The sequence below is a fragment of the Arthrobacter sp. Edens01 genome (assembly GCF_001307035.1).
Lineage (GTDB): Bacteria > Actinomycetota > Actinomycetes > Actinomycetales > Micrococcaceae > Arthrobacter_B.
In genome coordinates, this window is record NZ_LKIU01000004.1 from 31811 (window position 1) to 147153 (window position 115343).

At 65.0% G+C, this 115343-nt stretch carries 100 protein-coding genes, 1 tRNA gene, 1 pseudogene and 2 riboswitches (1 of these 104 cut by a window edge); of the genes and pseudogenes, 58 read left to right on the top strand and 44 right to left on the bottom strand.

Translation table 11 applies throughout. The annotated features are described in order from the left end of the window. On the bottom strand, window positions 1–633 hold a 633-nt coding region (locus AO716_RS05095; RefSeq protein ID WP_268753558.1), incomplete at its 3' end, for an alpha-amylase family glycosyl hydrolase. Between the two features lie 268 nt (window positions 634–901). Between AO716_RS05095 and AO716_RS05100 the strand changes: the two genes are divergently transcribed. From AO716_RS05100 to AO716_RS05110, 3 genes are all read left to right on the top strand, one after another. Next, window positions 902–2194: a maltose ABC transporter substrate-binding protein gene (locus AO716_RS05100; RefSeq protein WP_055239893.1), complete on the top strand. Its 1293-nt coding sequence runs from the start codon at window positions 902–904 to the stop codon at window positions 2192–2194. 75 nt (window positions 2195–2269) lie between these two features. Beyond that, entirely contained in the window at window positions 2270–3877 is a 1608-nt protein-coding gene (locus AO716_RS05105) for an ABC transporter permease subunit (protein WP_055239894.1), read from the top strand. Next, window positions 3874–4809: a sugar ABC transporter permease gene (locus AO716_RS05110; RefSeq protein ID WP_055239895.1), complete on the top strand. Its 936-nt coding sequence runs from the start codon at window positions 3874–3876 to the stop codon at window positions 4807–4809. Before AO716_RS05105 ends, AO716_RS05110 begins: the two co-directional genes overlap by 4 nt. 19 nt (window positions 4810–4828) lie before the next feature. Here AO716_RS05110 and AO716_RS05115 read toward each other — a convergent pair whose 3' ends face one another. Then, window positions 4829–5806, bottom strand: coding sequence for an aldo/keto reductase (locus AO716_RS05115; RefSeq protein WP_055240092.1), 978 nt, complete (start codon window positions 5804–5806; stop codon window positions 4829–4831). Between the two features lie 139 nt (window positions 5807–5945). On the opposite strand from AO716_RS05115, the gene AO716_RS05120 reads away from it, so the two are divergent. Continuing rightward, window positions 5946–6860, top strand: coding sequence for a CHAD domain-containing protein (locus AO716_RS05120; RefSeq protein ID WP_055239896.1), 915 nt, complete (start codon window positions 5946–5948; stop codon window positions 6858–6860). A gap of 32 nt (window positions 6861–6892) precedes the next feature. Here the strand turns inward: AO716_RS05120 and AO716_RS05125 are convergent, their stop codons facing one another. Continuing rightward, window positions 6893–7195, bottom strand: a complete 303-nt coding sequence (locus AO716_RS05125; protein WP_055239897.1) for an antibiotic biosynthesis monooxygenase family protein — start codon at window positions 7193–7195, stop codon at window positions 6893–6895. A gap of 189 nt (window positions 7196–7384) precedes the next feature. On the opposite strand from AO716_RS05125, the gene AO716_RS05130 reads away from it, so the two are divergent. Next, window positions 7385–8950 carry an MFS transporter gene (locus tag AO716_RS05130; RefSeq protein WP_055239898.1) on the top strand — a complete coding sequence of 522 codons (1566 nt, stop codon included), beginning with the start codon at window positions 7385–7387 and terminating at the stop codon, window positions 8948–8950. Here the strand turns inward: AO716_RS05130 and AO716_RS05135 are convergent. After that, entirely contained in the window at window positions 8947–10029 is a 1083-nt protein-coding gene (locus tag AO716_RS05135; protein ID WP_055239899.1) for an LLM class flavin-dependent oxidoreductase, read from the bottom strand. The two genes, AO716_RS05130 and AO716_RS05135, sit on opposite strands and share 4 nt — an antisense overlap. Window positions 10030–10219: 190 nt before the next feature. On the opposite strand from AO716_RS05135, the gene AO716_RS05140 reads away from it, so the two are divergent. Beyond that, window positions 10220–11296: a lipid II:glycine glycyltransferase FemX gene (locus AO716_RS05140; protein ID WP_055239900.1), complete on the top strand. Its 1077-nt coding sequence runs from the start codon at window positions 10220–10222 to the stop codon at window positions 11294–11296. A 288-nt stretch (window positions 11297–11584) separates the two neighbouring features. After that, window positions 11585–13171, top strand: a complete 1587-nt coding sequence (locus AO716_RS05145) for a threonine/serine exporter family protein (RefSeq protein ID WP_082413370.1) — start codon at window positions 11585–11587, stop codon at window positions 13169–13171. 17 nt (window positions 13172–13188) lie between these two features. Here AO716_RS05145 and AO716_RS05150 read toward each other — a convergent pair whose 3' ends face one another. Next, window positions 13189–14034 (bottom strand): siderophore-interacting protein, encoded by an 846-nt coding sequence (locus tag AO716_RS05150; protein WP_055239901.1) that lies wholly within the window; start codon window positions 14032–14034, stop codon window positions 13189–13191. Between the two features lie 33 nt (window positions 14035–14067). Continuing rightward, window positions 14068–14859: a uracil-DNA glycosylase gene (locus tag AO716_RS05155; RefSeq protein WP_404321214.1), complete on the bottom strand. Its 792-nt coding sequence runs from the start codon at window positions 14857–14859 to the stop codon at window positions 14068–14070. Between the two features lie 167 nt (window positions 14860–15026). Here AO716_RS05155 and AO716_RS05160 point away from each other — a divergent pair, with 167 nt between their 5' ends. The 3 genes from AO716_RS05160 to AO716_RS05170 all read left to right on the top strand — a co-directional run bounded on the left by AO716_RS05160 (window position 15027) and on the right by AO716_RS05170 (window position 16379). After that, window positions 15027–15335, top strand: coding sequence for a DUF3263 domain-containing protein (locus tag AO716_RS05160; protein ID WP_055239902.1), 309 nt, complete (start codon window positions 15027–15029; stop codon window positions 15333–15335). 37 nt (window positions 15336–15372) lie between these two features. Continuing rightward, complete coding sequence (locus tag AO716_RS05165) at window positions 15373–15987, top strand: LytR C-terminal domain-containing protein (protein ID WP_082413339.1); 615 nt, start codon at window positions 15373–15375, stop codon at window positions 15985–15987. 188 nt (window positions 15988–16175) lie between these two features. Continuing rightward, window positions 16176–16379 carry a cold-shock protein gene (locus AO716_RS05170; protein WP_055239904.1) on the top strand — a complete coding sequence of 68 codons (204 nt, stop codon included), beginning with the start codon at window positions 16176–16178 and terminating at the stop codon, window positions 16377–16379. A gap of 95 nt (window positions 16380–16474) precedes the next feature. On the opposite strand, the gene AO716_RS05175 is transcribed toward AO716_RS05170, so the two are convergent. After that, window positions 16475–17041, bottom strand: a complete 567-nt coding sequence (locus tag AO716_RS05175; protein ID WP_055239905.1) for a TM2 domain-containing protein — start codon at window positions 17039–17041, stop codon at window positions 16475–16477. 385 nt (window positions 17042–17426) lie between these two features. Between AO716_RS05175 and groL the strand changes: the two genes are divergently transcribed. Next, window positions 17427–19064: a chaperonin GroEL gene (gene groL / locus AO716_RS05180; protein WP_055239906.1), complete on the top strand. Its 1638-nt coding sequence runs from the start codon at window positions 17427–17429 to the stop codon at window positions 19062–19064. 145 nt (window positions 19065–19209) lie between these two features. Here the strand turns inward: groL and AO716_RS05185 are convergent, their stop codons facing one another. The 6 genes from AO716_RS05185 to AO716_RS05215 all read right to left on the bottom strand — a co-directional run bounded on the left by AO716_RS05185 (window position 19210) and on the right by AO716_RS05215 (window position 29322). Further along, window positions 19210–20688 (bottom strand): sensor histidine kinase, encoded by a 1479-nt coding sequence (locus AO716_RS05185; protein WP_055239907.1) that lies wholly within the window; start codon window positions 20686–20688, stop codon window positions 19210–19212. Between the two features lie 3 nt (window positions 20689–20691). Then, window positions 20692–21402 (bottom strand): response regulator transcription factor, encoded by a 711-nt coding sequence (locus AO716_RS05190; RefSeq protein ID WP_055239908.1) that lies wholly within the window; start codon window positions 21400–21402, stop codon window positions 20692–20694. A gap of 587 nt (window positions 21403–21989) precedes the next feature. Next, window positions 21990–24587: an AAA family ATPase gene (locus AO716_RS05200; protein ID WP_055239910.1), complete on the bottom strand. Its 2598-nt coding sequence runs from the start codon at window positions 24585–24587 to the stop codon at window positions 21990–21992. Window positions 24588–24880: 293 nt separating this feature from the next. Further along, entirely contained in the window at window positions 24881–26527 is a 1647-nt protein-coding gene (locus AO716_RS05205) for a DNA repair helicase XPB (protein ID WP_055239911.1), read from the bottom strand. Further along, complete coding sequence (locus tag AO716_RS05210; RefSeq protein WP_055239912.1) at window positions 26520–28955, bottom strand: helicase-associated domain-containing protein; 2436 nt, start codon at window positions 28953–28955, stop codon at window positions 26520–26522. The genes AO716_RS05205 and AO716_RS05210 overlap by 8 nt, the downstream gene beginning before the upstream one ends. Before the next feature lie 40 nt (window positions 28956–28995). Beyond that, window positions 28996–29322, bottom strand: a complete 327-nt coding sequence (locus AO716_RS05215; RefSeq protein ID WP_152969867.1) for a hypothetical protein — start codon at window positions 29320–29322, stop codon at window positions 28996–28998. Window positions 29323–29562: 240 nt separating this feature from the next. On the opposite strand from AO716_RS05215, the gene AO716_RS05220 reads away from it, so the two are divergent. The 3 genes from AO716_RS05220 to AO716_RS05230 are packed head-to-tail and all read left to right on the top strand — an operon-like array spanning window position 29563 to window position 31846. Next, window positions 29563–29946 carry a cold-shock protein gene (locus tag AO716_RS05220; protein ID WP_055239914.1) on the top strand — a complete coding sequence of 128 codons (384 nt, stop codon included), beginning with the start codon at window positions 29563–29565 and terminating at the stop codon, window positions 29944–29946. Between the two features lie 15 nt (window positions 29947–29961). After that, a complete protein-coding gene (locus AO716_RS05225; protein WP_082413340.1) occupies window positions 29962–30507 on the top strand; it encodes a DUF3027 domain-containing protein in 546 nt (181 codons plus the stop codon). Between the two features lie 55 nt (window positions 30508–30562). Further along, the gene (locus AO716_RS05230; RefSeq protein ID WP_055239915.1) at window positions 30563–31846 is read left to right on the top strand and encodes an MFS transporter; all 1284 of its coding nucleotides are present in this window, start codon (window positions 30563–30565) and stop codon (window positions 31844–31846) included. Window positions 31847–31894: 48 nt separating this feature from the next. Here AO716_RS05230 and serC read toward each other — a convergent pair whose 3' ends face one another. Then, window positions 31895–33019, bottom strand: a complete 1125-nt coding sequence (serC, locus tag AO716_RS05235) for a phosphoserine transaminase (RefSeq protein WP_055239916.1) — start codon at window positions 33017–33019, stop codon at window positions 31895–31897. Window positions 33020–33244: 225 nt separating this feature from the next. On the opposite strand from serC, the gene AO716_RS05240 reads away from it, so the two are divergent. The 8 genes from AO716_RS05240 (at window position 33245) to AO716_RS05275 (ending at window position 39899) form a co-directional block, all read left to right on the top strand. Next, entirely contained in the window at window positions 33245–33946 is a 702-nt protein-coding gene (locus tag AO716_RS05240; protein ID WP_055239917.1) for a metal-dependent transcriptional regulator, read from the top strand. Between the two features lie 85 nt (window positions 33947–34031). After that, window positions 34032–34243: riboswitch (cyclic di-AMP (ydaO/yuaA leader) on the top strand. A 1-nt stretch (window position 34244) separates the two neighbouring features. Then, the gene (locus tag AO716_RS05245) at window positions 34245–35012 is read left to right on the top strand and encodes a M23 family metallopeptidase (RefSeq protein WP_235472004.1); all 768 of its coding nucleotides are present in this window, start codon (window positions 34245–34247) and stop codon (window positions 35010–35012) included. A 95-nt stretch (window positions 35013–35107) separates the two neighbouring features. Continuing rightward, a riboswitch (cyclic di-AMP (ydaO/yuaA leader) is annotated at window positions 35108–35294 on the top strand. Window positions 35295–35298: 4 nt separating this feature from the next. Then, window positions 35299–36105 carry an NlpC/P60 family protein gene (locus AO716_RS05250; RefSeq protein WP_055239919.1) on the top strand — a complete coding sequence of 269 codons (807 nt, stop codon included), beginning with the start codon at window positions 35299–35301 and terminating at the stop codon, window positions 36103–36105. A 36-nt stretch (window positions 36106–36141) separates the two neighbouring features. After that, on the top strand, window positions 36142–36915 hold the full coding sequence (locus AO716_RS05255) for an NlpC/P60 family protein (protein WP_055239920.1): 774 nt from the start codon (window positions 36142–36144) through the stop codon (window positions 36913–36915). A gap of 235 nt (window positions 36916–37150) precedes the next feature. Next, entirely contained in the window at window positions 37151–37648 is a 498-nt protein-coding gene (locus tag AO716_RS05260) for an HNH endonuclease (RefSeq protein ID WP_055239921.1), read from the top strand. After that, a complete protein-coding gene (locus AO716_RS05265; protein WP_055239922.1) occupies window positions 37645–38283 on the top strand; it encodes a molybdenum cofactor guanylyltransferase in 639 nt (212 codons plus the stop codon). Before AO716_RS05260 ends, AO716_RS05265 begins: the two co-directional genes overlap by 4 nt. Before the next feature lie 45 nt (window positions 38284–38328). Then, window positions 38329–38613: a DUF6457 domain-containing protein gene (locus AO716_RS17670; RefSeq protein ID WP_055239923.1), complete on the top strand. Its 285-nt coding sequence runs from the start codon at window positions 38329–38331 to the stop codon at window positions 38611–38613. Then, window positions 38610–39899, top strand: a complete 1290-nt coding sequence (locus AO716_RS05275) for a molybdopterin molybdotransferase MoeA (RefSeq protein ID WP_055239924.1) — start codon at window positions 38610–38612, stop codon at window positions 39897–39899. The genes AO716_RS17670 and AO716_RS05275 overlap by 4 nt, the downstream gene beginning before the upstream one ends. On the opposite strand, the gene AO716_RS05280 is transcribed toward AO716_RS05275, so the two are convergent. Next, window positions 39850–42201, bottom strand: a complete 2352-nt coding sequence (locus tag AO716_RS05280) for an FdhF/YdeP family oxidoreductase (protein ID WP_055239925.1) — start codon at window positions 42199–42201, stop codon at window positions 39850–39852. The two genes, AO716_RS05275 and AO716_RS05280, sit on opposite strands and share 50 nt — an antisense overlap. A 75-nt stretch (window positions 42202–42276) precedes the next feature. Between AO716_RS05280 and fdhD the strand changes: the two genes are divergently transcribed. Then, the gene (fdhD, locus tag AO716_RS05285; protein ID WP_055239926.1) at window positions 42277–43125 is read left to right on the top strand and encodes a formate dehydrogenase accessory sulfurtransferase FdhD; all 849 of its coding nucleotides are present in this window, start codon (window positions 42277–42279) and stop codon (window positions 43123–43125) included. A gap of 4 nt (window positions 43126–43129) precedes the next feature. On the opposite strand, the gene AO716_RS05290 is transcribed toward fdhD, so the two are convergent. Further along, the gene (locus tag AO716_RS05290; RefSeq protein WP_082413342.1) at window positions 43130–44812 is read right to left on the bottom strand and encodes an ATP-binding protein; all 1683 of its coding nucleotides are present in this window, start codon (window positions 44810–44812) and stop codon (window positions 43130–43132) included. A 215-nt stretch (window positions 44813–45027) separates the two neighbouring features. On the opposite strand from AO716_RS05290, the gene AO716_RS05295 reads away from it, so the two are divergent. Further along, window positions 45028–46923 (top strand): ABC transporter ATP-binding protein, encoded by a 1896-nt coding sequence (locus AO716_RS05295; protein ID WP_055239928.1) that lies wholly within the window; start codon window positions 45028–45030, stop codon window positions 46921–46923. A gap of 5 nt (window positions 46924–46928) precedes the next feature. Here the strand turns inward: AO716_RS05295 and AO716_RS05300 are convergent. Together AO716_RS05300 and AO716_RS05305 are read right to left on the bottom strand one after the other, a co-directional pair. Continuing rightward, window positions 46929–47002: transfer RNA gene (locus AO716_RS05300), tRNA-Arg, on the bottom strand. Window positions 47003–47034: 32 nt separating this feature from the next. Next, complete coding sequence (locus AO716_RS05305; RefSeq protein WP_160317909.1) at window positions 47035–47586, bottom strand: MarR family winged helix-turn-helix transcriptional regulator; 552 nt, start codon at window positions 47584–47586, stop codon at window positions 47035–47037. A 97-nt stretch (window positions 47587–47683) separates the two neighbouring features. On the opposite strand from AO716_RS05305, the pseudogene AO716_RS05310 reads away from it, so the two are divergent. Beyond that, window positions 47684–49651, top strand: a pseudogene (locus AO716_RS05310) (MMPL family transporter); the annotation flags it as partial. 18 nt (window positions 49652–49669) lie between these two features. Here the strand turns inward: AO716_RS05310 and AO716_RS17675 are convergent. Further along, on the bottom strand, window positions 49670–50314 hold the full coding sequence (locus AO716_RS17675; protein ID WP_152969868.1) for a hypothetical protein: 645 nt from the start codon (window positions 50312–50314) through the stop codon (window positions 49670–49672). 65 nt (window positions 50315–50379) lie between these two features. Between AO716_RS17675 and AO716_RS05315 the strand changes: the two genes are divergently transcribed. The 5 genes from AO716_RS05315 to AO716_RS05335 all read left to right on the top strand — a co-directional run bounded on the left by AO716_RS05315 (window position 50380) and on the right by AO716_RS05335 (window position 57523). Beyond that, window positions 50380–51183 carry an inositol monophosphatase family protein gene (locus tag AO716_RS05315; protein WP_055239931.1) on the top strand — a complete coding sequence of 268 codons (804 nt, stop codon included), beginning with the start codon at window positions 50380–50382 and terminating at the stop codon, window positions 51181–51183. Between the two features lie 77 nt (window positions 51184–51260). Next, on the top strand, window positions 51261–53753 hold the full coding sequence (gene pcrA / locus AO716_RS05320; RefSeq protein WP_055239932.1) for a DNA helicase PcrA: 2493 nt from the start codon (window positions 51261–51263) through the stop codon (window positions 53751–53753). Between the two features lie 198 nt (window positions 53754–53951). Then, complete coding sequence (gene sucC, locus AO716_RS05325) at window positions 53952–55121, top strand: ADP-forming succinate--CoA ligase subunit beta (protein WP_055239933.1); 1170 nt, start codon at window positions 53952–53954, stop codon at window positions 55119–55121. 31 nt (window positions 55122–55152) lie between these two features. Next, a complete protein-coding gene (sucD, locus tag AO716_RS05330) occupies window positions 55153–56055 on the top strand; it encodes a succinate--CoA ligase subunit alpha (protein ID WP_055239934.1) in 903 nt (300 codons plus the stop codon). 82 nt (window positions 56056–56137) lie between these two features. Next, window positions 56138–57523 carry a sugar porter family MFS transporter gene (locus tag AO716_RS05335; protein WP_055239935.1) on the top strand — a complete coding sequence of 462 codons (1386 nt, stop codon included), beginning with the start codon at window positions 56138–56140 and terminating at the stop codon, window positions 57521–57523. Between the two features lie 41 nt (window positions 57524–57564). On the opposite strand, the gene AO716_RS05340 is transcribed toward AO716_RS05335, so the two are convergent. Both AO716_RS05340 and AO716_RS05345 read right to left on the bottom strand, forming a co-directional pair. Continuing rightward, the gene (locus AO716_RS05340) at window positions 57565–59139 is read right to left on the bottom strand and encodes an alpha/beta hydrolase family protein (protein ID WP_055239936.1); all 1575 of its coding nucleotides are present in this window, start codon (window positions 59137–59139) and stop codon (window positions 57565–57567) included. A gap of 150 nt (window positions 59140–59289) precedes the next feature. Then, window positions 59290–59889 (bottom strand): hypothetical protein, encoded by a 600-nt coding sequence (locus tag AO716_RS05345; RefSeq protein ID WP_152969869.1) that lies wholly within the window; start codon window positions 59887–59889, stop codon window positions 59290–59292. Between the two features lie 403 nt (window positions 59890–60292). Between AO716_RS05345 and AO716_RS05350 the strand changes: the two genes are divergently transcribed. The 3 genes from AO716_RS05350 (at window position 60293) to AO716_RS05360 (ending at window position 63702) form a co-directional block, all read left to right on the top strand. Next, complete coding sequence (locus AO716_RS05350) at window positions 60293–61348, top strand: zinc-binding dehydrogenase (protein ID WP_055239938.1); 1056 nt, start codon at window positions 60293–60295, stop codon at window positions 61346–61348. A gap of 81 nt (window positions 61349–61429) precedes the next feature. After that, a complete protein-coding gene (locus tag AO716_RS05355) occupies window positions 61430–62068 on the top strand; it encodes a TetR/AcrR family transcriptional regulator (protein ID WP_055239939.1) in 639 nt (212 codons plus the stop codon). Further along, complete coding sequence (locus AO716_RS05360) at window positions 62065–63702, top strand: MDR family MFS transporter (RefSeq protein ID WP_055239940.1); 1638 nt, start codon at window positions 62065–62067, stop codon at window positions 63700–63702. Before AO716_RS05355 ends, AO716_RS05360 begins: the two co-directional genes overlap by 4 nt. Window positions 63703–63774: 72 nt before the next feature. Here the strand turns inward: AO716_RS05360 and AO716_RS05365 are convergent, their stop codons facing one another. After that, on the bottom strand, window positions 63775–64899 hold the full coding sequence (locus AO716_RS05365; RefSeq protein ID WP_055240096.1) for a VIT1/CCC1 transporter family protein: 1125 nt from the start codon (window positions 64897–64899) through the stop codon (window positions 63775–63777). Window positions 64900–65238: 339 nt separating this feature from the next. On the opposite strand from AO716_RS05365, the gene AO716_RS05370 reads away from it, so the two are divergent. The 4 genes from AO716_RS05370 to AO716_RS05385 all read left to right on the top strand — a co-directional run bounded on the left by AO716_RS05370 (window position 65239) and on the right by AO716_RS05385 (window position 72017). After that, on the top strand, window positions 65239–66990 hold the full coding sequence (locus AO716_RS05370; RefSeq protein ID WP_055239941.1) for a long-chain-fatty-acid--CoA ligase: 1752 nt from the start codon (window positions 65239–65241) through the stop codon (window positions 66988–66990). Between the two features lie 12 nt (window positions 66991–67002). Next, the gene (locus AO716_RS05375; RefSeq protein ID WP_055239942.1) at window positions 67003–68175 is read left to right on the top strand and encodes an AI-2E family transporter; all 1173 of its coding nucleotides are present in this window, start codon (window positions 67003–67005) and stop codon (window positions 68173–68175) included. 220 nt (window positions 68176–68395) lie between these two features. Beyond that, window positions 68396–68974, top strand: coding sequence for a helix-turn-helix domain-containing protein (locus AO716_RS05380; RefSeq protein WP_055239943.1), 579 nt, complete (start codon window positions 68396–68398; stop codon window positions 68972–68974). Window positions 68975–69014: 40 nt separating this feature from the next. Continuing rightward, complete coding sequence (locus AO716_RS05385) at window positions 69015–72017, top strand: alpha-mannosidase (protein WP_055239944.1); 3003 nt, start codon at window positions 69015–69017, stop codon at window positions 72015–72017. Here AO716_RS05385 and AO716_RS05390 read toward each other — a convergent pair. Next, complete coding sequence (locus tag AO716_RS05390) at window positions 71977–73677, bottom strand: FAD-dependent monooxygenase (protein WP_055239945.1); 1701 nt, start codon at window positions 73675–73677, stop codon at window positions 71977–71979. The genes AO716_RS05385 and AO716_RS05390 overlap by 41 nt on opposite strands. A gap of 137 nt (window positions 73678–73814) precedes the next feature. Between AO716_RS05390 and speB the strand changes: the two genes are divergently transcribed. From speB to AO716_RS05405, 3 genes are all read left to right on the top strand, one after another. Beyond that, complete coding sequence (speB, locus tag AO716_RS05395) at window positions 73815–74792, top strand: agmatinase (protein WP_055239946.1); 978 nt, start codon at window positions 73815–73817, stop codon at window positions 74790–74792. 8 nt (window positions 74793–74800) lie between these two features. Next, the gene (locus AO716_RS05400; protein ID WP_055239947.1) at window positions 74801–76462 is read left to right on the top strand and encodes a thiamine pyrophosphate-binding protein; all 1662 of its coding nucleotides are present in this window, start codon (window positions 74801–74803) and stop codon (window positions 76460–76462) included. A gap of 119 nt (window positions 76463–76581) precedes the next feature. Next, on the top strand, window positions 76582–78162 hold the full coding sequence (locus AO716_RS05405) for a Na+/H+ antiporter (RefSeq protein ID WP_055239948.1): 1581 nt from the start codon (window positions 76582–76584) through the stop codon (window positions 78160–78162). Between the two features lie 13 nt (window positions 78163–78175). Here the strand turns inward: AO716_RS05405 and AO716_RS05410 are convergent, their stop codons facing one another. Genes AO716_RS05410 through AO716_RS05420 form a run of 3 tightly spaced genes read right to left on the bottom strand, consistent with a single transcriptional unit; the run spans window position 78176 to window position 81262 of the window. Then, the gene (locus AO716_RS05410) at window positions 78176–79375 is read right to left on the bottom strand and encodes an FAD-dependent oxidoreductase (protein WP_235472005.1); all 1200 of its coding nucleotides are present in this window, start codon (window positions 79373–79375) and stop codon (window positions 78176–78178) included. Continuing rightward, on the bottom strand, window positions 79339–80067 hold the full coding sequence (locus AO716_RS05415) for a class I SAM-dependent methyltransferase (RefSeq protein ID WP_321164361.1): 729 nt from the start codon (window positions 80065–80067) through the stop codon (window positions 79339–79341). The genes AO716_RS05410 and AO716_RS05415 overlap by 37 nt, the downstream gene beginning before the upstream one ends. Window positions 80068–80071: 4 nt before the next feature. After that, the gene (locus AO716_RS05420; protein ID WP_055239950.1) at window positions 80072–81262 is read right to left on the bottom strand and encodes a type III polyketide synthase; all 1191 of its coding nucleotides are present in this window, start codon (window positions 81260–81262) and stop codon (window positions 80072–80074) included. Between the two features lie 237 nt (window positions 81263–81499). On the opposite strand from AO716_RS05420, the gene AO716_RS05425 reads away from it, so the two are divergent. After that, window positions 81500–82915 carry an MFS transporter gene (locus AO716_RS05425; RefSeq protein WP_055239951.1) on the top strand — a complete coding sequence of 472 codons (1416 nt, stop codon included), beginning with the start codon at window positions 81500–81502 and terminating at the stop codon, window positions 82913–82915. 24 nt (window positions 82916–82939) lie between these two features. On the opposite strand, the gene AO716_RS05430 is transcribed toward AO716_RS05425, so the two are convergent. After that, complete coding sequence (locus tag AO716_RS05430) at window positions 82940–83866, bottom strand: LysR family transcriptional regulator (RefSeq protein ID WP_235472006.1); 927 nt, start codon at window positions 83864–83866, stop codon at window positions 82940–82942. Between the two features lie 156 nt (window positions 83867–84022). Between AO716_RS05430 and mmsB the strand changes: the two genes are divergently transcribed. Together mmsB and AO716_RS05440 are read left to right on the top strand one after the other, a co-directional pair. Further along, on the top strand, window positions 84023–84943 hold the full coding sequence (gene mmsB, locus AO716_RS05435; RefSeq protein WP_055239952.1) for a 3-hydroxyisobutyrate dehydrogenase: 921 nt from the start codon (window positions 84023–84025) through the stop codon (window positions 84941–84943). Window positions 84944–84967: 24 nt separating this feature from the next. After that, on the top strand, window positions 84968–86452 hold the full coding sequence (locus AO716_RS05440; RefSeq protein ID WP_055239953.1) for a CoA-acylating methylmalonate-semialdehyde dehydrogenase: 1485 nt from the start codon (window positions 84968–84970) through the stop codon (window positions 86450–86452). 5 nt (window positions 86453–86457) lie between these two features. Here AO716_RS05440 and AO716_RS05445 read toward each other — a convergent pair whose 3' ends face one another. Further along, window positions 86458–87207, bottom strand: a complete 750-nt coding sequence (locus AO716_RS05445) for a cytochrome c oxidase assembly protein (protein ID WP_055239954.1) — start codon at window positions 87205–87207, stop codon at window positions 86458–86460. A 142-nt stretch (window positions 87208–87349) separates the two neighbouring features. Here AO716_RS05445 and AO716_RS05450 point away from each other — a divergent pair, with 142 nt between their 5' ends. From AO716_RS05450 to AO716_RS05465, 4 genes are all read left to right on the top strand, one after another. After that, window positions 87350–87646: a DUF503 domain-containing protein gene (locus AO716_RS05450; RefSeq protein ID WP_055240099.1), complete on the top strand. Its 297-nt coding sequence runs from the start codon at window positions 87350–87352 to the stop codon at window positions 87644–87646. A gap of 34 nt (window positions 87647–87680) precedes the next feature. Beyond that, the gene (locus AO716_RS05455; RefSeq protein WP_152969870.1) at window positions 87681–88082 is read left to right on the top strand and encodes a hypothetical protein; all 402 of its coding nucleotides are present in this window, start codon (window positions 87681–87683) and stop codon (window positions 88080–88082) included. 264 nt (window positions 88083–88346) lie between these two features. Next, a complete protein-coding gene (locus tag AO716_RS05460) occupies window positions 88347–89090 on the top strand; it encodes an SDR family NAD(P)-dependent oxidoreductase (RefSeq protein WP_055239956.1) in 744 nt (247 codons plus the stop codon). 2 nt (window positions 89091–89092) lie between these two features. Next, window positions 89093–89563, top strand: coding sequence for a MarR family winged helix-turn-helix transcriptional regulator (locus AO716_RS05465; protein WP_055239957.1), 471 nt, complete (start codon window positions 89093–89095; stop codon window positions 89561–89563). A gap of 45 nt (window positions 89564–89608) precedes the next feature. Here the strand turns inward: AO716_RS05465 and AO716_RS05470 are convergent, their stop codons facing one another. Then, window positions 89609–91285, bottom strand: a complete 1677-nt coding sequence (locus AO716_RS05470; protein WP_055239958.1) for a thiamine pyrophosphate-dependent enzyme — start codon at window positions 91283–91285, stop codon at window positions 89609–89611. A gap of 201 nt (window positions 91286–91486) precedes the next feature. On the opposite strand from AO716_RS05470, the gene AO716_RS05475 reads away from it, so the two are divergent. Continuing rightward, window positions 91487–93904: a Tex family protein gene (locus tag AO716_RS05475; RefSeq protein ID WP_082413344.1), complete on the top strand. Its 2418-nt coding sequence runs from the start codon at window positions 91487–91489 to the stop codon at window positions 93902–93904. A 15-nt stretch (window positions 93905–93919) separates the two neighbouring features. Here the strand turns inward: AO716_RS05475 and AO716_RS05480 are convergent, their stop codons facing one another. From AO716_RS05480 to AO716_RS05490, 3 genes are read right to left on the bottom strand one after another with little or no spacing between them, the layout of a single operon-like run. Next, a complete protein-coding gene (locus AO716_RS05480; RefSeq protein WP_055239959.1) occupies window positions 93920–94174 on the bottom strand; it encodes a hypothetical protein in 255 nt (84 codons plus the stop codon). 25 nt (window positions 94175–94199) lie between these two features. Further along, window positions 94200–94889 carry an HAD family hydrolase gene (locus AO716_RS05485; RefSeq protein WP_055239960.1) on the bottom strand — a complete coding sequence of 230 codons (690 nt, stop codon included), beginning with the start codon at window positions 94887–94889 and terminating at the stop codon, window positions 94200–94202. Window positions 94890–94937: 48 nt separating this feature from the next. Then, on the bottom strand, window positions 94938–95393 hold the full coding sequence (locus AO716_RS05490; RefSeq protein WP_055239961.1) for a very short patch repair endonuclease: 456 nt from the start codon (window positions 95391–95393) through the stop codon (window positions 94938–94940). A 127-nt stretch (window positions 95394–95520) separates the two neighbouring features. On the opposite strand from AO716_RS05490, the gene AO716_RS05495 reads away from it, so the two are divergent. Both AO716_RS05495 and AO716_RS05500 read left to right on the top strand, forming a co-directional pair. Further along, window positions 95521–96498 carry an asparaginase gene (locus AO716_RS05495; RefSeq protein ID WP_055239962.1) on the top strand — a complete coding sequence of 326 codons (978 nt, stop codon included), beginning with the start codon at window positions 95521–95523 and terminating at the stop codon, window positions 96496–96498. A gap of 124 nt (window positions 96499–96622) precedes the next feature. Next, entirely contained in the window at window positions 96623–96859 is a 237-nt protein-coding gene (locus tag AO716_RS05500) for a YegP family protein (RefSeq protein WP_055239963.1), read from the top strand. Between the two features lie 73 nt (window positions 96860–96932). Here the strand turns inward: AO716_RS05500 and AO716_RS17815 are convergent, their stop codons facing one another. After that, complete coding sequence (locus AO716_RS17815) at window positions 96933–97064, bottom strand: hypothetical protein (RefSeq protein ID WP_268234988.1); 132 nt, start codon at window positions 97062–97064, stop codon at window positions 96933–96935. A 130-nt stretch (window positions 97065–97194) separates the two neighbouring features. Between AO716_RS17815 and AO716_RS05505 the strand changes: the two genes are divergently transcribed. Then, window positions 97195–98862 carry an FAD-binding dehydrogenase gene (locus AO716_RS05505; protein ID WP_055239964.1) on the top strand — a complete coding sequence of 556 codons (1668 nt, stop codon included), beginning with the start codon at window positions 97195–97197 and terminating at the stop codon, window positions 98860–98862. Window positions 98863–98928: 66 nt separating this feature from the next. Here the strand turns inward: AO716_RS05505 and AO716_RS05510 are convergent, their stop codons facing one another. From AO716_RS05510 to AO716_RS05525, 4 genes are all read right to left on the bottom strand, one after another. Beyond that, entirely contained in the window at window positions 98929–99486 is a 558-nt protein-coding gene (locus AO716_RS05510; protein WP_055239965.1) for a hypothetical protein, read from the bottom strand. Between the two features lie 179 nt (window positions 99487–99665). Then, the gene (locus AO716_RS05515; RefSeq protein ID WP_414826576.1) at window positions 99666–100271 is read right to left on the bottom strand and encodes a GNAT family N-acetyltransferase; all 606 of its coding nucleotides are present in this window, start codon (window positions 100269–100271) and stop codon (window positions 99666–99668) included. A gap of 10 nt (window positions 100272–100281) precedes the next feature. Further along, window positions 100282–101088 carry an anti-sigma factor domain-containing protein gene (locus AO716_RS05520; RefSeq protein WP_055239966.1) on the bottom strand — a complete coding sequence of 269 codons (807 nt, stop codon included), beginning with the start codon at window positions 101086–101088 and terminating at the stop codon, window positions 100282–100284. Next, a complete protein-coding gene (locus AO716_RS05525; RefSeq protein ID WP_235472007.1) occupies window positions 101085–101741 on the bottom strand; it encodes a sigma-70 family RNA polymerase sigma factor in 657 nt (218 codons plus the stop codon). The genes AO716_RS05520 and AO716_RS05525 overlap by 4 nt, the downstream gene beginning before the upstream one ends. Window positions 101742–101972: 231 nt before the next feature. Between AO716_RS05525 and AO716_RS05530 the strand changes: the two genes are divergently transcribed. The 3 genes from AO716_RS05530 to AO716_RS05540 are packed head-to-tail and all read left to right on the top strand — an operon-like array spanning window position 101973 to window position 104123. After that, window positions 101973–102749 (top strand): hypothetical protein, encoded by a 777-nt coding sequence (locus tag AO716_RS05530; protein WP_055239967.1) that lies wholly within the window; start codon window positions 101973–101975, stop codon window positions 102747–102749. Between the two features lie 51 nt (window positions 102750–102800). Further along, complete coding sequence (locus AO716_RS05535; RefSeq protein ID WP_235472008.1) at window positions 102801–103421, top strand: class F sortase; 621 nt, start codon at window positions 102801–102803, stop codon at window positions 103419–103421. 39 nt (window positions 103422–103460) lie between these two features. Then, window positions 103461–104123, top strand: a complete 663-nt coding sequence (locus AO716_RS05540) for an FMN reductase (RefSeq protein WP_055239969.1) — start codon at window positions 103461–103463, stop codon at window positions 104121–104123. A 3-nt stretch (window positions 104124–104126) separates the two neighbouring features. Here the strand turns inward: AO716_RS05540 and AO716_RS05545 are convergent, their stop codons facing one another. Genes AO716_RS05545 through AO716_RS05570 form a run of 6 tightly spaced genes read right to left on the bottom strand, consistent with a single transcriptional unit; the run spans window position 104127 to window position 109279 of the window. Then, window positions 104127–105368: an NAD(P)/FAD-dependent oxidoreductase gene (locus AO716_RS05545; protein ID WP_055239970.1), complete on the bottom strand. Its 1242-nt coding sequence runs from the start codon at window positions 105366–105368 to the stop codon at window positions 104127–104129. A gap of 7 nt (window positions 105369–105375) precedes the next feature. Then, window positions 105376–106032 carry an amino acid ABC transporter permease gene (locus tag AO716_RS05550; RefSeq protein ID WP_235472009.1) on the bottom strand — a complete coding sequence of 219 codons (657 nt, stop codon included), beginning with the start codon at window positions 106030–106032 and terminating at the stop codon, window positions 105376–105378. Then, window positions 106029–106667 carry an amino acid ABC transporter permease gene (locus AO716_RS05555; RefSeq protein ID WP_055239971.1) on the bottom strand — a complete coding sequence of 213 codons (639 nt, stop codon included), beginning with the start codon at window positions 106665–106667 and terminating at the stop codon, window positions 106029–106031. The genes AO716_RS05550 and AO716_RS05555 overlap by 4 nt, the downstream gene beginning before the upstream one ends. Before the next feature lie 4 nt (window positions 106668–106671). Further along, window positions 106672–107445, bottom strand: a complete 774-nt coding sequence (locus tag AO716_RS05560; RefSeq protein WP_055240104.1) for an amino acid ABC transporter ATP-binding protein — start codon at window positions 107443–107445, stop codon at window positions 106672–106674. Window positions 107446–107461: 16 nt separating this feature from the next. Next, a complete protein-coding gene (locus AO716_RS05565) occupies window positions 107462–108421 on the bottom strand; it encodes an ornithine cyclodeaminase family protein (RefSeq protein ID WP_055239972.1) in 960 nt (319 codons plus the stop codon). Between the two features lie 15 nt (window positions 108422–108436). After that, a complete protein-coding gene (locus tag AO716_RS05570; RefSeq protein WP_055239973.1) occupies window positions 108437–109279 on the bottom strand; it encodes a substrate-binding periplasmic protein in 843 nt (280 codons plus the stop codon). 180 nt (window positions 109280–109459) lie between these two features. Between AO716_RS05570 and AO716_RS05575 the strand changes: the two genes are divergently transcribed. Then, window positions 109460–110128, top strand: coding sequence for a GntR family transcriptional regulator (locus tag AO716_RS05575; protein ID WP_055239974.1), 669 nt, complete (start codon window positions 109460–109462; stop codon window positions 110126–110128). On the opposite strand, the gene AO716_RS05580 is transcribed toward AO716_RS05575, so the two are convergent. Beyond that, window positions 110075–111022 (bottom strand): LysR family transcriptional regulator, encoded by a 948-nt coding sequence (locus AO716_RS05580; protein ID WP_082413347.1) that lies wholly within the window; start codon window positions 111020–111022, stop codon window positions 110075–110077. The genes AO716_RS05575 and AO716_RS05580 overlap by 54 nt on opposite strands. A 209-nt stretch (window positions 111023–111231) precedes the next feature. On the opposite strand from AO716_RS05580, the gene AO716_RS05585 reads away from it, so the two are divergent. From AO716_RS05585 to AO716_RS05595, 3 genes are all read left to right on the top strand, one after another. Further along, on the top strand, window positions 111232–112419 hold the full coding sequence (locus AO716_RS05585) for an NAD(P)/FAD-dependent oxidoreductase (RefSeq protein ID WP_055239976.1): 1188 nt from the start codon (window positions 111232–111234) through the stop codon (window positions 112417–112419). A gap of 49 nt (window positions 112420–112468) precedes the next feature. After that, window positions 112469–113905, top strand: coding sequence for a VOC family protein (locus tag AO716_RS05590; RefSeq protein WP_082413348.1), 1437 nt, complete (start codon window positions 112469–112471; stop codon window positions 113903–113905). A 64-nt stretch (window positions 113906–113969) separates the two neighbouring features. After that, window positions 113970–115343: the 5' portion of an aldehyde dehydrogenase family protein gene (locus tag AO716_RS05595; RefSeq protein WP_055239977.1), read on the top strand. It continues 153 nt past the right edge of the window; 1374 of the gene's 1527 nt are visible here — the first part of the coding sequence; its start codon is at window positions 113970–113972; its stop codon lies off the right edge, out of view.

Sequence of the window (115343 nt, forward strand, 5' to 3'; positions counted from 1 at the left end):
GACGGCGGGGTTGTCCCAGTTGAAGTCGGGCTGGGTGGAGTCGAAGAGGTGCAGGTACCACTGGCCGGGGGTGCCGTCGGGGTTGGTGGTACGGGTCCAGGCGGGGCCGCCGAAGTGGGACTGCCAGTTGTTGGGCGGGTTTTGACCGTGTTCTCCGGTGCCGTCGCGGAAGATGAACATGTCGCGGGCGGGGGAGTTTTCGGGGGCGGCCAGGGCGGCTTGGAAGAGGGTGTGCTGGTCGGAGCAGTGGTTGGGGACGAGGTCCACGATGACCCGGATGCCGTGCTCGCGTGCGGTGGCGACGAGGTTGTCGAAGTCGTCCAGGGTGCCGAAGAGGGGGTCGACGGCGCAGTAGTCGGCGACGTCGTAGCCGGCGTCTTTTTGGGGGGAGACGTAGAAGGGGGAGAGCCAGATCGCGTCGATGTCCAGTTCGGCCAGGGTGGGGATTTCGGCGGTGATGCCGGGCAGGTCTCCGATGCCGTCCCCGCGCAGGTCGCGGAAGGAGCGGGGGTAGATCTGGTAGATCACCGAGGAGCGCCACCACTGCCTCTCACGGTCGGTAGAGGCTTCATGGACCGGCACCAGGGCGGCACCGGGGAGGTCGACGGACGGGACGGCGATAGAGCTCAGCATGCCTTGCATCCTAGAGGAGGGTACGCCCCTTCATGCAAACGCTTCCACATTCGGTCGGAATTACGTCTTCACTGAAAACTCCGCGCTCTCGCCTGTTGTTATAGGTATTCCAGCAGCGTGGCGTTCGGAGCGGGAAAAACTAGCTGTGTGTGACTGGACGCACAGTGCGCACACGCTTACACTTGCGTCCATGCCGTCGTCCGGATCCCGGACAGGCACCAATTACCTCCCCGGCATTCCGGGGCCAGAACACAGAAGAGGTACACCAATGAAGGTGCGCACAACGGGTACGACGGCGTTTGGCCGCCGTACCTTTACTCTCGGTGCGGTGTCGGTCACCGCTGCCCTCGTCCTGAGCGCCTGCGGCGGCGGCTCGGATACCGGTGAAGGGGCGGAATCCAGCGACCTCGCGTCGGCCGGAGCCACCACCCTGACCATGTGGGTGGACGCCGAACGCTCCCCGGCCCTGACTGAGGTCACGGAGAAGTTCAAGGAAGACACCGGCATTGAAGTCAAGCTGGTCACCAAGGACTTCCAGCAGGTGTCCGACGACTTCATTACCCAGGTGCCCACGGGCAAGGGTCCGGACCTGATCGTCGGTCCGCACGACTGGCTGGGCAAGTTCGTGCAGAACGGTGTTGTGGCACCGATCGAACTCGGGGACAAGGCAGGCCAGTTCCAGGAAAGCGCCATCAAGGCGATGACCTATGAGGGCAACACCTACGGCGTGCCCTACTCGATCGAGAACATCGGCCTGCTGCGCAACACCGACCTGGTCAGCGAACCTGCCGCCACCATGGACGAGGTCATTGCCAACGGAAAGGCCGCCGTTGCTGACGGCAAGGCAGAGTTCCCGTTCCTGGTCCAGATGGACCCCAAGCAGGGCGACCCCTACCACCTGTACCCGCTGCAGACCTCCATGGGCGTACCGGTCTTCGGCACCGACGAGACCGGCAGCTACGACGCCTCCAAGCTCGAACTCGGCAACCCCGGCGGCGTTGAATTCGCTGAGAAGCTGGTGGCCTGGGGCGATTCCGGCGAACGCATCTTCAACTCCAGCATTACCCCGGATATCGCCAAGGAGAAGTTCAACGCCGGCGCCTCGCCGTACCTCCTGACCGGACCGTGGAACGTGCCCGACGCCGTTGCGGCCGGCATCAACCTGGCCGTTGACCCGCTGCCCACCGCCGGTGACGCACCGGCACAGCCGTTCGTCGGCGTCAACGGGTTCTTCATCAGCTCCAAGAGCCAGAACGCACTGGCCGCAAACGAATTCGCCCTGAACTACCTCACCACCGAGGCTGTCCAGGACTCAATGTTCGAAGCCGGCGGCCGGCCCCCGGCCCTGACCGCGTCCTTCGACAAGGCCGCTGCCGACCCGATTGTTGCAGCGTTCGGCGAGATCGGCGCCAACGGCGTACCGATGCCCGCCATCCCGGAAATGGAAGCCGTCTGGGCCGACTGGGGCGGCACGCAGCTGGCCCTGATCAAGGGCGAAGCCGACCCGGCCACCGCCTGGCCCGCCATGGTCTCCAACATTGAGTCCAAAATCAGCAAGTAGCGGCACCTAACACGCCGCAGGCGCCAAGTGGCCCGAACGGGTTCGTCCTGTTCGGGCCACTTGTAGGAGAACTTCATGGCAGTTTCAACGGACGCACCCGTCCGCCCCCTCAAACCCGCCCCCGCCAAAACGCGGCGCCGGAGTCCTGACTCGCTGGCCGGAACGCTGGCGAAGATCGTACTGCTTGGCCTGGTGGACGCCTTCGCGGTCTACGTCCTTATGGCACTGTTCCTGAACGAACAGTGGCTGGTGTTCGGCGTGGCCGCGGCAGTCACCGTGATCATCAACTGGATCTATCTGCGCCGCGGCGGACTGCCGGCCAAGTACCTCGCCCCTGGTGTCCTCTTCCTGCTGGTCTTCCAGGTTTTTGTGGTGGTCTACAGCGGCTACGTCGCCTTCACCAACTACGGTGACGGGCACAACAGCACCAAGGAAGATGCCGTCGCAGCGATTCAGCTGACGGCCCAGCAGCGGGTCCCGGACTCACCGGCGTATGCCGTTTCGGTCGTTGAACAGGGGGATGAGCTGTTCCTGCTGGTCACGGATCCCGACGGCGCCGTGCAGCTGGGCGGCGCGGACCAGCCCCTCGAAGAAGTTGCCGGAGCGCAGATGGGTGGGGCCGGCAAAGCGACCGGCGCCGAGGGTTATGAAACCCTCGCCTTCAACGACCTGCTGAACCGGCAGTCGGAAATCCTGGAACTCAAGGTTCCGTTCTCCGAGGACCTCGACGACGGCACGCTTCAGACTGCCGACGGCTCCAATGCCTACGTCTACAAGCCGGTCCTGGTGTATGACGAGGCCGCCGACACCTTCACCAACACTGAGACCGGGACTGTCTACCGCGACAGCGGGGAGGGATCCTTCGTCTCCGACGCGGGGGAGCGGCTGGCCACCGGCTGGAAGATTAACGTCGGCTTCGAGAACTTCGAACGGGCGGTCACCGACCCGGAGCTCCGCGGCCCCCTGATGAGCGTAATCGGCTGGACGTTCACCTTCGCCGTTGCCTCCGTGGCACTGTGCTTCGGATTGGGACTGTTCCTGGCCATCACGTTCAACCACCCCACGCTCCGCGGCAAGAAGATCTACCGTGTGCTGATGATCATGCCCTACGCGTTCCCGGCTTTCCTGGCCGGGCTCGTCTGGTCCGGCATGCTCAACCAGGAGTTTGGCTTCATCAACGGCACCTTCTTCGGAGGTGCTTCCATCCCCTGGCTGAACGATCCCTGGCTGGCCAAGGCCAGCGTGCTGCTGGTGAACACCTGGCTTGGCTTCCCCTATATGTTCCTGGTCTGTACCGGCGCACTGCAGTCGCTGCCGGAAGAGGTCAATGAGGCCGCCAGGATGGACGGCGCCGGAGCCTGGCGGATCTTCAAGTCCATCAAGCTGCCGCTGCTGCTGGTCTCCACCGCTCCGCTGCTGATCTCAACGTTTGCGTTCAACTTCAACAATTTCAACGTGATCTTTATGCTCACCGGCGGCGGACCGCGCTTCCCGGGGACCAGCCAGGACATCGGTGCCACCGACCTGCTGATCACGGTGGTCTACAAGGTTGCCTTCGGCCAGGGCACCGGGCGTGACTACGGGCTGGCCAGTGCGCTGGCAATCCTGATCTTCATCATTGTGGCCGTTATCTCCGCTGTCAGCTTCAGGCAGACCAAGTCGCTGGAAGAAGTAAATTCATGAGTACCTCCACCGCCCTTCCTCCCCGCCCGGATGCCCCGGCGGTGCCTGCCGCACCGGCAGCCCGGCCGTCCCGCCGCAGGTTCGGTGCCTGGTTCAAGGACACCGGGTGGAGGCACCTGGTTGGTCTGGTGATGACCGCCTTCGCGCTGCTGCCGCTGGCCTACGTCCTTTCTGCGGCGCTGAGCCCCACCGGTACCCTGGTGGCTTCATCCGGTCTGTTCCGCGACATCGGGTTTGCGAACTTCCAGGCACTGTTTACCGACCCGCAGAAGCCGTTTGGCCGCTGGTTCCTGAACACACTGGTGATCGGGCTGATCACCAGTGCCGCCACTGTTTTCCTCGGAGCGCTTGCCGCTTACTGTTTTTCACGGATGCGTTTCACCGGCAGGCGCATGGGCCTGCTGAGCCTGCTGCTGCTGCAGATGTTCCCGCAGATGCTCGGGGTTGTAGCCATCTTCCTGCTGCTCTCCGGCATTTCTGATGTGGTTCCGTGGCTGGGGCTGGGCAGCCAGATCGGCCTGATTATGGTGTACCTGGGCGGAGCGCTGGGCGTAAACACCTACCTGATGTACGGCTTCTTCAACACGGTTCCCAAAACCCTGGACGAAGCCGCGCGGATCGATGGTGCCGGCCATTTCCAGATCTTCTTCACCATCATCCTTCGGCTGGTCACCCCCATCCTGGCGATTGTTGGCCTGCTGACCTTCATCACCACCACGGGGGAGTTCATGATCGCCTCGATTGTGCTGAACGATCCCGACAGCCAGACCCTCGCCGTCGGGCTCTACTCCTTTGTTGGGGATAACCAGTCCCGCACCTGGGGAGTCTTCTCCGCCGGTGCCGTGCTCGCCGCCGTGCCTGTGATGGCACTGTTCCTGTTCCTGCAGCGCTACATCGCTTCGGGCCTGGTTGCGGGGGCCGTGAAGGGGTAGGCGCAGCGCTGCGGGGAGCCTAGAAGCCCACGACGCCGTGGGGGACATAGTGCTCGGACAGCAGGGCCAGGTCCTCGGCAGTGAGCTCCAGATCCAGGGCGGCGACGTCGTCGTCCAGCTGTGCCAGGCTGGTGACGCCGATCAGGGGTGCCGTGACCACCGGGTGCCCGAGCACCCAGGCCAGTGCAACCTGCGCCCGTGACACCCCATGGGCGTCTGCAACCGTGCCGACTGCGTCCGAGATCCTGCGGTCGGTTTCCTCGTGTGCCCCGTACATGGCATCGGCCAGGGCATCGTGTCCGCGGCGCCGGCTCTCGACATGCCAGGGCCGGGCAAGCCGCCCCCGGGCCAAGGGACAGTAAGCCAGCACACCGATGCCCTCGTCGAGGCAGAGCGGGTACATTTCCCGTTCCTCCTCGCGGTAAATGAGGTTGTAATGGTCCTGCATGGTGACGAAACCGGTCCAGCCGTTCTGCCGCTGCAGGTGCACAGCCTTGGCCAGCTGCCAGGCGTAGGTGGTGGATGCACCCAGGTACCGGACCTTCCCGTCCTGCACCAGCTGGTCCAGGGTGGAAAGGGTCTCCTCCAGTGGTGTGGATCCGTCCCAGCGGTGGATTTGGTACAGATCGATGTAGTCCGTTCCCAGCCGCCGCAGTGACTCTTCGACCTGCCAGAGGATGTGCTTGCGGGAGAGTCCCCAGCCGTTGGGTCCGGGCGCCATTTCTCCGTGTGCCTTGGTTGCAATCACAACTTCCTCCCGGCGGGCGTACTCCCGCAGGGCCTGGCCCAGGATCCTTTCGCTGTCTCCGGCGGAGTAGACGTTCGCAGTGTCGAACAGATTGATTCCCAGCTCCAGGCCACGGCGGATGAGGTTCATGGATTCTTCCTCGCGCAGGGTCCAGGCATGGGTGCCGCGGTTGGGGTCTCCGAAACCCAGGCAACCCAGCCCGATGGCTGAAACGGTGGCCCCGGAACGGCCAAGCTTTACGTAGCGCATCGGGTTCATGGGCCTGGCCTCCAGAACGTTCGGCGGCGGTATTCCAGCCGTGGGGCCGGTAAAGCCGATGCTACGGCGGCCCCGGTCTCCGGGTACAGGGGTCTAGCCCGGCTCGGGCATCCCGGACCTATACTGGGCCATGGCTTCCGCTACCGACCTCCCGGCCGCTGATACACGTGCACTGACTGGAACAGCGGGCGGGGTCCTGATGGCCTACCTGCAGGCGCAATACGCGGAAATGCTCAGCCAGGAGCAGCGGCTGCGGACAGAGGAGCCGGAGGCCGTGCACAAAATGCGTGTCAGTACCCGCAGGATGCGCTCGGTACTCGCCAGCTACCGCAAAATGCTGCACCCGGAGCCGGCAAACGGCATTCGGGATGAACTCAAATGGTTGTCCCAGCTCCTCGGCGCCGCACGCGATGCCCAGGTAATGCGCCACCGCCTGCAGGAACTCCTCGCTGCGCAGCCGGAGTTCCTGGTCAAGGGGCCGGTTTCGGCGAGGATTGACGAGGAGCTGCTCGGAGACTATTCCGCTGCGCTCGATGCCATCCGCCGGGGACTCGACTCCCCGCGCTACGCCGCGCTGGTGCGGGACCTGGGTGTGCTCGTGGCCGCTCCCCAGCTGACCGGCCGCGCCGAACGGCCCGCAGCCAAAGCGGGGAAGAAACTGGTTCGGAAGGACCTGCGGCGGCTGAAAAACCGCGTTCGTGCCGCCAAACAGGAAACCGGGGGCGCAGCACGGTCAGAGCTCCTCCACGAGGCACGCAAGGATGCCAAGAGACTTCGCTACGCAGCAGAAGCGTTCGTGCCCGTTGGCGGCAAAGCTGCCGAATCAATGGTGGAAGCGGCCGAAGGCATCCAGAAGGTGCTGGGAGAGCACCAGGACAGTGTGGTCACCCAGGACCTGCTGCTCCGTCTGAGCCGGCGTCCAGGCCGGGGAGGCGGCGGCTTTACCTACGGACGGCTGCACGCCGTGGAGGAGCAGCGGCTGAAGGCAGCGGAAAAGCGTTTTCGCCGCCTGTGGAAGGGCTTTGCCGGAGCGCACGGCTGGTAGCCGGCGCCCCGGGTGGCAGTCCTGCTCCAGTCTTAGGCAGCGGTGTCCTTGATAACGGTGTAGGAAGCGACGGCGTTGGGTGCCTGCATGCCCGGGGCCTGGTCATCGGAGTGGGATGCCTTGAACGAGTCAGACTTCAGCCAGGCCAGGAAGCTCTCCTTGGAATCAAATTCCATGGTGGAGAGGTAAGTGTTGGAGGAACCTTCGGGACGCATCAGCGTGCTGCGTCCGAGCCCTGGAACTCCCTCAAGATGCGCCATGCTGTCGATGAAGGCCTTTTCAAAGGCTTCCGCGGTATCCGGCGTGATTTCCAGGGTATTGACTACCACATACATGTTTGGGGCATCCTTTCAGGAACACTGGTGCCTTGGGCAACCAATTTTGGTGACACGCTGTCAGGATACTCCCTTCGCGCCTTCGCTCTGGACGCCGCAGACCGCCGCAACCTACTCTGCCAGTGAGCGCTCGCGCCGGTTTGGGGCACCATCCCGGCAGCGCAGCGCCGCCACTGACGGAGGAATCCGATGGAATCTCCCTGGGCGCCGCTTCGCAGTAAATGGTTCCTGGTCCTCTGGCTGGCGCAGCTGGGCTCCAACATTGGCAGCTGGATGCAGACGGTGGGAGCACAGTGGTTCCTGGTGGAGACCGGCGCCAGCCCGGTCCTGGTGTCCTTGGTGCAGTCTGCGTCCCTGGCGCCGGCTCTCCTGCTTGGGCTGGTCGCCGGTGTGCTGGCTGATGCCTTCAACCGCCGCCGCCTGATCCTGGGGAGCAACCTGTTCGCTGCCGGTGCCGGCTGCCTGCTGACGGGAATCGCGGCACTGGGGCTGCTGGGGCCCGATTCCCTGCTCCTCTACACATTCCTCATCGGCTGCGGCGTAGCCCTGAGTTCGCCGGCCTGGCAGGCGGTCACCCCGTCGCTGGTGCCCCGCGAGCAGATCCGTTCTGCCTCCGCTCTGGGGTCCGTAGCGGTAAACACCGCACGGGCAATCGGGCCCGCCCTGGGTGGCCTGCTGGTCTCGGTGGCCGGCCCTGCTTTTGTGTTCGGCGTCAACGCCGTGTCCTTTATTGGTACGGCTCTGGCGGTGTTCCTCTGGCGCAGCGCACCCCAGAGTCCTGAAGACCGTGAACATTTTGGCGAGGCCATGGGTGCGGGGGTGCGGTACATCCGGGCAGCTCCGCGCATCCGGCGGATCCTGCTGCGGTGCATCCTCTTTATGGTTCCGGCCAGCGCGCTCTATGCGCTCCTGCCCGTTGCCGTAAACGGGCACCTGGGCCTGGGGTCCTCCGGATACGGTCTGCTGCTGGCAGCACTTGGAAGCGGGGCAATCCTGGGTGTGGTGCTGCTTTCAAGGACCCGCGCACTGCTCAATGACACAGCGCTGCTGGGTGCGTCCGCGGCGGTGTTTGCCGCCGCGGTCTTCTCCGCGGGGTACCTTCCGCCCCTGCCGCTGGGCCTGTTGCTGGTGCTGGCGGGCATGGCGTGGATCAACACGCTCTCCACCCTGAACAGTGCCATGCAGCTAACCCTGCCCGAATGGGTCCGTGCACGGGGACTCTCGGTCTACCTGATGGTGCTCACCGGCACCCAGGCTCTTGGATCGGTACTTTGGGGCTCGCTGGCCACCGCCTACGGTTACGCCCCCGTACTGGCGGCCTCCGCCGTCGTGCTCCTGCTCGTTGCGCTCAGCGTCCTGCCGCTTCCCCTGCTTCCTGGAACCGGGAAACTGGACCGCAGCGTTCCGGAACCGGACCTCGGCCTGGAAGTCGAGGCGGAGCCCAACCCCGGGGACGGGCCCGTGACCATCCTGGTGGCCTACGAACTTGAGCCCGGCAAAGCATCCGAGTTTGTGGAGTCGATGCGCGAGGTCCGGCTTTCCCGGCTGCGCACCGGTGCGACGACGTGGGAGCTGGTCCACTCTGTCACGGACTCCCGCCAGTTCAGGGAGATCTACGACGTCCCAACCTGGCGGGAGTACATGCGCCAGGAACACCAGCGCCTCACCGGTGCGGACCGGCAGAACATTGAACACGCAGCGTCCCTCGCGGAGGAGGAACCGCGCACGCGCTGGTTCCTCCCCACCTCGGTCTAGTCCTCGGCCTCCGCCAGTGCTGCCCGGACCCTTGGGGCCACTTCGGTGCCGTACAGCTCGATGCACTTCATGAGGTTGGCGTGCGGCAGGGTGCCCAGGCTGTACTTCAGGTCGAACCGGGACAGCTCCAGTGTTCGTGCCGTGCGCGTGATCTTGTCCGCAACCGTTTCCGGGGAGCCGATGAACAGGGCTCCGTCCGGTCCGGCACCGGCCTCGTACTCGGCCCGTGTGACAGGGGGCCAGCCCCGTTCGCGGCCGATCCGGTTCTGCATCTGGGCGTAGTGCGGCCAGGCTTCGTCGAGGGCCTGTTCGTCAGTAGCGGCGATGTAACCGGGGGAATGCGCTCCGATCGGCAGGGACGGCTTGCCGAATTCCTTCAGCGCCCGCTTGTACAGCGATACGAAAGGCGTGAAGCGCGCGGGTTCCCCTCCGATAATCGCCAGCATCAGCGGCAGCTCATAGTGCGCCGCGCGCACCACTGACTGCGGGGTGCCGCCCACTGCTATCCAGGTGGGGATTCGTCCGTGCCCGGTCTGCGGGTACACCTGCACGCCGCGCATCGGAGGGCGGATGCTGCCTTCCCACGTGACCGGCTCTTCGCCCAGCAGGCGGGTGAAAAGATCAAGTTTCTCTTCGAACAGCACCTCGTAGTCCGCTAGGTCAAAGCCGAACAGCGGGAAGGATTCGGTGAAGGAGCCGCGGCCCAGGATTACTTCGGCCCGGCCGCTGGACACGGCGTCCAGGGTGGCGAAGCGCTCGTAGACCCTGATGGGGTCATCGGAGGAAAGCACGGTCACGGCGGAGCCGAGCCGGATGCGGCTGGTCTGTCCGGCAATTGCCGCAAGGACGGTTTCAGGCGAGGTCACCGCGAAGTCGTCGCGGTGGTGCTCTCCGATTCCGATGAAGTCCAGGCCCACGGAGTCGGCCAGCACGGCTTCAGCCACCACATTGCGGATCACTTCATGCATGGGCAGCTTCGCTCCGTCCGCCGCCTGCGTCACGTCTCCGAACGTGTCCAGTCCCAGTTCAATCTGCTGTGCCACTACCGCCGCCTTGTCGTCGTAAATATGCGTATGCATCTATTGTTGCGCACAACCGCCGCAGTGGCCGGGCTATTCCCGTGCCCGGCCGGGCGGCGTCCGTCCGGCGCGCCGGGGATCGGCCGTGCAGGGTGCCCCCGCCCGGCAGATAGACTTGGAACGGCCCGGAGCCGGTGCTCCGTGCGGGGGCGGAAGAACGATCCACCAACCGAGGACTAGTTGAGGAATTTTGCGAGACTTTAGTGCACGCCTGGCCACCGCCGAGGAGATTGCGGACTGGGACAAGCTGGTTCAGTCCAACCCAAACGGCGGCAACGTCCTGCAATCAGCCGCTTACGCCGAGGTCAAGTCACACCACGGCTGGAACCCTATCCACGTTGTGTTCAGCTGCCCGGAATACACCTCCTACAACCTGGTCATCGAGAAGAAGGTTCCCGTCCTGGGCAGCCTCTGGTACCTCATCAAGGGCCCTGATGCAGCTGCTCCAGAGGACGTGCCGGCCATGGCCCGGGCGCTGGGCCGGTTCATCAAGGAAACCCGCCGCCGCGTCTTCGCGCTGAAAGTGGAGCCGGACATTATTGACGGTGACGACATCCGGGAGCTCTTCTCTTCCGCCGGCTTCGTCAAGACGTTCAACCTGCAGCCGAACGACTCCACCGCTCTGCTGGACACCACCCCGGACACCGAGCAGATCCTCAAGAACATCTCCTCCCGCGCCCGCAATGCGGTCCGCCGCGCCATCCGTGAAGGCGCCGACGTGCGCCGCGTGGAGCCCACCGAGGAAAACATGCGGGCCATGTACAAGCTGATGAGCCACATCGAGGACCGCTCCGATGCCCGGATGCGCTCCTACGAGTACTACCACCGGTTCTGGTCCAACTTCGTGGCCGCCGGACAGGGCCGCTTCTACTTTGCGTTCGACGAAGACGGCGAACCCACCGTTGGTGCCTTCGTCATCGCCTATGGGAAAAAGGGAACTTACAAGGACGGCGGGTCCAAGCCGCGCCGCAAGCAGTACGGTGATTCCCACCTTGTGCAGTGGACCGCGCTCACGGAACTCAAGGAAGACTTCGGAATTGAGGAATACGATTTCTGCGGCACTCCGCCCAGCAGCGAGCTGAAGAACAAGGAACACCCGCACCACGGGCTGGGACTGTTCAAGACGAGTTTCTCCAAGACCGTCACGGACTTTGCCGGGTGCTGGGACCTGGTGCTGGACCCGCTCCGGTACCGGATCTGGAACACCATCGGGGAACGGGTGACGCGCCAGATTTACTGGCGTCGCCACCACCAGCCGTTCTACTAAACCGCATTCACCAGGAGGGAAGCAGGGGTGGACACCGTGGATAACGACGACGACCGCCGCAAGCCTGCGCCCGCGAACGATCCGGTCGTGGGGTTGATTCCCATCATCAAGGTGCCCGAGCGCCGCGAGGGGGAGAAATCCAGGAGGCCGCCGGCAGCTGCACCGGGTGCCCCGGTGGAGGGGCCAGGCGCCAAGACGCCCGCAGCAGGCCTGCCCGCGGTGCCCGGAACCGGCGGAATCCGCAGCACTAAGCCGAAGCCTCCGCCTGCCACTTCCTCGGTTCCCAGGATGCCGAAGGGTTCCTCCAAAGCCGCTGCGGCACGCAAGGCTGGTGAGGCCAGGGCCGGCGACCCCAAAGCAGGGCGTCCTGCCGGCACTGTGCCCCGGACCGGTAAGCCCAGGGCCCGCAAGACGACCCCCCGCCAGCACAGTCCCACGGCCGCGCAGCGGACGGATTCATCCTCCGCTGCAGCCCGGCGCGTTCTCCGCAGGCTGGTGCAGGGCGAGACTCCGCCCACGCAGGCCATGTCCATCGTGGAGCGGCTTGCCGGCAGTCCGTACGCCAACCCGCGGGTACGCTCCGGCGGCCCGGACGCCAGTGCCCGAAAGACCCTGGACCTGGCACTGGGCATGGCGGAGACCATGTTCCGTTACGGGGCGGGTGCCCTTGAAGTGGAAACCGCGATGATCGCCGTCACGGCCGCATACGGCCTGGAGAGCATCGAGGTGGACATCACCAATCAGTCCGTCCTGCTCAACTATTCGCCCAAGGACCAGACACCCATCACCGTGATGCGTGTGGTGCGTTCCTGGACCAACAACTACGCCGGGCTGGCGCTGGTCCATCGTCTGGTGACGGACATTGTGGACGGTAATGTCACCCGTGCGGAGGCATCGCAGCAGCTAAACGCGATCGTCCACAAGCCCAAGCCCTTCCCCCGGTGGGCCGTTACGGCCTCAGCCGGGCTCTTCTCTGCAGCCATCGTCGCGTTCATTGGCGGCGGGCCGCTCGGTTCGCTTGTTGGCTTCGTCAGTACGATCCTGGTGAGCCTGCTCCAGCGGGTTCTAGGCCGCTGGCGCGTTCCGGATTTCTTCACTACGGCGGCGAGCGGGTTCCTGGTAACCGCGGTCGCCATGCTGTTCTGGTGGCTGGATGCCACTGACGTGGCCGATGTCGATATGGCGCCGGGAATCGTCGTAGCGGGCGGAATCCTGCTGCTGCTTCCCACGGGTCGTCTGGTTTCCGCGGTGCAGGATGCCATCAACGGCTTCCCTGTCACTGCCGCGGGCCGTTTCCTCTCCGCCTTCCTGACCTTCGGCGCGATTGTGGCGGGCATCGCCGTCGCGCTGGTCGCGGGAGCCCTGGCCGGGATGCCGCGCCTGGAAGTGACCGAGGTGGCTTCCTCCCAGTACCCGTTTGCCGTGACCGTCCTCGCACTGGCCGTTGCCCTGGCTACGATCAGCATCACCGAACAGTCGCCGGCGAACCTGGTGCTGCCAACAGTGCTCATTGGAGCGGGCGGGTTCCTGGTGTCCGTCGCCTCCGAAGCGGTCGGAATCGGGCCCCGGCTGACTCCGGCGATCGCCGCGATCGTGATCGGCATGGCCTCACGCATCGTGGCGCTTCGAATGGGGGCCCCGCAGCTGGTAATCGCCGTCCCGGCGATTCTGTTCCTGTTCCCCGGACTAAGCATCTTCCGCTCGATGTACGGGCTGAGCATTGGACTCGAGGACATTTCTAACGGGGTGATTGGCCTCTTCAACGCGCTGACCGTGATCCTTGCGATTGCGGGGGGAGTGGTCTTCGGCGACAACCTGGCGCGGCCGCTGACCCGGAACCTGAACGGCAACGACCGCCGTAACCGGCGCCGCTAGCGCAGGGGTGCGCGGGCTTAGAGGATCTTGCCGATGGGGGTGCGCTTCTCTGCCTGGAAGGTGTCTTCCGTGCGGCCGTCGGCCCAGTAACCGGAGAGCGAGACCCGGCTGCGGTCAAGCTTATGCCGGTTGAAGAATATGTCCCGCAGCCCCTTCATCGCCTCACGCTCGCCGTGGGCAAACACCTGCACATCGCCCGGATGCCAGGGCAGGGCGTCGACGGCGGCGATCAGCAGGTTACCGGTGGGCTTGGCGCCGCCGCGGTACAGCCAAGTGACTACTACACCGGCGGGGGCGGTTAGCGGGAGCTCATCAGCGGGACCGTCAACTTCAATAAATGCGTGTCCGACGGCGCCTTGGGGCAGGGCTTCAAGAGCAGCGGCAGTGGCCGGCAGGGCTGATTCGTCTGCTGCGAACAGGTACCAGTCCGCTTCGGGATCCGGTGCGAAACCGCCTCCCGGTCCGCCGAACGTCAGGACGTCTCCCGGCTGGGCGTTCTCGGCCCATGGGCCGGCAAGGCCTGCGTCTCCGTGCACTACGAAGTCCATTGCCAGTTCCCGCCGGGCCATGTCCACCCAGCGGACGGTGTAGGTGCGCGAGACAGGCCAGTCCTCACGTGGTGTCTGCTCCCTCAGCGTCTCCAATGAGACGGACCCGTCCAGCGGGCGGCCGTCGCGGCCAAACCAGATCTTGCAGTACGCGTCGGTGCTCTCACTCGGAGTGAAAGTATCGAAGCCAGCGCCCCCGGCAACGATGCGCACCAGATGCGGCGAGAGCTGCTCGCGGCGCAGCACAGTCATGGTGTGGGTTGGCCGTGCACGCCGGGCCGGAGCCGGAACGCGGGTGGCAGGGGCATCAGGCATTGCTGTGTCTCTCCTTGACTTGCGGTAGTTCCTCTACCGTACCCCGGGCAGTCTCCAGTCAATTGGTGAAGCTCCCTGCTCCCGCAGCAGGGCGTTAACCCTGCTGAACGGACGTGAGCCGAAGAATCCCCTGGACGCGGAGAGCGGACTGGGATGCGCGGACTCGATCCGTGCCGCCGCGCCAAGCAGCGGTGACAGCGCCTGGGCCTGGCGTCCCCACAGAACAGCTACGAGCGGTGCAGGCGACCCGTCCGCGCGCCGGCGTGCGGCAAGGGTGCGGACAGCAAGTTCCGTGATGGGTTCCCAGCCCAGGTTCCGGTGGGAGTTTGCCTGCCCGGCGTCCACGCTCAGGGCACGGTTGAGCAGGAGGACACCTTGGTCTGCCCAGGCGCTGAGATCACCGTGCGCCGCAGGCTCTATCCCAAGGTCGTCCTTCAGCTCCCTGTATATGTTCACGAGGGAACGCGGCAGCGGCCGTACCGTGGGGGCGACGGAAAAGCTGAGCCCGACGGCATGTCCGGGTGTGGGATAGGGGTCCTGGCCAATGATGAGGACCTTGACCCGTTCCGCCGGGAGGGCAAAAGCACGCAGGATGCTCTCAGGCGGCGGGAGGATGTGCGTTCCACTCCTGCGGCGGCGCTCAAGTTCATCACCGATGCTGTGGAGCCGGGCAGCCTCGGGAGCCAGTGCCTCTGCCCAGTCCGGGGCCATGAGGTCCGCCAGGGAGCTGCCGGTTGTGAACGGGACGGGAGTCTCCGGTGCGTTCGCGGCGGCAGAAGCGGCGGCGTCGAGGTCAAAGAGGGTGGGTTCAGGACTGCTGTTCACCCTTCCAGTCTTGGGCATAGCGGGCCAGGATCCCAGCCGGAGTGCGGCAGCGCTTGAATGACAACGGTGTTATTCCGGTTTACGATTACAGGTGGAAGCACACTCTTTACCCAGGCCATGCCCTTTTGCGCCTGTGTCCGGGTACAGCAGGAAACGGGGACCATAGATTGGCAGGATCAGCCGAAGCCGCGGCGTTTTCACTCGACGGTGCGGTCGATCCCCAGAGTCCCCTCAGCGAACGGGACCAGCAAATGCTCGCCCTTGAGCGCTCGTGGTGGAAGTACTCCGGTGCAAAAGAGCAGGCCATCCGCGACTTGTTTGGCATGTCGGCCACGAGTTACTACCAGGTCCTTAACGCCCTGATCGACACCGAGGAAGCACTGGCGCACGATCCCATGCTGGTAAAACGCCTGCGTAGACTGCGTACTACACGCCAGCGCGCGCGTACCGCCCGCCGCATGGGCACGGACGCCTAGGGCAATTCCCCTTATACCAAGGACAGACAACGCAGCCATGAGCCAATACCCCAGGGATGAGTTCGATAAGGTCCCGGAGACCTCGACCCGCCAAGGCGTTCACCGTGAGCGGTTGATTCCGGCGCGCTCCAGCGGTGTTGGCCTCATCATTACCGTGGGTGTCCTTGCCCTCCTCGTGGGTCTTGCCGCGTACTTCGTCCTTCCAAGGCTCGGCATCGGTGCAGACAGCAGTGCCAGTCCCGGGGTGTCCGAGTCGACTAATCCCGCTGCTGAGGAATCCCAGGAGCCGCAGGAGTCTCCGAGCCCCAGTGTTTCGCCCTCTCCTGCAGAGACCCCAACCCCGACTCCCACTCCCACTCCGACCCCGGAGGCCGTGCCGGCGGATAAGACGCAGCCTGTTGTTGTGCTGAACGCCAGCGGCATTTCCGGCCTCGGCGCCGGGATCTCCGGCCGGATCGGTGCGGACGGGTGGACCACTGCCCAGGTGGGCAACTGGGCAGGCGCGCCGCTCCAGACATCCGTCATCTTCTACAACGGTGAAGCGCAGCGGGTCAACGCTGAGGAGCTCTCGGCACTACTGGGCATTCCGACAATTACGGACTCTCCCGAGTTCTCCTTCGTCACCGTTGTGGCGGGACCGGGCTTCCAGTAAACCTCCGCGCATGGACCATTAGTTAAGACTCAATAACTATCCTCTTTTCCCCGGGGCGCGCCGTTCTGCGCGTGGTTAGAGTAAGGGCCAGCCGTTTCGGGACGGCAGGTAAACCACCTTGCCGTTCCGGTTCGGCTGCTGCCGTGGAACACCATCGCGGGAGTGGAGCCGAAAAGGGGAGAAAGAGAATGGCGCAGGGGATCGTCAAATGGTTCAACGGAGAAAAGGGCTACGGCTTCATCACCGTTGACGAGGCCAAAACCGACGTATTTGTCCACTGGTCTGCAATCCAGTCCGCCGGTTACCGGACGCTGGAAGAAGGACAGAGGGTGGAATTCGAGATAGGTGAAGGCCAGAAGGGGCCGCAGGCCGAGGACGTCCGGACGGTCTAATCACTAACCAGCACGTCCTGCCCGAAAACGCGGTGAGCCGGTGTCCCTGAGGGGCACCGGCTCACTCGTCTTCGGAAGCGCTTGGGATCCGGCGCTTACTCCCGGAGGGGAACCCCGCGGGAGTCAGTCCGGAAGGACTGGGCCCCGGCGAGAATCATGATTCCTTCGACGAAACCCCAGATGGCACCGAAGCCGAAGGTGAAGAAGGTGACAAGGAGCTGCACGACTCCCAGCGTGGTGTACCCGAGGTAAAAGCGGTGTATCCCCAGCCCGCCGAGGAAGATCCCCAGCAAGCCGGCCGCAAGCCGGGACTTGGGTTCGGGGAAGCCGTAGTACGGTCCGGCAGCGCCCTGTGGATATCCCTGCGGGTAGGCGCCGGGCGGAGGGACCTGCTGATAGGGCCCGGGGGCCTGAGGTTGGTGGTACCCCTGCGGGGGCTGCTGGTAGCCGTGCGGAGCCTGCTGGTATCCCGGCTGCGGTGCCTGCTGATACCCCTGTGGTGCTTCCTGGTAGCCGGGCTGCTGCGGATCGTACTCCCCCGGGGGTTTGCCGTATGGAGGCGGCGGGGGAGTGGCACTGGCGCCGTGCGCCTGGGGTGCAGGGGTATGTTCTCCGCCGTTTTGCTCGGCAGAAGAATCGTTCGGGGGCTGGTCGGTCGCCATGGCCTGCTCCTGGAGTTTGTCGATAAGCCACTGCCTGCAATCGGAGCAGGGGGCACAACCTCCAATCTACGCTTGCGGCGCGGGCTGCGGGGGTATGACCCGGCGGTTTCTCCGCGCTTTCCTCAGCCAGCCTCCGATCAGGGCGCTGCGCCGGTCACAGGGGCGCGTGACTGCTTGCACTCAAAGGTTGGGAGTGCTAATTATTGAGTTAGCACTCTTGCGGACTGACTGCTAAGTCAGCGGCGTTGAGTGAACCAGCAAGCCACTGGGGTGAGGGATTAGGGATGCGCGTAAAGAGATCGTGCTCCTGCTCCCGTCCGTCGCGGGCACTCCAGCCAGGAATGCAACACCCAAGCATGACTGTTCCGGAAGGACGATAGCCGTTATGGCCAAGATCATTGCATTTGACGAAGAGGCACGCCGCGGCCTCGAGCGGGGTCTGAACACCCTCGCCGACGCCGTCAAGGTCACCCTCGGCCCGCGTGGCCGCAACGTCGTACTCGAAAAGAAGTGGGGTGCCCCCACGATCACCAACGATGGCGTTTCCATCGCCAAGGAGATCGAGCTGGACGATCCCTACGAGAAGATCGGCGCTGAGCTGGTCAAGGAAGTTGCCAAGAAGACGGACGACGTCGCAGGCGACGGCACCACCACGGCAACCGTCCTGGCACAGGCACTGGTCAAGGAAGGCCTGCGCAACGTTGCTGCCGGCGCCGATCCCCTGGGCCTGAAGCGCGGCATCGAGAAGGCAGTTGCGGCTGTTACCGCCGAGCTGCTCGCCTCCGCGAAGGAAATCGAGACCAAGGAGCAGATCGCCGCTACGGCTTCCATCTCCGCCGGTGACCAGCAGATTGGCGACCTGATCGCCGAAGCACTGGACAAGGTGGGCAAGGAAGGCGTCATCACCGTCGAGGAGTCCAACACCTTCGGCCTGGAGCTCGAGCTCACCGAGGGCATGCGCTTCGACAAGGGCTACATCTCCGGCTACTTCGTCACCGACGCAGAGCGCCAGGAAACGGTCCTCGAAGACCCGTACATCCTGATCGTGAACTCCAAGATCTCCTCGGTGAAGGACCTCGTCGCTGTCCTCGAGAAGGTCATGCAGTCCGGCAAGCCGCTGCTGATCATCGCCGAAGACGTTGAAGGCGAAGCCCTGGCTACCCTGGTGGTCAACAAGATCCGCGGCACCTTCAAGTCCGTTGCCGTCAAGGCTCCGGGCTTCGGCGACCGCCGCAAGGCCCAGCTCGCAGACATCGCCATCCTCACCGGTGGCCAGGTCATCGCCGAGGAAGTTGGCCTCAAGCTGGAGAACGCCACGCTGGACCTGCTCGGCAAGGCACGCAAGGTTGTTGTCACCAAGGACGAGACCACCATCGTTGAAGGTGCTGGCGACCCCGAGGAGATCGCCGGCCGCGTCAACCAGATCCGCGCTGAGATCGAGAACTCCGACTCCGACTACGACCGCGAGAAGCTGCAGGAGCGCCTGGCCAAGCTGGCCGGCGGCGTCGCAGTTATCAAGGCCGGTGCCGCTACCGAGGTCGAGCTCAAGGAACGCAAGCACCGCATCGAAGATGCAGTGCGCAACGCCAAGGCAGCTGTCGAAGAAGGCATCGTTGCCGGCGGTGGCGTAGCCCTGATCCAGGCTGGCCAGAAGGCCTTCGCGAACCTGGTCCTGGAAGGCGACGAAGCTACCGGCGCCAACATCGTCAAGGTTGCCATTGACGCTCCTCTGAAGCAGATCGCCTTCAACGCCGGCCTCGAGCCCGGTGTTGTGGTGGACAAGGTCCGCGGCCTGGCTGAAGGCTTCGGCCTGAACGCTGCCACCGGCGAATACGAGGACCTGCTGGCTGCCGGCGTCAACGACCCGGTAAAGGTCACCCGTTCCGCACTGCAGAACGCGGCATCCATCGCCGGCCTGTTCCTCACCACCGAAGCCGTTGTTGCTGACAAGCCCGAAAAGGCTGCACCGGCAATGGGCGGCGGAGACGATATGGGCGGCATGGGCGGTATGGGCGGCTTCTAAGCCCCTTCCGCAGCCGGGTTTCTGCCCGGCCTGCACAACCCCAAACAGGAGCGCGGTACCCCCGGGTACCGCGCTCCTGCGTGTTTGAAGCGAATGACGAGCATCGGTTTACCGGTGATCGAAGCGAGTCGGAGGAGGTGGCGGCCTAAGGCCCGCCCGGGTGTTCCTCATTGTCCGGCTCCTGGTCCGGCGAGCCATCGGCCGGGATGAACGGCAATCGGATGGACATGGTCGCTCCGCCGCCCTCCGTTTCGGTGAGCCGAACGGTGCCGTCGTGCTGGGCTACCAGGGCTGCGACGATCGCAAGGCCCAGCCCCGTACCGCCCGTCTCACGGTAGCGGGACGAATCAGCCCGGTAGAAACGCTCGAATACCCGCGCAGCGTCCTCTTCGGAGATGCCGGGGCCATGGTCCCGGACTTCAAGTACGGCATCCATCCGGTTGTGGATCACTGGTGCCACACCGACGGCTACTTCGATGGGACTGCCGGGCGGGGTGTAACGCAGGGCATTCGTCATCAGGTTGGCCACCACCTGCCGCAGCCTTGCTTCGTCGCCCATGGTCGGTGCGCTGCGCGGGGAATTGCCGTCCAGGCCGATCACCCGGATCTCCCGGTCAGGAGCGCTGGCCCGGGCATCAAGTGCTGCATCATTGCCCAGAATCATCAGGTCCACCGGCTGGTACTCCAGAGGGCGCTGCTCGTCGACCCGGGCAAGGGTCAGCAGGTCTTCGACCAGCTGGCCCATGCGTTTGGCTTCGCTCTCAATGCGGCCCATGGCCGCAGCAACGTCCTCAGGTTTCTGCAGGGCACCCTGGCGGTACAGTTCGGAAAAACCCCGGATGGTAACCAGCGGAGTCCGCAGTTCATGCGAGGCGTCCTGGACGAACCTGCGCATCTTTTGCTCAGAGGCGGTGCGCGCTGCGAAGGCCGTTTCGATGTGGGCCAGCATGGCGTTGAGGGAACGTGAAAGCCGGCCGATTTCGGTGGCAGGGTTGCCCACTTCCACACGGCGGGAGAGATCACCGGCGGCGATGGCGGCCGCTGTCTTCTCCACTTGGCTCAACGGCCTGAACTGGCGGGTCACGGCCCAGTAAGCGATACCGGTGGCGCCCAGTGTCCCGAGCAGACCCACCGAGAAGACCAGCGAGGCCGCCTCATCCACCGTTTCCGCGACTGAGTCCAGGGGGACGGCGACGGCGATCGAGCCGGGGAAATTGGCTATGTGGAAGACCTTCACCCGCCAGCCCTTGCTGCCCGGGGCGGTACCGGGGACGTCGAATCCGCGGCCGCCCAGGGCATCCACGTCCTCAGACGTGAGCGGGTCGATGACGGGGGTGTCGAAGGTTGGCTCCGAATGGGTTTCCGGACCGTGCGTGCCGTCTTCGTTGAGGTACAAACCGTAGAAGCGGAACAGGGACGCGTCCGTGCTTGCGCTGCCTGAGACCAGATACCGGGAGATCGCCCCGGCGTTGTCCTGGATATCGGTGTCCAGCCGGCTGATCAGGATCTGGCGGAGCACATAGATGGTTGCCAGTCCGGTGATGGTAACCGTCACGACCATCAATACGGCCATGATGACCACCAGCTGCGACCGCAGCGAGGCGGACTTCCAGCGCCGGAGCAAGGCTTAGCGCTTCTCCGTCGTACGCAGCAGGTACCCCACGCCGCGCTTGGTCTGGATCAGTGCCGGCGCATCGGGGCTGCGGTCAATCTTCCGGCGGAGATAGGAAATATAGGACTCCACGATCGACGCGTCGCCGTTGAAGTCGTACTCCCAAACGTGGTCCAGGATCTGTGCCTTGGACAGCACGCGGTTGGGATTGAGCATCAGGTAGCGCAGCAGCTTGAACTCGGTGGGGGAGAGCTCGATCGTCACTCCGCCCCGGCGCACCTCGTGGGCGTCGTCGTCGAGCTCCAGGTCTTCCACGCGGATGACGGCGTCGTCATCGTCAAGCGGCTGGGTGCGGCGCAGGACGGCGCGGATCCGTGCCACGACCTCATCCAGGCTGAAGGGCTTGGTTACGTAGTCATCCCCGCCCACGGTGAGGCCGGTGACCTTGTCCTCCGTGTCGTCCCGGGCGGTGAGGAACACTACCGGGAAATGCCGTCCGGCGGCACGCAGGCGGCGGGTCAGGGTGAAGCCGTCCATATCCGGAAGCATGACGTCGAGTACGGCGAGGTCGGGGCTGTGTTCATCCACCGCGGCCAGTGCCTCGCGGCCGTTACCCGCAGCGACGACGTCGAAGCCGGCAAAGCGCAGCGACGTGGAGAGAAGCTCACGGATGTTGGGTTCGTCATCGACAACAAGGAGCCTGGCCTCAGGAGCAGATTTAGTCACGTGTCCTAGTTTCTAGCATTTGGCTGATGGTTCCCTGAATGCTAACTCAGCGTCTGCTGGATGAATAGCGGGAACTGCAGTCAGCTGGGGACACGCTTAGAGGGTGAAGTTGGGGATGAATGGCTGCTTTCGGAGGACCACCGGGACCCGGGACCGGGGAGCATGGTTTGTAAGCAAAGTGCAGCTGAACCGGCGAAAGGGAACAAAGATGCTGGGAACGACACCCGGGCCCAGGCAGCGCTCTCTCCGGCATGCGGGAACCGAAACCGGCACGCCGCCGACAGGCAGCCGGCCACCGGCCGGCGACCCGGCACCGCGGGACGCAGCCGCACCCGGAACAGCAGCAGAGCAGCACGTTCTCCCGGCACAGGCTGTGATCGCCGGACACTGGCCGGTGAGTTTCTACCGGCAGGAGCGGATTCTGCAGCTGCCGGACCAGAACGGCACTGGAGCTTGAACCCTCACACCCGCCGGCGAGCGGCCGGGCCCCAAGCCGGCTGCTTCCGGCTGCTTCGGCAACCCTGTACTCCACCGCCCGGAAGCCGCCTCGAGGGAATCCAGGCTTCCTTCGCCGGACCCTGGATTCCCTAGAGAAGGCCCCTGCGCAGCGCTTCGTTCAGGGCCTCGTCCCGGCCGGTAACTCCGAGCTTCCGGTAGAGCCCCCGGAGCTGGGACTTGACCGTGTTCACCGAAACGAATTGCATGCCTGCTATCTCCGCGAGTGAACCTGACTGGGCCAGCGAGTTCAGGATGGCCAGTTCGCGCGGAGTTAGCTCGGGTATCCCCGCAGTGCTTCCGATGACGCTTGCCGGAAACGGTTCCAGCCCGACGTCGAGACCGGCTTCCGCCGCGGCGTCCCGGACGCGCTCCAGGCCGCCGGCGGGAAGGAGCGCGGTGGACAGCCTGAGGCCTTGGCTTTGGTACAGGACCGACAGTCTGGCGAGCTCCAGTTTGACTCCGGGGGCCAGCCCGGGCCCGGGCTCCAGCTGCAGGCGGGCTGCGGCCGACAACCCGGCTACCTCAGCCTGCCGGCGCAGGGAACCGCCGGTGCCCAGCCGTATGACGGCGCTGAGGGTCTTGCCGGGCTGCCCCGTTGCAAGGTGGATCCGCGCTGTCACCAGATCCCGTTGGGTCTTTGGCAGGCTTCCCGCCACGGCGAGGGCACGGCCGGGGAAGCCGGCCGCGAGCATAAGGAACGACTGCATCCGGACCAGCAGCGCATACTCCGTCCCGCCGGTGGGCGGAAGCCCCTCCCGGTGGGAGAGCACCTCTTCCAGCCGGGCGGCGGCCGGTTCCGGGTTGCCGGCAACGAGGTCTGAGAGGGCATCCAGATACCTGACCCGAGGCCATAATTCCATGGCATCCGCACGGTCGAGGACACGTGCCAGAGAGGCTTTGGCGGCAGCGGCGTCACCGACCTCCAGCGCGGTCAGCGCCTCGGCCAGCCGGAGTGGCGTCTCAGAATAGTGATGCAGTTCCCCAGTGCCCCAGTCCAGGGTGCTGCAAAGCCGCAGGAAATGTGCAGCGCCGGTCAGGTCTCCGCGGCCGGCCAGGAGACAGGCGCTGAGGGAATGGTAGTAGCCCTCGTAATCCGGTTTGTGCTGGGCTGCAGCCAGGGAAGCAGCCTGCGTGAACGCGGATTCGGCTTCCTCCGTGGCTCCGGCCCGCCAGAGTGAGATGCCCAGGTGCGCAACGGCTACGGATTCGAGCGGACCGATCCTCTCACGTTCGGTCAAGGGCATTTCCATGTAGGTCTGCAGCCCGGACCTTGCACGCGCCGCTGACCTGTCCAGCTGGCCGCTTCCCCGCAGTGTGACTGCCTCAACCAGGATCAGCAGCAGCCGCTCTGCTTCGGGCATGGAGCGGAAGAGTACTCGTGCACCGGACAGTGCCAGAGTTGCCAGCTCCGCGCCTCGAACGCGGCGAAAGGCGGAAGAGTTGTAGAGGACGGCGAGGGCAAGGGCGGGTGCAGGCTGCCGGGCCAGCCTGCGCAGGGAGACGCCCTCAAGGAGTTTCCTGGTCTCGGGACCGTGGAACGTGAAAAGTTCCAGGGCCCGGTGACGGATGATTTCGGTGGCCAGGTCCAGGCTGTCCGCGGCCATGGCGTGGCGCAGTGCTTCGAGGGGCTTCCCCTGCTCCAGAAAGTATCGTCCGCAGATCTCTTCCAGGGCGTGCACGCGTGCCGGGGACGACTTCCGTGCACCGGCCAGCACGGCGCTGCGCACCAGCGGAACCATCGCGGCGCCGCCGTCGCCGCTCCGGGTGAGGAGACCTTTCTGCTCAGCCTCGCGGATCATCGCGTCAGCGTTTTGGCTGCCCCAAATATGTGCCGCCAGGGAGGCCTGCAGTTCGTCCGGCACGCAGGCGCCCAGCAGGAAATCAGCGAACGCAGCGGAGATCCTGGGCGGGGACAGCAGCTCAGCGAGGTCTGCGGCGCCGGCGTCCAGCACGGCTGACAGCTGCCGCCTCGGGATGCTGCAGGCAGGCGCCGTGGCGGTGAGCGCCATAAACCGGACCCACCGCGGCAGGCCGCTGGTTAGTGTCCGGATTTCCTGCGCCTGGCTCTGCAGTCCGGAGCCGGTGAGCGCGCGTTGGCATTCCTCCGCGGTGAACGCCAGCTCCTCCGGGCCTATTACTGCGACGTCCAGTTCCAGAAGCGCCTTTCGCAGCTCAATACTTCCCAGCGCTGCCGTGCTGGCCACTATCCGCAGGCCGGGCATCGCCCGAAGCAGGTCAAGCAGCAGGTCCTCAGCCGGGAACCCGGTGGCCAGGTGAAGGTCCTCGAGGATGAGCAGGTCCCGGGCAGCCAGGTGCGCCAGTCGGGTCAGCATGGAGCGGAGTTCAGCCCCGTTGGCGGCCTCCCGTCCAACTTTCTCAATCAGGGCTGCCTCGGCCGGGCCCGGGACTTCGAAGGCCCCGGCAAGCAGTGCTGCGAGGAACCTGGCTGACGGGCCGGGCTGTTCCACCGGCGCCATTGGACTTCTGCGGGCCGAAACCCATGCAGCAGGCCGCTCCCGCGCAGTGGCCCAATGCTGCAGGAGCGTGGTTTTTCCTGCTCCGTCCGGGCCGCGCACGAGCGTGAGCGGGGCAGCAGCGGCGTCGTCGAGCGCGTGCAGCAGCCTGGCGCGGGAGAGGACGAGCGGATTCGGGCGCGGGGGGCCCGGGACTACGGCGAAGTGCGGCATGTGGCTGGATCCGGCTCGGCGGGACGTGGATGCCCGAAGCCGCGCTGAAGCGCGCCCGGAAGCAGTTTCAAGATATCCGCTGCCAATCCCGGGGCGCTATTATGTGACGCCGTCCCAGGTGTGTGAGGCGGGCAGCCGGATGAACCAGGAACTCTGTTCCTGGGGGCGTCAGGATCCTGTGAAAGCGGAAACGATGTCGCGGTACGCCATTCCGGAGGTCACCGGCTCAAGCGTGGCATGTTTCTCGTCGGGATAACCAGCGCTGGGCCGATGAAGAGGCGAATTGAAGGGAGCTAGGCGGGCTTTTCGATGTCCGCGGCGTCCTGGATGGAGTAGGCGTAGCCCTGCTCGGCGAGGAAACGCTGCCGTTTGGCGGCGAAGTCCTGGTCCAGGGTGTCCCGCGCGACGACGGTGTAGAAGTGAGCAGCCCGGCCGTCTGACTTCGGGCGCAGCAGGCGGCCGAGCCGCTGGGCTTCCTCCTGGCGGGAACCGAAGGAACCGGAGACCTGGATGGCCACCGAAGCTTCCGGCAGATCGATGGAGAAGTTGGCAACCTTGGACACAACCAAGGTCTTCAGTTTGCCTTCGCGGAAGTCGTTGAACAGCCGCTGGCGTTCCTTGACCGGCGTTCCGCCCTTGATTACGGGTGCGTCCAGCCGCTCAGCCAGCTCATCCAGCTGGTCGATGTACTGCCCGATCACCAGGATCTGGTCGCCCTCATGCCGGCGCACCAGGTCCTGCACCACCTTGGACTTCGTTTCCGAAGTCGAACACAGACGGTACTTGTCCCCGTCCTCGGCCATGGCATAGGCAACCCGTTCTTCCCGCGGCAGGTCCACCCGCACCTCGATGCACTCGGCCGGGGCGATATAGCCCTGCGCCTCGATGTCCTTCCAGGGAGCGTCGTACCGTTTGGGGCCAATGAGGGAAAAGACTTCGCCCTCGCGTCCGTCTTCGCGGACCAGGGTGGCAGTCAGGCCAAGCCGGCGCCTGGCCTGCAGATCCGCTGTCATCCGGAAGATGGGTGCCGGAAGCAGATGCACCTCGTCATAGATGATCAGGCCCCAGTCATTGGCGTCGAGCAGTTCAAGATGCGGGTAAAGCCCGCCGCGCTTGAGGGTGAGCACCTGGTAGGTGGCGATGGTGACGGGACGGACTTCCTTGACCGCACCCGAATATTCGCCAATCTCGTCTTCGGTAAGCGAGGTCCGCTTGAGCAGCTCATCTTTCCACTGCCGGGCCGAGACCGTATTGGTGACCAGGATCAGCGTAGTGGTGGAACTGGTGGCCATCGCTGCGGCACCAACGAGTGTCTTGCCGGCACCGCAGGGCAGCACAACCACCCCGGAGCCGCCGGCCCAGAAGTTCTCGGTGGCAACCTTCTGGTAGGGCCGCAGTGTCCACCCATCCTCGTTCAGCAGGATCGGGTGCGGGGTGCCGTCCACATATCCCGCAAGGTCTTCAGCCGGCCAGCCCAGCTTCAGCAGCAGCTGCTTGAGCTGCCCGCGCATGGCGGACTGGACAACTACGGTCTCACCGTCGATCCGCGGCCCAAGCAGCGGCTGGATCTTCTTGGCGTGAAGGACCTCTTCAAGCACGGGGTAGTCATTGGTGCGCAGCACCAGTCCGTGCTGGGGGTCTTTCTCCAGCCGCAGCCGCCCGTAGCGGGACATGGTCTCTTCGATGTCCACCAGGAGGGTGTGCGGCACGGGAAAGCGTGAATAGGTCAGAAGCGTGTTCAGCACCTGCTCGGCGTCCAGCCCCGCGGCACGTGCGTTCCAGAGTCCCAGCGGGGTGAGGCGGTAGCTGTGGATGTGCTCCGGTGCGCGCTCAAGCTCCGCGAAAGCGGCAATCGCGTGCCGCGCTTCCACAGCCTGGGGATGGTCCACTTCCAGCAGGATGGTCTTGTCGCTCTGGACGATCAACGGTCCGTCAACCATGTGCTGGGCTGCCCTCCACTATTTCCACATCCATTATCCGATGTATCGACACTACGCGTTCAACGTCCCTGCGCGGATCGAAGACCCTTACCCGGCCTTCACTTACGGAAAGAGGAACGAAGATCTCCTGCCGTTCATTCCCCTGGCTGTCCACAACACCCATTCGGACCGAGGACTTGGTCCGAATGGCCTTGCGCAGCGTTTCCAGCCCTACCAGCGGAACGGATTCATCTCCCTTTGGCGCCACCGCGGGTCCTCTCCCGCGGAGGGCCGCCAGCTGCGCTTCAAGGTCGTCCTCGCCGAGTTCCCACTGGTTTATCCGGGTGGGGGAGGACGACGGCGCCGGCACGGGCGGGCGGGCGTGGGAACCGTTCGCTTCGCGGGCGCGTCCTTCCATGACCGGGGAGTAGCCCAGATCGCGGATCGCCAGGGCGAGCTCCTGCGGAGTAGCGGCCGATGAGATCACAGTGGGTGCAATCCTCGTCAGTCCCAGTGCCCCGGCACGGGGGTCTGCCATGAGTGCGTTCAGCCCGGTTTCGTCGTCACTGCGAAGGTAGGACCAGGCTGCACCGATGCGCAGCCGCCCGTGCCGTGCTGCCGTGTCCTCCACCAGATAGCGCAGCGGCTGCGGGACCTCCGTGGCCGAATAGTGGGCCAGGAACTCAAGGATCGACGCCGCATCCATGTCAGCGTCCAGGGCCCGCCGGACCGAATTCGCGGAGAAACGGTAGATGGTCGCTGGTCCCTGCCCCTCGGCGTCGGCCACCAGGGAAAGCTGGCGGGCCACCTTTGGATCCAGGTAACCGGGGGCAACCGCGGTCAGGTCCGCCTGCAGCAGGAAGGAGCTCAGCGGTTCGGGAAGTGCCTCCCGCAGCCTCGCCGCGGCGCGGTCAAAATCTCCGGCGGCAACGGCGTGCCCCAGCTCGGTCAGGGCGCCGGACCCAACCAGTCCCAGCTGGGCGGCTTCCTTCAACATGCCCGGAACCAGGCGGGCGAACCGGCGCTGCAGCCGCGGCTGGTGCCAGGTCAGGGCACCGATCAGGTCTTCGGCGTCGTAGGCTCCCGAATGTGCTTCCTCAAGCGACTCAGCCGCAGCAAGGGAAGCGAACATCTCCAGCATCCGGCGGCGGACCAGCGGTGCATCGGGACGGGAGAGTTCCCCCGCCAAAGCGTTGACGGAGCCGCCGCCTGGAAGCGGCGCACCGATAAGTGACGGCGCCCGTTCCGCGTCCAGCCAGGCTTTCACCAGATGCTGCCACTGCAGCTCGCGGTCCAGCGTGGGCCAGTCTGTTTCCGCGGCGCCCCAGCGGGACGTGGCCGCATCCAGCACGAGGAGCCCGGACAGTGCCGAGAGCTCAAGGAGCCAGGCAGTGGCCAGTGCATCCAGCCGGAGGGCATCGGACACCCGCCTGACTTCCCGGACGCCGACGCCGCCTGAGCGCAGGGTCCCCACGGGTGCTTCGGCTGCCACTGCCAGCAGTTCGGTGACCAGCCGGAGTGTTTCCGCCACGGCACCGTACGCTGCGTTATCCCGCAGGTTGTGGGGCACCGGGCGCGGAGTCGGCGGAACAGGATCCAGCTGGAAGTCCGAGACGATTACGTGCCCCCGGGACGCCTGGCCAACCGGCCGCGGCAGCTCCACATGCAGGGCGTCCAGGGGGACAAGGAGACCATGCGCCACCAGCCACTCCACAGGGGTGGGGGACGGATTGTCCAGCACCGCGCGGCTGATCGCAGCCTTGCGGGGGATGGTTCCCACCGGCGAGTACTTGAACCGGCGCAGCAGGTCGTGGGTCTGGGGCGGGGCATCGGCCAGCAGTGCTTCCCAGCCGGCGGGGTCTGACACCAGATGGTGGAGGGAATGGGCTGCGGTGGACGGCGTATCTGCTTTTTCAATGGGCAGCCCGCGCTGGCGCAGGCCTTCGACAATGCCAACGAGGCGCTGACCGAACTCAGGCTGCTGGGCAGCGAGCGTTGAATAAGGGCGTCCCAGCCCTGCCGGGTAGGCGCCCAGTGCTTCACCCAGAACCGAAACCGGGAGATAGAACTTGCGTCCGGCGTCGGCTTTTGGTGCACCGGGATGAGGTGTGGCGCGGCGCAGCAGGGCCAGTGAATGCAGGTAGCTCAGGATCACGTCCAGGGACTTGATTGTCGATCCGGAGATGGAGGCCTTCAGCCACGAGGCCGTTGTGCTCAGGTGGGAGTCTTCGTTCGTTGTCAGGTCCAGGGCTTCCAATACCTGGAGCTGTGGTGCCGTGAGTTTTTCAAGCACGCGCTGTACGCTGATGCGCGTAGAAGCGCGGGCGGCCAGGGCCTGGAAATCCGGTACCGGAGGCAATGCCAGATCCGGCCGGGCGGTAAGGAGCTCACGCAGTTGTTCGTCACTGCGCGCTGCAAGGTCTTCGGCCAATGCTCGGATCGCGGACATCGTCCAATACGTTACCCGAGTGGGACCGAAAACAAACGGGTTAGCCTCGGCGCCGCCGCACGATTGAGTCAATTACCAGCCCGGCCATCAGCAGGAAAGCTATGGGCAGGGCGTAAAACGCCCCGGCGGCGAACCCGGGCCAGATGACTTCTCCGCGGAATGCTTCCAGCAGGAGCGCGGCAAGGCTGCCAACACCGGCCACAGCCAGGATGCCGGCCAGCACGGTCATTACAACCCTCAGCGGTGAACGCTTGGAATGCACCGGAGCTGTACCGGCGGTTGCAGTGAGTTTTTCCCCGCCGATGCGGGGGGTGGTTTCGCGGCCGTTTGAGGCGGCGTTTGCGGGGTTTGAACCCAAGTGCTCCATGGTCTTTAACGCTAACAGCTAAAAATCCGTGAACCCAAAGCGGGGCAGGCCGAGGATTAGGGAGCTCGGGATATTCTAATGGGAAGACTCTTCCCCGTAGTATCTCAACAGGCATCCGCCGCCCGCATGATCCAGTGCTGGCATGGAAGCGGCCGGATGACTACGCGCGGATGTACCACCCTTTCATCACGAGATGCGCTCGAGAGACTGCATCCCACAGCAAAGAACGAGGTAAGCGAAGTGCCCATCGGCAAGGTCAAGTGGTTCGACACTGGCAAAGGATTCGGATTCCTGGCCACTGACGACGGCCAGGAAGTCTTCCTGCATGCATCTGCGCTTCCCGCTGGCGTGAGCGAGGTGAAGCCCGGAACGCGCATGGAGTTTGGTGTGGCTGACGGACGGCGTGGCCCGCAGGCTCTCTCGGCCCGAATCCTGGAAGCGCCGCCGTCGGTGGTCAAGGCCACCCGCAAGCCTGCCGACGACATGGCCGTGATTACCGAAGACCTCATTAAACTGTTGGATGGAATCTCCAACGGACTGCGCCGGGGCAGGTACCCCGAGAAGAAGCATGCGGCCAAGGTGGCTGCAGTGCTGCGGGCCGTTGCCGACGACCTTGATGCATAGGGGCAGAACCACCGAGTGAAAACCACCGACGCGACCAATACCGACCAGACGCCGAAGCCTGCCGCGCGGAAACCTCCGCGCAAACCGTCGAAGCCTGACGCAGTGCTGGCCGCTGCCGTGGAAAGCGCGCGGGCAGCTCTGCTGGAAGTCGTGCCGGAGGAACAGGTGGGGGAATGGCTGAGCGTCGTTCCCGATGCAGACCGGCTCGTGACCCACCGGTTCCGGGCCAACCGTCCCGGTTACCGGGGCTGGGAATGGTATGCCACCGTGGCACGCGTGCCGCGCGGCAAGGTTGCCACTGTCTGCGAAGTGGGCCTGCTGCCCTCAGCCGACGCGGTACTGGCCCCTGAGTGGGTGCCGTGGTCTGAGCGGGTCCGCCCCGAAGACGTCGCAACCCAGGAACCGGGCGAAGAAGCCGCAGCTGGGAGCCAGCCTGATGGTGCCCCGGTGAAGGAACCCGAAGCAGCAGCGGAGGCCACCCCGGCTGAAACTGAACCTGAAACTGAAGCGGAAGATGAACAGGAAGCCGCAGCGTCACCTGCGGCCGTGGAGGACGAATAAGCGGTGAGTGCATGGAACGCGGTTCACGATCCCGGACGGGAGAAGTGAACCCAAAATGTTCCGTTCGCTTCGAATCTTCAACTACCGCATCTGGTTCCTTGGAGCCCTGGTCTCCAACATCGGAACCTGGATGCAGCGCACCGCCCAGGACTGGCTTGTCTATGACATCCTGACGAACCAGGACGCCGCGGCCATGGGTATTGTCATGGCCCTCCAGCTTGGACCGCAGCTGCTGCTGGCGCCGTGGGCCGGGCTGGTGGCAGACACCTATGACCGGCGCAAGGTGCTGCTCACCACGCAGGTCTCCATGGCGGCGCTTGGTGCCGGACTGGGCCTGCTGGTCCTCTCCGGCCACGCACATCTGTGGCATGTCTACGCTTTCGCCCTGGCGCTGGGCGTGGTCTCCGCTGTTGATGCCCCGGCCCGCCAGAGCTTTGTCTCCGAAGTTGTCAGCGAGGAAAACCTTCCCAATGCCGTCGCGCTGAACAGTGCGTCCTTCAACGGGGCGCGGATGGTCGGTCCGGCAGCCGCCGGCCTGCTTACCGTTGCCGTCGGACCAGGATGGGTTTTCCTTATTAACACCGTGACTTTCGCGGCAATGGTCCTGGCACTGCTGAAGATGCGTTCTTCCGAGCTGCGCGTGCTGCCCAAGGCCCCACCCGGCAAGGGCCGCATCCGCGCCGGACTGAAATATGTGCGCTACCGTCCGGACCTGGTGATGGTCCTGGTGGCGATCTTCATCGTAGGTACCTTCGGGCTTAACTTCGCTGTCTATATAGCTGCCATGGCACGTACCGAGTTCGGTCAGGATGCCGGGATCTTCGGGCCGCTGAACTCGATCATGGCCATCGGGTCCGTTGCCGGTGCGCTGCTGTCTGCACGCCGTGACAAGCCGCGGCTCCGGTTCATCTTCGGAGCAGCCGGCGCTTTTGGAGTTGCCTGCATGCTGGCCGCACTTTCGCCGAATCTCTGGATCTTTGCGCTTTCCCTGATTCCGGTGGGACTGTTTGCCCTCACCCTGATGACCAGTGCCAACGCCTACGTGCAGACCACCACAACGCCGGTGATGCGCGGCAGGGTCATGGCCCTGTACTTCGCGATTTTCCTCGGCGGCACCCCGCTGGGAGCACCGATCGTGGGCTGGGTGTCCAACGCCTTCGGTCCACGCTGGAGCCTGGGTGTTGCTGCTGCCTCCGGTCTCATTACCGCCGTGATCGGCCTGGTCTGGGCCTGGCGGGCCCACCATCTGCGACTGCACTACGACCGCACGATGCCGCGGCGCCTCTACCTGACAAGCAACGCCACTGAGTCCATAACCGAAGAGGACCCCAGACCGTAGAACGGTGCTGGGGCCCTCTCTATGCGGCCACGGCCGCGTACGTTGTGTCTAGGAATGCTCGATCACGTAATCGATGCACTGCAGCAGGGCACTGACGTCGTCCGGCTCGATCGCGACGAAGGTGGCGATGCGAAGCTGGTTGCGACCAAGCTTCCGGTACGGCTCCACATCCACCACGCCGTTGGCCCGCAGCGTCTTCGCGATCGCAGCGGCGTCGATTGAATCGTCGAAGTCGATGGTGGCAATGACGTTGGAGCGGTCCTCGGGCCGGGAGACGAACGGCGTTGCGACGCCTGACTTCTCAGCCCAGGAGTAGATGCGTCCGGCAGAGTCCGCAGTGCGGCCTGCAGCAAACTTCAGGCCGCCGTTGGAGTTCAGCCACTTGATCTGGGCATCCAGGGTGACCAGCGTGGAGAGCGACGGCGTGTTGTACGTCTGGTTCAGGCGGGAGTTGTCGATCGCCGTCTGCAGGTTCAGGAAGTCCGGGATCCAGCGGTCGGAGGCATTGATCCTGGCTGCGCGCTCAATCGCGGCGGGTGAGAACATGCCAAGCCACAGACCGCCGTCGGAAGCGAAGTTCTTCTGGGGCGCGAAGTAATAGACGTCGGCTTCGGCCAGATCGACGTCGAGCCCGCCTGCTGCGGACGTCGCATCGATCAGGACCAGTGAGCCGGCGTCAGCCCCGGCCACCCGGCGGACCGGGGCAGCTACACCGGTGGAGGTTTCATTCTGCGGCCAGGCATAGACATCAACGCCGGCCTCGGCCGCAGCCTCGGGGCGGGTGCCCGGTTCGGCCTTGATGATGCTGGATGAAGCCAGGAACGGGGCCTTGTTCGTCGCGGCGGCGAACTTGGAACCGAATTCACCGAAGGAGAGGTGCTGAGCCTTGTTCTCAACGAGGCCGAAGGACGCGATGTCCCAGAAAGCGGTCGAGCCGCCGACGCCGAGGACTACCTCGTAGCCTTCGGGGGCAGAGAACAGGGAGGAGAGCCCTTCGCGGACGCTGCCCACCAGGTTCCGCACCGGAGCCTGTCGGTGGGACGTGCCCAGAAGCCTGGTCCCTGCGTCGGAGAGGGCCTGGATCTGCTCGGGCCGGACCTTGGACGGGCCGGCACCGAACCGACCATCCTTGGGGAGGAGTTCTGCGGGAATCGTAACGGCGGTTTCGCCCATTTTCTGTATGCTCCAAGCGGGTTGGCAGGGTGCTTCACGTACCTTTCCATTCAACACCCGGCGGCCGTACCGGTCCTATTTGTGACCGCTGGGAAGTGAGCGATTCACAGGGGTGGATAATTCTGTCCGTCTTGCGCCGATGGGCTAACGTGGAGACGAAACCGGCGGCGCGGTCTGTGCCGCAGCGGTTATTCACTTCCGCACGATTGCTAGGAGCGGCTGGTCATGACGGACCTCATCGACACAACTGAGATGTATCTTCGAACCATCCTTGAGCTCGAAGAAGAGAACATCGTCGCACTGCGGGCACGCATTGCAGAGCGTCTGCGCCATTCCGGCCCAACCGTTTCACAGACCATCGGGCGCATGGAGCGCGACGGGCTGGTAGTCGTTTCCGGTACCCGTCAGCTTGAACTGACGGATCTGGGCCGCAGGCGAGCCACAGAAGTGATGCGCAAGCACCGGCTCGCCGAACGGCTGCTGGCTGACGTGATCGGCCTGGACTGGGCGTACGTCCATGACGAGGCGTGCCGGTGGGAACACGTTATGAGTGAGCGGGTGGAGCGCCGTCTCTACGATCTGCTCGGCAAGCCCACCGAGTCTCCCTACGGAAATCCAATCCCCGGCCTGGAAGCACTGGGCGGAGCGGCCGCCGTTCCTCCCGCGATGCCCTACCAGGACCTTCTCTCCGCCGTCGGGACGGCAGGTGCAGGGCAGTCGATGGTCCTGGAACGGCTCGCCGAACCTATCCAGGTGGATCCGGAGCTCCTGACCCAGCTCGACGAAGCCGGGCTGCGGCCCGGTGCCACCATCACTGCCGAGGTTGTGGGAGGCTACGTCTCAGTCCGCGTCCCGGGGATCGAAGGCGCCCTTGAGCTTCCCGCTGAAGTCGCTTCGCACGTGTTTGTCTCCGCCTCCAGTTCGTGACCTTCCGCCGCTGAAGGTAACGGAATGGTATCTTTCAGGCTTTTTCCCCTATAGTGGCTTCTGACTACAGCAACAACACCGTTAACCGGTCCAACAGCCTAACCCTGCCACTGGACCGCAGGTGCCACCGTTCGCGGGCAGGGGCGGAGGACCCAACAACCGGCAGCCCAGCTGCCTTGGGGTGAAGCCTCCGAGCACCACAGGAACATCCAGGACTGGATATCCCTGTGCGTCGGGGGCCGAGTTTCTCTACTCGAATCCGACAGCTAACTTCGCAGGCTTGTAGAGAGGGAACCACTTGTCGAAGCATGCTGCTTCGGGCAGGCGCAGGGCCGAATCACCGGCCATGGAACTGCGCCCACGCACCGCTAACCGGTCCGCCGGCAGGCGCCGCGCCGAACCTGCCCACCGTCCACTGGGCGGTTCCGCCCAGAAATTTGCCATCACCGCTGCGGCTTCCGGACTCGTCCTCACCGTCGTAATGCCTACGACGGCGGCCGCCACGGACCCCGTCATGGAACCGGAGCCCACAGCAGCGGAGATGCCGGTCTCGGCTGATCCGGATGCGGTCCTGTCCTTTGACCGGGCGGCGCTGACTTCCAAGTTCGATCCCGACGCCAAGCTTCGCGGGCTGACTGTCGCAGGGACGGACGTCATCCCGGCTGCGGCCAAGGGGACGCTGGCCAACCCGCTGGACTCCGAGCCCGTCCAGACCTCCGCTTTCGGTTACCGGGTCAGCCCGATCACCGGCGCAGCCGGAGAGCTGCACACGGGTCAGGACTACGCGGCAGCCTGCGGGACCGAGGTGACCGCCGCCGCTGCCGGGACTGTGAAGTCGGCCGGCTGGCATCCGTACGGTGGCGGAAACCGTGTTGTTCTCGACCACGGCAACGGAGTGGAGACGACCTATAACCATCTCTCCGCCATGAGCGTCTCGGTAGGCGACACCGTGGAGCGCGGACACCTTGTTGGCGCCAGCGGAAGCACCGGCGCATCGACGGGATGCCACCTGCACTTCGAAGTACTCGTAAATGGCACTCCAGTCGACCCCCTGGCCTGGTTGTGACCGCCGCAATACCCTTTCGTGACCTGAGCGTGACATTTCAGTGATGTTGTTATATTCTCGTCACCGTGCCTGATTCGCCAAAGATCAGGCACTCTCGAACAGATAGCCGAGCTCTGCCACTGTCCGAGATCCGTTCGCAAAATCGCATGGCAGAGGCGGGGGAACCAATTTCGGGTTTCGCAAGAAGCCCTAGGGGTTAAGTTGCCGGACTTAGCAGTCCAGCAACCGGGTGACTCCCATCCGAATCCGACAGCTCACCTCGTAGGCATTGGGAGAGGCAAAAACTGTGTCATCAGTCAATTCTGGCCGCCGTCGTGCAGCCACCCCGCAGGTAAGCACGCTTACCGCACTGTCCAAGGCCGTAACCGCTAACGCAGGTTCGGTAGGCCGCCAGGCAGCCGTCGTCGTCGCAGCTTCCGGCCTTGTTCTGGCCGCCGGCATGCCGGCCCAGGCAGCTCCGGTTTCCACCGATCGGCAGGCTCTCGAAGCCACCCCCCTCAACGTTGTGACCTCGAACGGAACCGTCACGGTTTCCGAGCAGGCACCCTTCGAACTTCCGGTCCAGCCGCTGGCCGGCTCCCTCTCCGGAGCCGAGACCCGCGCACAGATCGCCGCCGCAGAGCAGGCAGCAGCCGAAGAAGCAGCAGCTGTTGCTGCCGCTGCCCAGCAGGAGGCCGTAGCCGCTGCTGAGGTGGCTGCCCAGCAGACCGCCGCTGCCCCGGCTCAGGCCGCCGGCAACGTCACCACCGCATCTTCCGCTCCCGCAGCGCCCGAGGTTGGCGCCAGCGGCGTCGCCGCCGGGCTCGTCGCCTCCGCCTACGCCCAGATCGGCGTTGCCCAGGACTGCACCGCCATGGTTGAGAACGCTCTGCGTTCGGTTGGCAAGTCCGTTGGCGACCTCGCACCGGGCCAGTTCTTCGCCTTCGGCGCAGTTGTTGGCAGCCCGCAGGCCGGCGACCTCGTTATCACCGGCGGCCACGTCGCTATCTACGTAGGCAACGGCCAGGTCATCAGCGGTGGCCTCAACGGCATGAACACCGGTCTGCACTCCCTGTCTGATCTTCCCGGCGCAAGCTTCGTCCGCGTCAGCTGACGCTCAGTTGCCAGAACCAACGGAGAAAACCCCTAAATGACCACGTCAACTGAGCGTGCGCGCCACCGCGCGCCTGTACAGCGCAACAACTCCCTGTCCGCCCTTGCTGACGCTGTCAGCAGTGCCGGCAACGTTGGCCGCCAGGCAGCCGTCATTGCAGCCGCTTCCGGCCTCGTCCTGAGCACGGGCGTTGCAGCAAACGCTGCGGGCCCTGAAGTTTCCCGTGACGTGCAGACCAGCAAGCTGGACCTGTCTTCGATCCCGCTGCAGGTTCCGGCCGACGCAATCGGTCCTGACCTGACACTTACACCCGTTCCGGGCGTAACCGTGGCTCCCGAAGTTGCTGTCCAGTCCCAGGAAGTAGCCGTCCAGGCAACTGAGGAAACCGTGCAGGCGGCTCCCGCAGCCAACGGCACTTCCACGGCAGCTCCGGCCGCCGCGCCGGTTGCTTCCCCGGCTGCCGCTCCCGCAGCTGCCTCCGGTACCGCCGCAACCATCGCAGCTGCTGCATACGCACAGCTTGGTGTTATGCAGGACTGCACCATGCTTGCCACAAACGCACTGGCTGCTGCCGGCATCAACTTCCACGACTGGCCTGCCGGCTACCTGTCCCTGGGCCGCACGGTGAGTGCTGCCGAGGCAATTCCCGGCGACCTGATCTACTACGCCGACGGCGGCATGGGCGTTGCCCACATCGCTGTCTACGTTGGTAACGGTCAGGCCGTCCACGGAGGGTTCTTCGGCAACCAGACCGTTGTTGCTCCCGCTGAGCTTGGTTCCGGCGGAGTTTACATCCGCGTAGGCGGCTAATAGCTTTACGGACTCTGACACAGTTCTATGAAGGGCCCTGCTGGGAACAGCAGGGCCCTTCGCCGTTTCCAATGCTGCCCCGCGGCATGCTGAAGCCTCCGCCCAACTGTTCTCGTGCCCTTTAAATAGCGGGATCGGGCTTGGCGGCTTACCCTTGCAGTGAACATTCGAAGTACCGCGGCGCCGGTAAACACGATTTCTCTCCGGCTGGCGGGTGGGGCGAAGAGGAACGTGCATGCGAACCCTTGTTCTGAATGCGGGCTATGAGCCGCTGGCGGTAGTGACCTTTCGGCGTGCCCTGGTCCTCGTGCTGTCCGGAAAAGCGAGTGTGCTGGCTGAGAGCGGTGACCCGGTAGTTGGCCCAGGCGACGTCTTTGGGCGGCCTTCCGTAATCCTCCTAAACCGCTACGTGAACATTCCTTACCGTGATTCGACTGTGGCCACCCGCCGTGGCGTACTGCGCAGGGACGGGCATTCGTGCGCTTATTGTGGAAAAGCAGCATCTACCGTCGACCACGTAGTACCCAAATCGCGCGGCGGCCAGGACAGCTGGGAAAACATGGTGGCGTGCTGCCTGCGCTGCAACAACAACAAAGGGGACAAGACTCTGAACCAGTTGGGTTGGAAGCTGCGGTTTACACCGCGGGCTCCCCGGGGAACCAGATGGCAGATCCGTGAGCTGGAACGGCCGGCGGAACAATGGAGCCCGTTCCTTGGGGACACCGCAGCATGAGCGGACCCGGCGAAGAGAGTTTCAACGCGGTAATCCTGGCCGGCGGTCGTTCCTCCCGGCTTGGGGGCGAGCCAAAGGCGGGACTCCTGGTCAACGGGGAACCCCTCCTGGTACGCACCCTGCGGGCGGCTGGTGACGCTGTTCAAACCGCAGTCGTGGGCCCGCCCGGGCTGGCCGGCCTGCTGTCCGGAGTTCCTTTCGCCGGAGTCATAGTGCGTGAAGATCCTCCATTCTCCGGACCCGCTGCGGCGGTGGGAGCTGCGGTCACTGCCCTCACAGAGCTGCAGGACGAGAACCCTCCAAGTCCGTGGACCCTGGTCCTGGCCTGTGACATGCCGGAGTCAGCGCGCGCCGTTGACGCGCTGCTGGAAGCGGCGCGGCTGGGTCCGCCGCAGTCCGTGCTCGCGGTGGATTCAAGCGGGAAGGCACAGCCGTTGGCCGGGATCTACCGGACAGATGACCTGCTTGCAGCGGTAACCGGATCTCCGGACGGGCTGGCAAATCTTTCAATGTTCAGCATGCTTGCTAGGGTGCAGTGGAGAGAGGTTGCCGTCCCGGAAGGAAGTACCGCGGACGTGGACACCTGGGCCGATGCCGGGAAATGGGGTATTCAGCGCGGACCACGTACCGCCTGACTCCGTCCCGGGCCCGCAGCCGCAGTCAAGGACGAAGGAGCCAAGATGGGAACCCAGCAGCAGGAACTCGAGGATTGGACGCAGCGCTTGCTGCGGGCCTTCGAACTCGATGAGACGCAGGTGGACATCAATGCGGTACTGGACCTGGCCGCCGCAGCAGCGCACAATGTGGTTCGTCCGGCCGCACCCCTGACGACTTTCGTTGCCGGCCTTGCCGCGGGACTCGCGGCAGGGAGCGGCCAGGCCGATGAATCCGTGGCAATACGGGCGGCGATCCGTGCAGCCCAGCGCGAATGCGATGCGGTCTCAACACAGGAGGAAACCCAGTGAACGGTCCTCTCCCGGTGATACTTCCCCTGCAGCCGAACACGTCATGGGAACAGGCCCGCAGGGCGGCCTACGCTGCGGCCCGTCCCCTTCCTTTTGAAACGGTGCCCCTTGCCGAAGCCCTGGGACACACTCTTGCCTCCGACGCCGTGGCCCTGCACGCCGTGCCGCACTACGCCTCTTCTGCGATGGATGGCTGGGCCGTGTCCGGACCGGAACCGTGGACGATCGTGGTGCCCGAACCTGACCCCGAGCCGTGGCAGATCCACAAGGAATCCGGACGCCGTCCGCTGAAGTCAGGGGAGGCAGTGTCCATCCTGACCGGAGGGCTTGTCCCAGCGGGTGCTGAGGCCATCCTGCGGTCCGAGAACGGCATCCTGAACCCCACTGAGCCGGCGACGCTCGTTACTGCAGCCACAGCCAGGGAGGACGAGCCCCGCCTGGGCGAGCACATCCGGCCGGCCGGAGAAGAAGCTGCTGCCGGGGAAACCACCATCCCCGCCGGGACTGTGCTCAATCCGGCGCACATCGCCCTGGCGGCGGTCTGCGGCCATGACACGCTTCCGGTCCTGCGGGCACCGCGCGTGTCCCTGCTCTTCACAGGGGATGAAGTCATCGAGTCCGGCCTGCCGGACTCCGGGCAGGTTCGCGACACCTTCGGGCCGCAGCTGCCGCAGCTCGTTGAGATGCTGGGAGCACGTGTGGATGCCGTCCGGCGCCTCCCGGACCGACTCGATGACGTTATTGCGGCGCTGAGCACCGACGCTGTGGACGAAACCTCGCTGGCAATGTCTTCAGGGGACGTCCTGGTGACCACCGGCGGCACCGGAATATCCGACGCCGACCACCTGCGGCGCGCACTGGAGGCCGTTGAGGCTGAACTGCTGATTGACGGTATTGCGATGCGGCCAGGTCATCCGACGCTGCTGGCCCGGCTGCCCGACGGCCGGTTTGTCGTAGCGCTGCCCGGCAACCCGCTCGCAGCCATGATGGCCGTCTTCACCGTGCTCCAGCCGCTGCTGGAAGGTCTCCGCGGAGCGGCGCCGGCGCCCGAACACCATGTCCTGGCGGGTGTGGACGTTGCGCCCCTGCCGGGGCGCACCCGCCTGGTTCCGTGCCGGATCCAGGACGGGCGCGCTCTTCCCTCGCAGTACTTCAGGTCCGGCATGCTGCGGGGCCTCGCAGAGGCCGACGCAATTATGGTGCTGCCTGAAGAGGGCTGCACCGCAGACCAGTCTGTTAGTGCGCTGCAGCTGCCGTGGCCGGTGAAGCAGCCTCCAGCCGGATAATCACGGACTTGGACGTTGGGGTGCCGCTGACTTCGGCGACGGAGTCCAGCGGCACCAGCACGTTTGCCTCAGGGTAGTAGGCCGCTGCGCAGCCAACAGGCGTGTTGTAGGCAACCGCCCGGAAGGACTCGGCACGGCGTTCGACGCCGTCCTCATACTCCGAAACCATGTCCACCATGTCCCCGTCCTTGAGCCCGGCGGCCGCCAGATCCTGCTTGTTGACGAATACCACGCGGCGTCCGCCGTAGATGCCGCGGTAACGGTCGTCCTTGGCGTAGATGGTGGTGTTGTACTGGTCATGGGCCCGCAGGGTCTGCAGGATCAGCCGGCCTTCGGGCACCTTCGGGTAGGCAAGTTCGTTGGCGGTGAACCGGGCCTTACCGGTCTCCGTGGCGAATTTGCGTCCGTCGCGGGGGCCGTTGGGCAGGACGAATCCGCCTCCGCCGTGCTTGATCTTCGCCTCGAAACCCTCAAAACCGGGAATGACGTTTTCAATGTGCCGGCGGATGAGCGAGTAATCGGCACGCGCGCCAATCCAGTCCAGCTGGGGAGCGTTCGCACGGAACGGGGCGTTGTCTCCGGTGAAGAGGCGTTCCGAGAGCTCACAAACAATCGCGACCTCAGACCGGACCTGCGGACCCGGAGGATCCAGCCTGCCCTGGGAGGCATGAACTGCGCTCATCGAGTCTTCAACGGTGACCCGCTGGTCTCCGCCGGCCTGGGTGTCGCGGTCTGTCCGTCCCAGTGCGGGCAGGATGAGGGCGCGGCGGCCGTGCACCAGATGGGACTTGTTGAGCTTGGTGGAAACCTGGACAGTGAGTGCCGTGTTGCGGAGGGCGTCCTCGGTGACCGCGGAATCCGGAGTTGCCCGAATGAAGTTGCCGCCCATGGCCATAAAGACCCGCACCTTCGAATCCCGCATGGCACGGATCGCATTGACCGTGTCGAACCCGTGCCGCCGCGGCGATGCGAAGCCGAATTCGGCGTCGAGCCGGTCGTGGAAGGGCTCGGGCATCCGCTCGAAGATGCCCATGGTGCGGTCGCCCTGAACGTTCGAGTGCCCGCGGACCGGGCAGACACCGGCGCCGGGGCGGCCGACGTTGCCCTGCAGGAGCAGGACATTGACAATGTCGCGCAGCATCGGCACGGAGTGCTTGTGCTGCGTCAGGCCCATCGCCCAGCACACCACAGTGGATTTTGAGGCGATCAGCCTGGCGCCGGTGGTCTCAATCTGTGGGCGCGTCAGACCGCTGGCGAGGCAGATCTCATCCCAGGATGTTTTCCGGAGCTCAGCCAGGTAGGCATCCAGGCCATCGGTGTAAGCACTGATGAATGCATGGTCGAAGACATTGCCGTGCTTTTCCTCCTGCTCCAGCAGGTACTTGCCAAGGCCCTGGAAAAGCGCCTGGTCACCGCCGAGGCGGATCTGCAGGAAGTCGTCCGCGAGCTGGGTGCCGCCGCCGAACTTGGTTCCGAGCAGGCCCGACGCCGTCTGCGGGTTGTCGAAGCGCAGCAGGCCCGCTTCCGGCAGGGGATTTACCGCAATGATTGTGGCGCCGTTCTTCTTGGCACGTTCCAGGGCGGTCAGCATGCGCGGGTGGTTGGTGCCGGGATTCTGCCCGGCCACGATGATCAGGTCGGAGTTTTGCACGTCGTCCAGACTGACGGTTCCCTTGCCTATGCCCAGCGTTTCGGTCAGCGCGGAGCCCGAGGATTCATGGCACATGTTGGAGCAGTCGGGCAGGTTGTTGGTGCCGAGGCCGCGGACCATGAGCTGGTACAGGAACGCTGCCTCATTGGAGGTGCGGCCCGAGGTGTAGAAGACGGCCTCGTCCGGGCTGTCCATTGCAGCCAGTTCCTCGACAATGATGCTGTAGGCGGCATCCCAGCTGATGGGACGGTAGTGCGTATCGCCGGCCTCCAGCACCATGGGGTGGGTCAGGCGTCCCTGCTGTCCCAGCCAGTAATCGTCCTTTTCAAGCATGTCGGCCACGGAATGCTCGGCAAAGAACTCCGGTGGAACCTTGCGCTTGGTGGCCTCTTCGGCCACAGCCTTGGCGCCGTTCTCGCAGAATTCGGCTGCGTGCCGCTTGTCGCCTTCAGGCCAGGCGCATCCGGGACAGTCAAAACCCTTTTTCTGGTTGACGTTCAGCAGCGTCTTGGCGCTGCGCAGCGGTCCCATCTGGTCGAAGGAAATACGCAGGGAGTTGATGACTGCCGGCAGTCCGACGGCATGGGTTTTCGGATCACCGACCCGCAGCTCTGATTCGTTGATTCCATCTTTCGGAGCCTTGCTTGGCACAGCTACCACGTCCTTGTGTAGGAAATCCCCTAGTCTGAAGTGAGGCCAGTCTAAGACTTATTGAGGAGCGATGGGATGGGACGGGTTTCACGGCGTGCCCGCATTACGAGGTTCCGCACTGACGGGACGGTCAGCAGGCGCGATGACATGCTTGCGGGGGAGGAACCGCTGGAGATCCGCTTCCAGGGACGCTCCTTTACCGTCACCATGCGCACCCCCGGAGACGACTTCGACCTGGTGGCCGGATTCCTGGTGTCCGAGGGAGTGATCTGGGAGGCCGGCCAGCTGATCTCTATGCGCTACTGCGCGGGGGTGGACGAAGAGGGGCAGCAGACCTTCAACGTGGTGGACGTCCAGCTGCGTCCGGGTACGGCATTGCCGGACACGGGCATGGAACGGCACGTCTACACGTCCAGCTCCTGCGGTATCTGCGGTACTGCCTCGATTGAGGCGGTGCGGAAGTCCTCGCACTTCGACGTAGCGGACGACGGCGTGCGGGTGCCTCTGCAGGTGCTGGCGGCGCTGCCCGACCGGCTGCGCGAAAGCCAGGCCCTGTTCGACAAGACCGGAGGCGTCCACGCCGCCGGTCTGTTCACTGCCGACGGGGAACTGCTGTGCCTGCGTGAAGACGTTGGGCGGCACAATGCCGTGGACAAGGTAGTGGGCTGGGCACTGCGCTCCGGGCTCCTGCCGCTGCGCGGCACGGTGCTGCAGGTATCCGGCCGGGCGTCTTTTGAACTTGTTCAAAAAGCCCAGCTCGCCGGCATCCCGGTGCTGGCTGCCGTTTCTGCGCCGTCGTCGCTGTCAGTAGAACTGGCGCACGACGCCGGGATGACACTTGTTGGCTTCAGCCGCGGCAACTCGCTGAACTGCTACTGCTATCCGGAGCGGATCGAGGCGCACGCGACCGTCGGCGTCCAGTAAAGGCCTAGCTTGCCGGGAGCTTTACCTCGGCGCAGGTTCCCTTGCCCATCTCGGATGTGATGCAGAGCTTGCCGCCGTGCTGGTTGACGATGTCCTGGACGATTGACAGGCCGAGTCCCGTTCCCGGGATGGCAGCCGACGTTGCGTTGGACGCCCGGAAGAACCGGCTGAAGAGTTTTGGGAGGTCTTCCTCGGGGATCCCAATTCCGGTGTCACGGACGCACACGCGGATCATGGGCGGGCTGCCGTCTTCGGCCTCGGCCAGGTCTGCTCCGATCCGAACGGAGCCGTTGGGCGGCGTGAATTTCACCGCGTTGGAGATCAGGTTGGAGAAAACGCGTTCAAGCTGCTCCCTGTCTCCGTCCAGCCTCAAATCCAGCCGGAGCTCCGGATCGGTTTCATCCAGGGTCAGGGTGATGTTCCGGCTGGTTGCCGACGGCGTCAGGGATGCGATCACCGGTTCAAGGAGATCCCGCAGCACAAGCTCTTCGACGTCCATCCGGGTTTCCTCAGCATCGGAACGGGAGATGGTGAGCAAATCCCCGATGAGGTGGTTCAGCCGGTTGGCGTTGCGGCCGACGATTTCGAGCATCTGGGCAATCTCCGGGGAGATTCCCTCTCCCGTGGTGTCAAGAATGAGGTCCAGGTAGCCGGTGATGGAGGTCAGGGGAGTGCGCAGCTCGTGGTTGATGGTGGCCACGAAGTCTGTCTTTTCCCGGTCCAGTTCCCGCTGCCGCGCCAGCACTGTTCGCTGCGCAGTGATCAAATGGCCCTGCACCAGTCCGTGTGCCAGGTTGCCGCTGACGTGCTGGATCAGTGACAGCTCAGTGGGTGTCCAGACGCGTTCTTCGTACTCTCCGGCCAGCCAGATGATGCCGAAAGGGCGGTCTCCGTGGCCCAGCGGAACAATTACCGATGTGCGAAGCCCAGCCTCGCGCGGCGCCGGGTACAGGATGGGGTGTGTGTCGCAGTCCGGGTCCAGATGGTCACGGGCGGCAAGCATCTTGCCGTTTCCCCACAGCAGCCTGGCCACCTGGCCCGCCTGTTCCGGATTCGGAACCGGGATCTGCGCACTGGTGCCAGGACGGCTCCAGCAGTTTTCCAGGGCTGGCACACGCTCATCGGCAAAGGTGGTCAGGAGCACATGGTCTGCGCCGAACGCGTCCCCCAAACCCGACACAACGGCGTCGGCCATGACATGCGGGTCATTGGTTGCCCGAACTGCGGCGGAAATGACACGGGTTTTCCCGCGCAGGAGCGCATTGACCTCGCGGCGGCGGCGTACGGCCAGTGATTCGGCGCGGATGAGGGCTGCCCGGTAGGTAAGTTCGTCCATGGAAACCGGAGCGAGGACGAAATCGGTGATTCCCCGGCGGACCATGTCCTCAACATCAAGCAGCTCACCGGAGGAGATGAGAATTACCGGCGGCCCGGAACCGTCAGCAGCGGGCAGGAGCCAGCGCCGGAGATCAGGCCCGGCCGCCTCTAAGGCAGCGGTATCCACCACGGCCAGGACCGGCAGCGGTCCCTCGGCATCCCCGCCGCGGCGGACGGGACGCAGCCGGGCATGCCCAAGGGCCCGTTCAACGTCGGCCGTCAGCGATGAGTCACCGACGGCGACCAGCGCCGGCAGGTCTTCGCTGAGGCTGTCCGCGAACATGCTCTCCTGGGTTGGCGCCGTCGGCATAGCGGCCTTTCGTTCAGTGGCCCGGGCGGGTGCGGGCAGTTTGCAGTGTATCCCAGCGTGAGCTGTGTTACCCGTGGTGCAGGGCACAACCGAGCGTGTCCTTATTCCGGCCTTGTGGGAAGGGAATTCGCCGATGCAGGGCGGTGTTATGTCCTCGGGTCGCGGCCCGTACAGCGACTAGGCTGGAAGGCAGCGCTAAGTAAGGAAGACAAGACATGAGCATGGAAGGCGCGGCCTGGAGTTCGCTGCACAAGATCTCCACCGCCAAGGGCACCGACCGGAAAATCTCGCGCGAGACATTGAAGCGCATTCTGGCCTTCGCATCGCCGTACCGCCGGCAGCTGATCGGGTTCCTGGTCCTGTCCACCGGCGGAGCGTTCCTGGCTGTGGCAACACCGGTCCTGGCAGGGGAAGTGGTCAATGCGATCGTGGCCGGTTCATCGGTGGACACCGTGATCTGGCTGGCCGCACTCATCGCCCTGGTCGCAATTGCAGACGCCGCGGTATCCCTGGCTACGCGCTGGTTCTCCTCCAAAATCGGTGAACAGGTGATCCTGGACCTTCGCACCGCTGTCTTTGACCACGTGCAGCGCATGCCCATTGCATTCTTTACGCGTACCCGCACAGGGGCCCTGGTGAGCCGGCTGAACAATGACGTGATCGGCGCCCAGCAGGCCTTCAGCGGCACGCTCTCCGGGGTGGTCAGCAACCTCGTTGCCCTCATCCTCACCCTGATCGTTATGCTCACGACGTCGTGGCAGGTGACTGTCCTTGCCATGCTTCTGCTGCCGGTGTTCCTGATCCCGGCCCGCCGGATGGGCAGCAGGCTTGCCGCCCTGCGGCGTGAAGCCGCGAACCACAACGCTTCCATGGGCACCCAGATGACGGAGCGTTTCTCCGCGCCGGGCGCCACACTCGTCAAGCTGTTTGGCCGGCCGGACCAGGAATCGACGGAGTTCGCCGTCCGCGCGGCACGGGTGCGCGACATCGGCGTCAAGACCGCCATGATGCAGACGGTCTTTGTCACCGCACTGACCCTGGTTTCCGCCCTGGCCCTGGCTCTCGTCTACGGTCTTGGCGGCTGGTTCGCCCTGCAGGGAACCCTGAACACCGGCGACGTGGTGACTCTGGCCCTGCTGCTGACGCGCCTGTACGCACCGCTGACTTCCCTGGCCAACGCCCGGGTGGAAATCATGAGTGCCGTGGTCAGTTTTGAACGGGTCTTCGAGATTCTGGACCTCAAGCCGCTGATCCGTGAAAAAGAGAATCCCGCACCCGTCCCGCAGGGACCGCTGGGAGTTGAGTTCGACGACGTGACTTTCGCGTATCCGACGGCGGACAAGGTCTCCCTTGCATCCCTGGAGGACGTTGCAGTCCTGGACAGCCGAGGCGGCGAAGACGTCCTGCACAGTGTCTCCTTCCGGGTTGAGCCGGGACAGACGGTGGCGCTGGTGGGCAGCTCGGGCGCGGGCAAGTCAACGATTGCCCAGCTGCTCTCCCGCCTGTACGACGTCGATTCAGGCGCCGTGCGCTTCTCCGGCACCGATGTGCGGGACTTGAGCTTTGAAGGAATGCGCTCCGCGCTGGGCATGGTGACCCAGGACGGGCACCTGTTCCACGAGACCATCCGCTCGAATCTGCTGCTGGCGAACCCGGGTGCCTCGGATGAGGAGATTTGGGATGCACTCCGGCGGGCACGGCTGGAGGAAATGATCCGTTCGCTTCCCGACGGACTCGAAACCATGGTGGGGGAGCGAGGCTACCGTCTCTCCGGCGGAGAACGGCAGCGCATGACCATTGCCCGGCTGCTGCTGGCCCAGCCGCGGATCGTGGTCCTGGATGAGGCGACGGCAGCGCTGGACTCGACGTCGGAAGCCGCGGTTCAGGCTGCCCTGACCGAGGCACTGGAAGGGCGCACCGCCGTCGTGATTGCCCACCGGCTCTCCACGATCCGCAACGCCGACCGGATCCTGGTGATCGAGGACGGGCGGATCGCCGAACAGGGAACGCATACGGAGCTGCTGGCGAAGGGCGGACGTTACGCCGAGCTCTACAACACCCAGTTCGCAGCGGCGGAGCCCGAGGCTGTCGGCGGGCAGGGACAGGCATAAAAAAGTGCCCCCGGCCGGAATCGAACCGACGACCTGCCCTTTAGGAGAGGGCCGCTCTATCCTACTGAGCTACGGAGGCGTGGCCGCCGGCGTCCGGCAGCGATAAACAGCTTACCTGTTTTCGGCTCCGGGTGCCGCGCGGCCTGCACGGACGCCCTGCCGGGGCGTGGCCGGGCGGGCGGATGGGTCCGGATGGTGGCCGTCGGCGCCGTCGATCCGCTGGAGGTAGGTGTTGTAGGCCTGCCGCATTCCGGTGAGGAAGCCGTGGATCGTCTCCAGCTCTGCCTCGGAGTAGCGGTCCATCACCTCAGTAGTAAGGGCACCCAGCGGTCCGAAGTACGCTCCGGCAAGCTCGCGGGCAAGTGGTTCAAAGTGAAGCGTGACTTTGCGCCGGTCCTCTTCCGAGCGTGCGCGGTGGATATGCCCGATTTTCTCCAGGCGGTCAATGACTGCGGTCGTGGCCCCGGTGGACGTGCCCAGCAGGGCGCTCAGGCGCCCGGCAGTGAGCGGTTCCCCCCGGACCTCTGCCTCCATCACCAGGGTAAGTGCCCGCATGTCCGTGGAATTCAACCCGTGGTTGTGGGCAAATGCGTCCGCAACCAACTGGCCATCCAGGCCCATGCCACGGACAGCATTGACTATCTCCCGACGCAGCGCGTTCATCTCCACCATCACATAGTAGCTTCACGTTGAAGTATCTCTAAATAAGAGATACTTTGTTCTCTAGTTACTTTGCTTCCTACCACCAGGAGTACCACCCATGAGCTCGAAGATAGTTAAATCCGCGAGAGCAGCGTTAATTACGCTGTTCCTCGGCCTGGTGGTGATCGTGGGGCTCTTCTCCATCCCGGTCCCCGAGAATGAGTCCTCCACGGTGGGCCAGCTCAGCGACAAGTACCAGGTCACCCAGGTGCAGGAGCTGCTCAAGGAGTTCCCTGATGCGCAGCAGTCCACCGCGCTCGTTGTCGTTTCGCGCGAAGACGGCGGCGAAATGACGGAGACAGACATTGCGGGCATCGCTGACATTAGTGCGGCGGCAACGGAAGCCGGCGTCGAAGCCCCTCCCGCGCAGGTTCCGCCGCTGGTCTCCGAGAACGGCGTTGTGGCCCTTATCCCCGTTACCCTGCAGGCTGCCAGTGACGACGGCGATGCCGTGGGCGATGAAGTCGCAGCCCTGCGTGAGGCAGTCAGCGACGCCGCGCCCCAGGGTCTGAAGGCCGAACTCACCGGCGGAGCTGCGTTTACCGCCGACCTTGCCGGTGTTTTCGCCGGCGCAAACTTCACCCTCCTGGCGGTCACGGCTGCAGTTGTGGCACTGCTGCTGATCATCACCTACCGTTCGCCGTGGCTGTGGATCGTGCCCCTGGCCATCGTGGGCACCATCGAACAGCTTTCGCTCCGCATGGTGGACGTGCTTGCGCCGCTCGCGGGGATTGAGGTTGACCCGTCCGCCGTCGGCATCACCAGTGTCCTGGTGTTCGGTGCCGCGACGAACTACGCCCTTCTGCTTATCGCCCGCTACCGGGAAGAACTCCGGGTACACGACAGCGTCTACGCTGCGATGGGCAAGGCACTCAGCCGCACCCGCGAAGCGATCATCGCCTCCGGCGGCACCGTCATCCTGGCGCTGCTGACCCTGCTCTTCACGGACACCATGAGCTACCGCGGCCTTGGCTTCTCTGCAGCAGTGGGCATCGTCTTTGCCATCCTCAGTGCGCTCTTCCTGCTTCCAGTGGCTCTGGTGCTGCTGGGACGCAAGCTGTTCTGGCCGTTCGTGCCCAAGGTCGGAGACCCGGCACGTGAAGGCAAGTTCTGGGGCAAGCTGGGCGACGCAACGGCCCGTAAGCCGAAGACGATCGCCGGCATCGCCGTCATCGTCCTGCTGGTCATGGCCAGCGGTCTCTTCAGCGCCAAGATCGGCCTGAGCGAAAACGAACAGTTCACTGACAAGCCCGAAGCGGTGACTGCCGCAGAGACGCTTTCCGAAGGCTTCGCCGCAGGTTCAACCTTCCCGGTGATCGTGCTGGTGGACTCGGATGAAGCAGAAGCGGCAGCCGAAGAGCTGGGGAGTGTGGACGGCGTGGACAACGCCACCGTCAGTGCCGAGCATGACGGGCTGACCCGGATCGACCTGATTACCGCCTACGAAGCCGGCACCGATGAGGCCAACACCTTCATCCGGGACCTTCGCTCGGACCTGGCGGAAAACCCGGACTACGGAGCCCTGGTAGGTGGCGAGGCAGCCGAGCGGGTTGACCAGCTGGACGCAAATACGCATGACGTGACGCTGGTTGTTTCCCTGGTCATCATCCTGGTGTTCCTCGTGCTGCTGGTGCTGCTGCGGTCCCTGGTAGCCCCGTTCCTGCTGGTCGCCTCCGTGCTGCTGACCTTCTTCGCGGCAAGCGGCCTGAGCTGGCTGCTGTTCGAGAACGTGCTGGGCTTCCCGGCGCTGGACACCCTGACACTGCTGTACAGCTTCCTGTTCCTGGTGGCCCTGGGTGTTGACTACAACATCTTCCTGGTCACCCGGGCCCGGGAGAACGCCGGCACCATGGGAACCAAGAAGGGCATGCTGGCAGCACTGCGCTCCACCGGCGGCGTGATTACCAGTGCAGGCATCCTGCTGGCCGCGGTATTCGTGGTGCTCGGTGTGCTGCCGCTGGTCACCCTGACCCAGGTGGGCATCACCGTGGCGATCGGCGTCCTGTTCGACACCCTGATCGTGCGGACCGTTATTGTGCCGGCCCTAGTGTTTGTCCTCGGTGACAAGTTCTGGTGGCCGTCCCGGCCGGGCGCTAAAAACGGCAAGCACGGACGCCACCAGGCTGAGCCCGAGGAGGACCCAGCGGGCGACCGTGAGGATGCTGGCCAGGCCAGCGTCACCGGCCGCTAGCTCCGCGGACCCCAGAACGCCGTCAATGGCGACGTTCTCCCAGAGATCCGCTATGACAAAGAGGATCGGAAAGGCCCACAACACCCAGCGGAGCGAACGCCGCCGGGTATTGAGCCCGATGATCAGCAGCCACGCGAATCCGAAGATCAGGGGAAAGAGGGTGCCTGCCGTCTTGTGGACGTAGCTGAGCTGGCCCAGCGCATCGGCATCCAACGCCGAGCGCAGGGCCGCCAGGTACTCCATGTCGTACCCGCCGATCAGCGAGTCCGGCATGGCCAGGCCCCCGGAAAGCTGGGTCATCTGGTCCAGCACCAGCAGGTGGTAGTACCAGAACATAAACAGCGCGGTGGCCGCCGCGGCAATCACGACCAAATTGGCGTTGGTCTTGGCCTGCTGCGGCGTCCGCTGCGTTGTTGGATTGGCAGGGACCTGTGCCCCTGCCGGAAGCTGTGCCTTGTCGCCGTGCTTGGCGGCGCGCTGTGCCGGAGTTTTACCCATACCTCCAGTATGGCGGAGGCCTGCCCGCTCCTTGCTGCATGTGGCAGCCGGGCTAGGCTAAGGGCATGAGTGCCTACGCCGCCGAAGAAGATTTCGCCCTGGCCGCCTCCCTGGTCCGTGAGGCAGGGGCGCTCGCCCTGGCCATGCGCCGCGAAGGGCTGACCGGGAAACAAAAAACCTCAGTCTCAGACGTAGTGACCGCAGCTGACCATGCTGCGGAAGAACTCGTCCTCGAGACCCTCCGCCGGCTGCGGCCAGAGGACGGGATCCTCGGTGAAGAGGGTGCCAGCCACGAGGGGACCTCCGGGCGCACGTGGGTCATCGATCCTGTGGACGGCACCTACAATTTCCTCTCCGGCTCTACCTACTGGTGTTCTGCGCTCGCTCTGCGGGACGATCGGGAAGCGGACACGGTGAGCGGGAACCCGCCCGTGCTGCTTGGTGCGATCTTCCAGCCCCAGGAGGACCGGCTGTGGCTGGGCGGACCCGGGCATCCGGCAACCCTGAACGGTGAAGAGCTTCCCGCGTTGAAGGATGCCGACCTGGACCGGCTCAGCGCCGGCACCTACCTCCACCCGACCTGGCTGAAGCGCGAAGATGTTGCCGGCCCCTGGACCCGTGCGGCCTCAGGCGCCGCAACCCTGCGCATGCTGGGTTCGGGATCCTGTGACCTCGGTTCCGTGGCAACGGGCCGGCTGGGCCTCTGGTTCCAGCACAGCTGCCCCGAATGGGACTGGCTGCCGGGCAAGGCAATCGTTGAAGCGGCTTCCGGCACGACGGCGGTGATCGAGGTCCGCGGCTTCCGCTGGTACATAGCCGGACCCGCAGCAGCCGTCCGCGAAGTCCAGCGCCGGCTGGCGGACAGCTAGGCAAAAGGTCCAGGGACCGGACGCCGGAAACGGCGTTCGGGAAAATGTCCGGGCCAGCACCTAGACTTAAAACCACCATGGACTATCTCTTTGATCCGTACTTTTCCACGCCCGCGAAGACCAAGGCCTCCGCGGACTCCGCAGACGAGCAGGGCGGCCAGGACAAAACGGCGGAAGCTGCCAGGCAGGATGCAGGGCATTCCCGCGGCCGTTCCCCGCGCGTGGATGAAGCACGGGCCGCGGATCTGCTGCGCGGTCTGAACCCGCAGCAGGAGGAGGCCGTGAAGCACGCGGGATCGCCGCTGCTCATCGTGGCCGGCGCCGGGTCGGGCAAGACCAGGGTGCTCAGCCACCGGATCGCCTACCTGATGGCTACCGGCCGCTCCAATCCCGGCCAGATTCTGGCCATCACGTTCACCAACAAGGCCGCAGCGGAAATGCGTGAGCGGATTGAATCGCTTGTGGGCGGGGTGGCCAAGACCATGTGGATCTCCACCTTCCACTCATCCTGCGTGCGCATCCTCCGCCGCGAGGCCAAAGCCGTGGGGATGAACTCCAACTTCTCCATCTATGACTCCGCAGACACCCTCCGGCTGATCACGCTGGTGGCCAAGGGCCTGGACCTGGACCCCAAGCGGTTCGCGCCCAAGGCGATCGCCAACAAGATTTCGGGGCTCAAAAACGAACTCATCGACGACGAGTCCTATGCGTCCAGCGCCAACTATTCGGATCCGTTCGAGCAGGCCGTGGCCCAGGTCTACACCGGGTACACCCAGCGCATGCGCCAGGCCAACGCCATGGACTTCGACGACCTGATCGCCCAGACCGTCTACATGTTCCGTGCCTTCCCCGGTGTGGCGGAGTACTACCGGCGGCGCTTCCGGCACATTCTGGTGGACGAGTACCAGGACACCAACCACGCCCAGTACGCCCTGGTCCGTGAACTCGTGGGGGTGGAGGGTGAAGGCCACCTGGACATTCCGCCCGCCGAACTCACCGTTGTCGGCGACTCCGACCAGTCCATCTACGCCTTCCGCGGCGCAGATGTCCGCAACATCGTGGACTTTGAGAAGGACTACCCTTCCGCCCGGACCATCCTGCTGGAACAGAACTACCGCTCCACGCAGACCATCCTCTCGGCGGCGAATGCGGTGATTTCCCGCAACCCCAACCGGCCGGAAAAGAAGCTCTGGACCGCCGAAGGGGACGGCGCCAAGATCGTGGGCTACGTAGGGGAGAACGAGCACGAGGAAGCCCGGTTCATCGCCGAGGAAATCGACCGCCTGCAGGACGAAGAGAACCTGCGGCCCGGCGACGTCGCCATCTTCTACCGCACCAACGCCCAGTCCCGTTCACTTGAAGACGTGCTGGTGCGCGTCGGCCTGCCGTACAAAGTGGTGGGCGGCACCAGGTTCTACGAGCGCAAGGAAATCAAGGACGCGCTGGCGTACCTGCGCGTGCTGGCCAACCAGGACGACGTCGTGAACCTGCGGCGCATTCTCAACGAGCCAAAGCGCGGAATCGGCGACCGCGCGGAGTATTCCGTGGCCGCATTGGCGGAGCGGGAACGGATCAGCTTTATGACGGCACTGCGCCGGGCAGAAGAGGCTCCCGGCCTGGCCACGCGGTCGCTGAACGCCGTGAACGGATTCGTGAAGCTGATTGACGACCTGGCGGAAGTCGCATCAGGATCCGGAGCGTCGGCAGCACTGGAAGCCGTGCTGGAACAGACCGGTTACTTGGCGCAGCTGCGTTCCAGCGCCGATCCCCAGGATGAATCGCGGGTGGAGAACCTGGCTGAACTGGTCGCCGTCGTGCGTGAATTCGAACGCGACAATCCCGAGGGGACGCTTGAGCAGTTCCTGGAGCAGGTGTCCCTGGTCGCGGATGCGGACCAGATTCCGGACGCCCCGGAAGGCTCCGCCGAGGAAGTCGCCGCCGCCGTCGAGGAATCCCGCCGTCAGGGCGTTGTCACGCTGATGACGCTGCACACCGCCAAGGGCCTGGAGTTCCCGGTGGTGTTCCTGACTGGTATGGAACAGGGCATCTTCCCGCACCAGCGCTCCGCTACCGATCCCGCAGAGCTGGCAGAAGAGCGGCGCCTGGCTTACGTGGGACTGACCCGCGCCCGCCAGCGGCTCTACCTGACCCGGTCCGAGGTGCGGAGCATGTGGGGGCAGAGCCAGTACAACCCGGCCAGCCAGTTCGTGGGGGAGGTGCCTGCGGACCTCATCGAATGGAAGCGTGAAGGCATGGACCGCCCAACCTGGGGAGGCGGCGGAAGCATCACCTCCAGCCGGTACAGCGGCTCACACTGGGGTGCGGGCTCGTCCTCATCAACGGGCGGCAGCATTGCGGCCGCACCGGTGTCCAAGGCCATGGGCCGCGTCCAGCCGCAGAAGGAAGTCATTTCGGTGGCGGTCGGAGACAAGGTCAACCACACATCCTTTGGCCACGGCACCGTGCTCGCCGTTGAAGGGGCGGGGGATAAGACGGTGGCGAAGGTTAAGTTCGACGCCGGGGAGAAGCGCCTGCTCCTGCGATACGCCCCGCTGACCAAGGAGTCCTAGCACACAAGGTCTCCATAACGGACAGCCGGATTTTCTACAAACCATAGAACTGTGCCCTTCATCACTAAAGCGGTAGTCTGTGAGGGGCCTGAAGAGCCGAGGGACTAAAGTTCCAATGGGGCAGCCCGGCTTCATGCATCTGCTTCGCGATCAGCTGATCGAATGTAAACCTACTTCGACGTAGAAGGACACTAGCCCGTGGACCTGTTTGAATATCAGGCGCGCGATCTGTTTGAGGCGCACGGTGTACCCGTGCTCGCCGGAATCGTGGCGCACACTCCTGAAGAAGCCAAAGCTGCAGCCGAGAAGATTGGCGGCGTTGTAGTCGTCAAGGCACAGGTGAAGGTTGGCGGCCGCGGCAAGGCCGGCGGCGTCAAGGTGGCAAAGACCGCTGACGAAGCCTTCGAGCACGCCAGCAACATCCTCGGGATGGACATCAAGGGCCACACGGTCAAGAAGGTCATGATCGCCCAGGGTGCCGACATCGCCGAGGAGTTCTACTTCTCCGTCCTGCTGGACCGCGCCAACCGCAACTACCTGGCCATGTGCTCGGTTGAAGGCGGCATGGAAATCGAGCAGCTCGCCGTTGAGCGTCCCGACGCCCTTGCCCGCGTCGCCGTTGACCCGGCAGTTGGCATCGATCAGGCCAAGGCCGAAGAAATCGTCGACGCAGCCGGCTTCGCTCCGGAACTGCGCGAAGGCGTGGTCAACGCCATCCTGAAGCTCTGGGATGTCTTCACCAAGGAAGACGCCACACTCGTGGAGGTCAACCCGCTGGTCAAGACCGGTGCAGGCGACATCGTTGCCCTGGACGGCAAGGTCTCCCTGGATGAGAACGCTGACTTCCGCCAGCCCGGCCACGCCGAGCTGGAAGACAAGGATGCAGCCGACCCGCTGGAAGCCAAGGCCAAGGCGAACGACCTCAACTACGTCAAGCTCGACGGCGAAGTTGGCATCATCGGTAACGGTGCCGGCCTGGTTATGTCCACGCTCGACGTCGTTGCCTACGCCGGCGAAAAGCACGGCAACGTCAAGCCCGCCAACTTCCTGGACATCGGCGGCGGCGCCTCCGCAGCCGTGATGGCTGCCGGCCTGGACGTCATCCTCAACGATGAGCAGGTCAAGTCTGTCTTCGTGAACGTCTTCGGTGGAATCACCGCCTGCGACGCCGTTGCCAGCGGCATCGTCAAGGCTCTGGAGATCCTCGGCGACGAGGCCAACAAGCCGCTCGTAGTCCGTCTGGACGGCAACAACGTCGAGGAAGGCCGCCGCATCCTGGCCGAGGCCAACCACCCGCTGGTCACCCTCGCAACCACCATGGACAACGGCGCCGACAAGGCTGCCGAGCTCGCCAACGCAGCTCGCTGACCGAGCCGATCCCCAGAAAGAGAATTCACATATGTCTATCTTCTTGAACAAGGACTCCAAGGTCATCGTTCAGGGCATCACCGGCGGCGAAGGCACCAAGCACACCGCCCTGATGCTCAAGGCCGGGACCCAGGTTGTGGGCGGCGTCAACGCCCGCAAGGCCGGCACCACCGTGACGCACGGCGATGTTGAGCTGCCCGTCTTCGGCACCGTTACCGAGGCCATGGAGAAGACCGAGGCTGACGTCTCGATCGTCTTCGTCCCCCCGGCATTCACCAAGGACGCCGTGATGGAAGCAATCGACGCCGGCATCGGCCTCGTTGTGGTCATCACCGAAGGTGTTCCCGTCCAGGATTCGGCTGAGTTCTGGGCACACGCCCAGTCCAAGGTCGACGCTGACGGCAACCAGGTCACCCGCATCATCGGCCCGAACTGCCCCGGCATCATCACCCCCGGCGAAGCACTGGTCGGCATCACGCCGAACAACATCACCGGCAAGGGCCCGATCGGTCTGGTCTCCAAGTCCGGCACCCTGACCTACCAGATGATGTACGAACTGCGCGACCTCGGCTTCTCCACCGCCATCGGCATCGGCGGCGACCCGGTCATCGGCACCACCCACATCGACGCCCTCGCAGCCTTCGAAGCTGACCCCGAGACCAAGGCGATCGTGATGATCGGCGAAATCGGCGGCGACGCCGAAGAGCGCGCAGCCGAGTTCATCAAGGCCAACGTCACCAAGCCGGTTGTCGGCTACGTGGCCGGTTTCACCGCTCCCGAAGGCAAGACCATGGGCCACGCCGGCGCCATCGTCTCCGGTTCCGCAGGAACCGCCCAGGCCAAGAAGGAAGCCCTTGAAGCTGCAGGCGTGAAGGTCGGCAAGACGCCGTCCGAGACCGCTGAACTGCTGCGCGAAGTCTTCGCTTCGCTCTAAGCTCCACCAGCACGGCCCCCGTGCCCGGATTCATTTCCGGTGCACGGGGGTTTTGTGCGTTCACCATCAGAAAGACAATTCAATGAGTTCCAAGCCAGCCGCTTCCCGCAAAGTACCGGGGGACCACCGCCGGGCACTGCGCCGGGCCACCTGGATAGCCACCCTTGGCGGTTTTCTCTTCGGTTACGACACCGGAGTGATCAACGGGGCGCTGCCCTACATGCAGGATGATCTGGGGCTGACCCCCTTTACTGAAGGCCTGATCACCTCCAGCCTGCTCTTCGGTGCCGCATTTGGTGCCGTTGGAGCCGGACAGCTCGCGGACCGGCTGGGCCGCCGCCGCCTCCTGCTGATCCTGGCCGTAGTCTTTATGGCCGGTGCCGCGGGCACCGCTGCTGCGCCGGGCGTGGGACTGATGGTGCTCGCCCGCGTTGTGCTGGGCCTAGCCGTCGGCGGCGCGTCCGCCGTCGTGCCCATGTTCCTCGCCGAGCTGGCCCCGGCGTCCCGCCGCGGCCAGCTGGTCACCCGCGACCAGCTGATGATCGTTACCGGCCAGCTGGCGGCCTTTGTCTGCAACGCGGTGATCGGCAACCTCTGGGGTGAAGAGGGCAATGTCTGGCGGTGGATGCTGCTCGTGGCCACCGTTCCGGCAGTCGCGCTCTGGATCGGCATGCACTTCGTGCCGGAGAGCCCGCGCTGGCTGGGGTCAAAGGGCCGATACGCGCAGATGCTGACGGCGCTGCAGGAAATCCGCAGTGCTGAAGAAGCCCAGGCGGAGTACGAAGAGATCAAGGGGCTGGCAGGCACCACACGCACCGGCCGGCTGAAGGACTTCGCCGAGCCGTGGCTGCTGCGGGTGCTGCTGATCGGCATGGGACTCTCCATCGTCCAGCAGATCACCGGCGTCAACGCGATCATCTACTACGGCACCCAGATTTTGGCTGACGCCGGCTTCGGCACCGAAGCTGCGCTGACGGCCAACATAGCGAACGGCGTTGTCTCCGTTGCCGCCGCCCTGATCGGCATTTGGCTGCTGGGTAAGGTATCGCGCCGGCCCATGCTCATCACCGGCCTGCTGGGTACCACCACCACCCTTGCGCTCATCGGTGCTGCCTCGATCCTCATGCCCGAAGGCACCGCCCGCGGTTTCACCGTCCTGTCCCTGACTGTCCTGTTCCTGGCCTTCCAGCAGGGTGCTGTCTCCCCGGTGACTTGGCTGATGCTGGCGGAGATCTTCCCGCTGCGCGTCCGTGGCTTGGGCATTGGACTGTCCGTGTTCGTTCAGTGGATGGCCAACTTCGCGGTCGGCTTCTCCTTCCCCATGCTGATGGCCGCCCTGGGTATTTCCAACACGTTCTTCATCTTCGTTGCCCTGGGTATCTGCGCGGTGCTGTTCGTCAAGCGGTTCATGCCGGAGACCCGCGGTCTGTCCCTGGAAGAGGTCGAGCTTAAGCTGCGCAAGGCCTAACCCCGGGTGCGGCCCTTTTGCCGGGCCGCACCCGGGTCCGGTTACTGCACCACCGGGTAGTCGGCAATCACGGGCAGGGACACCGACGCCGTGAAGGACGTCAGCGCCGTGACCTTCGGGGAGATGTAGACCGAAGAGCTCGGCGTCACCTGCAGTACCAGCCTGCTTTGCGGCGTCACCAGGTAGGAGATTTCCTCCAACGGGACGGTGACCGTCCGTTCGGTGCCGTCCAGAATGAGCGGCACCGGCGTCACCTGGTTACCTGCCACCAGTGAGCTGCGGGACTTGTCGATAATCTGGGCGTACACATGTGTGTTCGGGGTCCGCGAAGTTCCGCGGTAGGTGAGCGTCAGCTGCGGCGCACCAAAGACCTGGGTTGCCGCGGCCGGGGCGGTGACGGGAGCGTTGACGGCTACCGGCGCCCAGGCCGCCGCAATGACGCCTCCGCTGACGGCAGCGGGGGAGAGAAGCAGGGTTCCCTTCCCGGTTCCGGTCAGTGAACCGACGGGAGCGGGATAACCGTCCGCGGCACGGCTGGTTCCGAGCTGGTCGATGAACTCAAAACCGGGACCGGTTGAAACATCGTTGCCGTCCAGATGCTTGCTGAACCAGTTCAGGACGGCGCCGGTGATCCGGTCCGGTCCGGCCACGCCGGAAGTGCACAGTCCGTGTCCGCCGCAGAACTGCAGCATCTTCACTTCGGTGCCGGCTGACTTGATCAGGTTGTAGTTCCGGGTGGCTTCGTTGAGCGTAAACAGGGTGTCCACAGTGCCCTGGATTATCAGTGTGGGCGCAGTGATCGACGTGAACATGCTCTGCGGAGTCAGGGATTCGAAGTACGCCAGGGACTCCGGACTCAGGGTGTTCGGATAGCGCATTCCCTCGCGGCAGGCCTTGCGCACCGGCGCGGCAAGGGCGCCGCTGTTGCCGACCAGTTCGCCCAGCTGGCCGGTGAGCGTACCTTCCAGGCAGAGCAGGCTGCCCCAGCCGGATTTAAATGACCCTTCCTTGTACAGGCTGGTGGTTAGGTTGTTCCACGCGATCGTCGGCGCGATGGCGTCCACCCTGTCATCCATGGAAGCAAGGACAAACTGGATGCCGCCGCCGTAGGACGCTCCGGCCATGCCCAGTACCGGATCGCCGGGAGCATCGAGGGCGGCCTCGGGCTGGTTGGCGATGAAATCAATGAGGACCTGCCCGTCCCGGCCCTCATAGGCTGGATTGTTGACGTACGCCTCGCCGCCGCTGAAACCGAAACCGCGGGGATCCCAGGTCAGCACGTTGTACCCGGCTTCCCGCAGCGGGGCGAGTCCGATGGAGCCGATCAGGGTACTGGTGGAAGTGGACGGGATACGCCCGCCGGGCAGGCCGAATCCGGGGCCGACCATGACCGTCGGTGCCTTTTCGCCCGCCTGCAGGCCCAGGGCGGGGAAGAAATTGGTGTGTATCGGCGTCCCGTCGAAGGACTGGACTACGACGTCGGTGCGGACCTTGGGTGCTGCGGCACCCGCGTCCGGATCCGTCAGCGCCGAGGCAGGCGGGGCTGCCAGGACGGAGGCGGCCACAAGGGTACCCGCAGCGAGCAGGGCTGGGAGCTTGCGCAGAGGAGACCTCATTCGGTGACTTCCTTGTCAGAGAGGTGTAAAGCTACCGGGCGGTAGGTAGCCAGAGACTAGGATCCCTAACGACTGGGAGACAAGACCCTGGCCCTACTTCGGGGGCTTTTCGGCGGGAACCGGTTATCCACGCACTCCGTCAGGAGGGGCCTAGGTGGCAGGATTTCCGGTGGCGGCCAGCGCCGGGTCCGAGGAACATGCAGAGGTGATCTGCAGCGTCTGTTCGTAATCGGTGGCCGAGAACTTCACGATGCCGCCCGCAAAGGATGCCGTGAAGGTGTAGGCGGTTTCCGGCGGCGCATCAGGTCCCGGGGTCAGCGCTGAGAGCATATCCGCACCCGAGCCCAGCAGGACCCGCTGGGCACGGTCACGGGCGGATTCGGGGGAGGCAGGTGCGGGGCCGGCCAGCTGGAGTTCCAGCAAATGGCGCCGCGGTCCTGCGGCGCTCCCGGTTCCCTGAGTCACGGCTGTCCCGGACGAAGCCGGGCACGCCACGGGCCGCGGTACCGGAGGAGTACCTGGCCTCAGTGCGCTGCCATCCTGGTAGGTCCAGCCGGCCGGGTCCAGTGCATCCGTCAGGGACCCGGCCAGCACCTGCTGTTCTTCGCCGAGCTCAGCGGCGGTAAGTTCGGCGCCGCCGGCTGGGGGACCGGCGGCGGGGGCGGCAGGCGGTATGGGGGATACCGAGCCTGCTGCCAGCACGATCCCGGCGGCTACGACGCACATGGAGCGTGGATCTGGCCTTCTCATCTGCGGCATTTTGCCGGTGAGAAGAAAATCTGTCGAGAGTAGTACGGCCTAGGCTGCCCTGACGCAGCCGGGAATGCGCTTCCACGTGCGGCGGCAGAGTGTCCGCGGTACCCGTGCCTGTGGAGCCAGACGGACTGGCAGACCCTTGCAGTGCCTAAGCATTTTCCACCCGTTTCTTGCTCGTATCCTGCCATCAAAGCCGTGTCCGGCAGCGGTGTCCGGAGCCTTCCCAGGGGAACTGGACTGGGAACTGAACCGGGTCTCGGGCTGCCGTTTGGCCCTCACTGCCCACGGTAATCCGGAATTCGTAATCCGCACATGGGGAGAACTACCCATGCACCTGGCTTTCCCTTACGCCGTTAGGCTGGTATGAGAACCTTTGCCCGCTTACAGAAAGGCCATTATGCGCGCCACCATCATCCACGGTCCCGGCGATATCCGCGTTGAAGACAGGGAGTATCCGCAGGTGCTGCGCGATGGCGACGCGGTTGTCCGGGTGAGCGCGGCCTGTGTCTGCGGATCCGACTTGTGGCCCTACCGCGGTATCCGCGAAACCCGCGAGCCGCGGGCGATTGGCCATGAATTCGTGGGTGTAGTTGAAAGCGTGGGAACCGGCGTTGCGTCTCTGGCCCCGGGCGACTTTGTGATTGCTCCGTTTACCGGTAACTGCGGGAAATGCCCGCCCTGCCGCTCCGGCGTCACGGTCGCGTGCGAAGAACTGGTCGGATGGGGAAGCACAGATACCCGCGGGGACTTTGTCCAGGGTGCGCAGGGCGAAGCGGTCCGGGTGCCCAATGCGGAGGCAACCCTGGTGAAGGTTCCCGGCGTCGTTGATCCCGATGACGCACTGCTGGCTGACCTGCTTACGCTCTCCGATGTGATGGGCACCGGCCACCACGCTGCCGTCAGCGCAGGCGTGGGTCCGGGGCAAACCGTAGTCGTGGTGGGAGACGGCGCGGTCGGCCTCTGTGCCGTCCTGGCCGCCTCGCGACTGGGCGCCGGGCGGATCATCGCCATGTCCCGGCACGAGGACCGGGCAGCGCTTGCCCGCGAATTCGGAGCCACCGACGTCGTAGCCGAACGCGGCAGGGAAGGCGCGGCCCGGGTCCGTGAGCTGCTCGGCGGCGTGCCCGCGGATGCAGTGCTGGAATGCGTTGGGACGGCGGAGTCGATAGACCAGGCCCTGCGCTGCACCCGTCCCGGCGGGCGCGTCGGATTCGTCGGAGTGCCCGCGGGCGGGGCGGAACTGCCCATTGGAGTACTTTTCGCCAAGAACATCACGGTGGGCGGCGGGATGGCGCCTGTGCGCACCTATCTGCCGGAGCTCCTCGAAGACGTTCTGGCGGGAAAGATCCATCCCGGCAGGGTGTTTGACTCCGTGCTGTCCCTGGAGAAGGCCCCGGAAGCTTATGCGGCCATGGACCAGCGGCAGGCCGTGAAAGTCATGCTCAAGCCGTAAAAATGCTCAGCCTCCTGTGATTCTTTGCACAACTGCAATTTTGCAGTTGTGAAAATTACCCCCTGATGACAAAGTAGTTCGGTGAGTCAACTACTTTCCCTCCGCGATCGCAAGCGCGCCGAAACCTGGGCGGCGCTGCACGCCGCCGCGGCCCGCCGCGCCGTCGAAGACGGACTGGAAGGGGTGAACGTTGAAGTCGTCGCCGAAGAGGCAGGTGTTTCAGCGCGGACGTTCTTCAACTATTTCCCGTGCAAGGAAGATGCCGTCCTGGGCCTCCGGGATCCGTGGGTGGACCCGGCCATGCTCGAGTCCTTCGACATCGAAGGGGACCTGCTGGCCGAAGTCAGCACGCTGATGCTCTCCGTCCTGCGCACCATCCAGGGTGGGGAAGACTCCGCTGAACAGCGGGCCCGCATCTATGAGGCCTTCCCGCACCTGCGTCATCAGCGCTACCAGTACATCCTCAAGGTCGAGCAGCTGGTCCTTGAGACTGTCCGGAACCAGCTGGCTGAATCCCGCCGCTGGCGCGAGCAGGGACCTGACTCCGGCTGGTATGGACACGACGTCGACGACGTCGCCTTCACTATCGTCCTCACCGCCAGCACCCGCATGCGCTACGTCATGCAAAAAACCTGGCTTACCCCCACTTCCACCGCACAGTTCGAGGCCCTCGACCAGGGCCTCGAACTCCTCCGAGACGTCTTCAAGGAACTTCTATGACGAAAACAGCTGCCAAAGCAGCTCCCACGAGCAACGGGAAGAAACCCAGCCTCGTCCTGGTATTCACCGCACTGGTCCTGGCCATGCTCCTTTCAGCGCTGAACCAGACCATCCTCGGCACCGCACTGCCCACGATCGTGGGTGAACTCAATGGTGCCAACCTCATGCTCTGGGTCATCACGGCCTTCATCCTGGCCTCCACGGTGATGATGCCCATCTACGGCAAACTGGGCGACCTGATCGGACGCAAGTACCTCCTGGTCGCGGCGATCATCATCTTCCTGGCAGGTTCCGTTGTCGGCGCACTGTCACCGGACATGACCTGGCTGATCATTGCCCGCGTCATCCAGGGCATTGGTGCCGGCGGCCTGATGATCCTGTCCCAGGCGATCATTGCCGACGTCGTGCCTGCCCGTGAGCGCGGCAAGTACATGGGCTGGATGGGCGGCGTCTTCGCGTTCTCGTCCGTAGTTGGCCCGCTCATCGGCGGCTGGCTGACCGAGGGTCCGGGCTGGCGCTGGGCGTTCTGGTTCAACATCCCCGTCGGCGTGCTGGCACTGCTGGGAGCACTGTTCTTCCTCAAGCCGCGTGCCGTGACGTCACGTCCCAGGATCGACCTGTGGGGCATGGTCTTTATTGCGCTGGCCACCACCGGCCTGGTGCTGGTGAGCAGCTGGGGCGGCAGCACCTACGAATGGACCGACCCGGTAATCCTGGGCCTGGTCGCCGGTACCATTGTTTCCGCCGTCGTCTTCGTGATGGTTGAACGCCGCACCGCCGAGCCGATCATCCCGATGGAACTGTTCCGGGACCGGAACTTCAACCTCTCCACCGCCTCCGGCCTGCTGACTTCCGTGGCCATGTTCGGCGCCATCGGCTACCTGCCCACGTACCTGCAGATGGCCACCGGCGCCAGCGCCACCGAGGCCGGCATGCTGATGATCCCCATGATGGGTGCCCTCCTGTTCAGCTCAGTGCTGTCCGGTTCACTGGTCTCCAAGACCGGACGCTACAAGTGGATGCCCATTGCAGGCTCGGCCATCATGATCCTGGCGCTGCTGCTGATGGGGTCCATCACAGCCGACTCGCCTGTCTGGCAGCTGTGCGTCTACATCGCCGTCCTTGGCCTTGGCCTGGGCCTGAACATGCAGATCCTGGTGCTGGTGGTGCAGAACTCCTTCCCCATGCGGCAGGTGGGCACCGCCACGGCAGCGAACAACTACTTCCGCCAGATCGGTGCCACCCTGGGCTCGGCCGTAGTCGGCAGCCTCTTCGCGCACCGGCTTTCGGACCTGCTCGGCGAGCGGCTTCCCGCCAGCGCCGCCTCGGCAACCGGAGGCGGCAATTCGCTGACGCCGAAGCTTGTCCATGAGCTGCCCGAAGCCATTCAGGACATCATCATCCGGTCCTACAATGAGGCCCTGATTCCGCTGTTCCTCTTTATGGTGCCCATGGCAGTTGTAGCGACGATCCTGTGCCTGTTCATCAAGGAGAAGCCGCTGGCTACCCGCCTTGAGCCGGAAGTCATGCCCGAAGCCATCGGTGAAGGCAACGTCCTGATCAGCGCCGAGGACGAGGGCAACGGCCCCAGCACCACGGAGCTTCGCCAGGTCAGCGCGTCCACTCCGCGCTAGCAGACGCTGCACAGAAACTGCCCGTATGAGCGCTCATACGGGCAGTTTCTGTTATCTGGATGGGAGGGGCGGCTAGAGCGGGCCGGTCCCGAACAGCAGGCCCAGGGCGTACGTGACTGCGGCAGCACCCAGTCCAATACCGAGCTGGCGCAGTCCGCGCTTGAGCGGGGACGCCCCGGAGAGCAGCCCGACAATTGACCCGGTCAGCAGGAGGGCGATGCCCACCAGGACGCAGGAAAGAACGACGGCGGACAACCCGCCCATCCCGAACAGGTATGGCAGGACGGGAATGATGGCGCCGGAGGAGAAGAAGCAGAAGCTGGACAGGCCTGCTCCGATACCCGTGCCGACGGTCTCATGGTCCTCTCCGCTGGCTTCCTGCATTTTCTCCGGCTGGAGGGACAGGGACGGGTCGCAGTCGCAGGTATACAGCCCCATGCGTTCGGCCGCGCGGTGCTCGGCGGCTTCCCTGGACATGCCCCTGGCCCGGTAAACCAGCACCAGTTCATTGGCATCGATGTCCAGGGATTTCGCAGCGGACAGCGTCACCTGGGTAGGCCGGGAGGCTTCCAGGAGTTCCCGCTGCGAACGGACTGAGACGTACTCCCCTGCACCCATCGACAGTGCTCCGGCGAGAAGGCCGGCAATACCGCTGAACAGGACGAAAGTGCTTGATACTCCGGTGGCCCCAATTGCCATCACCAGTGCGAGGTTGGAGACCAGGCCGTCGTTCGCACCGAAGACAGCGGCCCGGAAGTTGCCCGAGAGGCGGGTGCGTCCGCGCGTGGCCAGGCCACGGACCACTTCTTCATGGATCTGTTCATCAGCTGCCATGGCGCTGGTGGCGCTGGGGTCGTCGCTGTAGGGGGAGCGGCCCTCCGCGCGCTGCGCGAGTGCCAGCACAAAGACAGAACCGAACCGCCGGGCCAGCAGGCCAAGGAGCCGGTTGCGGAAGGAGGGGCGCATCGGCTTGTCCGCTTCCGGTCCGAGCAGGCGGCGCCAGTGCTCTTCATGGCGGCCCTCCGCCTCGGCCAGGGCCAGAAGGATGTCCCGTTCCTCTCCGTCGCGGCGTTCGGCGAGGTAGCGGTAGGTAGCAGCTTCAGCCTGCTCATCGGCAAGGTACTGGCGCCAGCGGCGTCGTTCGGCGCTGGTGGGCTTGGATCGCTCAGGGGGTGACTGCCCGTGAGTTGGTGGGATGTTCACACACGCTCCTGGTCACGGCCGGAGCAAAAAAGGGGGCGCTCCGGCCAGCTTGATAACTGGCCGAAGGTCTCGCTCGCCGGGTGCCGTGCACCGCGGTGGAGTGCCGGGCTGCTGCTGCAGCCAGTATGTCGACAGTCCTCGGAAATCCGTTCCAATTTTTGTGCGGCCGAAGCCGAAACTAAGATTGGACGTGTACCGGAGCTACTCCCCTTCAGCTTTCAAGTGTAGCCCAGGCCAGCCGCGATTCCCCTCAGGAGGGTGAACGAAAAATGCAGGTCTTCCCCGCCCGCCCAGGGGGCATGCGCCCCGCCCAGCAGCGGATAGAGTTCAACCGTGAGTAAAGCTTCCAAGGGATTCCCTGACTTTCACCGGCCGTGGACACGCCATTATGCGGAAGGCGTGCCGCAGAACCTAAAGCTCCCCGAAGGGTCCCTGGTGGACATGGTCGAGGACTCAATCAGCAAATACGGTTCCAAACCCGCGCTGCAGTTCTTCGGTGCCACCACAAGCTACCGCGATATGGGCGACCAGATCCGGCGGGCCGCCGCCGGGCTGAAACGCCTTGGGGTCAAGCGCGGTGACCGTGTGGCACTGGTACTTCCCAACGCCCCGCAGCACGTTGTGGCGTTCTACGCCGTCCTGCGCCTGGGCGCGGTGGTGGTGGAACACAACCCGCTCTACACCGACCGCGAGCTGCGGCACCAGTTTGAGGACCACGGCGCCACGGTGGCGGTGGTCTGGGACAAGACAGTTGACCGGATCCAGTCCCTGCCGGCAGACATTCCCGTCCGGACCATCGTTTCCGTAGACCTGATCAGCGCCATGCCGCGAACCACGCAGCTGGCGCTGAAGCTCCCCATCCCGGCCGCCCGCCGCAGCCGTGCAGCGCTGGCTCCGGAGAAGAAGCCCCGCAGCGCCGGCCGCCGCGTCGTGGCGTGGAAGGATCTCCTGGACCACAGGCCGCTGCCGCGGCGCCACCCGCATCCTAAGGCAGAGGACCTGGCTGCCATCCAGTACACCTCCGGCACCACAGCGGACCCCAAGGGGGCGATGCTCACCCACGCCAACCTGATGGCCAATGCTGCCCAGGGACGGGCATGGATTCCGGGACTTCGGATGGGCAGGGAAACCGTCTACGGCGTACTGCCCATGTTCCACGCGTACGGCCTGACGCTCAGCCTCACCTTCGCGATGAGCATTGGGGCGAGGCTGGTCCTTTTCCCGAAGTTCGACGTAGACCTGGTCCTGAAGGCGGCCAAGAAGACGCCCCCGACCTTCCTGCCCGCGGTTCCGCCCATTTACGACCGGATTGTGGCCGGGGCCCAGGAGCAGGGCATCTCCCTGAAGGGAGTCCGGTTCGCGATCTCCGGTGCCATGAACCTCCCGGCAGCAACCGTGGATGCTTGGGAAAAGGCCACCGGCGGCTATCTGATCGAAGGCTACGGACTGACCGAAACCTCGCCGGTGGCATTGGGAAACCCGATGGGCCCCACCCGCAAGGCCGGCACCGTGGGAGTGCCGTTCCCGCTGACGGACATCAAGGTGGTTGACCCGGAGGATCCAACCAGGGAACGCCACCGCGGCGAAGCCGGTGAGCTGCTGATCCGCGGACCCCAGGTCTTCCAGGGGTACTGGAACAAACCCGCCGAAACTCGGGCCGCACTGCTCGACGGCGGCTGGTTCCGTACCGGTGATATCGTCTCGGTGGACGACGACGACTTCGTGACCATCCGGGACCGGATCAAGGAACTTATCATCACGGGCGGTTTCAACGTCTCTCCGACAGAAGTCGAGGAAGCACTGAAACGCCACCCGGCCGTCGCCGAGGCTGCCGTGGTGGGGCTGACCCGGACCGGCGGCGGAGAAGACGTGGTGGCTGCCGTCGTTGCCCGTCCTGACATGCAATTCGACCCCGATGAGCTGCGTTCGCACGTCCGCAAGGAGCTGGCAGCGTACAAGGTTCCCCGCCGAATCGTGCAGATACCGGACCTGCCAAGGTCGCTGATCGGCAAGGTCCTCCGGAGGCACGTCAAGGAATCACTGCAGACCAAGGACGCCGGCCCTGAAGCCGGACCCACAACCTAGACGGGAAAACACATGGACAGCCAACCCGGCTCCAGTTCGAACCTGACCGAGTCGAGGAGGCTGCAGGGGTACTGGAACGACGGCCTCGGCCACGCTGCGCTGCGTTCGGCACAGCTTCTGCTGGTCCTGCTGCTCGTTGGCGTGGCGGTTTATGCCCTGACCCGGGTGACGCTGGTGGTCATTCCGGTGCTGCTCGCCCTGATCCTTGCAGCGGCTATTGCACCGTTCGTGAACTGGCTGCGGCGCAAGGGCTGGCCGGGAGCACTCGCAACCGGCACATCCTTCCTGCTGCTCCTTATTGTCTTCGGCGGTTTGGTCACCGGAATCGTGTTTGCGGTGCGGAGCGAGTGGTCCACACTCGTGGACCAGGCGGTCGCGGGATTCGATGAGCTGTACAGGCTGGTGCAGGAAGGCCCGTTTGCAGTCGACGATTCCGCCATGCAGGAAGCCCGCGACGCCGTACTGGACTTCGCGACGTCCTCGACGGTGGGCAGCGGGGCACTGGCCGGGTTGTCCGCTGCCGGTTCCTTCGCCACCGGGTTCGTGCTCATGGCCGTGGTGCTGTTCTTCTTCCTGAAGGACGGGGACAAGATCTGGGCGTTCGTCCTGCGCTGGTTCAGCGGGGAACGGCACCGGAAGGCATCACTTGCCGGCGCGAGGGCCATGGAAGTCCTGGGCGGCTACGTCCGCGGGACGGCCATCGTCGCCGCCGTCGACGCCATCTGCATCGGCGCTGCCCTGTTCATTCTTGGGGTGCCCCTGGCTCTCCCGCTTTCCGTGATTGTGTTCGTTGGTTCCTTCATCCCGCTGGTCGGCGCGACTGCGGCCGGCATCCTGGCGGCCCTGATTGCCCTGGTGGCCAACGGCCCGGTGGTGGCCCTGATCGTGGTGATCGTGATCATCGCGGTGAACCAGCTCGAAGGCAACTTCCTGCAGCCGGTGGTGATGGGCCGGACCCTGAGCATCCACGCGCTGGTGATCCTTCTTGCACTGACCGCCGGAACGATCCTTGCCGGCATCGTCGGAGCGATCCTGTCCGTGCCGATAGCAGCCGTCTCGTGGGCCGTGATCAAGGTCTGGATTGGTGAGGACCAGGGCGACCCCGCGGAGGTCCCTGAAGTTGCGTCCGACGACGCCGAGTCCCCGGAAATGGGAAGCACCGGGGCCGGACAGGCAGGGGATTAACCGTCCGGACCCGGTGCAGTACTGGGGAACCGGCCGCAGCCGGCATATGTCGCTGGGAAACTATTGTTTACTTACGCTAGTGCGCGGCTGTGGCACCGGTCAATTAGTGTGAAGTATGCCGCCTCGGCACTGCTTGCGTAATGACCGGACGGCGGTTACAAACGCGCTTCCCGGGATCCCGGCGGGCACTGATTACCGGGTTGGAAGGACGGCTGGATTGATGAAGGCACTGTCGGTGGAACCGAGCAACGCTCCAATCGCCATCGGATCCAGGATCCGCACCGCCAGGCAGGCACGCCACCTCACCATTGAACAGGTCGCGGAGTCAACCGGACTGACCAAGGGTTTCCTGAGCCGGGTGGAACGGGATCTCACCTCACCGTCCGTGGCGTCGCTGGTCACGCTCTGCCAGGTGCTTTCAATTTCGATCGGTGACCTGTTCCTTCCGCCGCAGACCACGCTGGTGCGCTGGCCGGACGCGCCGGGAATCAACCTCGGCGGCAGCGGAATCAACGAGCGGCTGCTGACTCCGCGCACCGAACGCCAGGTCCAGGTGATCCGTTCGGAAATCGGCCCGGGAGGCAGCGGTGAAACGGACCTGTACTCCGTGGACTGTTCGGTTGAGGTGCTGCACGTCGTCGAGGGCAGGCTTGACCTTATCTTCGCAGCCGAGACCATGAACCTTGCCGCCGGTGACACCGTGACCTTCCCGGGCAAGGAATCACATTCCTGGCGCAACCCCGACACCGGGGCCGCCGCCGTCGTAATTTGGACACTGGTTAGCCCCGGCTCCGCCTAGCAACCTTCCAAACGGGCACCGCTGCGCGCAGAGTGGGCGCATGCACCCGGACCGCGAGCTTGCTGAACGCCGTATTGCCCGTTTCCTGGCCCAGCGACTGCCTCCGCAGCTGTGGACTTCGCTTTCGCCCCTGCAGGCGGAGGCCTGGGACTGTCCCGGCGAACCGGTCAGCTTTGCCGAGGCTGCTGAACAGGCATACCAGCCGGTTTTACCGGGCGCACGCTGGGGTAAACCGTGGCACACCACCTGGTTCCGGTTAACCGGGACCGTCCCCGTTCCGGCCCCCGGCTTCGCGGCTGAAGCGCTGGTCGATTTGGGGTTCAGCGCCGATATGCCCGGTTTCCAGGCCGAGGGGCTGGTGTACGACGCCGATGGAAGGGTGCTGAAGGCGCTCGAGTCGACCAACATGGCAGTGCCGCTGGAGCAGGAGCCCGGCAGCGCACTGCTGCTCTGGGTGGAGGCCGCAGCCACCCCGAACGTCATAGGGGATTTCAGCTTCCGCCCCACCCCGCTGGGCAGCTGGGACACTGCCGGTGAAGAACCGCTGTACGTCTTCCGGCGGGCTGACACGGCGCTGCTGGATGAACAGGTTTGGAACCTTGCCCAGGACTTCTCCGTGCTGTGGGGCCTGATGCATGAGCTGCCGATGGACTCACCCCGCCGGCATGATCTCCTGCGGGCCATGGAACGGGCCGCCGCCGCGGTCGCACCGGAGGACGTTTCCGGGACGGCGGGCAGGGCCCGGGCGCTGCTGGAAGAGGCACTGAGCGCCCCGGCCGCCTCCAGCGCCCACCGGATCCACGCCGTCGGACATGCCCACATTGACAGCGCCTGGCTGTGGCCGGTGCGGGAAACCCGGCGGAAGGTGGCACGCACCTTCTCGAACGTCCTGGCGCTGATGGATACCGATCCCGACTTCGTCTTCACAGCCTCCTCCGCGCAGCAGTATGCCTGGCTGGAGGAGGACCATCCGGAGCTGTTCGCACGGGTGGCCGCGCGGGTTGCTGAAGGCCGGTTTGTGCCCGCCGGGGGTATGTGGGTGGAAGCGGACACGAACCTTCCGTCCGGAGAATCGCTGGTACGGCAATTCACCTTCGGGAAGAGGTATTTCCTGGAGGCGTTTGGGGTCGAGCCGCTGGACGTCTGGCTGCCGGACTCATTCGGCTATTCCGGTGCCCTTCCGCAGCTGATCCGCGCGGCCGGCTCCCGGTGGTTCCTCACCCAGAAACTGAGCTGGAACGAGTCCGATGTGATGCCGCACCACACGTTCCTCTGGGAAGGAATCGACGGCACCCGGGTGTTCACGCACTTCCCGCCGGTGGACACCTACAACTCTGCGCTAACCGGGCAGGAACTTGCGCGGGCCCAGCGGCAGTTCCGGGAAAAGGGGGCCACGAACCTTTCGCTGGTGCCTTTCGGGTGGGGCGACGGGGGCGGCGGGCCGACCCGGGAAATGCTGGCGGCCGCCTACCGCACCGCATCCCTGGAGGGATCTCCGCGGGTGCAGCTCTCCAGTCCCCGGTCCTTCTTCGAGACAGCGGAGCGGGACTATGCCGATCCTCCGGTGTGGTCCGGAGAGATGTACCTGCAGTTCCACCGCGGCACCTACACTTCCCAGGCGCGCACCAAACGCGGCAACCGGCGCAGCGAAGCCCTGCTCCACGAGGCTGAACTTTGGGCGGCAACGGCCGCGGTCCGCTGCGGCACGGACTACCCGTACCAGGAGCTGGACGCTGCGTGGAAAACGGTGCTGCTGGGACAGTTCCATGACATCCTGCCCGGATCTTCCATCGCCTGGGTCTACGAGGACGCAGAGCGGGAGTATGCCGGGGCAGCCGCGCATTTGGAGCGGATCATTGCCCGGGCCCAGCGGGTTCTGGCGGGGGAGGGGAATGCGGTCCTCACGTTCAATGCCGCGCCGGTAAGACTCCGGGGCATCCCGGCTATGGGCGGTGAGGCCGAAATGGCCGCTCCCGCTGCGGCGCGGCTGGAAGCCGGCGACGGCGGGTGGCAGCTGTCCTCGGATCATCTCACCGCCCGGGTCAGTTCGACAGGGGCCATCACCTCGCTGCGCGGGGACAGCGGACGGGAGCTGGTGGTTCCCGGTGAAGTAGCCAACCACTTCCAGCTCTTCCGCGACACTCCCAACCAATGGGACGCCTGGGACATTGACGCGGCAGACCGGACGGCGCCCGTGTCCCTGCACGGGGTGATGACCGGTTCCGGGGACCGTTCAGTGACATTCAAGTACAAGTTTGGGAGCTCAGCGGTGACCCAGACTCTCTCGCTCAGCCCGGACGGGAGGGCCCTGGACCTGGACATTGAGGCTGACTGGCATGAGGAGCAGAAACTGCTCAAGCTGGGATTCCCGCTGGCAGTGCTGGCGGACCGGGCCTCAGCTGAGATCCAGTTCGGCCACGTCCAGCGTCCCACCCACGAAAACACGTCCTGGGACCATGCCCGCTTCGAGGTTCCGGCCCACCGGTGGATCCATGCGGGCGAACACGGAAGGGGTGCCTCGCTGGCCAACGATTCCACCTACGGCTACGACATCACCCGGACCGGGACCAGGGACGCCGGAACCGGAACCCTGCTGCGTGCCTCCCTGCTGCGTGCACCGCTTTTCCCGGACCCGGGTGCGGACCAGGGGGTGCATACCTTCAGGTTTTCACTTCGCCCGGACGCGACCGTGGCGGAGGCAGTGCAGGACGGTTACCGGCTCAATCTCCCGCTGCGGACCGTGGCTGGCGCTGGCGCTGGAAGCGTCCCTCCGCTCGCTGTCCTCACGCCGTCCAGCGTCCTGGTCGAGACAGTGAAGCTGGCGGATGACCGCAGCGGCGACGTCGTCCTGCGGCTCTACGAATCGCTGGGAGGCCACACCAGCGCGGTGCTCACAGCCGGCTTCGCCGCCCGGGCGGCAGCAGCGACCGATCTGCTGGAACGTCCGGCCGCCGCGGGCGCGGAAATTCCACGCCGCGCGGACGGACGCTGGGACCTCGAGTTCAGGCCCTTTGAAGTGAAGACCGTGCGCCTGCTCCGATGAGCCGCTCCAGGTAGGCCACGGCGCCGGTGATGTCCGTGCCAGAAGACCGGTAGCCAATGTAGCCGTCGGGCCGGATCACCAGGACTTCCGGCCGGCGCGGTGAGAGGCCCAGCCGCTCAAACGCCAGTCCGCTCACGTCTTCGATGACGCCCGGGCCGGAGGCGGTGAGCTTGCTGCCCACCACCAGGCGCTGCACGGTGAGCAGCCGGCCGAGCCCGGCCAGGGCAGCATGGATCTGCTGCGGAGTATCCTCAGGCCAGCCGGGTCCGGTCAGCAGAAGGTGGAATCCGGGGGCGGCCACCAGGTCCTGCAGCCGCCGTTCCTTCTCCTGGTAATGCACAACGGCGTCAGGCAGCCGGTCGCCGGGCCTCGGCCCGGAGGCCAGCAGCGCCGGGCGCCGGTTCAGCGCGGATTCAGTCATGGTGCTGCCGCGGTAATGGATGCCGAGCTGGGACATGGTGCGGAACGCCCGGCTGCGCAGCCGCTCGTTCGCAGCGATGGACGGCGCCAGGGCAGGCAGCAGCTTGGTACGCGGGAGTTTCTTCAGTCCGCTTCGGCTCGTTGCCAGTTTGAAGAGGCGATCGGTGAACCCGACGATTCCGCGGGCCACCGGCCGGCGTTCAGCGTCGTAGCTGTCGATCAGCTCGTCCGTAGCCAGCCCCCGTGCGCCCAGGGCGAGCTTCCAGCCCAGGTTCAGCGCATCCTGGATACCGGTGTTCATTCCCTGACCGCCAATGGGGGAATGAACGTGGGCGGCGTCGCCGGCCAGGAACACGGAGCCCGACTGGAAGAATTCGGCCATCTGGTGCGAGAGCCGGAAACTGCTGATCCACTTCGGATCGTGCAGGACCAGGCCGCCGCCGGAGAACTTGTCGGCAACCGCCTGCAGGGATTCAAGGGTCACTGCGCTGTTGTCCCCGCGCTCCTTCAGGCTGATCATCCGCCACGAAGCAGGCCGGCCCAGGGGGAAGAGGACCATAAAACCGTCCTCTGTGGGGTAAGCGTGTACAGCGCCGGGATCTGCGCCGTCCACCTCAAGGTCAGCGAGGACAAATGTGTCGGCGTAGCCGGAGCCGCGGAAATCCATCCCGGCGCGGCGGCGCACGGTGCTTTCGGCGCCGTCCGCACCCACGATGTACCGGGCGCGGATCCGGTCAATTCCACGGTCCTGGCGCTGTACCCGTGCTTCCATGCCCGCGAAGGGATCGTCGGGAACCAGGCGTTCAAGTTCCAGCAGCTCGGCTCCCCGCTCAACACGCACTCCGCGGCTGGCCAGGTAGGAGAGCAGGATCTGTTCGGTCTCGGACTGCGGCAGGAACAGCAGCTGCTGGTGGGCGGAGTCTTCAATGCCGACGTCGAACAGTCCAACCGAGACTGTCTCCTCCGGAAGGTGCAGCTTCAGCTGATGCGCCGGGGTTCCCCTGCTGGCCATGGCGGCACTGATCCCGAAGGGCCGCAGTGCCTCCAGGGTGCGCGGCTGCACTGCCAGTGCACGGGACTGGGTCGAGGGACCCTGCCGCCGGTCGATGATCCTAAAGCTCGTTCCGTAGCCGGAAAGCTGGGCTGCGAGGGCCAGCCCGGTGGGCCCGGCACCCACGATCAGGACATCGACGTCGTAGTTCATTCCATCATTGTTCGCATAGGAAACCCGGTCCGCCATAGTCACAGCCTAGTCTTGACGCCGATCGCGGTTCCACTTTAGCCTTCCGATAAACATTTGATGCCTATTAGATAACTCCTAGCTGGGTTTCCGGTAGGCTCGGGCCCTCGGCACCCAACGAACCGGAGAAGCACTCAATGGATTCACCACAGACGCAGCCGCGCATCAACGTGGACGGCAAAGTCGGCCCGATCGACGCCGCCAAAGTCCCGCGCTATGCCGGTGCCGCCACGTACGCCCGCCTTCCGCGGCTGGACCAGGTGGAACGCGCCGACGTCGCTGTCCTCGGCGTGCCGTTCGACACCGGAGTTTCCTACCGCCCGGGCGCCCGCTTCGGTGCAAACCACATCCGTGAGGCGTCCCGGCTGCTGCGCCCGTACAACCCGGCGCAGGACACCTCGCCGTTCGCCAACCTGCAGGTTGCGGATGCCGGTGACCTCGCCGTGAACCCGTTCAACATTAACGAGGCCATTGAAACAGTCCAGGCCGGGGCACTGGACCTGACGGCGGACGGTGCCCGGCTGCTGACCCTCGGAGGGGACCACACCATCGCCCTGCCCCTGCTGCGCGCCGCGTCCGAACGGGCCGGGGAACCTGTGGCGCTGCTGCACTTTGACGCACATCTGGACACCTGGGACAGCTACTTCGGCGCCGAATACACCCACGGCACACCTTTCCGCCGTGCTGTGGAGGAAGGGATCCTGGACACCGAGGCGATCTCCCATGTGGGTACCCGCGGCCCGCTGTACGGCAAGAAGGACCTTGAAGACGACCGCCGCTTCGGCTTCGGGATCATCACCAGTTCCGACGTTTTCCGCCAGGGTGTGGATGAAGTGGTGGCGAAGCTCCGGGACCGGATCGGCGGCCGCCCGCTCTACATCTCCGTTGACATCGACGTGCTGGACCCTGCCCACGCACCCGGAACGGGAACTCCGGAAGCCGGCGGCATGACCAGCCGGGAACTGCTGGAGATCCTCCGCGGTCTGCGCGGAATGAACCTTGTTGGAGCGGATGTGGTGGAAGTGGCACCTGCCTACGATCACGCGGACATTACCGGTGTGGCTGCCTCCCACGTGGCGTACGACCTGATTACGCTCATGGGGCTCACCAAGTGAGTGCCGGTATGGGTGCCGGCAGCACCGTGGCCGACGGCGTGGTCCGCAACGGCGGCGACCTGGTGGTGGAGACCCTGGAAGCGCTGGGCGCCACCACGGTGTTCGGCATTCCGGGCCAGCATGCCCTGGGACTGTTCGATGCGCTTTCCCGCTCCACCCTTGAATTCGTCTCCTCGCGGGTCGAAAACAATGCAGCCTTTGCCGCCGACGGGTTCACCCGCGCTACGGGCAAGGTGGGTGTGCTCTTCCTTTCAACGGGCCCGGGTGCCCTCACGTCGCTGGCCGGGCTGCAGGAAGCCTATGCCACCGGGGTGCCCATGATCGTGGTTGCCAGCCAGATCCCGATCGAAGGCCTCGGAGCGCGGCGGCGGGGAATGCTTCACCAGCTGGATGACCAGAAAGCCTCGGCGGCCAACGTCACCAAGAGCCAGCGCCTCATCCAGCATGCCTCGGGCATTCCGTCGGCTATCCAGGACGCCTGGACCGAAGCTATCTCCGCACCCATGGGGCCGGTCTGGATCGAGGTGCCGCAGAACGTCCTGCTGGCCCCGGTCGTGGTGCCGGCAGTGGAGGACGCGCTCGCCGAACCGTTCGACAATCCGCCCCGCAGTGAACTTGTCACTGAAGCGGTGAAGTGGCTGGCCGGCGCCCGCCGTCCGGCAGTCATCGCCGGCGGAGGCACCCGGCGCGGCCGGGGCGAAGAATCGCTGCTGTCCCTGGCCGAGAAGCTCCGTGCGCCGGTGATCTGCACCCCGGGCGGCAAGGGAGCCTTCCCCTGGAACCATCCGCTGTCCCTGCAGTCCTGGGTGGAGGACCGGTGGGCCACTGACCTGCTTGAAGACGCGGACGTCCTGCTGGTGGTGGGTTCCTCGCTGGGGGAGATCACCTCCAACTACTTCACCTTCGCGCCGCGCGGGCGCATCATCCAGATCGATGCCGAGCCTCGGGTCCTTGAGTCCAATGGGCCGGCGCTCGGAATCCGGGCAGATGCCGGACAGGCACTGGCTGCGCTCGACGCCGCGCTGCCGGTGCCGGCCACGGCTCCGGACTGGCACGGGCAAAGCGCCGCAGAGATCACCGCGGACACCCTGGCAAGGATTTCTGACCGGCTCGATGCCCAGGACCTGGCGCCGGAGCGCAAGTTCATGGCAGACATCCGCGAGGCGGTTCCGGCGGACATGCAGACCTTTTGGGACATGACAATTGCCGCGTACTGGGCATGGAGCTGCTGGGACACCAAGACCGGCGCGTTCCACTCCGCCCAGGGTGCGGGCGGGCTCGGCTTTGGCTATCCCGCAGCCCTCGGTGCCGCTGTGGGAACCGGTGAACGGGTGCTTGCGGTATCCGGCGACGGATCGGCGATGTATTCGATTTCCGAACTTGCCACTGCCCGCCAGCACGGCGCCCCGGTCACCTGGCTGATTGTTGACGACGGAGGCTACGGGGTGCTGCGTGAGTACATGGTGGACGCGTTCGGGAAAGCCACCGCCACGGAGCTGGCCGGGCCGGATTTCGTGAAGCTGGCCGAGTCCTTCGGGATTCCGGCGCGGCGTGCAGAACCAGGAGGGGTAAGGGAAGCCCTGGAGGAGTCGTTCGCGCAGGAAGGTCCGAACGTCGTGGTTGTCCAGACGGTGCTGCGCCTCTTCGCCCCCACCCACCTGGCGCCGTAACTTCGGAAATCTCCCAGAGTGCTGGGTTAAAGTTCTCTTAGGCAACTAAACCTGGGAGGTTCCGTGACGAAACCCGGCCGGACTAGGCAGCCGCGTGCTGCCAGGAGAGGATTCCAGGCATGGAATTCCTGATCCTGCTTATCGGACTGCTCTTTGGCACGGTGCTGGTGGTGGGGATCGGCGAACGCATCCGCCTGCCCTATCCGGTGCTGATGCTGATCTTCTCTGCGCTGTTCGCTTTCCTGCCGGTCATTCCGGAAATCCATATCGACCCGGAACTGATCCTGCCCCTGTTCCTTCCCCCGCTGCTCTACGCCGCAGCCCAGCGCAGCTCCTGGTCCGTATTCCGGCTCCGCTGGCGCTCCCTGGTGCTGCTGGCGGTCGCGCTGGTGGCAGTAACGGTGGGAGTGGTTGCCGGAGTCTCGTGGGCCATTGTCCCCGCGCTGGGCCTGCCGGCCGCGATAGCGCTTGGGGCAATCGTTGCCCCTCCGGACCCCGTGGCCGTCGAAGCCGTGGCCGGCAAGGTGAACATGCCCCGCAGGCTCATTACCGTCCTGCAGACTGAAGGCCTCTTCAACGACGCCATAGCGATCGTGATCTTCCAGGCGGCCGTGGCCGCTGCGGTGAGCGGCGGGGACGTGGGCTGGTCCATTGTTCCGAGTTTCCTCATCGGAGCTGCCGGCGCCGTCGTCCTTGGGCTGGGAATGGGCTGGCTGGTCGGTGCACTGAACCGCTTTGTGCCCAACCTGGTGGCGAGGTCCGCAGTCACGCTGGTGGCGCCCTACGCGGTGTATGTCCTGTCCGAGGAGCTGCACTTCTCCGGTGTGGTCGCGGTTGTGGTCACGGCACTGGAACTGGGCCGCCGCGCCCGGCCGCAGGACTCGGAAGAGCGGCTCACCCGTACGGCGTTCTGGGAAGTCGTCGAGCTGCTGACCACCGGTGTTGCCTTTGGCCTGGTGGGTATCGAAATGCGGTACGTCATCGAAGACGAGGGCCGCGAGATCTTCGGTTACATTCCCGGCGTCGCAGCCGTATGTGCTGCCGTAGTGCTCGTCCGTTTCCTGTGGATGTACTGCCTGTACCGGTTCGGCGGGACAGAACGGCGTAACCGGGTGCCGGGTTCGGCCAAGGAAGTCCTGGTGCTTACCTGGTGCGGCATGCGCGGACTGGCGACGCTGGCGCTGGCGCTGGCACTGCCGTCCACCACACTCGCGGGGGAGGCCCTTCCCGGCCGGAACTTCATGATCATCGCAGCCGGATCCGTCCTGCTGGTCACCCTGGTGCTGCCCGGCCTCACCCTGCCGTGGCTCATGCGCCGGCTTAAACTGCCCAGCGACCACGGAGCTGTAGCCCGGCAGGAACGCGAACTCGCACGGCGGGCTGAACGGGTGGCCATGGAGACCATGAAACGGTCCAAGGCGGGAGACAAACTGCCGCCTGAACGCCGTGCCGCGCTGGCCCGCCGGATGTCCTCCCTGCACTCCATCCTGGAACGTGACTCCGAAGCCGATCCGCAGAAGATGCTCCAGCTCAAAGCCACCCTGGAGATCATGGATGCCGTACAGCGTGAAGCGCTTGCAGCGGCCCGGAAGGAAGTTCTGGCTGCCCGCCGCCAGTCCGGAATGGACCCGGAGGCAGTGGACAGGGTGCTGCGGCGCCTGGATCTGCGCACCGTGACCCTGGACCGCGGCGGCCACTAGGAGCACCGCCCGGCTACTGCATGGTGAAGCGCTTTGCCACCAGGCCGGCCAGGCGCCGGGACCGGAACAGGCGCGCCAGCCCGGCATTGCGCGCCTGCATCAGCCGCGGCGGCAGCGGACGCCCGAGTGCCATGTTCAGGCGGGCCTGGGCGGAAGCGACGACGGCGGCCCGCCGGCGCCGCAGGTCAAAGGCAGCCAGCTGCCGGGTTACGTCGGCCCCGCCCACGGCAGCGCTGAGCAGCGGCGCCAGCTCTGCAGCGTCCAGCCAGCCCAGCGTCATGCCCTGCCCTCCGATTGGACTGACCTCGTGGGCAGCGTCGCCAATCAGCACCGTCCGGCCGTGCACCAGCTGCCGCAGGGCGGTTGTCCGCACTGAAAAGGCACTGAGCATGGTGCTGGCACCGGCATCGGGTTTCTTCCCGGTGCGGGCGGCCACGATTGTTGCCAGGTCCTTGGCATCGGCGTCAGACAGCAGCGTCCGGGTGTGCGCTACCCAGCGGCGTTTTCCGCCGGGAAGCGGGAAGGACTCCACAATTCCCTCCGGTTCCAGGTACAGGACGCCCACCGGCCCGTCTCCCGTGGTGTCCGGGAAATCACCCATGAGATAGGAATCCCGCAGCAGGGTGCCCGTGGCTTCGATCCCCAGCAGCCCCCGGACAGGGGAGCGGGCGCCGTCGGCGGCAACTACCCAGGAAGCGCGAAGGGAGAATTCTCCGCCCGGGCCGGCACCGGTGAGCGTGACCCCGGCGCCGTCGTCCCTCAGCCCCGTGACCTGGTGCCCTCGCTGCAGCGCATCCGGGTCCAGCTCCCGCAGCCTGGCCTCGAGCACCGTCTCGGTGCGTTCCTGCGGCAGCGCCAGGACATAGGGATAGGCAGCGGAGGTCTTGCTGAAGCTGATGGAGATCAGGTCCCGGTCCCGGGTCCGGGCTGCCCCGCGGCGGATCTGCACCCCTTCGGCTGCGAGCTGCCCGGCGACTCCGGTTGCTTCCAGCGCAGCCATGCCGGGGGGATGGATGCCGATGGCCCGGGAATGGGAGCTGCGCTCCGTCCGCCGTTCCAGCACCCGCACCCGCAGCCCGTCCTGCAGCGCCAGGATGGCCAGTACCAGTCCCACCGGGCCGCCGCCCACAACTGCGACGTCAACGTCCCGCAGATTCCCGGGACCGGAAGCAGCCATCACCGGCCGCTCCGGTACAGCAGCAGGTTCTGCCACGGGCGCTGCTGCCGGGTTTCCCACCCGGCGGGCGCAACCGCAGCCAGTTCCCCGGCGGTATAGCTGCGCCGGATCGAGGTCAGGCCGTCCTCACGGATGAAGGACCCGTGGAAGAACGGAAGGGTGCCCGCCGAAAACAATGCGTAGCCCCACCGGCTGCGCTCAATGTCGCTGTGCAGGGCCAGTGACCCGGCGAGTTTCTCCGAATCGGCGAGCAGGCCCCGGAACGCCGCATCATCGAGGTGGTGAAGCACGTGGTTGGAGAGCACGACGTCGAACACCGTACCTTCCGCCACCAGGTCGGAACTGAGCGCGGCGCGGAAGGACAGGCCGGGCACCGGCCGCCGCGAGGCATAGGCGTGGGCACGTTCATCGGGATCGATGCCCGTGACCTGCACGGCGAGTCCGTCCCGACGGGCCCAGCGCGCCAGCGCACGGGCCAGGTCCCCGCCGCCTGCTCCGATATCCAGGACCGTGCCCCCGCCCTTCGCGGCCAGGACCGGGCGCACATACCGCCGGTAGTTGCGGCGCCAGCCGGACACGACGGCGTTGATCACCGGGAACTGGGCATAGGTGCGTTCCAGCCGGGCCAGGTCGCAGTCGGGGCTGTCCATCTGCTCTGCTGCGTTCACTGCCCGCCGGCTCAGGTCCGGCGGCAGGAACGGCGGTGTTTCGGTGTTCAGCAGGCTCACCGGATTATCCGACTGGCGCGGGAACCGGCTCAGCAGCCAGGGTGTGTTCCTCGGCTGCCGCTGCCGTTCCGGGCACACGCGTGAACAGCCCTGTTTCGACCGTCAGGCCGGGGCCAAAGGCCATGGAGCAGATCCGCTCGTTGCCCCCGTTGAACGGCTGGTCCAGGATGTGCTTGAGCACGAACATGACGGTAGCGGAGCTCATGTTGCCGAAGTCCCGGAGGGTTTCCCGCGCGGGCACCAGCTGCTCTTCGCTGAGCTCCAGTTTTGCTTCCACCTTGTCCAGGATGCTGCGGCCGCCGGGATGGATGGCCCAGTGCTCAATGTCGTTGTACGCCAGCGGGGCCAGGGAGGGATCCCGGGCCAGCAGCGGTTCAAGGGCGCCGACAATGTGGTCGTCAATGATGTGGGGAACATAGGTGCCCAGCACCATTTCGAAACCGTGGTCGCCAATGTTCCAGGCCATCGATTCCTCACCGACCGGCGTCAGTGTGGTTTCAAAGTGGTCCAGGACGATTGCCGGGCTCTCACCGGGAAGGTCACGAGCGGTGATGACCGCGGCGGCGGCGCCGTCGGCGAACAGGGAGGAACCCATGATGATGTCAGGGTCGTTGGAGGAGCGGACATGCAGGGAGCAGAGTTCTGCGCTGACAACCAGTACCACGGCGTTGGGGTCGGCGTCGCAGAAGGACTTCGCTGCGCGCATTGCCGGGAAAGCCGCGTAGCAGCCCATGAACCCGAGGTGGTAACGCTGCACCGACGGGTTCAGGCCCAGGGCACGTACCAGTTTGTAGTCAGGGCCGGGATTGAAGAACCCGGTGCAGGAAACCGTGATGACGTGGGTGACATCCGCGGCAGTGATGCCGGGGCAGTTCTCGACGGCCTTGCGGCCGGCTTCAATAAAGAGTTTGGTGGCTTCGGTGGCAAAAATGTCGTTGCGGGTCTTGGTGGAGGGCATCAGCAGCAGTCCGGTCTTCGGATCGAAGAACTGCGGGTTTTCAGCCGTGGAGGAGAGAGTCAGCTCCTCCAGTGCCGTGCGGCGGGTGTCAATGGCAGCGGAATTGAAGCAGGTGTTCACAAGGCGGGTGCCCAGCCGGGTGAGTCCCGGCTGCGCGGCGAAAACATCGCGGACCTGGTCCTGAACCAGGACAGTAGAAGGGACAGCAGTTTCCAGTGATCTGAGCGTAACTGTCATCCTCCATTGTTAGGTGAACTACCTTCCGGGCACAATGGCACCGCGTGGCGTACCCGGTGTGTCCGGGGTCTGAAACCGTGCTGGAACACAATGGCCTGTGCATTTGTGCAGATACGCCATGCGGGATTGGCGATTGAGCGAGGTCACCGCGGGCACCATACTCTTCCTTACTCCGCCGGATGCCTTTGTGCCCGGTTGAGGCCGCAGTGTCAACGTGGACACCAAAGGAGAGAGTGGATGAGCACTGATAATCCCAGGCGGACCGCACGCCAGAAGGCGCCGGTGCCGGAGGGCCTGCGCAAGGTCGTCGTGGCCTCCATGGCCGGAACAGTCGTTGAATGGTACGAATTCTTCCTCTACGCAGCGGCATCGACGCTGGTCTTTGCGCGGCTGTTCTTCCCCAACGCCAACACCGAACTGGACGGCATCATTGCCGCCTTCGTGACCTACGCCGTCGGGTTCGTTGCCCGCCCGGTGGGCGGAATCGTCTTCGGCCACTTCGGTGACAAGTTCGGCCGGAAGAAGCTGCTGCAGCTAAGCATCATCCTGGTGGGCGTCTCCACCTTCCTGATGGGCTGCCTGCCCGGCTTCGACTCGATTGGCTACTGGGCTCCGGCCATGCTGGTGGCGCTGCGCTTTGTCCAGGGCTTTGCCGTGGGCGGGGAATGGGGCGGAGCCGTGCTGCTGGTTGCAGAGCACAGCCCGAACAAATCCCGCGGTTTCTGGTCCAGCTGGCCGCAGTCAGCGGTTCCCATGGGCAACCTGCTGGCCACCGGTGTGCTGTTCCTGCTCTCCGCCACCCTCACCGATGAGGCCTTCCTGGGCTGGGGCTGGCGCGTGGCGTTCTGGCTCTCGGCAGTGATTGTGCTGGTGGGCTACTACATCCGCACCAAGGTCTCCGACGCACCGATCTTCCTCGAAGCACAGAAAGAGGTCGAAACCGAGGCGAAGGGCTACGGCGTCATGGAAGTCTTCCGCCGCTACCCGCGCGGTGTCTTCACCGCCATGGGCCTGCGTTTCGCGGAGAACATCCTCTACTACCTGGTGGTCACGTTCTCCATCACGTATCTGAGGACAGTGGTGGAAACGGACACCTCGCGCATCCTCCTGCTGCTGCTGATTGCACACTTTATCCACTTCTGTGCAGTTCCGGTGGCAGGAAAGATGTCCGATGCGCTGGGCCGGCGGCCGGTATACCTTGCCGGTGCTGTCCTCGGCGCAACGTGGGGTTTCTTCGCCTTCCCCATGATGGATACGGCAAACGACCTGATGATCCTCTCGGCCGTCACCATCGGACTGCTGTTCCACGCCCTGATGTACGCCGGGCAGCCGTCCATCATGGCCGAAATGTTCCCCACCCGGATGCGTTACTCCGGGGTTTCGCTGGGCTACCAGGTCACCTCGATCGTCGCCGGGTCGCTGGCACCGATCATCGCGACCTCCCTGCTGGCCCGGTACGACTCGTCCACCCCGGTGGCGCTGTACCTGCTTGGCGCCTGCATTGTGACGGCGATATCAGTCCTGGTGCTGCGGGAAACCAACGGCATCTCACTGCACGACGTCGATGCCGCCGACGCGAAGGGCACGGCAGACCTGCTGGCCGCGTCCAAGGCTGCGGAGGAAAAGCCCAGCCAGACCCCGGCCGACAAGTAGGCAGCACGCAAAAGCCGCTGCCCGTCAGAAGTCCAGATGCTCCTGACGGGCAGCGGCTTCTGCGTGGACGGCTTCAATGACTGCCTGCACCCGCCGGGAACGCAGGGCCTCCGGGCGGGCCACGGCCCAGATGGGCAGGCGGCGTTCAAAGGATTCCGCCAGCACGGGAACAAAGCCGTCCCGGCCGGCCACCATGAAGTTCGGCAGCAGCCCAACGCCGGCTTCCCGGCGCACCGCTTCGACCTGGGCGAAGATGCTGGTGGCCTGGAAACTGGAACGAGGTTCGGGCAGCCCGGTGGAACGGTGGCCGAGTTCCTCGACGAGGAGGGCGGATTCGACGTAGGAGACAAAACAGTGTTTGGCCAGGTCCGCCGGTACATGCGGGGTTCCGTGGCGCTGGAGGTACCCGGGAGCGGCGTAGAGCCGCAGGACGTAGTGGCCCAGCAGGATCGCCTGCGCGGTCCTGACATCGGTGTGGCCAACCACCACCTCCAGGTCAACGCCGGAGCGGTTCTGGCTGACCTTCCGGGTAGCTGAGAACATTTCCACGCTGATGTTCGGATGCGAGGCCTGAAGCCGGACCAGTGCCGGGGTCACGAACTCGGCGCCGAACCCGTCCACGGTACTGATCCGCACAACTCCTGCCAGCGGGTCAGCGTCCTTGGCCAGTGTGCAGCGCAGCGCGCCCAGGCTCTCCTCAATGGCTTCGGCTGCCCGGACCGCCTCGGCTCCGAGCGCCGTCAGTTCCCAGCCGCGGGGCGTGCGGGAGAGTGTTCTTCCGCCCAGCTGTTTCTCCAGGGCGATGATCCGCCGGGAAACGGTGGTGTGCGTGGTTCCGAGGGTTTCGGCCACGGCGGTGAAGCGGCCCAGCCTCGCCACGGTGAGGAGGATCAGCAAATCGTCGGGACTGGGCAGGCGGCCGGCGGTGTCCAGGATGCTTCCTCCTCCCACAGCTGTGCACGGCTGCACATAGGGTCTGTGGATTCTGGTCTTGAACGCACTCTAGCGCAGGTGCCAGTCTGGTTCCGCGGCGGACGCGCGGCAGCACCAGAGCAGCACAGACCCAGCACAACTCAGGCAGCACCAACTAGGCAAAGGAGCTTAGCGATGGCGGAAGTGGGATGGATCGGACTGGGGAACATGGGTGCCCCGATGGCCGCGAACCTGGTGAAGGCGGGCCACAATGTCCGTGGCTTCGACCTCAGCCCCCGGGCAGTGGCCACGGCAGAAGCCGCAGGAGTGCAGGCCGTGGGCAGTATCGCCGAGGCGGTTGCCGGCGCAGACGTCGTTTTTACGATGCTTCCCAAGGGGGAGCATTCCCGTGCGGTGTACCTTGAGCCGGACGGCGTGCTGGCATCCGCGTCCACGGAGACGCTGCTGGTTGACTCCTCGACGATCGACGTCGAGTCTGCACAGGTAATTCACGACGCCGCTGCTGCCGCGGGATTCCGCTTTGTCGATGCCCCGGTCTCCGGCGGGATGAGCGGCGCCGAGGCCGGAACGCTCACCTTTATGGTGGGCGGGGCCGAGGACGCGGTGGCCGATGCGTCCGGGTTCATTGAGCCGATGGCAGGGAATGTGATTCCCACCGGAGGACCCACCACCGGGCAGGCCGCAAAGATCTGCAACAACCTCATGCTCTTCATCAACCTCGCCGCGACGGCAGAAGGGGCTGTCCTTGCAGACCGGCTCGGACTGGACAAGCAGGTGTTCTGGGACATCGCCTCTGTCTCTTCCGGGGACAGCTGGGCGCTGCGCACCTGGTACCCCGTGCCCGGCGTTGTAGGCACGGCGGCGTCGAACAATGACTTTGAACCGACCTTCACCACCGAGCTGGCGAACAAGGACATCAACCTGGCGATCGCCGCTGCGCAGGACACCGGCACCCCGCTGGAGATCGGTGAGCACGTACAGCAGCTGTTCTCCCGGCTGATCGACGCCGGCCACGCCGGCAAGGACTGCTCCATGATCGTCAAACTCGTGGACGGTTCACTCACCGGCACGCCCGACCAGGTCCCCGCGCCCTAACGGCGCCGTACGAATCGAGAACCCATGCAGCGCATTCCCCACGTCATCAACGGACAACACGTCACCGACGCTGAGCGGTACGGCCGGGTGTTCAATCCCGCTACCGGCAGCCAGGAGAAGGAAGTGGCCCTGGCCTCGGCAGCCCGCGTCGAAGAAGCGATCCAGGCCGCCCAGGCAGCGCTCCCGGCCTGGCGGGCCACCTCGCTGGCACGCCGGACAGCGATCTTCTTCAAGGTCCGCGAGCTGCTGACCGAACGCAAGGCCGAGCTCGCGGCGATCCTCACCAGCGAACACGGAAAGGTCCTCTCCGACGCCGAAGGCGAGATTACCCGCGGCCTGGAGAACATCGAGTTCGCCTCGGCGCTGGCCCTGAGCCTGAAGGGCGAACGCTCCGAACAGGTCGCCTCCGGCGTCGACGTCCATTCAATCCGCCAGCCGGTGGGCGTGGTCGCCTGCATCACGCCGTTCAACTTCCCGGCCATGGTCCCGCTGTGGATGATCGGCAGCGCCCTGGCCTGCGGCAACACAGTGCTGCTGAAGCCCAGCGAAAAGGACCCCTCGGCGTCCGTGTTCATTGCGGAACTCTTCGCCGAGGCAGGCCTGCCGGACGGTGTGCTCAACGTGGTGCACGGGGACAAGGAAGCCGTGGACGTGCTGCTGGAACACCCGGGCGTGAAGGCGGTCAGCTTCGTGGGATCCACCCCCATCGCCCGCACCATCTACCGGCGGGCAGCGGAACACGGAAAGCGGGTGCAGGCCCTGGGCGGTGCCAAGAACCACATGGTGGTGCTGCCGGACGCGGACCTGGACATGGCTGCCGACGCCGCGGTCTCGGCTGCCTACGGCTCGGCAGGGGAGCGCTGCATGGCTGTGAGCGTGCTGGTCGCGGTGGGCAGCATCGCCGATGACCTCGTGGAGGCTGTGCGCTCGCGGATGGTGGACCTGAAGATTGGACCGGGAACCGACCCGTCCTCCCAGATGGGACCGCTGATTACTGCGGAGCACCGTGACAAGGTTGCCTCCTACGTCGCCGGTGCGGCCGAGGAAGGCGCCACCGTGGTGGTCGACGGGCGGGACGAGCAGTTCGACGGCGGCGGCTTCTTCCTGGGCGTCAGCCTGCTTGACCATGTGAAGCCAGGTATGAGGGCCTACGACGACGAGATCTTCGGTCCGGTACTCTCCGTGGTCCGGGTGGAGACGTACGCCGATGCGGTCCAGCTGGTGAACGAGAACCAGTACGGCAACGGTACCGCGATCTTTACGCGCGACGGCGGCGCGGCCCGGGCATTCGAGTTCGACGTCGAGGCCGGCATGGTGGGCGTCAACGTGCCCATTCCGGTGCCCGTGGGATCGTTCTCCTTCGGCGGATGGAAGGACTCGCTCTTCGGGGATACCCACATGTACGGACCGGATTCGATCCGTTTCTACACCCGGGGCAAGGTGGTTACCACCCGCTGGCCCGACCCGTCGACGTCGGAAATCGACCTCGGTTTCCCACAGGTGCTGTAGCCCGGTCAGGCGCGTCGGATCTGGGGCAGCAGCGGGGCCGTGCCGCGCTGCTGCCCCAGCAGGAGAAGTGCCAGCACTGCCTGCACGGCGAGCCCGGATACCAGCAGGACCAGCGCGCCGGCTGTGCTGCTGTTTCCCTCCGGCGGAACTACCAGCAGCCCGGCCGCCAGTCCCGCGTGCACGGCCGCAGCTGTCACCAGAGCTGCCGCACGCAGGCGGAAACTGTGGGAGACCGGTGCCGAATCCAGGACTGAGGCAGTGAAGAGGCAGCCAGTCGCCGCCAGATAGGCGGTGACCATCCAGTGCACCGGCATGGATTCCTGCATGGCACCCAGCAGCGGGGTGTGGAACATGCCCCACATGCCGGCGGCAACCAGCGCTGTGGCCGTCACCGGGTGCGTGAGGAACCTGGCCAGCGGCCCGTTGACCGCGCGGCGCAGGCGTGCTGCCGGAACGTCGTCGAGCGTCAGCAGTGCCAGATCGGCCGGGCGTGAAACCACAATCAGCAGCGGCCCGGCCATCCCGGCCAGGACGTGGGAGAGAGCCAGCGCACCGAAGTCCGAATGTGCCCATCCGGCCAGGGGTTCAAGCACGGTCAGCAGCACGGCCAGGACTCCGGCAATAAAGCACACCAGCCGCCAGGGCGGCCACTGGCCGGACTTTTTGGAAACCACTCCGGCCCAGTACGCGGCGACGGCTGCAACCGCCGGAATCAGGAACAGGGACTCCGCGGGAAAGTCGCCGTGGTTATGCATGCGGTACTTCCCTGCGGGTCGTGAAACGCACTGCCTGGGAGGCCGTCATGCTTTCGAAGCTAACACCGCGCCGGTCCCGGTTGAACCCTGAAGCGAAAACCGGAACGTTGACAGATCCGGATCAGCGGCGAGGATGGACACCATGTGGACGGGGACGCTTGAATTCGATCTGCTGCTTGACGATGTCCATTCGCTGAAGCAAAAACGGTCACTGGTGCGCCCACTGGTTGCTGAACTGCAGCGCAAGTACTCTGTCTCCGCTGCCGAGACGGGCCAGCTGGACCTGCACCGGCGCGCAGAAGTCGGCATTGGGATCGTGGCTGCGGACCGGGCCCACGTCGTCGAAGTCCTGGACAGTGCTGAACGGCTGGTGGCATACCGGCCAGAAGTACAGCTGCTCAGTACCCGCAGGCGGGTACTGAGCAGCGAGGACGAGTAAACGGAACTGGACTGGACGGCGAGGGGAAGAAGCAATGGACCTGAGGAATCGGCGCGGACAAGTGCTCCTCTTCGCTGCCCTGCCGCTGGCGGCAGGGCTTCTGGCCTTCTTCACCGGGGTGCTGCTTCCGGTGAGCATCATGACCGGGATACTGGTGACACTGTCCCTCGCCGCATCCCGGGGCCTGGGAGGCCCGGCAGCGGCCGTTCCTGCGGGGGACCCGGGCAGCCGGAAGGGAGTGGCCCCCTGGTGGAACCGGCGCCGGCGGACGGGGTTCTACGCAGCCCTTTCGGTGCTGCTCATGCTCGGCCTCACGCTGGCACATTCAGCGCTCACGGATACGTGGGGAGGAGGGGACCTCCTGTTTGCCGTGGGCCTGGCAGTTCCGCTTTTCGTGATCCTGCGCCCGCCGCCGCGGACCCGAACCCAGGTGTGACGTGATTGGCTGACCGGCATTCCCACTCCGTGATGCGGGTGTGGGCCTTTGGGGTCCCACCAGTGAACATGTGTCACGGAGTGTGGGAAACGCGGGAGGACGCTGCCGGGCCTGATTCGTCCCAGCCCGGCCCGGCCATGGACTGGGCGACGGAGATGCGCTCCGGGTGGTGCCGCGATGGCGAGCTCCTAGCCGTTCATCCTGAACTTGCCGAGGTATATGCTGTCCGGACGACAGTAAATTGGACCCCAGAAAGAAGTGGGCATGCTTTTCGAGAACCAGGCAGCACTCGTCACCGCAGCAGGAGCCGGCATCGGCCGGGCCATCGCCCTGCGGCTGGCGGCCGAAGGAGCCTCCGTCGTCGTATCCGACGTCAATGACCAGGCCGGCGCTGAAACCGTTGCGCTTATCGAAGCTGCAGGCGGCGCCGCGGCCTATGTGCATGCAGACGTGTCCAGCCCAGACGAAGTAGGCACGCTCGTCCCCTTTGCCCTGGAAACCTTTGGCCGGTTGGATTTGGCAGTGAACAATGCCGGGGTAGGTGCCATGCCCAAACCGGTACAGGAGATCAGTACCGTGGACTGGGACCGGACCGTCAACGTGACTCTCAGGGGGACCTTCCTCGCGCTGCAGGGCCAGATGGCCCACTTCACCGGCCAGGGCCGCGGAGCGATCGTCAATATTGCCTCGCTGGCAGGGATCAGTGCCACACCAAACCTCACCCCGTACGGCGCCGCCAAGCACGGCGTTGTCTCCCTAACGCGCAGTGTTGCCAAGGAATGCGCGGAGGCGGGTATCCGGGTCAACGCCGTGGCGCCAGGCGCCATTGAAACCGCTGCCTTGGCATCGCTGCCGGAGGATGCCAAGGCCGGCTACGCCGCAGAGATCCCCATGAAGCGCCTGGGACAGCCGGAAGACATCGCCGACGCCGTGGCGTTCCTGCTCTCGGACCAGGCATCCTTCATTACCGGCGTTGTGCTGCCGGTAGACGGAGGCACCGAGGCGTAGCCATGGCAAGCGAGCAGAATGCAGTGCTGATTGAACTCCTGAACCGGCTGCTGGCACAGTGGACGGCGCCGGGCTTCACCACGGCAGTGGCGGCCCGTGAGGGCGTGGTGCTGGACTCTGCCGCCCTGACGCTGCTGTCGATCCTGAACAATTCGGGTGCTCAGCGGCCTTCGGCGCTGAGCGAGCGCATGGTTACGGGCGCTTCCAACATTTCCAAGATCACGGCCCGGCTGGAAGAAGCCGGCCTGGTCCGGCGGATGCCGGATCCGAATGATTCACGTGCCTCGCTGATAGACCTGACAGAGGCAGGCACACGGGCAGGACAAGCGCTGAGGCGTTCGGGGAATACCCTGGTTGACCTGCTCCTCCAGGGTTGGAGTCCCCGGGACCGGGCGGAGCTCGTTCGCCTGCTCGCCCGGTTTGAATCCGAGACCCAAAGGGTGGTTGGCACGCTGCGGGACGGCGGTAACTAGCCGGCGGGTGTTCCCCGGGGCGAGCAGGGCCCGGGGAACGCGTGCCTAGTACGCCTTGACCCGCTGCTCCACGAGCAGGTGGATCAGCGCGAACTTCTTCTCGCTGTCGATAGCCCTCAGCGCCGCCTCAACGGCAGCCGGCACATCGGCGTCGTTCTCCACCCGCACACCAAAGCCGCCGAACGCCTGCGCCATCAGCGCGAAGTCCGGGTTCTTCAGCTGGGTGCCGGAGATCCGGCCGGGGTAGTGGCGTTCCTGGTGCGTACGGATGGTGCCGTATTCCTGGTTGTCCATCACGATCACCAGCGGTGTGGCACCGTACTGCGCCGCTGTGGCAAGTTCCTGCCCGTTCATCATGAACTCGCCGTCACCGGCAATCGTGACGACCCTGCGTCCGGGTTCCGCCAGCGACGCCGCGATTGCGGAAGGTACTGAATAGCCCATTGAACCGTTCCGGGCGCTGAGCATCGAGGCATAGCGGCGGGTGGGGAAGTAACGGTGAGCCCAGTTGGTGTGTTCTCCGGCGCCCAGCGTGATGACCGCATCCTCCGGCAAGGTGGGCACCAGATTGGCCATGAGGGTGTCCATCCGGGCGGGGCCGTTGGCGGGCTCAGCCGGCGGCAGGGCAGCGAACTTCTCCTGTTCCTGCCGCATGCGGGAGGTCCACGCCTTCCACTCGTCCTTGACCGGCAGGTCCATCATCACCAGGTCCCGGACGAAGACATCCGGCTTGGCGACGATCTGGTAGGACACGGGACCGGAGCGGCCCCGCAGCGAGGGGTCGATGGTGACCAGGAAGTTCTTTTTCTCCCAGTCCTGCCGGACCACAAAACCATCGGTAATCACATCGCCGGGGACGGTGCCCACAAAGATCAGCAGGTCGGTTTCCTCGAGCAGGTCGTAGGTGGGCTTGGGGCGGCCGTAGCCGATCGGCCCAACGTACGACGGCGAGTCGAAGGAGACGGTGCCCTCGCAGCGCCATTCCGCGGCGGCGGGAAGGTGGTGTTCTTCCAGCCAGCGGGTGAGGGTTTCGGCACCCTCCTGCGTCCAGTCATTGCCGCCGGTGACGAACAACGGCTTGTCCGCGTCCTTCAGCGCTGCCTGCAGGGCCTTCCAGTCCGTTACGGTCATGCCGCCAGGGGCCACCGGGATGGGCGGATGGAGGGCGCCGCTGATTTCTTCCCGGATGATGTCTTCCGGCAGGCCGATGACGACGGGGCCGGGGCGTCCGCTCATGGCCGAGAAGAACGCCTCTGCCACGATCTCGGACGCGCGCTCGGGGTGGTCCAGGACCATGACGCGCTTGGCCCCGGTATCAAACCAGGCCTTGATGTCGAATTCCTGGAAAGCTTCGCGGTCCCGGTGCTCGAAGGGGATGAGGCCCACGAAAAGCACCATGGGTGTGGAGTCCTGCCACGCAGTATGAAGTCCCACGTGCGCATTAGCCGCCCCCGGCCCGCGGGTGACCATGGCGACGCCGGGGCGCTGGTTCATTTTTCCGTCAGCCTCGGCCATGTAAGCCGCGCCGCCCTCGTGCCGGCACACCACGGTCTCGATGGGACTTTCGTGCAGCCCGTCCAGGACGTCAAGGAAGCTTTCTCCGGGCACCACATAGGTGCGCTGAACGCCATGGGCAATAAGGGAATCGACAATGACATGGCCGGCGGACTTCACCCCCTGCCCCTGGGCAGCGGAAGGACGTACCGGAGCACTCTGAGTCATCTTCGACCTTTCTTCATTAAGACTTACGCCTGTGGCTTTCGGCGCGGCATTGCGGCGGAGCGGGCGTTCCTATGTTGTACCCCATGCGCTCCCAGGTTCCGCAGATGATGTGCCAATGTGTCAGCGAAGGCTTTGCATGCAGCATCCGTGGGGGTGCGGGATTCTCGGCAAACGGGACCGTCATGAGGAACAATTGGGCGGGTGAGTCTCACCGTGCCTTCCCAGTCCCAGCCCAGCCCTGCCGCTTCCGCCCAGCTGGACGGCGCCGACCGGATCTATGCGCAGATAGCCGCCGAGCTTGGCGTGGCGTCCTGGCAGGTGCGTGCCGCCGTCGAACTGCTGGACAGCGGCTCCACCGTTCCCTTCATTGCGCGCTACCGCAAGGAAGCGACCGGCACCCTTGACGACACCCAGCTGCGGGAACTCGACGAGCGCCTGCGGTACCTGCGCGAACTCAGCGACCGCCGCCGGGCCATCCTGGAAGCCATCCAGTCCCAGGGCAAGCTCACGGACCAGCTGCGTACGGCGATTGAAGCCGCAGACACCAAGTCCCGGCTGGAAGACATCTACCTGCCCTACAAGACCAAACGGCGGACCAAAGCCCAGATCGCCCGCGAAGCCGGCCTGGAACCGCTGGCCGATGCCCTGCTCTCCAACCCTTCCCTGGTTCCGGAAACGGAGGCCGCCCGCTATGTAGGGGAGGGCGTCCCGGATGCTGCCGAAGCCCTTGCCGGTGCCCGCGCAATCCTGGTGGAGCGTGCCGGGCAGGACGCCGACCTGCTGACGGACGCGCGCGAGAAGCTCTGGAAACAGGGAAGGCTGCGCTCGCAGGTCCGCCCCGGGAAAGAAAGCGAGGGGCAAAAGTACGCCGATTACTTCGACTTCGCGCAGGCGCCGTCGGGCATGCCGTCCCACCGGGTGCTGGCCCTGCTGCGTGCTGAAAAGGAAGGCATCGTAGAGCTGGGGCTCGCCGAAGCCGATCCCGCGGACGGGGATGCCCTCGCTGCAGCCCGGCAGCGCTTTGAGAATTCAGTGGCTTCCCGGTTGGGAGTGGCTGCCCGCGGTGGCGCAGCCGATCCGTGGCTGCGCCAGACCGTGCAGCTGGCCTGGCGCCGGATCCTGGCCAAGCTCTCCGTTGATCTGCGGGTGCGTCTGTTCCAGGACGCGGAAACCGAGGCTGTCCGGGTCTTCGCCGCGAACCTGCGCGACGTCCTCCTCGCTGCTCCGGCCGGCAACCGTGCCACCCTCGGGCTGGACCCGGGGCTGCGCACGGGCGTGAAGGTCGCCGTCGTGGACGGCACCGGGAAAGTGGTGGACACAGACACCGTCTATCCGCACGCTCCTGCCCGCCGCTGGGACGAGGCACTGTCCCGGCTGGCAGCACTGGTGCGCAAACACCGGGTGGAGCTGGTGGCCATTGGCAACGGCACAGCGTCGAGGGAAACGGACAAACTGGCTGCTGAACTTATCCTGGCGGTGCCGGAGGCAAAGCTGCAGAAACTGGTCGTCTCCGAGGCCGGCGCCTCCGTGTACTCGGCGTCGGCACTCGCCGCCGCAGAGCTGCCGGGTATGGACGTGTCCCTCCGCGGCGCCGTCTCGATTGGCCGCCGGCTGCAGGACCCGCTGGCCGAACTGGTGAAGATCGATCCGAAGTCGATCGGTGTGGGGCAGTACCAGCACGACGTCACCGCAGCGAAGCTGGACCGTTCCCTGGACGCGGTGGTGGAAGACTGCGTCAACGCCGTGGGGGTGGACCTGAACACGGCCTCGCCGGCATTGCTGAGCCGGGTGGCCGGCATTGGAGAGCTGCTGAGCGAGAACATTGTGGCCTACCGCAACGCCAACGGCCCCTTTGCCAGGCGGGCAGACCTGAAGAAGGTTCCGCGCCTGGGCGCCAAGGCCTTTGAACAGTGCGCGGGATTCCTGCGCATCACCGGAGGAACCGAGCCGCTCGATGCCTCCAGCGTGCACCCGGAGTCCTACCGGATTGCCCGGCGCATCCTCGACGCCGCCAACGCCAGGATGTCCCCGGCCGGTGCCGACCTCTCCGGCCTTGACCCTGCGGCCTTCGTCGACGAGTCCACCGGCCTGCCCACGGTCCTGGACATCATGGCGGAGCTGCGCAAGCCCGGACGTGACCCGCGTCCGGCGTTCCAGACGGCAACCTTCTCCGAGGGGATCGAGAAGATCTCCGACCTGCGGCCGGGGATGGTGCTCGACGGCGTGGTCACCAACGTGGCAGCCTTCGGCGCCTTCGTGGACATTGGCGTGCACCAGGACGGGCTGGTGCACATCTCGGCCATGTCCTCCAGCTTTGTTTCAGACCCGCGCGAGGTGGTGAAGTCCGGCCAGGTGGTGAAGGTCAAGGTCATGGAGGCGGACCCTGAACGCAAAAGGATCTCACTGACCCTGCGGCTGGAGGATGAGGTGCCCGCTGCCGGGGAGAGTTCCGGCGGCCCGCGCCCCCGTGTCTCCAGGCCGCAGGGCAAGAACCAGCAGGGCAAGAACCAGCAGGGCGGGGCAAAACCCAGGGGAAGCAAGACAGGCAACGCGCCGCGGAAGCCCGCGGCTCCGGACAGCGCAATGGCCGAAGCCCTGCGCCGTGCCGGCCTAGCCTAGGGCCGTTCGGAGCGGCTAACCGTCCGCACTGTCCGGTTCGTTCAAGGCGTCCTCGGGGTGCTGTGCCTGCCCTCCCGGTTCGTCGTCATCGCCGGAATGCGCCGGCGGCACCGTTCCGGCTGCATGGGTGCCCTGCGCCTCACGGATGTTTCCGGCGGATTCCTGTTCCTGCCCGGGCATACGCGGAGCGCCGGTGGGTTCCGGCTGCGGAGCGCTGGGGCCCAGGGGATCCTCGGCCTCGTTGGCCGGACCGGTGGGTTCGGTGGTCATAGCAAGTCCTTTCGGGTGGGGTGTGCTAGCCGGCGTCGGTCTGGCCAAGCAGGCTGTCCTGCAGGTTCTGCAGCAGCTCGCGCGGCGAGGCGTAGACCTGTTTGGCTCCGGCGTCGAGCAGTTCCGCTTCGCTGGTACCGCCGCAGGTCAGGCCGATAGTTGGGATCCCAAGAGCCGCAGCGGACTTTACGTCCCACACGGAGTCGCCCACGAATACGGTCGCCTCCGCCTCCAGATCAGCGGAATCCAGCGCCGCCTGGAGGATGTCCGGAGCAGGTTTGCTCTCATCCGCATCGGAGGAGCTGGTGGCGCTGCTGATCGCATCGTCGGCATCGATTGCCCGGCGCAGTGCCTGCAGTTCCGGTTCGGAGGCAGAAGAAGCCAGCACGACGGCGAGGTCGCGGGACGCGCACGCGCGCAGGAGTTCGGCGGCGCCGTCGAAAGCACGGAGGGAAGGCCAGGAGGTGGAGAAGATCGCCCCGTGGCTTGAGTCGAGTTTTTCCTCCACCTCGGCTTCGGGGTCGCTGCCGAGCAGATGCCCAATCAGTTTGTCCCCGCCCATGCCGATGGCCCGGTGAATGTTCGCCATCGGAATGTCATAGTCCAGCCGCCTGAAGGCCTGCCACCAGGCGACGGTGTGGAGGTAATTGGAATCAACGAGTGTGCCGTCCACATCGAACAGCACTCCGCGCAGCGGCCGGGAGCTTTCAGTCATCACGTATCCCTCGGGTTGGGTGCAGTGTGTCTGAAGAGTCTAACGAGGTCATGCCTCATCGGGTGCGGACACGGGCTTGCCGGGCGGTCCGAGGAAAGCGATCAGCTCATTTTCCAGGGCACTGGTATTGCGCAGTTCGCATTCCCACACCACAAGCGCTTCCCAGCCTGCTGTCCGCAGTGCCTGCAGCGCAGCCGCGTCGCGGGCTACCGTCCGGGCCCGTTTGGCGGCCCAGAACTCCGGGTTGGTCGCGGGGGCATGGGTGCCCGCCGGGCATGAGTGGGTGTGCCAGAAACACCCGTTGACGAAAATGACTTTGCGCCGGCCGGCGAAAACCAGGTCCGGTTTGCCGGGCAGCGCACCCCCGCGGGCTGCACCGTGCAGCCGGAAGCGGTAGCCGGCCCGGTGCAGCAGCTGCCTGACCTTGAGCTCGGGTTTGGTGTTCTTGGACCGGATGCGGGACATGTTCCGGCTGCGCTGTTCTGCGGAGACCGTATCTGCCATGCCGCCAGTCTAGGTCCAGCTGCAGGTTTGCCGTCGGCAGCCGGCGGAAAGGCCGGAGCTCCTAGGCAACGGGTCCTCCGCGGGCATATGTTGGCTGTGGTGTTGCCGGCGAGAGGACAGCAGTTCCATGGCCCACATCAGAATCTTGGCGACCGGGGGAACCATCGCGTCGCACTCGGGGCGGGACGGCGCCGCATCGGTTGGACGCGCGGAGGACATCACGGCATCCCTGTCCGGGCGGCACAGTTACTCCGTCCAGGACATCACGAATGCCAACAGTTTCCGGCTGCGTCTTGCGGAGGTCCGCGCGGTTGCCGAGGCTGTCCAGGCTGCCGTGGCGGACGAGGGGGTGGACGGCGTCGTAGTTACCCATGGCACGGACACCATGGAAGAAACAGCCTTTCTGCTGGATCTGGTCCATGACTCGCGCAAACCCGTCGTCTTCACGGGAGCCCAGCGTCCGGCGGACAGCCCGATGGCAGACGGCCCGGCGAACTTGGAAGAGGCCGTCACCGCCGCTGCGGCCAGTGGGCTGCGCGGAGCGGGTGTCCTCGTGTCCTTTGCCGGTCAGGTCCGGTCCGCCCGCGGCATCCGCAAGACCCATACGGTGGCAGCAAACCCGTTTGGGGGCGGCGTCGAGGTGGCGCACTTCGTTGCCGGTGCACTTCACATCACCGCCGTTCCGGTCCGCCCGGCCCCGCTGCCGCTGCCCGGCGAGGACTTCGACAACGTCCGGGTGGAGATCATCGTGTGCGCGTTGGGGACCACCCCGGACCTGTTCAGCCATGCAGTCCATACCGGCGCTGACGCCGTTGTGCTGGCCGGCACGGGAGTCGGCAACGCCGGTGCCGGTTTTGCCGAGGCCGTGCAGGACGCCGTGCGCGGCGGATGCCCCGTAATCCTGTGCAGCCGGGTGCCCGCCGGCCCAGTGGTTCCTGCCTATGGTGCGGGAGGCGGACTGGACCTGGTGCGCGCCGGTGCCATTCCGGGAGGAGACCTGGCACCCACCCAGGCGCGGATGCTCGCGGCCCTGCTCACGTCGCTGCCCGCCACACAGGATGAAATCCTCCAGGCACTGACCACCGGCACTTCACGGAATAACTAGGGCTGCCGTGCCTAGGTCTCGATCCGGCATCGACCGCCAACAGTTGCCGTCCAGGGGGTCCCAAAATCCATCAGTCGGCTTAGTATTAACGGCACTGATGGTACCCCTTACAAGGAGGTAAGAGATGTCGGGCTACTTCAAGCTGGTGGACGCCCACGACGGCGCTTTCCGGATTAAGCTCATTTCCGGCGACGGAGCACTCATGGCAGTGTCCGCGATGTTCCCCACCAAGGAAGCCGCGGCTGCGGGCATTGAGCAGCTGCGGGAGATCGCAGGAACCGGGCCAGTTGTGGACCACAGCAGGGATGCCGATGTCGTGGCAGAGGCCAACCGCAATACCGGCAGGGCCAAGGCTTCCTGACCTGCCGCAGGCAAGACGTTTAGGCCTTTCGTTCCCGACGCCCGTTTAGGACGCCGGGAACGGGAGGCCTTTGTTATGACTGCCCCTCATCTCCCTCCGCGGCGTCCTGGGAATGTTCCCGGCCGGCTTCCGGCTCGGACGTTTCTCCGCCTTCAGACGGGCTTTCGTTGTGCGTGCGGTCTTCGTCATTCGGAGTGGTGCTCATGAGTGCCTCCAATAGCTGGGTTTTGGCCTCGGTGTTTCAAGTCTAGGAACCTGCGGTCCGTCCCAACAGGGGCGGCGGGTGTCCCGGATGGTCCCTAGGCAGAGTCCGGAAGGGCCGGTAGCGTGGGCGGATGCAGCCAAAAGACGCAGATGTCATTGTGGTGGGGGCCGGGCTTGCCGGGCTGGTGGCCACGGCCGAACTGGTGGACGCCGGGCGTTCCGTGATCCTGGTGGAGCAGGAAGGCGAGCAGAGCCTGGGCGGGCAGGCCTGGTGGTCCTTCGGAGGGCTCTTCTTCGTGGACTCCCCTGAACAGCGCCGTCTGCGGGTGAAGGATTCGGTGGAACTGGCCTGGCAGGACTGGCAGGGGACAGCCGGGTTCGACCGGGATGAGGATTACTGGCCGCGGCGCTGGGCCGAGGCATACGTCCACTTTGCCGCCGGCGAAAAGCGGGCGTGGCTGCACCAAATGGGACACCGGGTCTTTCCCGTCGTGGGCTGGGCGGAACGTGGCGGCTACGGAGCCACCGGACCGGGCAACTCCGTGCCGCGGTTTCACATCACGTGGGGAACCGGTCCCGGAATCACCGCACCCTTTGAATCCAGGGTGCGCGACGGCGTCGAACGCGGTCTGGTGCGCTTGGCCTGCAATCACCGCATGCAGTCCCTGGTCAGCACCGCAGGAGTGGTCACGGGCGTACGCGGATCGGTCCTGGAAACGACGGCGACGCCGCGGGGCCGGTTTGCAGAGCGGAACACTGTGGGCGACTTTGAGTACTCCGCCGGCGCTGTAATAGTCACGACCGGCGGGATAGGCGGGGACCATGACCTGGTGCGGTCCGCGTGGCCGTCACGGCTGGGAACGCCGCCCGGGGCAATGCTCAGCGGCGTGCCCAAACACGTGGACGGACACGGGATCAAAGCTGCCCAGGCAGCAGGCGGACGGGTGATCAACCCCGACCGCATGTGGCACTACGTAGAGGGAATCAAGAACTGGGATCCGGTTTGGCCAAACCATGGGATCAGGATCCTGCCGGGACCGTCCTCCCTGTGGCTCGACGCCTCCGGAAACCGGCTGCCCGTCCCGCTCTTCCCGGGCTTCGACACCCTGGGCACACTCGAGCACCTTCGGCGCACGGGACATGACTACAGCTGGTTCGTATTGAACAAGGCGATCATCCGCAAGGAATTCGCGCTTTCCGGCTCGGAGCAGAATCCCGACCTGACCGGCAAATCAGTCCGCGGTGTCCTCGGCCGGGCTACCGCAGACATCCCCGGACCGGTCCAGAAGTTCCTGGACCACGGTGAGGACTTCCTCACGGCCGGCAGCGTCCCGGAACTGGTGGCGGCGATGAACGCCCTGGCCAAGTCCTCCACGGACGGCAACGCCCCTGTTCTGTCAGTGGAAGCCGTACTGAACGAACTCCAGGCGCGCGACCGGGAGATCGCCAACCCATTCAGCAAGGACGGCCAGGTCACTGCCATCCGGGGCGCACGGGCCTACCTGGGGGACCGGCTAATCCGGACCGCAGCCCCCAGGCCGATCCTGGAGCCCAGGGACGGTCCGCTGATTGCCGTCCGGCTCTCCGTCCTGACGCGCAAGACCCTGGGAGGACTTGAAACCGATCTTGACTCCCGCGTGCTTGGTGCGGAGGGTAAACCAATTCCGGGCTTGTTCGCCGCCGGGGAGGCTGCAGGCTTTGGCGGCGGAGGCATGCACGGATACCGCTCCCTGGAAGGAACGTTCCTGGGTGGCTGCCTGTTTAGCGGCCGGGCAGCCGGACGGGCGGCGTCCCGATAAAACCCGGGAGGCAAGAAGGGCCGGCACCGCACATGCGGCACCGGCCCTTCTTCAGACTCGGGAAGGTTAGGCTCCCGGGTTGTACTTCCTGAACTGGCGGAAAGCCTTCGACGCGTTGAAGTACTCGGTGGACGGCTTCATCCACAGCATGACGACGGCGACGATCGGCAGCAGGATGCTGAGCACCGTCAGGAGAGTCATCAGGGCGCCGGCCGTGGACAGGTTAATCAGGCCGAACGCACCAAGGGCCGCGAAGACGGTGGCAACGATGCGCGCCCAGTTGTGCCCCTTGCGGATGAAGAAGGCAACCAGGAGTGCGATTACCACGCTGACGGCGGAGAAGAAGATGGTGATGGCCGCAGTAACCGCAATGATGGCGTCCATCTCCGAGCCGCTGATCGGCGTGGTGCTGGTCTCCGCGAGCATTTCCTTGAACTCAGAGGAGTTCATCCAGGAAAGAGTCACGGGAATGCTGATGACCGAGACGACTGCCGCGGCGATCAGCAACCAGAATCCCAGGTCAACCTGCTTCGGGCGCACCGGCGCAGGCGGTGCTGCGGGTGCCTGGTTGCTTGAGTACGCGTTGTAGCTGTAGTTGTTTGCCGGAGGCTGCTGCTCGGACATGATTCCCCTCATTGAAGTCTGCGATGCACGTATTTACCGGCAGTTGTGGAAACCACCGATGCATGACAAGACCAGCCTACTGAGCAGGAGTTCTTTCTACCTCCCCAAAAAGGCGGAGTTTTCAGGAAAAGTCCCACTGGTCACTGGGCCGCCGGAACTAGAAACGGCTTTGCCCGTGTTTAGGCGGAAGCAATCCGGTGCTTGAGGCCAAGGCGTACCGAGGACCACTCACTGTCCAGGATCGAAAACACAACCACATCACGCCGTGAGCCGTCCACCCAGATTTCGTTGGACCGCAGCACCCCGTCCTGTTTGGCTCCCAGCCGGGCTATCGCGGCCCGGGAGGCGTGGTTGTGCCAATGGGTACGGAATTCAACCGCAATGCAGTCCAGTTCCTCGAACGCACGGGTAAGGAGCAGGTACTTCATCTCTGCGTTGATCCCGGTTCGCTGGGCGCTCGCGGCAAGCCAGGTGGAACCAATCTCTACCCGGCGGTGCTCGGCCTTGATGTTCATGTAGGTGGTCATGCCGCAGAGCGCACCGGTATCCAGCCGCCGAATCGCCCAGGGCGCCATTGTCCCGGCTGCCTGCTGCTGCAGTCTGGACTGGACCTCCGCGGCCATGCCCTCCGGAGTCGGAATGCGGGTGTACCAGAGGTTCCACAGATCCCCGTCCCGGACGCCTTCAATCAATCCGGGAACATGATCAGCAGAGAGCGGTTCCAGACGGACCGTTTTGCCCTCTATCGGGACGGGCGTTGAAAAACCGGCAACAGGCATCGACATAAGGCCAATCCTAGGATTCAGGGAACTCCACGGCGGCGATCAGCGGGAACGTCGGAGTGGCGGATCCGCCTTCGGGCTCGATCGTCAGCGCTGCGCCGCCGGCAGGCACAAGATCTCCCGTGAGCCAGGTCCGGACTGCTCCGCCGGAGAACCGCACATCGGGCAGCGCAGCTCCATCATCCAGGAGCCAGAGCTGATATTCCTTGCCGGTTCCCGGGTCCGGCAGTCCGGAGGCTACGAACAGGGCGGAATCCTGCTCCCTGGAGTAGACGAGTGTTGCCGGCTCGCCATTGACGTCAACACTCTCCGCGGTGACGTCAGCCGCGGTCAGCAGCCGATTCTCGCGTTGCTGTTCCTGGGCCGCCGCCTGTTCCTGCTGCTGGCGCTCCTGTTCAGCTCCCAGACTCCAGCCGGCAACGGCGATTCCCGGTATGAGCACTGCGGCGGCAGCAGCTGCAAGCAGCCGCCGGTTCCGGCGCTGCCTTCGCTCCTGCAGCGAGGAAACCCTATTACCCGGCGGGGCTGCAGGCTCCTCGGCAGGCACTGCTTTCAGCCGGCTATCGGTCCCGGGCCTAATACCGTGGATAGCTGAAAGCACGGACGCCCTCAGCTCAGCGGGCGGCTCCGTGGCCGCGGCTGATGCGAGGTGTTCACTGGCCTCGGCGTAGCCCGCAACCTCCTCGCGGCACTGGGGACAACGGGCCAGGTGCTTCTCGAAAGCCGCGCGCTCCGCAGGTTCAAGTGCATCCACGGCGTACAGGGCAGCCAGCTCATGCAGATCGGCGGCGCCTGCGCCGTCGGTGTAACCGTTGTTCATGGCTGTCCCCCCAACGCCGACCGCAGGTTGCGTAAGCCGTCCCGGATCCGTGCCTTGGCTGTGCCCAGGGGGATATCAAGCTGCCGGGCGACCTCTTGGTATGTGCATCCCTGATAGTAGGCCAGGCCAAGAGCCTCACGTTGAAGCGGCGTCAGCGCGGTAAGCCCGGCACGGACCTCTGTCACGTCCATAGCCTCTTCGACTTCCTGCCAGGTTTGGTCCGGTGACGTGATGTTCTGGCGGCGTTCATAGACTTCTTCACGGTCCCGTTCCTTCACAACCTGCCGAATCCTGTCCACGGCGCGCCGGTGCGCCAGCGTACACAGCCAGCCCAGCACGGTGCCGCGTTCCGGGACGAAACTGCCCGACTGCTGCCAGGCCATGAAGTACACCTCCTGGGTGACTTCGGCTGCCATCTCAGGAGAGCGGGTGACTCGCAGAGCCAAACCGTAGACCTTCGGGGAAGTGGCATCGTAGAGCGCTGCGAAGGCGGCTTCGTCTCCCAGGCTGCTGCGCTGCATCAGCTCCACGAGCAGCTCAGCGCCTGCCGGATCCCGGGGCTGCCTGCGGCCGGTATCAGGATCGGTCATCGGCTCCCACTGGGTATCCCTTCGGCGGATCCCCGGCTTCGGGGCGTTTCTGAACTCTGCCACATCCACCTCCGCGGGCGCCACCTCATCCTTCCCGGACAAGGCCCGGGACGGGGAGGGTAACAACTCGCTCTGTGAAACCGGATCCGGCATGCCCCTAATTCGGTGCCGGAGGCCCGGCGGATGCCACCGGCGCAAAAGTATTTTGGCAGGGGACCCATCCGGCAGATCATCTGCTCCGAATGAGTGCTGTATCCGCGCAAAACGTGCGCACCGTCACAGAAGGAGCACACCATGAACACGAAGACGCGACTGCTTGCCGTTCCAGCCCTGGCACTGGGTGCGCTGGCGCTCTCCTCCGCTCCAGCGCTTGCCCACGGGGACGACTCGTGGTCCGGCCAGGCCACCCTTGGCACCATGAACAACTCCGGAACTACCGGACAGGCCATGGTCGATGTACACGGTATGGACGCCACCGTCACCGTCAATGTGTCCGGAGCGGCCGAGACATTTATGGACGGGCCCTTTCCCCACGCCCAGCACATCCACATTGCAGCCCAGGGAACCTGCCCGGGGCCGGACGCAGACACGGACGGCGACGGCGTGGTCAACACCACCGAGGGCCACCCCTTCTATGGGCACATCGGAACATCGCTGACCACTGAAGGCGACACCAGCGCGGACTCAGCGCTCGCCGTCGAACGCTTCCCGGGCGGGTCGTCCTACACCTACGAGCGGACGCTCGAACTGACTCCCGAGACCGCCGCGTCGCTGAAGGACGGTTCCGCCGTAGTGGTGGTCCATGGTGTGGACCCGGAGCGGATGCCTGAGGCAGCAGCGGCCAAGATGTCCGACCTGGACCCCGCACTGCCTGCCGCTGCAACCCTTCCGGCCGCCTGCGGCACCCTTGCCGCCTCCCAGATGGCAGCAACGCCGGAAGGGGGAGCTGCCACGGGCATCGAGGCCGGGGCATCGAACTCCGCAGGGCTGACCGTCGCCGGAGCCGGAGCCGGACTCACCGCGCTGGCCCTGGGAATCGCAGCGGTTGCCCGCCGCCGTACCCGTGCCTGAGATATGGCCGCCTCGGGTTCCGGCCATCGCGCAGGGAGAACTCTCTGCGCGGTGGCCGGCGTACTTCTCGCTGCGGGCTGCGCTGGCAGTCCTTCTGAAACCGGTCTTTCGGACAGGCCGGAGAGCGCTGCGGCAGCCGCGTCGCCGTCTGCCGCGCTGCCGCCTCCCGCATCCAGTCCAGCGCCGGAGGCTGCGCAGCGCCCGTCCCCGCCGGAATCCCTGCACATCCCGGCCACCGGCACGCAGTCCCGGTTGCTGCACCTGGGGCTCCGGGACGACGGGTCACTTGACGTGCCGCCGGAACCGCCTGGATCTCCGGCGGGCTGGTATACCGGTTCACCGGCGCCCGGGCAGCAGGGTCCGGCAGTGCTCCTGGGACACGTGAACGCCACGGGCGGCGGGCCGGGTGTGTTTGCCGACCTGAAGTCCCTGAAGGCGGGAGACGTCATTGAAGTGGGACGCGAGGACGGCACCACAGCTGTATTCACCGTTGACCGTGGGGAGCAGTACGGGAAGGAGGGGTTCCCGACCCTCGAGGTCTACGGGAACACGGAAGGGGCAGAACTGCGCCTCATAACCTGCGACGGGTTCGATCCCGCCACCGGAGAGTTCGAGGACAACTACGTGGTGTATGCCGTGCTGGATCCCGGGGCCGGTGGTGCAGGGGAATAATCGGGAACCCCAGCCCCTTGGATAGATAGATGCAATAACATGTATCTATCCAAGGTCGAGGAAGGTGCCGTCGTGGCCGAACGCAGGATTGTTGCAGTAACCGCCGGGTTGGGGACGCCCTCATCCAGCCGAATGCTCTCCGACCAGCTGGGCGTTGCAGTCCAGGCCCGGCTGCAGGAGCTGGGACACAATGCCGCGCTCACCACGTATGAGCTGCGCGAATACGCCGTGGACATCGCGAACGCGATGGTTTCGGGCTACGCGGCGCCGAAACTGGAGGCGCTGCTGAACGAAGTGTCCGACGCCGATGCCCTGATCGCCGTCTCGCCTGTCTTCAGTGCTTCGATGAGCGGCCTGTTCAAATCCTTCTTTGATGTCATGGACAAGAACGCGCTGGACGGCAAACCCGTACTCGTCGGCGCAACGGGTGGCAGCGCCCGGCACTCGATGGTGCTGGACTTCGCCCTGCGTCCGCTCTTCGCGTACCTGCGGGCCCGGGTTGCCCCAACGGCTGTTTACGCTGCACCGGATGACTGGGGCGCCGGCAGTGCTGGAGTGCTTGACCTGGACGGGAGGGTTCGCCGTGCCGGCGCCGAACTGGTGGCCCTGCTCGGCGATGCGCCGGCGGCTAAACCGCGGCGGGCTCCCAGTGAGTCACTGCCCTTTGAGGAACTGCTGGCCCAAATCCAGCCGCGGAGCTAGGCATTATCGGCGGAGGGGATCTAAAGCGCCCAGCTCCGGCGCCGAGGTTCCCTCCGCGATGGAATCTGCCAGGAGGCGGCCGCTGACAGGGCCGAGGACGACGCCCCACATCCCGTGTCCACCGGCTGCATAGACCCTGTTGGAGCGCAGTCGCCCCAACACGGGCAGGCCGTCTGAGGTAACCGGACGGGAACCCACCCAGGTGTCCCGGAGGGAGGAGAAATCCACCCCGTGAAGCACGGGACTGGCCGCTGCAACGATGGACTTTACCCGTGCCTGCACCAGTTGCCCGTCCGGGCTGCGGAATTCCATGGTTCCCGCGATGCGCATGCCGTCTTGGTACGGGGTAGCAACCACACGCTCTTTCGGCAGGTAGATCGGCCCGTCCAACGGGAATGCCGAGTCCACGGTGAAGGAATAGCCGCGTCCGGCCTGAAGTGGGACGCGCAGCCCCCATTGGCGGGCCAGGCGGGGGAGCCAGGCTCCTGAAGCGAGGACCAGCACATCGGCTTGGAGGACCCCTCCCTGGGAAGAAACGACTTGGACACCCTTGGCGGATTCCGCAGTTGTAACGGCCTTCCAGCCTTCCAGTACGCGCCCGCCCCTTCGGCGGACGGCCGCACACAATCCCTGCACGAAGACTCCGGGGTCCACATAGCCCTGGCCCAGCACTGTAAGTGAACTGGTGATAGCCCTTGAAAACTGCGGTATGTGGGCTGCGGGACCCACGCTGAGAGGCTGGCCCAGCGCTGCAAGTTCGCCGAGATGCTCCCGAAAGTGCGCGGCGTCGCCTTCATTGCGAAAACCGACGGCATAGGGAGCCGGGGTGACGGACGGTATTTCGGCCTCCACCGCCATTTCCTTGAACGCTTTGTCCGCCTGCCTACAGAGCGGCACCAGTGCCTCGGCGGTCCGCCGCCAGCGGGATGGGGTCATGTTCCGGGCAAACCTTGCCAGGAAATGCCATAGCGCCGGATTGGGCTGCATTGGTATGTGCAGCGGTGCATCCGGCCGGAAGAGCCCTTCAACGCCGTGTTTCCACGCTCCGGGTTCAGCCAGGGGAGTCACGAGTCCCGGTACTACCCAACCCGCGTTCCCCCAGCTCGCTCCGGAACCTGGACGGCCGGCATCGACGACCGTTACCTTCAGGCCCCGTTCCTGCAGGTGCCAGGCCGTGGACAGGCCTACGATCCCCGCCCCGACAATTACGGCACTCGACGGCGCCGTAGAAGATGACTGTTCCAAGTTGCTCCTAGAGGTGTCGGCTCATCCGTTTTTCGGCCAGCACTGACAGCCAGGTGGCGGGAATGGATATTGCCGCGTACAGGATTCCGGCTGCTATGAAGGCCGGCAGGTATTTGAAGGTTGACGAGCCTGTTGAATACGCCTGGCTCATGAGTTCGGGGACTGCAACGGTGTATGCGAGCGAGGTGGCTTGGAAGAGCAGCACAGCGAATCCCATCAGCGATGGCAGCGCGATCCTTAGCCCCTGCGGGATCACGATGAACCTCAGGCGGTCGCCGGCACTTAGCCCCAGCGCGTCAGCGCCCTCAACTTCTCCGGAGGGGACCGCCTGGATACCTCCGCGGATCAGTTCGGCGGTGTACGCGGCGGTGGTCCAGGTCAGGGCCAGGCAGGCCGAAACCAGTGACGACAAAGTGATTTGGACGTTCGGCAGGCCGTAGTACATAAGCTGCAGGAGCACCAGCGCCGGGGCGCCGCGGCCCACCTCGACGAAGAACACCGAAATCCACCGCAATACCCGGTTGGGGGTTACGACGCCGAAGGAAAGAAGGAGGCCAAGCGGAAGACCCAGCAGCAGGCTCGAGACCGTGAGCACCAGGCTTGTCTGGAGTCCTCCCAGCATGGTGGGAAGCAGGGCTGTGACGTCTGGGAGGAGTCCGTTCACCGGGCCACCACCTTCCGCATCTTGGTGTCGAGGTGTCGGGACAGGATGCCCAGGGGCAGGCTGAGGGCAATGTAGACACCCGCTGCGATAAAGAAGATGAGAATGCCCTCGCCGGACTGGCGGGCATACTGATTGGACATGTAGACGATTTCCGCCACGCCAATGGTGGAGGCGATGGAGGAATCCTTCAGCAGGCCGATGCTGTACGTGGTGTAGGAGGGGATCGCGGTGCGCCAGGCCTGGGGACCCACCACGCGGCGCCAAAGGGTCGTCCGTGTGAACCCCAAGGCACTGGAGGCTTCCCATTGTCCGGAATGCACGGAACTGATCGCCCCGCGGAATATCTCGGCGAGGTAGGCGGCCGAGACGAGCCCGAGTCCGATTACTCCGGCCTGCAGGGCGGTAAGGCGGAGCGCGCCGACCGATACGCCGTAGTACAGGATGAAGAGCCAAACGACTGGCGGGACGCCCCGCAGCAGGTCGATGATTCCACGACTGAGCAGCCACAGCAGGCGGTTTCCGCTGCGCAGGCCTGCCAGCAGCGGCAAAGCGGCGACTGTGCCGAGTGCCAGGGAAAGCACCGTCACAAGGATGGTCATGGGCAAACCGATCAGGATGGCCTGGAGCATCTGCATGGGATCAGCGCTCCAGGACGGCACGCAGGAAGCGGCGGGTCCGTTCGTGCTGCGGATCGCTCATGACCTCGTGGGGATCTCCGGATTCGATGATGCCGCCGTCGGCCATGACCACCAGCTCATCAGCCACATTGGCCGCGAAGCCCATCTCGTGGGTGACCACAATCATCGTCATGCCCTCGGCAGCCAGCTCCTTCATTACTTCCAGCACCTCGACGCCGACTTCCGGGTCCAGCGCGGATGTGGGTTCGTCGAACAGCATGACGCGCGGACCGAGTGCCAGCGCCCTTGCGATCGCGATTCGCTGCTGCTGCCCGCCGGAACACCGGGCGGGGTACTGGTCGGCCTTATCTGCCAGGCCCATCCTGGTGAGCAGTTCCATTGACTTGGCATTGGCCTCTTCACGGCTGCGCCCGAGTACCCGTTCCTGCGGCAGGCTGATATTCCGCAGTACGGACATGTGCGGGAACAGGTTGAAGTGCTGGAAGACCATGCCTGCACTGCGCCGAAGCGCGGCCAGATTCCGGGCTGATACCTTGGCCCCGGCATTGATGAGGTGGCCGTCAATCTCAATCTCACCGCTGTCCGGTTTCTCCAGCAGGTTCATGCAGCGCAGCACTGTGCTTTTGCCGGCGCCGCTGGGACCGATCATTGCTGTTACCGAACCTTCCGGGACGGACAGCGAGACATCACGCAGGACTACGTGGTCGCCGTAGGCCTTGGCGAGGTTCCGGACCTGGACTACCAGGTTGGTCGATACGGGAGCGATACGGGACATGGTGCGGTCCATCCTTCTACTTCGTGATGCGGACCGGTTGCCCCAGGTCCGCAGCGGCCACTGCACGGGCAACGGCCAGGTCTTCCCACGGCATGCCTGTGGTCTTGAATACGGCGGGTACGCCTTCCCGACGGGACCTGCGGCCCGTCACCAGGTCAGTTAGGGTGATCAGGTCCGGCGGGTCAGCCATTGCTCCCAGCTGCACGGCCTGGATGACGTCTCCGGCTTCCCGGAGTGCGGAATCGCAAGATTCGACAACGACGGCGCTGCGCCCCATCAGCGCCTCGTCGACTTCACGGGCGCTCGGCTCGTGTGAACCGACGGCGATCACCACAGTGTTGGAAGAAACGAGACCCGAATCAAAGAGCGGTTCCCTCGCCGCAGTGCAGCAGATGATTACATCCGCTTGCGCTGCTGCTCCGGCGTCCGCAGCGCGTGCAGCAAGCCCGAGTTCACGCTGTGCACGCGCTGCGAGCGAGGCCGCCGCCTCGGGATTGCGCCCAACCACTGCAACCTCGCTGATGGTGAAGACGTCGTCGAAGGTCCGGATGTGTTCCCACGCCTGCACGCCCGTGCCGAAGACCACTATTCTCATTCCGTCGCTCTCCACGAGCAGGCGGGCTCCGAAGGCGGAAACAGCAGAAGTCCTCAGGTTGGTCAGCTCGATCCCATCCAGCACCGCCCTTGGTTCGTTGTTCGGCCCCCCGAACAGGACATACAGTCCCTGGATCACGGGAGCATTCCGTGACGCGTTCTCCGGAGTGATGGTCAGCAGTTTCGTGCCGACCGCGCCGTCGAAGGCAGAGGGCATTTGCAGGAACTGGCCGGAGGGAAGCTCCACGCGGGTCCGCGGAGAGTCCTTCTCCGGATCCAGTCCGGAGAGCAGTGCGGTGTGAAGGGCATCCACCGCTCCGGAAGGACTTAGGGCCCTGCGCAGCCGGGCACCGTCGATAAACCGGACCGTTGCGGCATCCATTTGTTTTCCAGCGCCTTACTGGATCAGCCGGGGTTCGCCGGTTTCCGCTGCGGATTCAGGTAGACCGTTGGCGGTCAGGATCTCGGCGACCGTGCCGTCCTCCTTCATCTTCTCGATGCTGGCGTCCAGCGCCTCGGTAAGACTTGAGTTTCCCTTCGTGTGCGGGAAGCCGATCTGTGCAGCGTCCTTGGACGCAATAACCCGGTCGTCCGGCTCAACAACTTCCACCGAGAAGTCTGCGGAATCCTTGTACATCTGTGCTGCGGAGCCGAATCCGTCCAGGCCTACCTGGATGCGGCCGGACTTCAAGTCAGCCTGCATTTCCACGGCGCTCGGATAGATGGTGAGCGCATCACCCAGCACAGCCTTCATATCGGCAACCCACAGGTAACCGTCAACCGTTCCCACCTTGAGCGATTCCATGGCGGGAATGGAGGTAACGCCGTCGGCGGAGATGGATGACATGTCGTCGGTGTAGACCGGTGCGGAGAGGTCCACGATTTCGGCGCGCTGGGCGGTGCGGTAATAGCAGCCGATCGCAACGTCGGCGCGGTTGCTCTGGACAGCGGGGATAGTGCCGGCATATGAGGTTGGTTCGAGCTTGAGCTCCAAGCAGTTCTCTTCCGCGAATGCGGCGATCAGGTCTGCGTCGGCACCCGTTGCCTTGCCGCTGGAGACGGAGGAGAAGGGTGGGAATTCAGGGGCTGCCACGGTCAGCACGCCCTCCTGCAGCGTCTCGACTTCGTGCTGGGGCACGCAGTCATCGGCAACGGAGGAGGCAGAGGTATCACCGCCGCAGGCAGTGAGGGCCAGTACCGCAAAGCTGGTGGCGGCGAGGGCGAGAGTGCGTTTAGCCATTGGTCTGTCCTTTGAGTGGAGTAGGGTGAGATATGACCTGTAATACACAACCGGTTGTCGATAACTCTCGGGGTATGCGGATTCGATGTCAAGGTTTTTCTGTATATGGCGCTGCCCAGAGGCGAAATTCATTGACAAATATGGCCTATCCTGATTTCGACAAGATAAGGGGCTCTTCTTATGCTCGAAAGTGATTCCGCCCCCGTGATTGGACTTCACGGGCTCACCCTCCACCGGGGCACCCTCAAAGACGAGGCGCTTGCCGTAGTTCGGTCCGCCTTGCTGTCCGGAGACATGAAGCCGGGACGTATTTATTCGGCAAACTCACTGGCGGCCCAGTTGGGGGTTTCCAACAGTCCTGTGCGCGAAGCAATGATGGATTTGGCCGGCAAGGGACTGCTCGAAGTCGTACGCAATCGTGGCTTCCGCGTTGTGGAAATGACGGATGCCGACCGGCAGGAGGTTTACGACCTGCGGATGCTGGTGGAAGTCCCGGCGGTTGTACAGGCAGCGCAGCGCGGCCTCAGCAACAAGGAGCAGTCGGAGGTCCGGCGTCTGCTGCAGGAAGTGCTGGACACAGCCGAGACCGGCGATCTGCGCAACTATTTGGATGCCGACCAGGCCCTGCATATGGGCATAGTTGCCCTGCTTGGGAATCGCCGACTGTACGGCATCGTCGAAAACCTGCGCGACCAGAGCCGGGTGCGCGGTTCCTATCACCTAACTGAACGCGGCGTCCTCGCGCAGAGCGCACAGGAACACCTCCCGATAGTCGAGGCCCTGATTTCCGGCGAGTCAGAGGTGCTTCAGCGGCTCATGGTGGAGCACCTCTCCTACGCCCGACCGTAATCCGGAGGAAGGTGCGGCGGCCTCCACCAGTGCCTCCAGGAGCCGCTCGACGCTTGCCCGCCGCAGCATCGCCGGCCTGGCCATAGCGACAATCGTCCTTTCTGCGCCCGAACCTAACCGCATGATGGTCCTGTCGGCTGGGTACAGGGCGAGCATGGATGCCGTGGCCAGCGTTGCCCCGGTGCCCTGGTCTGCGAGTGCCAGGGCAAGAGCCGTATCCATAACCGTGTGTTCAGTCTCCGGGACAATGTCCTCGGTTTCGAGGGCGGAGCGTGCAGCCCGGCCGAACGCTGAGGCAGCTGGCGGCAGTATCCAATGGCGGGCTTCGGCTGGCCGGCCTGCGGCGCCGGGCCGGCCAGCCGCGCACACCACCAGAAGGTCTTCCCGCACCAGCGCCCGCCGGGTGATTTCCGCCGGGGTCTTCACCGGAACAGCGCTGTATTCGAGCCCCAGGGCGGCGTCAACACTGCCGGACAGGATAGCGGCGAGGGCGTGGTCCGGCTCTACTTCCCGGAGTTCAACCCGCAGTTGCGGATCTGTCCTCGCCAGCAGGCCCAGTGCGGGCACCGCGCAGGCGAGAGCGGCGGAGCCGAACACGCCCAGCCTGACTGCCGAATCGATTCCAGATCCCATCTCGTCCAGGGCGGCCGAGGCTTCCGATTCGGCTGCGAGCACCCCGAGAATGTGCCGGTGGAGGATTCGGCCGGCATCAGAGAGAAGCAGCCGTCGTCCGTCGCGGATAAAAAGCGACTGGCCGGTTTCCTTTTGCAGTGCCGTCATCTGCTGCGAAATAGCGCCAACGGTGTAGCCCAGCTGTTCGGCAGCTCCGCGCATGGACCCTTGCTCAGCCACCGCAGCAAGCATCCTCAGTTGTCCCAAGGTCCAGTTCCTCATGCGAGCTCCTGCGTTTAGCTTTCCTAAAGGATTTTGGAAAGAAAATTTAGCTTGACCTTCTCAAGGCGCCATCTAGAGTGTTATATATAACCCGTAACCAATAGCCGAAATATTCCACTTAGCTTAGCGGCTTACGGTTTCATCCTTTCTTCTCGTGCTGTTGGATCGACCGCAACGGCACCCTTCCCCATCTCAAGAGGAGGTCCGCCTTGGCGAACCAGGTGGTATCACTCTCCGGAGAAACGACGCAGCCAAGCAGGGCAGACGTCGTCATTATCGGCGGGGGAATAATGGGGGTCAGCATCGCCTACCACTTGGCGTCCGCAGGAGTCCGCGGGGTTGTTGTCATAGAACGTGCGGCTCTGGGCTCCGGGTCGTCCGCCAAGCCGTTAGGCGGGGTGCGTGCAACGTTCTCCGATCCGGCGAACGTTGCCCTCGGGAAGCGCAGCTTGGACGCCTACAAACGTTTTGGCGAAGAATTCGGAGCAGACATTGGGCTGCGTCAGGTTGGCTACCTCTTTCTCTGCCGCAGCGAGGCTGAAGTGCTGGACTGTGAGGCAAGTGTTGCCGTGCAGAATTCGTTTGGCAGCAACTCCAGGATGATCTCCGGCGCCGAGGCAGCGCGGATCAACCCATTCCTTGATCCGGAAGTGCTGCTTGCCGCATCCTTCTCCCCGCAGGACGGTTATGCCGAGCCTTCCCGTGCAGTTGCGGCATACGCCGCCGCGGCACAGGCGGCCGGGGTCCGGTTCCTGACCGGGACGGAGGTCCTGGCAGTGGAAACCGCGGCGGGGTCCATTCGCTCGGTCACCACCAACCGGGGGACCATCCGGACGGATTCCGTTATCTGTGCTGCCGGCGCCTGGTCCCGCCACGTTGGCCAGATGGTGGGAGTGGAGCTGCCTGTCACGCCCGTTCGCAGGCAAATTGGCATGACACGCCAGCAGCCGCAGCCGTATCCGGAAGTCCCGTTCACGTTGGATCTCTCAACCACGATGTACTTCCACAACTATGGCAACGGCATGCTGCTCGGGATCTCTAACCAGCAGGCACCGGGTTTCGGACGGGATTTCAGTTTCGAGTGGCTGGGGGAGTTCAACGCGGCCGCACGGATCTGCGCGCCGTCCCTGGCCGAACCGGACCTGGAGTTCGGCTGGGCGGGGCTGTATGAAAACACCCCGGACCACAACGCCCTGATCGGTGCTTCCGACGAAGTATCGGGCTTCTTCTACGCCACCGGTTTCTCCGGACACGGATTCCTGCAGGGGCCCGCCGTTGGGGAACTGGTCCGCGACCTCTATCTCGGCAGACAGGGGTTCATGGATGTTTCAACTTTCTCCGTAACCAGGTTCCACAACGACGACGAAGCGCTGGTACGCGAAGTCCACATCATTTGATTGCCGGACCACGGCCAACCGGACTAGTCACTCCCCAGGAAGGACAAAGATGAGTTTCCACCACCTCTGGCAGCTGAGGGCGGAGTTCGCCCGCAGGCTGTCAGCCATGTACGGCACAGAGGTCCCGGCCTACAACACCCTGGTAGACGTTTCAACACAGGTGAACCAGGCCTACCTCCTACAGCACGGAGCGGACGCGGAGCGCCTAGGCAGCATCGACCGCGTCACAGCGGAAAGGCATGGCGCCATCCGTGTTGGGTCCGAACGCGAAATGTCCCAGGTGGCACGGATCTTCGCAGCATTCGGCATGTACCCGGTGGGCTTCTACGATCTCCGTGACGCCTCCAAATCAGCAGTGCCCGTGGTCTCTACAGCGTTCCGTCCCGTCACGGCAGATGAACTGGCCCGCAATCCGTTTCGGGTTTTCACATCAATGCTCGCGGTGGAGGACCCCCGGTTCTTTGACCCGGCCCTGCAGAGCGAACTCAAGGATTTCTTTGACCGCCGGGAACTCTTCGGCCAGGAGCTCCTGGAGCTGGCTGACCGCGCCGCCGCCGGCAGCGGACTCGAGGAAGAGGAAGCCGGACGGCTGCTGGAGCTGGCAACCGGGGCCTTCGAGCTCTCCGCTGAACCCGTGGACCATGACTGGTACCGGCGGCTGGAGGCGATCTCCGCGGTCGCCTCGGACATTGGGGGAGTCACCAGCACCCACATTAACCACCTCACTCCGCGGGTCCTGGACATTGACGCCCTCTATGCAGGCATGGAAGCCCTCGGAATCACCATGATCGACGAAATCCAGGGTCCGCCGCGGTGGGACGGACCGGACGTCCTGCTGCGGCAGACATCCTTCCGTGCCTTGGGCGAGGAACGGCTCTTCCGTTATCCCGACGGTTCCGTCCGGAAAGGGGAACTCCGGGTGCGGTTTGGAGAAGTCGAAGCCCGCGGCATTGCCCTGACGCCTGCCGGCAGGGACCTCTACGACCGGATGGTCGCGGATGTGGACCGGCGTCTGCAGGATGACCCTTCCCAGGACAGCCAGGGCGCTGCACGCGCTGTCTGGGAGGAGAACCTGCCCCGCACGGAGAAGGAGCTGGCCGCACGCGGCCTGGCCTACTTCACCTTTACCGCGGACAAGGCAGCCGCAGCCGGCCTGCCCCAAGGCCCGTTCACACTGGCTGAACTGATCGAGTCAGGGGCCGCCGTACCCGAGCCGATCGTCTACGAGGATTTCCTGCCCCGCTCCGCAGCCGGAATCTTCCAGTCCAATCTCACTGACGAGGGATCGAAAAATGAGTCCGAACTGGCAGCGGACTACGACATGGCGCGGATGTCCGGCATTATCGGGCGCCCCGTGCACGATCCCTATGAGCTGTACCAGCGCCAGCAGGACGGCTCGGTGCGGGCCCTTGCGGATGCTCTCGGCATAGATCTCCTCCCCTCCACGGCCGAAGCCGCTGCGGCAGCAACCGGCGCCGGCAACTGAACGAACACCACGTCCATCTATCCGTTTGGCATTCGGTGCCATCCATCCACAGACAGGAACCCACATGACTTCGATCGCCCAGACCACGGAGCTGGCCCCACGCATCCAGAACGCACTTGCTGCCTGCGGTGTTACGAATGACGCCTACGGCGAGGACCGCGCCACCCGTTCGCCGCTGACCGGCGAACCCCTCGTCAGTCTGCGCAACACTACGGACGAAGAGGTGGAGGCAGCCATCGCGGCAGCCCATTCCGCCTTCCTCTCATGGCGGGAGGTTCCCGCTCCGGTACGCGGAAATGTGGTCAAGCGGTGGGGCGAGCTGTTGACCGAGCATAAGGAGGACCTGGCCGCGATTGTCCAGGCCGAGGCCGGCAAGATCACCTCGGAAGCGCTCGGCGAAGTGCAGGAGATGATCGACATCTGCGACTTCGCAGTCGGGCAGTCCCGCATGCTTTACGGCAAGACCATGCCGTCGGAGCGGCCGGGTCACCGGCTGATGGAAACCTGGCATCCACTCGGGGTGGTGGGTGTGATTTCGGCATTCAACTTCCCGGTCGCCGTGTACTCATGGAACACCGCCCTGGCCTTGATCGCCGGTGACACAGTGGTCTGGAAGCCGTCCGGCACGACCATGCTCTCCGCGCTGGCCACCAACGCCCTCCTAGCGAGGGCGGTGGCCGAAAGCGGCGCACCGGCTGAGATCCATCAGCTCATCGTGACTGACCGCGGCGGAGCGCAGCGGCTCATTGAGGACGAGCGTGTAGCACTGGTATCCGCGACCGGGTCCGTGCGAATGGGCCGGGAAATCGCTCCGAAGGTGGCAGAGCGCTTTGGCCGGACCATCCTGGAGCTGGGCGGAAACAACGGTGCAATCATCACCCCGAGTGCTGATTTGGATCTGGCACTGCGCGGCATTGTGTTTGCCGCCGTCGGGACCGCAGGGCAGCGCTGCACCTCGATGCGGCGGCTGATTGTGCACGAATCGATCGTGGAGGAACTCATCGGGAAACTCGTTGCCGCCTACTCCAGCCTGAACATTGGCCTTCCGCTCGATGAAAACAACCTCGTGGGTCCGCTGATCAACGAAGCGAGCTACGACGCAATGCAGCGGGCTCTGGCCCAGGCCAGGGAAGAAGGCGGTACGGTGCTCACCGGCGGGGAACGCGTGCTCGCCGAAACCTACCCGGAGGCGTACTACGTGGAGCCGGCCATCGTCCGGATGCCGGAACAGAGCGGCGTGGTGCACGATGAAACCTTCGCTCCGATCCTCTACGTCATGACCTACACCGACTTCGATGAGGCCATCGCTCTGCACAATGCCGTTCCGCAGGGACTCTCTTCGGCGGTGTTCACCCAGGACCAGGCCGAAGCGGAGCGGTTCCTCTCCGCCTCCGGTTCGGACTGCGGGATCGCAAACGTCAACATAGGTACCTCCGGT

Excerpts from the sequence above, each read along its gene's own strand:
- AO716_RS05100 (WP_055239893.1), top strand. The coding sequence starts at position 902 with ATGAAGGTGCGCACAACGGGTACGACGGCGTTTGGCCGCCGTACCTTT.
- AO716_RS05105 (WP_055239894.1), top strand. The coding sequence starts at position 2,270 with ATGGCAGTTTCAACGGACGCACCCGTCCGCCCCCTCAAACCCGCCCCC.
- AO716_RS05110 (WP_055239895.1), top strand. The coding sequence starts at position 3,874 with ATGAGTACCTCCACCGCCCTTCCTCCCCGCCCGGATGCCCCGGCGGTG.
- AO716_RS05115 (WP_055240092.1), bottom strand. The coding sequence starts at position 5,806 with ATGCGCTACGTAAAGCTTGGCCGTTCCGGGGCCACCGTTTCAGCCATC.
- AO716_RS05120 (WP_055239896.1), top strand. The coding sequence starts at position 5,946 with ATGGCTTCCGCTACCGACCTCCCGGCCGCTGATACACGTGCACTGACT.
- AO716_RS05125 (WP_055239897.1), bottom strand. The coding sequence starts at position 7,195 with ATGTATGTGGTAGTCAATACCCTGGAAATCACGCCGGATACCGCGGAA.
- AO716_RS05130 (WP_055239898.1), top strand. The coding sequence starts at position 7,385 with ATGGAATCTCCCTGGGCGCCGCTTCGCAGTAAATGGTTCCTGGTCCTC.
- AO716_RS05135 (WP_055239899.1), bottom strand. The coding sequence starts at position 10,029 with ATGCATACGCATATTTACGACGACAAGGCGGCGGTAGTGGCACAGCAG.
- AO716_RS05145 (WP_082413370.1), top strand. The coding sequence starts at position 11,585 with ATGCCGAAGGGTTCCTCCAAAGCCGCTGCGGCACGCAAGGCTGGTGAG.
- AO716_RS05150 (WP_055239901.1), bottom strand. The coding sequence starts at position 14,034 with ATGCCTGATGCCCCTGCCACCCGCGTTCCGGCTCCGGCCCGGCGTGCA.
- AO716_RS05165 (WP_082413339.1), top strand. The coding sequence starts at position 15,373 with ATGAGCCAATACCCCAGGGATGAGTTCGATAAGGTCCCGGAGACCTCG.
- AO716_RS05170 (WP_055239904.1), top strand. The coding sequence starts at position 16,176 with ATGGCGCAGGGGATCGTCAAATGGTTCAACGGAGAAAAGGGCTACGGC.
- AO716_RS05175 (WP_055239905.1), bottom strand. The coding sequence starts at position 17,041 with ATGGCGACCGACCAGCCCCCGAACGATTCTTCTGCCGAGCAAAACGGC.
- groL (WP_055239906.1), top strand. The coding sequence starts at position 17,427 with ATGGCCAAGATCATTGCATTTGACGAAGAGGCACGCCGCGGCCTCGAG.
- AO716_RS05200 (WP_055239910.1), bottom strand. The coding sequence starts at position 24,587 with ATGCCGCACTTCGCCGTAGTCCCGGGCCCCCCGCGCCCGAATCCGCTC.
- AO716_RS05205 (WP_055239911.1), bottom strand. The coding sequence starts at position 26,527 with ATGGTTGACGGACCGTTGATCGTCCAGAGCGACAAGACCATCCTGCTG.
- AO716_RS05210 (WP_055239912.1), bottom strand. The coding sequence starts at position 28,955 with ATGTCCGCGATCCGAGCATTGGCCGAAGACCTTGCAGCGCGCAGTGAC.
- AO716_RS05215 (WP_152969867.1), bottom strand. The coding sequence starts at position 29,322 with ATGGAGCACTTGGGTTCAAACCCCGCAAACGCCGCCTCAAACGGCCGC.
- AO716_RS05230 (WP_055239915.1), top strand. The coding sequence starts at position 30,563 with ATGTTCCGTTCGCTTCGAATCTTCAACTACCGCATCTGGTTCCTTGGA.
- serC (WP_055239916.1), bottom strand. The coding sequence starts at position 33,019 with ATGGGCGAAACCGCCGTTACGATTCCCGCAGAACTCCTCCCCAAGGAT.
- AO716_RS05240 (WP_055239917.1), top strand. The coding sequence starts at position 33,245 with ATGACGGACCTCATCGACACAACTGAGATGTATCTTCGAACCATCCTT.
- AO716_RS05255 (WP_055239920.1), top strand. The coding sequence starts at position 36,142 with ATGACCACGTCAACTGAGCGTGCGCGCCACCGCGCGCCTGTACAGCGC.
- AO716_RS05260 (WP_055239921.1), top strand. The coding sequence starts at position 37,151 with ATGCGAACCCTTGTTCTGAATGCGGGCTATGAGCCGCTGGCGGTAGTG.
- AO716_RS05265 (WP_055239922.1), top strand. The coding sequence starts at position 37,645 with ATGAGCGGACCCGGCGAAGAGAGTTTCAACGCGGTAATCCTGGCCGGC.
- AO716_RS17670 (WP_055239923.1), top strand. The coding sequence starts at position 38,329 with ATGGGAACCCAGCAGCAGGAACTCGAGGATTGGACGCAGCGCTTGCTG.
- fdhD (WP_055239926.1), top strand. The coding sequence starts at position 42,277 with ATGGGACGGGTTTCACGGCGTGCCCGCATTACGAGGTTCCGCACTGAC.
- AO716_RS05290 (WP_082413342.1), bottom strand. The coding sequence starts at position 44,812 with ATGCCGACGGCGCCAACCCAGGAGAGCATGTTCGCGGACAGCCTCAGC.
- AO716_RS05295 (WP_055239928.1), top strand. The coding sequence starts at position 45,028 with ATGAGCATGGAAGGCGCGGCCTGGAGTTCGCTGCACAAGATCTCCACC.
- AO716_RS05305 (WP_160317909.1), bottom strand. The coding sequence starts at position 47,586 with ATGAACGCGCTGCGTCGGGAGATAGTCAATGCTGTCCGTGGCATGGGC.
- AO716_RS17675 (WP_152969868.1), bottom strand. The coding sequence starts at position 50,314 with ATGGGTAAAACTCCGGCACAGCGCGCCGCCAAGCACGGCGACAAGGCA.
- AO716_RS05315 (WP_055239931.1), top strand. The coding sequence starts at position 50,380 with ATGAGTGCCTACGCCGCCGAAGAAGATTTCGCCCTGGCCGCCTCCCTG.
- pcrA (WP_055239932.1), top strand. The coding sequence starts at position 51,261 with ATGGACTATCTCTTTGATCCGTACTTTTCCACGCCCGCGAAGACCAAG.
- sucD (WP_055239934.1), top strand. The coding sequence starts at position 55,153 with ATGTCTATCTTCTTGAACAAGGACTCCAAGGTCATCGTTCAGGGCATC.
- AO716_RS05335 (WP_055239935.1), top strand. The coding sequence starts at position 56,138 with ATGAGTTCCAAGCCAGCCGCTTCCCGCAAAGTACCGGGGGACCACCGC.
- AO716_RS05340 (WP_055239936.1), bottom strand. The coding sequence starts at position 59,139 with ATGAGGTCTCCTCTGCGCAAGCTCCCAGCCCTGCTCGCTGCGGGTACC.
- AO716_RS05345 (WP_152969869.1), bottom strand. The coding sequence starts at position 59,889 with ATGAGAAGGCCAGATCCACGCTCCATGTGCGTCGTAGCCGCCGGGATC.
- AO716_RS05350 (WP_055239938.1), top strand. The coding sequence starts at position 60,293 with ATGCGCGCCACCATCATCCACGGTCCCGGCGATATCCGCGTTGAAGAC.
- AO716_RS05360 (WP_055239940.1), top strand. The coding sequence starts at position 62,065 with ATGACGAAAACAGCTGCCAAAGCAGCTCCCACGAGCAACGGGAAGAAA.
- AO716_RS05375 (WP_055239942.1), top strand. The coding sequence starts at position 67,003 with ATGGACAGCCAACCCGGCTCCAGTTCGAACCTGACCGAGTCGAGGAGG.
- AO716_RS05380 (WP_055239943.1), top strand. The coding sequence starts at position 68,396 with ATGAAGGCACTGTCGGTGGAACCGAGCAACGCTCCAATCGCCATCGGA.
- AO716_RS05385 (WP_055239944.1), top strand. The coding sequence starts at position 69,015 with ATGCACCCGGACCGCGAGCTTGCTGAACGCCGTATTGCCCGTTTCCTG.
- AO716_RS05390 (WP_055239945.1), bottom strand. The coding sequence starts at position 73,677 with ATGGCGGACCGGGTTTCCTATGCGAACAATGATGGAATGAACTACGAC.
- speB (WP_055239946.1), top strand. The coding sequence starts at position 73,815 with ATGGATTCACCACAGACGCAGCCGCGCATCAACGTGGACGGCAAAGTC.
- AO716_RS05400 (WP_055239947.1), top strand. The coding sequence starts at position 74,801 with ATGGGTGCCGGCAGCACCGTGGCCGACGGCGTGGTCCGCAACGGCGGC.
- AO716_RS05405 (WP_055239948.1), top strand. The coding sequence starts at position 76,582 with ATGGAATTCCTGATCCTGCTTATCGGACTGCTCTTTGGCACGGTGCTG.
- AO716_RS05420 (WP_055239950.1), bottom strand. The coding sequence starts at position 81,262 with ATGACAGTTACGCTCAGATCACTGGAAACTGCTGTCCCTTCTACTGTC.
- AO716_RS05425 (WP_055239951.1), top strand. The coding sequence starts at position 81,500 with ATGAGCACTGATAATCCCAGGCGGACCGCACGCCAGAAGGCGCCGGTG.
- mmsB (WP_055239952.1), top strand. The coding sequence starts at position 84,023 with ATGGCGGAAGTGGGATGGATCGGACTGGGGAACATGGGTGCCCCGATG.
- AO716_RS05440 (WP_055239953.1), top strand. The coding sequence starts at position 84,968 with ATGCAGCGCATTCCCCACGTCATCAACGGACAACACGTCACCGACGCT.
- AO716_RS05445 (WP_055239954.1), bottom strand. The coding sequence starts at position 87,207 with ATGCATAACCACGGCGACTTTCCCGCGGAGTCCCTGTTCCTGATTCCG.
- AO716_RS05450 (WP_055240099.1), top strand. The coding sequence starts at position 87,350 with ATGTGGACGGGGACGCTTGAATTCGATCTGCTGCTTGACGATGTCCAT.
- AO716_RS05455 (WP_152969870.1), top strand. The coding sequence starts at position 87,681 with ATGGACCTGAGGAATCGGCGCGGACAAGTGCTCCTCTTCGCTGCCCTG.
- AO716_RS05460 (WP_055239956.1), top strand. The coding sequence starts at position 88,347 with ATGCTTTTCGAGAACCAGGCAGCACTCGTCACCGCAGCAGGAGCCGGC.
- AO716_RS05465 (WP_055239957.1), top strand. The coding sequence starts at position 89,093 with ATGGCAAGCGAGCAGAATGCAGTGCTGATTGAACTCCTGAACCGGCTG.
- AO716_RS05470 (WP_055239958.1), bottom strand. The coding sequence starts at position 91,285 with ATGACTCAGAGTGCTCCGGTACGTCCTTCCGCTGCCCAGGGGCAGGGG.
- AO716_RS05480 (WP_055239959.1), bottom strand. The coding sequence starts at position 94,174 with ATGACCACCGAACCCACCGGTCCGGCCAACGAGGCCGAGGATCCCCTG.
- AO716_RS05485 (WP_055239960.1), bottom strand. The coding sequence starts at position 94,889 with ATGACTGAAAGCTCCCGGCCGCTGCGCGGAGTGCTGTTCGATGTGGAC.
- AO716_RS05490 (WP_055239961.1), bottom strand. The coding sequence starts at position 95,393 with ATGGCAGATACGGTCTCCGCAGAACAGCGCAGCCGGAACATGTCCCGC.
- AO716_RS05495 (WP_055239962.1), top strand. The coding sequence starts at position 95,521 with ATGGCCCACATCAGAATCTTGGCGACCGGGGGAACCATCGCGTCGCAC.
- AO716_RS05500 (WP_055239963.1), top strand. The coding sequence starts at position 96,623 with ATGTCGGGCTACTTCAAGCTGGTGGACGCCCACGACGGCGCTTTCCGG.
- AO716_RS17815 (WP_268234988.1), bottom strand. The coding sequence starts at position 97,064 with ATGAGCACCACTCCGAATGACGAAGACCGCACGCACAACGAAAGCCCG.
- AO716_RS05505 (WP_055239964.1), top strand. The coding sequence starts at position 97,195 with ATGCAGCCAAAAGACGCAGATGTCATTGTGGTGGGGGCCGGGCTTGCC.
- AO716_RS05510 (WP_055239965.1), bottom strand. The coding sequence starts at position 99,486 with ATGTCCGAGCAGCAGCCTCCGGCAAACAACTACAGCTACAACGCGTAC.
- AO716_RS05515 (WP_414826576.1), bottom strand. The coding sequence starts at position 100,271 with ATGTCGATGCCTGTTGCCGGTTTTTCAACGCCCGTCCCGATAGAGGGC.
- AO716_RS05520 (WP_055239966.1), bottom strand. The coding sequence starts at position 101,088 with ATGAACAACGGTTACACCGACGGCGCAGGCGCCGCCGATCTGCATGAG.
- AO716_RS05530 (WP_055239967.1), top strand. The coding sequence starts at position 101,973 with ATGAACACGAAGACGCGACTGCTTGCCGTTCCAGCCCTGGCACTGGGT.
- AO716_RS05540 (WP_055239969.1), top strand. The coding sequence starts at position 103,461 with ATGTATCTATCCAAGGTCGAGGAAGGTGCCGTCGTGGCCGAACGCAGG.
- AO716_RS05555 (WP_055239971.1), bottom strand. The coding sequence starts at position 106,667 with ATGCAGATGCTCCAGGCCATCCTGATCGGTTTGCCCATGACCATCCTT.
- AO716_RS05560 (WP_055240104.1), bottom strand. The coding sequence starts at position 107,445 with ATGTCCCGTATCGCTCCCGTATCGACCAACCTGGTAGTCCAGGTCCGG.
- AO716_RS05565 (WP_055239972.1), bottom strand. The coding sequence starts at position 108,421 with ATGGATGCCGCAACGGTCCGGTTTATCGACGGTGCCCGGCTGCGCAGG.
- AO716_RS05570 (WP_055239973.1), bottom strand. The coding sequence starts at position 109,279 with ATGGCTAAACGCACTCTCGCCCTCGCCGCCACCAGCTTTGCGGTACTG.
- AO716_RS05575 (WP_055239974.1), top strand. The coding sequence starts at position 109,460 with ATGCTCGAAAGTGATTCCGCCCCCGTGATTGGACTTCACGGGCTCACC.
- AO716_RS05580 (WP_082413347.1), bottom strand. The coding sequence starts at position 111,022 with ATGAGGAACTGGACCTTGGGACAACTGAGGATGCTTGCTGCGGTGGCT.
- AO716_RS05590 (WP_082413348.1), top strand. The coding sequence starts at position 112,469 with ATGAGTTTCCACCACCTCTGGCAGCTGAGGGCGGAGTTCGCCCGCAGG.